The following is a 114263-nucleotide window of genomic DNA, read 5'->3' on the forward strand; positions in this document are numbered from 1 at the left end:
TTGCCTCAACTTCCACCAAGGAGTTGCTGGATTCGCCGATTCTGAAGTCGGCCATATCCAAGGCTTCTCGGCGGCTGATGCCGATGCTCGTCATCCTGTACGTGGTGGCGTTCCTTGACCGCACCAATGTGGGCTTCGCCGAAGCTGCCCTTGGGGTGGACAAAGGTATCACCGCGGGTGCTTACGCCCTGGGTGCCGGTATCTTCTTCATCGGCTATGCCCTGTTCGAGATCCCCAGCAACTTGCTGCTTACCAAGTTCGGCGCCAAAGTCTGGCTTGCCCGCATCGCCATCACCTGGGGCATAGTGTCCGCGTGCTTTGCCTTCGTGCAAGGCGAGACGTCTTTCATCATTCTCCGCTTCCTGCTGGGTGTCACCGAGGCAGGACTCTTCCCAGGCGTCATCATGTTCCTCGCCGCATGGTTCCCCAACAAAGTCCGCGTGAAGATGTTCGCCATCTTCTACCTGGCTCAGCCTCTCTCCCAGATGCTTGGGGCTCCGCTGTCCGGGTGGCTCATCAACATCGGCGACCAGGTTCCCGGGATCGCCGGATGGCAGGTCATGTTCTTCGTTGAAGGTTCGTTGGCCATCGTGGCCGGCATCGCGTCCTTCTTCTTCCTCATCAACAGCCCACAGGATGCCAAGTTCCTGAGCAAAGAAGAGAAGCTTGCCCTGACGGATGTCATGGCACTGGAAGACACCGTCAAGGAAGAATCAGGTCCGCGCGGCGTCCTGGCTGCCATGCGCAACGGTCGTGTCTGGTACTTCACCGTCATCTACTTCTGCCTGCAGATCGCGGTCTACGGCGTCACGTTCTACTTGCCGCAGCAGGTGTCCCAGCTCACCGGCCAAAAGGTGGGGCTCGCCGTCGGACTCCTGGCCGCTATCCCGTGGTTCTTCGGGATCTTTGCCTGCTACTTCGTTGGCAAGGCGGCAAACACGGTTGCACGTCGTCGCCGCTGGGGCACCGCATTGTTCATCTCCACGGGTCTTTGCATCTTCGGTTCAGCCTGGGCCGGCGCCAACCACCTTCCGGCGCTCGGCATTATCTTCATCAGCCTGGCGGTGTGCAGCTTCCTGTCGACCGGTCCCATCTGCTGGTCATATCCGACGGCGTTCCTCACCGGAACTGCTGCGGCTGCGGGTATCGGGCTGATCAACTCCCTGGGCAACCTCGGCGGCTTCGTCGCACCGATCCTTCGCACCACGGTCAACCAGGTCACAGCTTCGGACACGGGCACTATGGGTGTCTACGCTCTGGGTGTCCTGCCGTTCCTGGCCGCGGTGATGATGTTCGGCACCCGGGCCTTCACCAACAAGGCCGACGAGTTGCTGGACAAGTAACCGTGAGTAGTGCTGCCCTTACAGGCCCCTTGTTTATTGGGGTCAGTACCAAGATGTACATGGGTTATGCGCAGAGTCTGGCGTGGCTGGAGCAGTTGCTGGCAGAAGTGGACGCCCGTCCGGCCCTTGGGGCCGGGCGGGTGGTCCCGTTTGTGATCCCGTCATTCCCGGTGCTGCCCACAGCGTCCGCGATGATTCAGGGTTCGCCGTTGGTCCTTGGGGCCCAGAACTGTGGCTGGTCGGATGGGCCGTGGACTGGCGAAGTCTCACCGTCGATGCTGGTCGAACTTGGCGTCGGCCTGGTGGAGATCGGCCATGCCGAACGGCGCCGGTACTTTGCCGAAGACGATGCGATGGTAGCCCTGAAGGTTCGTGCCGCCGTCGACGCCGGCCTGACGCCATTGCTGTGCGTCGGGGAGGCCGTGCTTGCTGAACCTGAAGATGCCGCCGCTACCGTCTTTGGTCAGGTCAAGGCGGCCGTGTCCGGAGACTGGTCGGTCGCTTCACAACTGGTGATCGCCTACGAACCCGTGTGGGCGATCGGTGCTGCAGAGCCGGCGTCGGCTGCTTATGTTTCCCAGGTTGTAGCTGCACTGCGGGGATTGCTCGGTGCCCACGGATTGGCTGAGCTGCCCATCATCTATGGCGGCTCGGCAAAACCGGGTCTGCTGCCGCAGCTGAATGGTGTCTCCGGACTCTTCCTGGGCCGCTTCGCGCACGACGCCACAAACTTCGGCCGTGTGTTGGACGAAGCCCTCGCCCTCCCCAACTGACTGGCATTTGTGGTTGTTCCCAGAGCTGGGAACAACCACTATTGCCAGTTACTTGGGCCGGGTGTGCGCTTAGGTGACCCCATGCTGGCATAGGGCCACAAAGCCGCCAAGGTTTTCCAGGCCCTCCGGATGCGTCGGGAGGTAGTTGGTCAGTTCAGGCGAACGCACGACGACGGCGCGCCACTGCCCGCGCGACACCGCCACGTTGATTCGGTTGCGCAAGAGCAAGAACTCCATGCCGCGCGGTACTTCCCCCGCGGCTGAGGCGGCCATGGAGACGATGACCACCGGCGCTTCCTGGCCTTGGAACTTGTCTACCGTTCCTACCCGCACTTTTGCCAACCCCGCTGCGCGGAGCTCGTGCTTGATCAGCTGTACTTGGGCGTTGTAAGCCGCAACCACCAGGATGTCAGTCTCTTCAAGAGGCCGGCTCGCCGGGGCATCAGAGGGGTCAGTCCACGGCAGGCCCACGTGTGCCTGGACCTGCCGGACAACCTCGGCGGCTTCCTCCGGCGAGGACGTCGAGTTGTCCGTATGCGGGACATACACACAGGAAATGCCAGGGCTGGCACCTTCCAAGTGGCGAAGTGATGCGGCCGGCGCTGCTTCGAGTCGGTTGTCATAGGAGAGCTCGGAGACTGCGTCACATAGGGCGGGATGCATCCGCCAGGACAACGCGAGGAAATAACCGAGTTCGGGGGGCAACGTGTTGTAACCATCCGACAACCACCCCAGCGCAGATTCGTCCACGGGTTCAGGGTGTTTGCCCTGGGTGACTTGCGGTAGTTGCTGGGGATCACCCAACAGCAGGAGGCGTTTGGCTGCGCGGCTCACAGCCATGGTGTTAGCCAGGGAGAACTGGCCGGCCTCGTCAATGACCAGCAGGTCCAGCGAGCCAGCCGGAACTTCCTTGCCTACCATCGCCCATGCAGTACCGCCGATGAGAGCTCCGCCCGGTTTGGACAGGATGTCGCTGACGTCGGCCTTGGCGCACGCACTCCACGGCACCGGATCACCGTGCTTCACTTCCTTGGCCACCCGTTCTGGATCCACGCCTGCTTTCTCCACAGCAGCGCAGAGCATGTGCTCCACCACGGCGTGGGACTGGGCCACAACGCCGACTTTCCAGCCATCTGCTACGAGCCTGGCCAGAACGTGGGCCCCCACATGGGTCTTTCCGCTGCCGGGAGGGCCCTGGACGGCCAGGTAGGAATGGTCCAGGTCCTTTACTGCCGCAGTGATGGCGTCGATGTAGCCATCAGGACCGGATCCCACGGCGGGCAGGGATTCCAGGCTGCGCAGTTTTGGCGGCTTCCTTCGCACCAAATCCAACGCGGGATCCTGCGGCCATTCCGGCAACGAATCCCCGAGCCTGCCGGCCAACACGGCCAACGCCGCCCTCTGGCCGTTCGTTGGGATCGGATTGTCTGGCGTTAGCGCCATTGGTATCTGGCTAAACTCCGTGGAGTCCTTGCGAAGTCCTTCGCAGATGGTGACTGTCTCGGCGTCGTCCGTCTCCCCGACCTCAATGACGTCCGTGCCCCACCAGCCAGCACGGCCGAGCACGGAGGATTCATTTGCCACCAACGCATCGGGCAGGGGCGGACCGTACATGCGGAAATACGTCTTGCCGGGCTCCAATCCCGCGCCGTCCCCGGAACGGCCGAGCAGCTTCACGGTCCGGGCAGGGCGACTGCGAGGCGTTGGTTTGGCCCAGTCCTTCAGCACCACAGCCTGCTCCACCGTGAAAATATCGCGGCCGTCCTCCCACTGGGACACTGGCTTTTCCAAGCGGTCGAAGTGCCCCCACCAATATTGTTTGTCCTCACGCCGGTGATATCCAACGCCCGCTGCCACAATCGCTATGGCTCGGGCATCGGGGGACAGCCTTTCCTTATCCGGCAGCGCGGCAACGTAGTCCAGCAAGGCGGTTTCTTCCGGCGCAGCCTCATATTTTTTCGGTTCAGCGGTCTGCGAGGCATCGGACCCGTTCCCCAAATCTTCCGCATCCCCGGAGTCGTCGCCGGCCGAGCCCTGCGGCACAATGGAACGCTCTGCCGCGCGGGCAAGAAGCCAGTTGCGCAACTCCAACGTTGAGAGACAGTCGTACTCGTTGTAGTCCCTGATGCTTTCGAGGATGGCCGCAGCCTGCTCAGGGTTATCGGTGTCCCGCGCCGTGCAGTAGTCCGCGTAGGCAACCACGGATGCTCCGGCGTCGGTCACGTCACCGGAGCGCAAGTGCTGGCCCATGTACAGAGGCTCGAGCTTCTTGATGCTGTACGAATTCTCGGACACGCGGATGCTGTGCCGGACGGTATCGAAGAGGTCCACCAGGACGCCTTGGCGCAAAAGGTCATCGACGGCGGTTTCGCCCACCACGTGCGTCAAGGACAGGTTGCGCAGGGCCGTCTTCTCGTAAGCCGCGTAGTGGTAGATATGCATGCCGGGGTAGCTGGCACGGCGTTTGGCCACGTACTCCAGGAAGTCCACGAACGCCTGGCCTTCCTCAGCCCGCGAATGTGCCCAGAACGGGCGAAAAACCGGCTCGGCGCCAGGCTCCAAGGGATTTTCGATGACTCCGAAAAGGTACTCTAAACCCCATTTGCCCGTGGCTGGATCCTGCCAGAGGGGATCGCCCTCGAAGTCAAAGAAGATGTCCCCGGGGTCCGGCGCGGGTAGCCTGCCGAGGGTGTTGTCCGGCAGCACCTTGTAGCTCACGGCCTTGGCTTCGCCGGCTTTGTCCGTGTAGTTCACCGTGCCATCAGGCGTTCCTGTGCCCGTCTGGAGCTGGGCTTGCTCCCGAAGGCGCAGCAGCGTGGGGTCGCCGACTTCCGGAAGCGCGGCCAGTTGGTCGATGGTGGTGACCCCGGCTTCCATCAGCTTCTTGCGGCGGCTGATACGCATACCGGCAACCATAAGGAGGTCACGGTGCAGTTTGACTTGCTCGGCGCAGTAATCGCAGCGGCCGCACGCGGAGAAACGGGAGTCGCCCCATTCGACAGTCCCCGCCTCCGCAATATGGGCCGCGGCCATTCCAAGGAAGCGTTGCCGGCGTTCCTTGAAGACCGGCAGAATCTCCGCGAGACGGTGATCGCTGTGCACCCGGTTGCCCAGCACCAACGTGACCGTGGGATCCGGCGTAATACCGGCCCGAAGGAGTTGATCGCCATAGGCAGCCAGCTGCAATAGGGCAGTGACCTTGGCATGGCGGGCAAGCTTGGTATCGAAGACGGCGTACTGGCCGCCGGGACGCTTGACCAGGAAGTCCGAGCGCCCGTGGAAAAGGCCATCGAAGAATGCGGCCTGGAACACGATATCCGCTCCGGAGCGCAAGGCGTCGATGGATTCCGCATGCTTGGCCAAAAGGGTGGCGCGGTCCATGGCGGAGGCGGGAACGACGTCGTAAACGCCCTTTCCTGTAGCCGGGTCCCACGGCCCGAACTCAGCCACGAACTCATCCAGGACCCGATGCTCGTGGACATCGCCGAGCTTTGCAGTTCGCTCCAACATGGCATCTGAGGCGAAGTCAGGCTTGGGGGAGCGGCCCAGTTTTTCGTCGAGTTTCCGGAGCAGCTGGTACTCACAGGTGGCAGCGATGACAAGATCGCTGGCTGAGAACACCAAATCCTGCGGCGCGCCAGCTATCTCCGAATCGAGAAAGAACACCGTGACCTACTCCCTGTTGCCGGATGAACCACTGCAAAGTGGACCATAAAGCCAAGCTATCAGCGGCCCCCGACAATTTAGGACCCCACTGGCAGACCCAAGGAATGCGGCAGACTGTGCGGATCTCACGCGGTGAGGTCCCGGCGTCGGAGCAGGTAGGCCGCTAGTCCTGCTCCCGCCACGGCAATGCCGGTCATGGTGAGGGCAGCTGCGGGGTCGAACGCTTCGATTGGCATCGCCGCTGTGTGCCGGAACGGGCTGAGATCCTGGAGCCAAGCAGGCAGGCGCATCAGTTCGCCGAACTGTCCCAGAACCAGCCCTACAGCCAGGAACCCCCACCCGAAGGCAATACTCATCCGGGGGATCGTGGCGAACGCCACCGCTGTAACGGCGACGAACACGACGGCGGCCGGCACGTGAGCCAGGGCAGCACTAACCAGCAGGCCCGGCGGCCCGCTCGCCACCCCTGAGAGGGCAAGCCCCACGGTGGCTGCTGTTCCCGCGACCGCCGCGACGACCACTGCCGACACCGTGGCGAGGATCAGGTTCGCCGCCAGCCACCGTGCCGCGGAATGGGGTGTGGCAAGGAGAAGTTCGGCCCGGCCCTCAGCTTCTTCTGCCCGGAGCCGCAGGACCACCTGGATGCCGGCAGCCGCGGCCAGGACGCCCGCGATGCCCAGAAGCGCCGTGGTGAAGACGTCGATGAGTTCACCCCGGCCACCAGTGACGAGCCGGACGATCAGCTCCCGGAGCGACTGGTTGCCACCGATGGCGTTGGTGACTACGGGGCCCAGTCCACCGGCGATGCTGCCGAGTAGGGCCGCGAAGATGCACCAGCCCAGCAAGGTCAGCCGTTGCTGGCGCCACGCCAAGCCCAGAAAGGAGTTACCCCCGGGCGCTGCCCGGTCCCGTCCGGCATGTTCGGGCAGAAGGCTTTCGCCCAGGTCCCTTCGACTCCTGAGCGCCAGGACCGCCAGGGCCAGAACAAGGCTCACGGCGGCCAGGACCATCAGCGGTGTTGGGTCTGCGACCGTGAACGGCCGGGAACGTTGCCCCCAGCCGATGGGCGAGAGCCACGAAAACCATCCACTGGTCACATGGATCAGATCAGAGGATGGGGTACCGAAGGCGTCCCCGATGCCGCGCACGAAATAGGCTGCCCCGACCAGTCCGGCGGCTGCGCCGTTGGCTGCCCGGCCCGAGGGCATGATCTGCGCCACCACCGCACTGACGGCCACGAAGAATGCCCCGACGGCGCCCACGGCGGCTCCTGCCGTGAAGGCTCCTGGCCCCGGCAGTCCCGCGGCAAGGAAACCCGCCGCCACACAGAGCGTGAGGGCCACATTCGCCATGCCGCCCAGGATCAGGGTGGCCATCAGGGGCGCTGCTCTGCGGACCGGGACGGAGCCGATCAGCTCTGCCCGTCCGAGTTCCTCGTCCGTGCGGGTGTGCCGGATGACCAGGAACGTGCTCATCAGTCCTGCCAGGACAGCGGTGAAGGCGTAGCCCTGGAAGAACACCACAGCTCCGATGCCGGTGCCGTCGGGAAGTCCACGGACGAACAGGAACGCCGGGCTTGCACCAGCCACAGCGATGATCGCCGCACGGGATGCCTCATCAGCAAATTCAGTGGCGACGGCATTGGCGATAATGAAGCCCAGAAAAGCGATACCCAGGATCCAGACAGGCAGCAGCACCCGTTCCCTTCGCGCCTGGACCAGAAATAGTCCCATCACGCCGGACATCAGCGCACCTGGCTGTTCGCGTTGCTGTAGTGGCTGAGGAAAAGGGACTCCAACGACGGCGGAGACACCGTCAGCCCGCTGATCCCGGCAGTCGCGGCTGCTTCCAAAACAGTGGCAAGATCGGCCGGGTCCACATCGAACTCAACGATGTCACCGTCAGTTGTGACGTCCTGCACTCCTGGCATGGCCGACAGTAACGCCGAGTTGGTGGCCTCGACCCTGAAATGGGTGAGCTTCAGGTGCCGCAACTCCGTTAGCGTCCCCGATTCCACGGCCCGTCCTGCCCGGATGATCGTCACTCTTTCGCAGAGATGCTCCACTTCGCTAAGGATGTGGCTGGACAGCAGCACGGTTGCACCGTCTGCGTTGACGCGCTGAACCTGACGGCGGAACACCGACTCCATGACGGGATCCAAACCGGCACTGGGTTCATCGAGCAGATACAAGCGTGCCGGACGGGCGAACGCCGCAATCAACGCGACCTTCTGACGGTTTCCCTTCGAATACGTCCGTGCCTTACGCCGCGGATCCAACTCAAACTCCTCAACGAGGTCCCGGCGAAGCCGTTCATCGACGCCCCCACGCAGGCCGGTGAGCAGATCGATGACTTCCCCACCTGAAAGGTTCGGCCACAAGCTCACATCTCCAGGAACATACGCAACGGCGCGATGAGCGCGGACCGGATCCTGCCATGGATCCAGACCGAAAACCCGCGCAGTTCCTGAGCTGGGGCGCATAAGTCCCAGCAAGACACGCAAGGTTGTTGATTTCCCGGCACCGTTAGGGCCCAGAAAGCCGTGGACTTCGCCTTCATGGACCTGCAAATCCAGTCCATCCAGGGCACGGGTCCTGCCGAAAGTTTTGACTAGCCGTACGGCGTCGATGACTGGTTCTGATGCTGATGACATGGCGGATCCTGTCCCTCGGTCCAACGACCGAGGCGGATGCCAGAGCCGTTCCGCGGGCCCAACAGCCAGCGGGCCGACCAGGCTTCCCGGCTCTCCGAACCACAGCCTACGTCCGCCAGCCCGTGCGGGGAAGAGTGCGAGGGAGCAACCCTGCTGGATACGCTGGGACAACGGCCAAGAACATCCAAGGACGGAACACCATGACTGAAACAGCACGTACTGCCGCCGATCCCGCTTTCGAAGCCGCCTACGAGGCCGCACAAAAGAGTCTCAGCGAGGGCGGGATCCCTATTGGCGCCGCTTTGGCCCGCGGTGGGAAGGTCATCGCGAGTGGGCACAACGAACGTGTCCAGCATGGCGATCCGATCGCGCATGGCGAGATGTCCGCGCTGCGCGCGGCTGGCCGGCAAAAGAGCTACCGGGATACCACGCTTTACACCACGCTTGCGCCCTGTGCGATGTGTACGGGAACCATCATCCAGTTCAAGATTCCGCGCGTCGTGGTGGGCGAAGCGGAGACGTTCCCGGGCGAATTCGACCTCCTGCGTTCGCGTGGTGTGGAAGTCGTGGTCCTCGATGACCCGCGCTGCGTGGACATGATGCGTACGTTCCAGGAAGACCACCCTGAACTGTGGGCCGAGGACATCGCGGAATAACTGCAACAGAAGAGGGCGCGACGGCGGCACCAAGGGCGGGATGCCGCCGTCGCCGGCTGCTGGGGAGCCATTTACCGACTAGCCATCCGACGGCTTTTTGGCAGGCTTCCTCGGAGCCGACCGGCGGGAACGGGCCGCCGGAGTTGAGGGGATCAGTCCCTTGACCTGGGCCAGGACAGTCGGGTTCACGCCGCGGGAGCCCAAATCTTTGGCGAGGGTTTCCACCTCTGACTTTGCCGCTGCGGTGTTATCCGCCTTCACATGCAGCTCCGTTCGTAGTTCCACGAGCTTCCGGTACGCCAGGTTGTTCGCGGCACCGGTGCCCTTCTGGTAGCTCGCGAGCCCCACATCGGTCAGCGCAAGGGCCCGCTCAGGATCGGCGCTGTGGTGCTTCACCATCTTGTCTTCCTTGCGCCGATAGAAGTCATCTCCCACGGATTGCGCGACGGCGGTGGCCGCCTTGACGCCCAAAGGCTCGCCGCCGAACCGCTCGGCTGCCTCGGTAAGGGCGTCCAGCCCTTTGCTCAGGTGCGGCGACATGGATCCTTCGAAGGCGAGCGTGAGTCCTACTTCCCGCGTGAAGAACTCGGGTGCAAACCGGTCCTCCTCCCGTGTGACCGGGAAACCGACCCGCAACGGCAAGGTGTTGGACGCCTGAACGATGCCCTCGGTCGAATAGATGGCGCGGACGAGATACTGACCAGGCTCATCGAAAGCGAAGCCCTGCACTCCAAATGCCAGCTGGACCAGTTGGCTGTAGCGGTCGCTGCCATCGCTCGTGGCGCCGGCGGCGGGTTCCAAGGTCACCGGTTCAGGGAGGCCGTAAAAGCAGACCACGGATTCGTGCAGCACCACGGTTCCGTCCGGCTTCTGCACGTACACGGTGGTGTTCGCGAACCTGGGATCCATCCGGCCGTCCACCACCACGGGAACGTCGCTGGTGTTGCGCAAGCGGAATTCAATGGACACAGGCTCCATATAGTCGAAGTGGCTCTTGGCTGAGAGCGTCAGTTCAATATCGCTGCCCGGCCCGGAGACGGTCATGGCGCCGGCAGGGGATTCCAGATGCCCACCGGAAGCCCACGGATCTCCACCCATAATCACGGATGCACGGTCGCCATGGCGCATGTGGAGCAGTTCGTCGTCGTCGAACCTGAACCGGAAGTTGCCCCAGAAGGTGTCCGTGCCGTTGCGCTGATCGTATTTCCAGTCGTAGTTCATCCAGGACAAGGAATCCGGCCTCGCCTTGTCCCACGCATGCAGGAAGTTGAAAGCGTGCCCTGCCTCGTGGACCCACGTGTACAGGAAGTGGCGCATCGCCCAGGCCTGGTCCTGCGTGGTGGGATTGGAGACCAGGTTCGTGAACCAGGAGTGGTTGCGGAAGACCGCAAAACCCTGGCGATCCGGACCGCGACCCGCGCCGCCAAAGCCCGCAGCGGCGTCGAACATAATGCCACCAACTCCAGCGGTGTCGAAGAGACCTGCCTGCACGCCCCAAAGGTTCCAGGCAGGCCATCCGGAGTTGAACTTGCCGAAGGAGGTCTCCATGGCATCGTGAAGTTCGCCGACGTTCCACGAGGCGAAGCCGGCAGCACTGTCATCGATCACTGTATGGACCGGATCGATGGTGACGGCGACGCCCGCGTCGCGGTACGCGGACTCGATGGTGATGGTCCGGTTGACCAGGTCCGCAGGGCGGTTGTTGTGTAAGTGGCTGTTGTAGACGGGCGCTTTGGGTTCGATGTCCACGGACGTGCAGTAGTCGAGCTCAAGGTTCATATCGCGGAAACAGCCCGAACGGTAGGCACATGCGTAAGGCTGCCCGGCAACGCCGCCCGCCGTGAACGTGACCACTGCACCAGTGATTGCGCCGTGGGACCAGGACACGGTGATTTCCACCGTTGTGGCGGGATGCGTCCCTTTCCAGAAGCGGACGGTTCCCGTGATATGTGCCTCCGCGCGGGTCATGGTGACTACCGGGGTATCCACAATCCATGACTCCACATAGGTCTTCACGAGTTGGTTGACGCCACCTGTTTTGACCCAGCGGGTGCTGTATAGATCGCCACTGACTTTGTTCAGCACCGGAGATTCCACGCCCTGGCGGGGATCGACGTCCAAGCGGAGATCCAGCGCGCTGCCGACAGGGCCATTGCCTGCCTGATTGCCTTCATAGCGGCCGCTCACGGGAGCGGAGCGCCAGCACCTCCACCAGTCTTCGGAGGGCCATGTCAACGTGCTGGGCTGGGCCCCAAAAGCGTGGGGCCCAGAAGCGGACGGAAACGGGATGTCAGTGGGGTTGCTGGTGACAGGGTTGTAGTGGGTGCCGGGGACGTTGGGGGTGTCCATGTGAGGATCTTTCTCGCTCTGTAAGCAGTCAATATGCGTTCGTCCATCACAGGATGACCAGATGGACGGCATGACGGTTCAGGGCGGGGCGATGCATGTGAGGAGTCCCAAAGGGGGTGAAAGTGGCCATGCCCAGAAGCCGTGTGTAACCCAAAACGAGAATACTCCACCGAATGGATTATATCTAGGGAGGCATCCAAATTTTCTGCGCGGCAACCTGCCGGATCGCCTAGTCAGCCGCAGCAGCCAAGCGTAGGCTGGCAACATCGGCGTCGGAGCCGAAGGACCCCGCGTCGATGAACCCCATTCGATGAAGGAGGACCCATGAGTGTCGTACGTGAATTCATGACGACGGATGCCCAGTGCATTCCGGAGGACCAGACTCTTCAGGACGCCGCCCGCATGATGAGGGACTTGGACTGCGGTTCACTTCCCATCTGCGGCAATGACGGCAGGCTGACCGGCTTCATCACTGACCGCGACATCGTGGTCAAGTGTCTGGCCGAGGGAAGGGACGCCCGCGAAGTCCGGGCAAGCGAACTCGCCACCGGTAAGCCGTACTGGGTTGACGCTGATGCCAACGTTGACGAAGCCATCAACATGATGGAAGAGCATCAGGTTCGCCGTCTTCCCGTCATCAAGGATCACAAGCTGGTAGGCATCATCAGCCAGGGAGATATTGCCCGCAACCACTACGCAGAACAGCGCGTGGGCGAAATGGTGGAGCACATCTCCTCCAAGGAGCACATGTCCCACTAGAGGCCGACCAGCCCGCTGTAATCCAGGTAATCCAGCCGCCGCGAAGCGCTCCCCGTCAGAGGAACGCCTCGCGGCCCGTTCCTTCGCGCAGCACGAGTTCGTCATCCTCTATGGAGACAATCAGGCTCCTGGGTTTACCAGCGAGCTTTTTCGTTGCGCTGAGCTTTCTGCTGCGGATTTCGACTCCCACCGTGGCGCCTTTCGCCGGCAGCTCCACCGTGATTTCGTCGGCCATACCCAACAGCATCTTGGTAGACACATCCCGTTCGGACACAGCTTCCTTGCCGTTGACGGTCACGCTCACGTCATCGGAAACAAACCCGTCCTGAAGGATGATGAGCAGTTCCTGCATGCTCCAACTACAGCACTAACAGCGCTCCCGGCATAGGCTTTCCGGAACCCGGACCTGAAAACTGTCGGTCATGTGAGGCAAACTGTCAGGGTGACTCAATCTCTCCAGCACCAGTCAGCCGATTCTGCCATCCATCAACTCATCGCCAACGAACTCGGCGTGAAGGCCTGGCAGGTCAAGGCCGCGGTGGAACTGCTCGACGCCGGATCCACCGTTCCCTTCATCGCCCGCTACCGTAAGGAAGTCACAGGGACGCTCGATGACACCCAGCTTCGCGATCTTGAGGAACGCCTCCGGTACCTGCGTGAGCTGGAAGAGCGGCGCAGGACCGTTCTCGAGGCGATAGCAGCCCAAGGCAAGCTGACCCCGGAACTGGAAGCCGCCGTCGTCGGTGCTGACACCAAGGCGAGGCTGGAGGACATCTACCTCCCCTTCAAGTCCAAGCGCCGAACCAAGGCACAGATTGCCCGCGAAGCCGGGCTGGAGCCGCTGGCCGACGTCCTGCTCGCCAACCCACAGCTGGACCCCGAAACAGAAGCCGCCAAGTATCTCAACGCCGAGCACTCGATTGAGGATTCTGCCGCAGCGCTCGCGGGCGCCCGCGCGATCCTGGTGGAGCGCGTCGCCCAGGACCCTGACCTTGCCGAGGACCTGCGTGAGCGGCTCTGGAAGCAGGGGCGCATGGTCTCCCATGTCAAGAAGGGCATGGAGGCCGAAGGCCAGAAGTTCAAGGATTACTTCGAGTTCACGCAAGTCCCGTCCGGAATGCCGTCGCACCGGGTGCTCGCCCTGTTGCGGGGTGAAAAGGACGGCGTACTTGAGCTGGATCTCGCCGAAGCAGACCCCGCCGACGACGACGCCCTGGCCGCCGCCCGCGGCCGCTACGAGAACGCTGTGGCCAAGTGCCTTGGGGTCGCCAACCACGGCCGTCCCGCCGATCTCTGGCTTACCCAGACTGCCCAGCTCGCCTGGCGCGGTCGCATCCTGGACCGCCTCACCACGGATCTGCGCGGACGCATGTTTGCTGACGCCGAGGATGAAGCTGTGCGGGTTTTCGCCGCCAATCTACGTGATGTGTTGCTCGCTGCGCCAGCCGGCAACCGCTCCACCCTCGGCCTCGACCCGGGACTCCGCACAGGGGTGAAGGTGGCGGTGGTGGATGGCACCGGCAAGGTGGTTGCCACGGACACCATCTATCCTCACGCGCCGGCAAAGAAATGGGACGAGGCGTTGTCCACCCTCGGCCGCCTCGCCAAGCAGTACAACGTGGAACTCGTGGCGATCGGCAACGGCACGGCGTCGCGGGAAACGGACAAGCTGGCCACCGAGCTCATCAAGTCCCTTGAGGCCGCAGGCTCCAAGGGTGTCCAGAAACTGGTTGTTTCCGAGGCCGGTGCTTCCGTGTACTCCGCGTCGGCCCTGGCAGCTTCCGAGCTCCCCGGCATGGACGTCTCACTCCGCGGCGCTGTCTCCATTGCCCGCCGGCTTCAGGATCCGCTGGCCGAACTGGTGAAGATCGAACCCAAGTCCATCGGCGTGGGCCAGTACCAGCACGATGTCACCGCCGCCAAGCTGGACCGCTCACTGGACGCTGTGGTGGAAGACTGCGTGAATGCCGTGGGCGTGGACGTCAACACGGCGTCCCCCGCGCTGCTGAGCCGTGTGGCCGGCGTCGGACCGTTGCTGAGTGAAAACATTGTGGCGTACCGCAACGAGAATGGCCCGTTCGCCAAGCGGAGCGACCTCAAGAAGGTACCCCGTCTGGGAGCCAAGGCATTCGAGCAGTGCGCCGGCTTCCTCCGGATCACCGGGGGAGCGGAGCCGTTGGATGCTTCCAGCGTGCACCCCGAGGCCTACTCCGTTGCCCGCAAGATCCTCGTCGCGGCTGGCGGTGGACCCACCACTGCACTGGATCCGCAGACATTCGTTGACGGCACGTTCGGCCTGCCCACCGTCAAGGACATCATGTCCGAGCTCGAGAAGCCGGGCCGCGATCCCCGCCCCGCGTTCAAGGCGGCATCATTCTCCGAGGGCATTGAAAAGATCTCCGACCTCAAGCCCGGCATGATCCTGGAAGGCACAGTCACCAACGTTGCAGCGTTCGGTGCTTTCGTGGACGTCGGAGTGCACCAGGACGGGCTGGTCCACGTGTCCGCACTGTCCAACAAATTCGTCTCGGATCCCCGCGAGATCGTGAAATCCGGGCAGGTAGTGCGGGTCAAGGTGCTTGAGGCCGATCCCGAGCGCAAGCGCATCTCTCTGACCTTAAGGCTCGACGACGAACCCGGCACCGCGGGCGGCCGCGGTTCCGGTGGGCGTGCTCAGGGTGGAGGTAACCCTGGCGGAGGCGACCAGCGCGCACGGGATGCTGGAGGCCAGCGCTCAGGTGGCCAGCCGGGGCAGCGCTCAGGTGGCCAGCCGGGTCAGCGTGGCGGTGGCCAGCCGGGCCAGGGTGACCGTCGCCAGGGCAAGCCGCAGCAGTCTGAAGCTCCCGCCAACACAGCTATGGCCGAGGCACTTCGTCGGGCAGGGCTCGGGAAGTAGCCAGCCGCAGCCCACGAAACCCCACCTTGTTCGCCTGTCATGCCGTACAACGGTATGACGAGCGAACAAGGGCGGGTGTTGACAGCGGAGCAAGCTACGACGGAGTGACTACGACGGAACCGACGAGCCATCCGGAACTGAACTGCCGCCGTCGTGGTCCTTTTCCTTCTGCCACGGCCAGCGGCCAGTGATCTCCAACTCAAGCGAGAAGCTCAGGAACGTCCGGATCAGCACGATGATCGCCAGGACGCCCACGCTCTCAAAGGTGGGCGTCACAGCGACTGTCCGAATGATGTCGGCGGCCACCAGGAGCTCCAGGCCCAGGAGGATGGACCGTCCCAGCAATTGCCGGTAGGCGCGGTAGGGAGAAAACGGGGCGAGCCCGCTTGCCCGTTTGGGTTGGTACCCGCGCAAAGCGAGCGGGATGGAAACCAGCGCCCCAATCACCATGACTGCCACGCCTGCGAAGTCCATGTACCGGCCGACTTCTTCGATGATGTGCTGGAAATCCATGGCCCTCCCTAGCCATTACTGTGCGGGCGCGGGGATCGGGAAGAAGACCCGCGGATCCTGCAGCAGAGCCGGGTAGTCGAAATCGGAGCGCTTGACCACATCGGTGACTTCGAAGTTCCGGGCGAACTTACCATCAACCGTGATCGGCCGTCCCTGGACCAAGCCGACAGCGAAAATCTGGCCGCCATCGAAGGGGACGGCGATCTCGGTTTTGCCGGGAAGCGTGTTGAACGCAGCTTCCTGGGCTTGGCGTTTCCGCGTGGGCTTCTTCTCCAGTACCTTGGCAGGACGCTTTTTGGGGCCCTTGAGTTGGCGGCGGGACTTCTCTTCCGCGTACACAAATTGGTACTCGCCGGATTCTGAATCCGCGGCAGCCTTGGCCTTGCCGTGAGGAGGCATGCTCACAGTGGTGAGCTGTTCCGGGCGGATGTCTTCCACATTGGCCCGCAGGATCCAGAGACGGTCCTCTTCAGGGTCTTCAGGGTGGAATTCATGCTTGGGCTCGGGCCAGATGTACTCAAGCTTTTCTTCGACGCCCGGGAAGAGCGGTCCGTAGAACTTGGGGTCCTTGCCAATGAGCTTGGAGCGGTGGCTGAGGTGCAGGTCCTCGTAGCCCAGCCACGGCGGCATGATGATCCGGGAGGCGTAATCCGGGTGTGCGGCCTGGGGTGCGAACTCCGCGATGTTGTTGCGGGTGTTGTCCGGGTGGCCGCGCTGGATCCACTCGTCGGCCATTGCCAGGCCGTACATGGTGAGGGCGGGGACGTGGCCCATCCACATACGGACGGCCGGGTGCTGCTGCCAACCGTACTCCGGGATGACCAGTGCGCGGAGGACCTGGAGGGCTTCGACGCGCTGTTTGCCGAGCCTTGAGGTGTCGAGCGCCGCGGCGCTCTCACGGAAATCGGCGAAAGGGAGGAAAGTCTGCATCCTTTCAGTTTGGGGGTCCCGCGGCGAAGAACCAAGTTGAGTGCTCCGGGACACGTGCGGATATGGGGCCTAGAGTTGTCGAGTGGAAACTTTTGGCGAGAAAACGACGACGACGGCGCCCCCGGTTGCCGAACTGCACCTGCACATCGAAGGGACTCTCCAGCCGGAGCTGATCTTTGCCCTGGCCGAACGCAACGGCATCGAACTGCCGTATGAGGACATCGAAGAACTGCGGGAGAAGTACGAGTTTACGGATCTGCAGTCCTTCCTTGACCTGTACTACGCCAACATGGCCGTCCTGCAGACCGAGCAGGACTTTACCGACATGACTCGCGCTTATCTTCAGCGCGCCGCCGCCGGGGGAGTGCGCCATGCGGAGATCATGATGGATCCCCAGGCGCATGTGTCCAGGGGTGTCCCGCTTGAGGTGTGCGTCAACGGCGTCGCGAATGCGCTGGCAACGTCGGAGGAAGACTTCGGCGTTTCGACACTCCTCATAGCGGCCTTCCTCAGGGACATGTCCCAGGACTCCGCGATTGAAGTGCTGGACCAGCTCCTCGCGATGCACGCCCCCATCGTCGGCATTGGGCTGGACTCAGCAGAGGTGGGCAATCCGCCGTCGAAATTTGAGCGACTGTACCAGCGTGCTGGTGAGGCCGGGTTGCGAAGGATCGCCCACGCGGGCGAGGAAGGGCCAGCCGCCTACATCACCGAGGCCCTGGACGTGCTGCACGTGGAGCGGATCGACCACGGTATCCGCTGCATGGAAGACACGGAAGTGGTGCAGCGGCTCGTCGCCGAGCAGGTGCCCCTGACGGTTTGCCCGCTATCCAACGTTCGCTTGCGTGCGGTGGACAAGCTGGCCGATCACCCATTGCCGGAGATGCTTGCCATCGGTTTGAACGTTTGCGTGAACTCGGATGACCCCGCATACTTTGGCGGCTATGTAGATGACAACTTCGAGCAGCTGGCCAAGGTCCTTGAGTTCTCGGTTCCGGAGCAGGCCACTTTGGCGGCAAACTCGATCCGCTCCTCGTTCGCCAGTGACGCCCGGAAAGCCGTATTGCTGGACGAAGTGACTGAGTGGGTCAAGGCGTCGGCGCCGCCGCAATAGACCTGAATTGGCGCTCAAGGCGAGACCCGTCGATCACTTCCGGCCTCAGGAATGTCATACTCGGTCACGACACACGGTGTTTACCAATATCAGTCGCGCGAATTAACAATTCATTGGCAAACTGCAAGGGATTATTCACCGTAGAAGGAGAAGCATGGGCGCCAACACCGCCGAGAACACCAACCTTCGTCTGAAGGCCGTACTGGACATCCTCGCTGAGGGCGTATGGTCTGGAGCCACACTGAACGCAGGGGAAGTCCTGGCAGAGGCCATCGGACGCGTTCCTTTCAACGACCATGAGGCTGAACTTCTCAGTGGGGGCATTCCCCGCGGCCACAAAACCCTGACGTCGGCATCGGCAAAGCTGGTCAAGGCCGGCTGGCTGGTCAAGGGGCGTTCAGGATGGACCATCCCGGACGACGGACTGCGGGCGACGGTCGCCTTCCCTGACGTTTCGGCTTTCGCCGAGGCCCTCGACGCCGGAACACCGGTACCAGCCGATGTTCCCGTGCCTACGGCCCCTCCCGCCAAGGCCAAGACGAAGCGTGCGGCGACGTCAAAGAAGGCTGCAGCTCCGAAGGCTGCTGCAGAACCGAAGGTAGCCGCCGCGAAGGTGTCTGCGCCGAAGGCTGCTGCAACAACCAAGGCTGCCACCACCAAGGCTGCGAGCACTAAGGCTGCCCCGGCAGCGAAGAAGGCTTCCACGCGGAAGGCTCCTGCCAAGGCAGCGGCGGCTACCGCCGTCGAAACCCTGCCCCAGCCGGACGCCGTCGCGATTGCGGGTGACTTCAACAAGATCCTGGGCGCTCCGGAAGACTGGGCTCCCCAGTACGACGAAGTCCAGATGGAGTTCAACCCGCTGGTTCAGCTGTGGGCGCTGACGGCTGAACTGCCGGCCGGTTTCTATACGTACAAGATCGCGCTGAACCGTTCATGGGATGAGAACTATGGCGCGTTCGGAGTCCGGGATGGTGCCAACCATGAGTTGAACCACGACGGCGGCCCGGTCACCTTCACCTACGACCACGCTACGCACGACATCGTGGTGGGCTGATCTAGTCCCTGCCGCTCACCGGCCCGCCCTTGTTCGCTCCTCTCGCCCTTGTGCGGTGAGGAGAGCGGACAAGGGCGGCTTTCGTCGGCCTGATGGTCCCAACTCCAAATTTGCTCCAAGTTGGAGTTGGGACTTGGAGAAAAAGCTTCTCCCAAGCAAGGACGGGTTTCGTTGTGCCCCGCACTCGGCATCACGGGTGCGCGCGGCTAGATTTGGTCCATGACTGAGTCGCTGGAAAACCGCTATCGCGATGAGACGCTAAGAGTCACAGCCCGCATCACGGGCGTGGTCCAGGGCGTGGGATTCCGCTACTGGACTGCTCGCAAAGCGGATGAGCTCATGCTGAGGGGGACCGTCAGGAATAATCGCGACGGATCCGTGCAGGTGGTGGCCGAGGGATCCGTAGCCGACGCCGAGGCACTGGTGAGTTGGCTCCATTCCGCACGGGCACCTGGTCGCATTGAGAATGTTGAATTCGAGGTTTCCGACGCAACGGGGGAGTTCGACGAGTTCCGGATCGTGGGCTAAACCGCCTGATCAGGCCCCGGGAGACGACGTTGTGAGCCCAGATTCCACTGCTGCCAGAAGCAGTTCCACGTCGTACGCAACCAAGCTATCCACTTGGAGCCTTATGGCGGTAGCAAGGTGGATTGCATCAGCACTCCGAAGCCGTCTGGGCGAGGCCGCGGCATACATGAGATCGGACCGCGTCACATCGACCAGATTGATGCCGGCGAGGACGCTATTAACCACTTCGAAGGGCAAGTCTCGGCGACGGGCAGCGCAATGGAGTTCCGTGTATAAGAGCATGGAAGCAACAAGGTGCCCTCCCGCAGCAGTTATGTCCGAAAGGTGGGCGGCTGCTATTGCTGACTCCCGCTCTTCCACTACGAGTTTTAGTACGGCTGAAGTGTCGACATAAACAATCACCGGTCGCCGCGCAGATCCGCCAAAATGCCGGCGGTATCCATCTCGCTGGCGACGCGCGGAAGTATCTTGAAGTCGACGGGACTCGTGGTGGCTGCCCGCACGCTTCCAGCTTGCAACAAGCGTTCAAAGGGGGAAGCTGACGGCGGAATCAGTGTTGCGGCAACTTCACCATTATTGGTGACATCGATGATTTCGCCATTCTTGACCCGCTCCAGGATCTTGCTGCTCTGATTGCGGAGTTCACGGTGCGGAATTGTTGTCATGGTTGGCCTCCGTAGCAATCGTAGCACCTCCCTCATCGAAGGCCTCTGCAGGGCAATAGCTCAGGCGACGAAAGACGTGCGCGTCGCCTCAATGTAGTGCTCCAAGGGCTTGAGCGCAGGCTGTGACGAAGCATCCCTAACAGCGTCCGCACCCACGGCGTTGGCCACTGCCAGGGCATGGCTGTGCTCCAGTCCGGAGCGGAGGGCCAGGACAAGCGCGGCGCAGAAAGCATCGCCCGCTCCGATGGTGTTGGCGATGTCCGTGACCCGAACCGCAGGAGCTTCGGCCACTCGTTCGCCATGCTCAAAGATCGCCGAGCCCTCGCCGCCGTACGTCACGGCAACAAGGGGCGCCGTGCGAAGCGCGGGGATCAGTGCGTACTCGGTCTCATTGACGATCACCAGGTCGCAGCGTTCCAGGAGCTCCGGAATGATAGGCGCGGCCGGTGCTGCGTTGAGGGCAAAGTAGCCTTTGGTCCGGCGGGCGGCTTCCAGCACCACGTCCTGATCCACTTCGAGTTGGCAGAGGACTGCTTCTTCCTCCGCGAAGGAGACTCCTTCCACGGACACGTCGGCGTTCGCGCCCGGGCACACAACAATCTGGTTCTCGCCTTCGCCGTCCACCAGGACCAGTGCCGTCCCTGTCGCGGCATCCACTTGAGCGATGTCCTGGACGTCGACGCCGGCACTCGCCATGGCGTCCAGGAGGCTGCGGCCTGCTTCGTCCCGGCCTACTGCCCCCACCATGCGGGAGGCGCCGGCAAGCCTGGCTGCGGCCACGGCCTGGTTGGCGCCCTTGCCGCCCGGCTGCTGACGGAGGACGGCGCCGCCAACGGTTTCGCCCGGCGTCGGGAGGCGGCTGGCGGTAGCCGTGATGTCGAGGTTGATGCTGCCTACAACGGTGAGGGCGGTGCTCGCAAGAGGCAAAATGGGCGCGGAAGACTGAGGGGAGGAGCTCATGGAAGGACCTTTTCGGGAGGATTCAGGAGGACTGGATGACGGAGAGGTGACCGGCCTTGGCGGCCACGAGGCATTTGGCCAGGTAGAACGGGGAGCCCTTGCGGCGGACGTATTGAGTGAGGACCAGAACCGGCTCGGACGGGCGAAGATCCAGCAACTTGGCGCGGCTGGGACCGGCGGTACTCAGGCTGATTTCGCATTCGCCAGGTCCCAGTGACGCCCGCGGAATCCCGCTGAGGACCTCCAAAAGGGTCGACGCCGAAAGCGTGGGAGCTTCCGCCGCTTCTGACAGTGCCTCGGCCTCGGGGATTCCTTGAGCCACGTTTTCCTGCAGGTGGGCCACGGGCTCGCCATTGCGGATCAGCACGCTTTCCCAAAACCAGACGTCCTGGCCGGGCTCCACGCCGATTCCGGGGGCCACGAATTCCGAGGCAGGCTGTTTGACCGCCGCAACGCGTTTGACCTGGATGTCCTGGTCCGGGCCGCCAAGGAGTTGATCGAACGGGCGGATGTGTTCGATGCCAATCCGGGGCAACGAATCAGCCACGAATCGTCCGACTCCCCGCCGCGCCCTGGTGAGTCCGTCTTCCTCCAACAGCATCAGCGCTTCCCGGATCACGGTGCGGCTGACGTCCATCATGACGCCCAGCTCGGTCTCCGTGGGGAGTAACGAGCCAGGAGGGAGGAGCTTGGTCCTGATTGCCTCGGCTATGCGTGAGTATGCCGCAACGCGCAAAGGCTGGCCGGGTTGGGGCGCAATGGGTCGGGACAGGAACTGGACGGCATTGTCGGTCAAGGGTGCCTCGCTTGGGTTTGGTTATGGACACTGTACCGGAAAAATGTGATAGGTTGCACAAGCTCGTAATACATGCTTGTATAACAACTCACATCTCGTGGCGCCGCCTGCGCCCTCGGACAAAGGAGTTTGATGTGAATATCCCCAACACAGCGGTAGAGGCACAGCCTTCCGAAACTGTAGAAGCGACGTCGGACACCCGCCCGGGCGGTCGGGCGGCTGTCCTGCTGATCACCACGCTGGTTCTCGCCGTATTGTCGTTCCAGCTCAACGCCAGCATGATCACGCCGGCACTCCCGCACATCGGCTCCTTCTTTGGCGAAACGCCCGAAGCCGTGGCTCAGGTGCAGTCCATGTTCTTCCTTGCAGGAGCCATCTCCGGACCCGTGATTGGACGCTGGAGCGACTTCATCGGCCGCCGCACCGCACTGCTCTTGGTCCTGGCCATCATGGGCGTCGGAACAGTGCTGTGCATCTTCGCCCCGAACTTGCCGCTGCTGGTCACCGGCCGTTTCATGCAGGGTGTCTCGAGCGCCATCTTCGCGCTCTCCTACATAGTGCTCAACGAATACTTGCCCGCCCGACTCTTCGGCACGTCCATCGGCATCATCGCCGCCATTAATGGAGGTGTGGGCGGTGTTGATGGCTACTTTGGTGGGCTCATGGCTGAAACGCTCGGCTTCCAGTCGATTTTTGTTGCCGTCCTCGCCCTGGCCGCGATCGCCGTCGTCTGCGTCATCAAAGTTGTCCCGGGAGGGAAATCCGCTGTCGCCCCAGGCCGGATGGACTGGTGGGGCGCAGGTTCCCTTTCCCTGTTCCTGGTCTTCCTTACCTACTTCGTCTCTACTGGTTCTTCGGCCGGCTGGACCTCACCTGCCGCGCTTGGCCTGCTGGCTGGCAGCATCGCTTCCTTCACCGCGTTCTGGCTCATCGAGAAGAAACGCTCCACACCGCTGGTCGCCGTCCACCATCTCCGTTCGCGCCAGGTATGGCCGGTCATCGCCACCACTGTGCTGATGCTCGCGGGAATCTTCGCCATCATCAACTTCACCGTGGTGCTCCTGAGCCAGGACAAGGAAAACGGCTTCGGCTTGCCGGCGTCGGTCGCAGCACTGCTGTTCCTGACCCCGGCAGCACTGATCGGCGTCTTCGCGGCACCGCTCGCCGGCTGGATTGCCGACCGCCGTGGCTGGATCAAGACCGTCCGAGTCGGCACGGCCACGAGCCTGGTCTGCGCCATTGCTGCTGCACTGTTCGCCGACAACCAAGTGGCCGTCCTCATCGCGATCGCAGCCTTGGGCATCTTCTACAACGGCTTCTTCCTCACCGCCATCAACGGGCTGTCCGTCTTGCTCTCGCCCAAGGAAGCGCCGGCCGCGCTGCCCGGAATCAACGGTGCCTCCTTCGGCATCGGGGCGAGCCTCGGCGTCGTGGTTGTTGCCCCGTTCGCCGGTCAGGGCACCGCAGCCGGGTACTCTGCAGCGCTCTGGATTTCGGTGTCCATCACCGTCCTCGCCTTCCTTGTCAGCCTGTTCATCACAGCACCGAAGGGCGAAAAGATCTAACGCCCGACGGCGGCACGCGGCACCGCGCGTCCGCCCAGCACTGCTTCCCATCACCCCGCTACATCCTGAAACGAGAGACCATGCTTCAGCCGACCGCCGCCCCCTTCTACCTCGACTGCGATACGGGAATCGACGACGCCCTCGCCCTTGCCTACCTGCTCGCAACCCCGAGAGCGGAACTCGTGGGCATCGGCACCGTGAGTGGCAATATCAGCGCCGCCGGTGGAGCCCGAAACACGCTGGACCTGCTCAAACTGGCCGGGCACCCGGACATCCCCGTGGCGATCGGTGCACATGATCCGCAGGTCGGCACCTACCATGGTGGCGCCCCGCATGTCCATGGCGACAACGGGATCGGCGGGGTGGAGCTGGTTCCGTCGGATCGTAAGCCCGTTGAGGCAACGGCTGCTGAGCTCCTGGTGCAGCTGGCACACAAGCATGCCGGGGAACTTCGCGTTGTGGCGATCGGCCCGCTGACCAACATCGCCGAAGCCCTTCGGCTGGAGCCAAAGCTGCCGGAGCTCATCGCCGAAATCACTATCATGGGCGGCGCGGCGCTGGCCCCGGGAAACATCACGCCGGTGGCAGAAGCCAACATCGCCAACGACCCCGAGGCTGCCGCGGAAGTACTCGCTGCCGACTGGAATGTGACGTTGGTGCCGCTGGACGTCACCATGACCAACGTCCTGGAAGAATCCCACCGTCAAGAGCTGCTGGCATCCGAGCACCCCGTTTCGCAGGCCCTCGGCGACATGCTTGGCTACTACTTCGGCTTCTATGTGGACATCTTCGGGCGGGCGTGTTCAGCGATGCACGACCCCCTGGCTGCTGCCATTGCCGTCAGGGGAGTGGAGCTGACCGTGGCGCCGACGGTGCGCGTGGAGGTAGACACAACCAACGGTCCGAGCCGCGGGCAGACCGTGTGCGACCTTCGGGGACAGTACCTCGGGTTCCCCGACCAGCGCGGCGTGCGATGCCGCGTGGTGCTGGAAATCGGCGAAGACTTTGCCCCGCATCTGCTGGGCACCATGCAGGCAGCCTGGCTGTCTGAAGAGGAGCTGGCGGCTCCGGAACAGACAGCGGCTCCCGTCGCCTAACTGGCGGGAGGCGACAAGTAGCGACGACGACGGCGGGAAGGTTCCGCCGTCGTCGTGGTTACAGCGTGCCTAGGCGTACATGAGTGAGCCGGGCGTTGTCAGTGTTTCGCCTGTTTCGAGCCAGGTCTTGAGTCCGGAGAGGATCATGGGCCAGCCGCCGTAGAGCTGCTCGTTGGCGCCTTCGCGGAGCTGGTCGTGCGTGACGGTGAGGTGGCAGGAATCGCCCACGGGTTCGATTTCCCACGTGATCCGCGACGTTCCTTCAGCTTTGACGTCCTCGCCCCACAACGCTTGCATCGTCTGGACCAGCCGCCGCGGGGGATCGACCTCGATGTTCTCGCCCTCGCCCAAGGGCTCGTCCGCTTTGACGTTCCGCATTTCAAACCGGCCGCCAGGAGTCCAGTCCGCCGTGAACGTGTTCCCGAACTGGTACTTGCTCCGGATTTCGCTGTTGGTGATGGCTTCCCAGAGCCGTTCCGGGGTGGTCTTGATGTAAATCTCGAAGATCTTTTCCATGGGACTTTCCAATCTGGATTTGAGGTCGCTGAGTGCAGCGGCCCATGGTTCTGCGTATTTGCTCACCCAGCGATCATGGATGAGCCTGATGGGGACGGGGTTCAGGAAATGCAGCTTTTCGCGTCCTCGGCGGCGTGTGACCACCAGCCCGGCATCCTCCAACAACTTCAGGTGCTTTGCGATGCCGAAACGGGTCATCTCGAACCGGGCTCCGAGGGCGGTGAGGGTTTGCCCATCCTCGCGGAACAGCTCATCGAGCAGTTCCCGCCGGGTGGGGTCTGCCAGTGCTTTGAACACGGCGTCCATGGCTTCAGAATAGGTGACCATTTGGTCACGTGTCAACGGTTTTGAACTGGCCACTTTGTTTCCGGGAACGTGGTCCCGGACCGTGCTTGGATAGTGCCATGCCTGCTACTCCGACCGTTGCCGTCTGCGGCCCTGCCTCGTGGAACCAACTCATCCTGCTGGACCACCTCCCTGAGCCCGTCCCGCATATGCAGTTCGCACGTAGCGCCTGGGAGACAGTCGGCGGAACGTCGGCGGGGAAAGCGGTGCACCTTGCGGATCTGGGCATCGGCGTGCGGTTGTGCTCGCCCCTGGGGGCGGACGACGACGGCGCGAGGGTCCTCCGCGCACTCACCAACGCCGGCGTCACCGTGGAAAAGATCGCCTCCGACCGAACCGAGCGTCACGTCAACCTCATGACCGACGACGGCAGCCGGGTATCTCTCTACGTCTCGGTGCCTTCAGCCCCGTCGGACGAGGATCTTGCGACGACGGCTGCCGTGGTGGCTGCCGCTGATCTCGCCGTAATTGACCTCAGTGAATTTGGCGTGCTGCTGCTGGAGCGCGAAGAGGTTCACCAGACGCCTTTATGGGTGGACCTTCATGATTACGACGGATCCTCGGCCTTCCATGAACCGTTCCTGAGGGCTGCCGGTGTGGTGTTTATGAATGACGACAGGACAGATGATCCGTGGGCGTTGATGCATTCCTGCCTTGCGCGGGGACCTCGCTTGGCGGTCTGCACACTCGGTGCGGAAGGTGCCGTCGGCTTGGAAGCGGACGGCACCCAGCACGAGGTTCCCGCAGTTCGCGCCGATGTGGTGGATACGAACGGCGCCGGCGATGCGTTCATGGCTGGCTTCCTTGCAGCGACCCTGCGGGGCGCACCCGTTTTCGATGCCCTCGAGGCAGGGGCGGTTCAAGCCCGCGTCGCGATTGAGAGTGAACATCTGCATCCGGCATTGGGGCGTTGAGCACTGACTAGGGCTTGCTTCAACTCCGATAGTTTCTGAATTTCTTCGGAAACAAATCTAGGTATCAGTTGCTATTCGCGCGCCATCAGTGCTTTGTGGACGTTTGAAAGTCCGAGATTACTCAATTCTTGGCTGCAATAACAGCCGATAAGTTACTCTCCAGTTTCGGTAAGTGGACTGTTGTTATTGCGTAAAGTTTACGATAGTTTCTCTCTGTGATGTGTGTCGCACTGTAGTTCCCAGGGCGACCAAGGCCGAGCGAAGGACAAAGATGACCATCGACCCTGAGGACTTACGGACTGCTGAAAAGCGGCTGGAGCAGTTGCATCAAAAACTTGGCGGCATCGCCTACGGCGGTGATTACAACCCGGAGCAATGGCCGCGTGAGGTCTGGCTTGAGGATGCAAAGCTCATGCAGCAGGCCGGGGTAAACCTTGTGACCCTCGCTGTCTTCTCGTGGAGTCGGTTGGAAACCAGTGACGGCGTCTTCGACTTTGAATGGCTCGATGAGGTCATGGACCTGATGCATGCGCACGGGATTGGCGTGGATCTGGCAACGCCTGACGCCGTCCCCCCGGCCTGGCTCGTGGAGCAGCACCCGGACATCATGCCGGAACGAGCCGACGGAAGTATCTTCGGCTTCGGATCCCGCCAACACTTTGACGTCTCCCATCCTGTGTATCGAGCAAAGTCCCTGGCTCTGGCGGAAAAGATGGGGGAGCGCTACGCAAAACATCCCGCCCTGCGCATGTGGCATGTAGGAAACGAATACGGGCCCACGTCCTATGGGCCGTGGGCTGAGAAAGCGTTTCGTGAGTGGCTGCAGAGGAAGTACTCATCGCTCGATGAACTCAATGAAGCATGGAGCACCACCGTGTGGGGCCAGATCTACACGGACTGGAACCAGGTACGCGTTCCCGCGCAGCCCCGCACGTGGTCCAACCCTTCCCGGCGTCTGGACTTTCACCGCTTCACCTCGGACAGCATGCTGGAACACTTCAAGGCCGAACGGGACATCCTCAGGCGCCACACCCCTGACCTGCCGATTGTCACCAACTTCATGCGCTTCTACAAAACCAACGACTACTGGGCATGGGCCGCTCAGGAGGACGCCGCAGCGCTGGATATTTACCCGGATCCCCGTGAAGACGATGCACATATAGCCGCCGCATTGAACTTTGACCTCATGCGATCTCTGCGCCACGGACAACCGTGGATGGTCATGGAGCAAGCGACTGGCGCGGTCAGCCAATGGTCCGTCAACGTCTCCAAGCTTCCAGGCAAGATGCGGCTCGGCTCTTACCAAGCCATCGCGCAGGGCGCCGATTCGATCCTTTTCTTCCAGTGGCGCCAGGCTAAGGGTGGAACCGAGCGCTACCACTCAGCCATGGTGAACCACGCTGGCCCGAACACACGGATCTTCCGCGAGGTCTGCGAGCTCGGTCAAGAACTGAAATCGTTGGGCGGCCTGACGGGAACGCGGTCCACGGCCAAGGTCGCCATCGTGTTCGACTGGGACTGCTGGTGGGCCTTGGAATTGGGGAATTCGCCGCGCTCGGACCTGAACTACACCCAGGAAGTGCTCCGTTTCTACCGCCCGCTTTTCGACGCCAACGTCACAGTCGACTTCGTCAATGCCAACAGCGACCTGTCCACGTACAGCCTGGTGATCATGCCGGCGTCGTACTTGCTCACCGACGCCGCCGCCGCAAAGTTCGAAAACTACGTGTCCGACGGCGGCCGACTGGTGGTCTCTTACCTCTCCGGCATCGTGGACCAGGACAACACCATCCGCTTAGGGGGATACCCCGGCGCCCTACGCAACGTGCTGGGCGCGTGGAGCGAAGAAATGCATCCGCTCGCCGGGGATGGCGAACAGGTGAAGCTCTCCACGTTCGACGGCGGTACCTCCTCGGCGAGCTACTGGACAGAGCACTTGCACGCCGGGACGGCGGACGTCCTGGCCAGCTACTCTTCTGGGCGCCTCGCGGGAGCCCCCGCCATCACCCGCAACAGTTTCGGGCAAGGAACCGCGGTTTACCTTTCAGCACGGATCGAGGAAGGGCTGCTCAAGCAATTGCTCGACGACGAACTTCAGAGCGCAGGCGTGGAACCGGAACTGAAGGCGCCTACGGGAGTCCAGGTCCGCCGTCGTGCTGGCTTCCGTTCTGCTGGCCTGGGTCCCGACGCCGGCGGTTCTAACGACACCGCCAAAAGTTTCCTCCTGGTGCTCAACCACAACGACGCGCCTTCCAGGGTGAACGTCCTCGACGGGGGAACAGACCGCATCAGCGGACAGCCGATTCACGGGGAAGTGGAACTTCCAGCGAACGGCGTCCTGGTCATTGAAGAAGTCGTAGTCCTTGAAGAAGTCCTGGTCCGTGAAGAATCTGCAGCTAAGGCGGGAACCCCATGGCACTAAAGCTGGACGCTCCGCCAAAGGTGGTCCCGGGCAGTGAGCCGAGTAAACAGAAAAAGCGGCGCATCAAGCCTGGAAGCTGGAGGCTGGCGCTCAAACGGGACTGGCGCCTGTACACACTGTTAGCGCAGCCACTGGCATACCTCCTCATTTTCAGGTATCTGCCCATGGCCGGGAACGTCATTGCCTTCCGCCAATTTCAGCCTGGCGGCAGCATCTTCGGGGAGAAATGGGTGGGTTTCAAATACATCACCCTCTTCATCAACGACCCCAGCTTTTGGCAGGCCTTCCAGAACACCATCGTTCTGGGCATCCTCACCCTGGTGTTCTGCTTCCCGATGCCCATCATCTTCGCGCTGATGCTCAATGAACTCCGGTCGCAGAAGTTCAAGAAGTTTGTGCAGACCGTGGCCTACCTGCCGCACTTCATGTCGGTGGTGATCATCGCCGGCATGATCCTGCAGAACTTCTCCATGACCGGCACGGTGAACCAGACCGCTGAGTCGCTGTTCGGCCACACTGTGAACTTCACACAGGATCCGGGCTGGTTCCGGCCGATGTACATCAGCTCAGAGGTCTGGCAAACCATGGGATGGGGAGCGATCCTCTACCTGGCCGCGCTCACCCGGGTGGACGAGTCGCTGTACGAGGCGGCAAGGATCGACGGAGCCAACAGATGGCAACAGACCTGGCACGTGACGCTGCCCGCCATCCGGCCGACCATCATCACACTGCTGATCCTGAACATCGGCACGTTCATGGCAGTGGGCTTCGAGAAGATCCTGCTCATCTATAACCCGCTCAACTACGCAACGTCAGACGTTATCTCCACCTACCTCTACCGGGTGGGCCTTGAATCCAGCAACTTCAGCTATGCGGCGGCGATCGGAATGTTTGAATCCGTCATCGGCCTCACGCTGATCCTCTCAGCGAACGCGATATCCAAGCGCCTCGCAGGAACGAGCCTGTGGTGAACAAGACAGCAACCAAGTCCACTCCTTCTTTGCGTCCTCCCGCTGCGGGCGGTGTCCTCCTAAAGGACATGAGGGTTTCGACGGGAATGCGGATCTTCAGGGCCTTCAACCTGGTGTTCCTACTGTTCGTAGTGTTCCTGACGGTCTATCCGTTCCTGAACATCATCGCTCAGTCGTTCTCCAGCGAAGGGTTCATCAACGCAGGGCAGGTCAACCTGTTCCCGATGGGCTTCAACACCGAGACGTATAAGCTGATCCTGGCCGACTCCACGTTCTGGACCAACTACGGAAATACCCTGTTGTACACAGTGGTTGCTACCGCGATTTCAATGGTGCTGACCACTTCATTCGCCTACGCCATTGCCAAGAAAGACCTCAAGGGCCGCAGTGTTTTCATTGGACTCGCTGTCTTCACCATGTTCTTCAACGGCGGGTTGATTCCCAACTACGTACTCATCAGTTCGCTGGGGATGCGCGATTCAATCTGGGCCGTGGTCCTGCCGAATGCCATCAGCGTGTTCAACCTGCTCATCATGAAGTCCTTCTTCGAAAACATGCCGCGTGAGCTGGAAGAAGCCGCATCCATCGACGGTCTCACTCAGTACGGCATCCTCTTCCGGGTGGTGCTCCCGCTGAGCAAGGCGATCGTGGCCACCATGGTCCTGTTCTACGCGGTAGCCAACTGGAACTCGTGGTTCCAGGCCTTCCTGTACCTGGATAATCCCGACCTCTTTCCGGTCACCATCTACCTCCGCAACATGATCGCTGGAGTCACTACTGCAGGCTCGGCCGGGGGTACCGCGGAAAACGTGGGCCAAATCGCGGCCAACATCCAGTCGGTCACCATCGTGCTCACCGTCATTCCCATCCTTTGTGTCTACCCCTTCGTCCAGAAGTACTTCTTCTCGGGCGTGATGCTCGGTTCCGTCAAGGAATAACCGTTCCGTCAAGGAATAACCCTTATGAAAGGACACCCAATGATCGCCAAACGAGAGTTCCGCAGAAGAGATTTCCTGGGCCTCGCGTCCGTTGTCACCATCGGGTTGATGATGACCAGTTGTGACTCTGAAGCCACTGAGAAGGTGGATACGTCCAAGTCCCGCAATGGTGCGATGGACAGCTTCAAGGTAGGTGACACGTTCAAGGCGACGACGCCGTTGTCCTTCACCTTCCTTTTCTCGGATCAGCCGACCTATCCGTACAAGAAGGACTGGCTGCTCTTCACCAAGATGGCCAGCGACAACAACGTCACGCTGGAACCAACTATCGTCCCGAACAGCGATTATGAGCAGAAACGCAGCCTTCTCATCAGTTCCGGCAGCGCTCCGGAGATCATCGCCAAGACCTATCCCGGGCAGGAGGCCGCTTTTGTATCTGCCGGGGCGGTGCTGCCAGTCAGCGATTATGTGGAACTCATGCCGCACTTCCAGGAGAAGGTCAAGAAGTGGAAGCTTGAGCCGGAGATCGAAGGCCTTACCCAGGAAGACGGTAAGTACTATGTTCTTCCCGGCCTGCACGAGGAACTGTGGCCGGATTATTCTCTGTGCTTCCGCAAGGACGTACTGAAGAAGGAAGGCCTGGCCGAGCCCACCACATGGGACGAGTTCCGCGACGTGTTGCGGTCGCTCAAAAAGGCGTATCCCGACGTCGTGCCGTTCTCCGACAGGTTCAAAGGCGACAGTGTGCTGAACATCGCGGCACCAACCTTTGGCACGGTTGCAGGTTGGGGCCTGGTGGATGGGCTCCTGTTCGACCAGGACAAGAAGGAGTTCGGCTTTGCCGCAGGATCAGAGAAGTTCAAGGACCTGGTGACCTACTTCAACTCGCTGGTCTCTGAAGGCCTAATGGATCCTGAGAGCTTCACCCAAACCGACGACTCCGCCATCCAGAAGTTCGTTTCCGGCAAGTCGTTCGTGATCAGCGCCAATTCGCAGAACGTCATCACTTACCGCACCTCCATGGAACAGTCGTTGGGCAAGGGCAATTTCGAGATCGGCAAGATCACGGTTCCGGGCGGTCCTGCAGGCGACCTCATCGGTGGCACCCGTCTGGAAAACGGCATCATGCTGAACTCGTCCGTCAAAGACAAGGACAGCTTTGTGGCTCTCATCCAATACATCGACTGGTTGTTCTACAGCGACGCCGGCCAGGAATTCAGCAAGTGGGGCGTAGAAGGAACCACGTTCACAAAGTCCGGCGGCAAGCGTCAACTCGCGGCTGATATCAACTTCCAGGGTCTCAATCCCGCGGGCACCAAGGACCTGCGGGTGGACTACGGATTCTCTGGAGGAAACTTCGCTTACGGCGGCGCGACGGAACTCCTGCACTCCACGTTCAACGACGAGGAATTGGCGTTCCAAGAGGCCATGAAGTCCAAGAAGCCTCGCCCGGTTGCTCCGCCCGTGCCCTTCAACGACGTCGATCGTGAACAGGCCACGCTGTCGCTCACCCCGCTGAAGGACCACGTCAAGCAGAACACTCTCAAGTTCATTACCGGGCAACGTGCTGTCACCGAGTTTGGAGCGTACGTCAAAGAGCTCGATAGCAAGGGGCAGAGCAAGTACGTCGAACTCGCGAACAAGGCATACAAGGCCTACGCGGATAAGGAGTAGTTCTGATGGCAGCCACGAAAGCTGAATTTGGGTCGGGTACCTTGTTCAAGGCGGCTGGAACTGTGTACGGCATCATGGTGGGCAATGCTTTGCTGGTGCTCGCCAACGCGCTGCTGGTGCTCACTCCGGTGCTGGTTGGCGTCATTGGGCCGTTGGCTTTGATTTCCCTGGTCCTGGTAGGCCCTTCATTCGTGGCTGCCTGCTACGCCTTCAACCGGCTCCTGGCACACGAGGACACCGGAGTTTTTCGTGACTTCGTTAAGTCCTACCGCAGTAACTTTGGCCAGGCGTTGGTGGTTTGGCTTCCGTATCTCGCGCTCCTTGCCGTCATTGCTTTCAACTTGAGTGTCCTGCCGGGGTCTTTGGGAGCCGACCCAGGAACCAACCCAGCCCAGATCGCTGCCCGGATAGGGTTGTTGGGCGTCGGAGTCATGGTGGCTACCGCCGGAGTGAACGCCATGCTCCTGTTGTCCCGCTTCTCCTTCCGGAGCAGCGACATCTATCGACTCTCCGTCTACACCTTGGGTGCCCAGCGGCGAGTGTCGTTAGGCATCGCCGGCATCATTTTCGTTTCGGGATTCGTGCTGATGGCTACCACTGCCTGGCTGATCCTGTTCGTTGCGGGGATATTCGCGTACGTGGTCTGCATGAACTCCCGTCCGCTACTGAAGTTTGTTGAGGCAAAGTTCACGGCAGCCGAATAGGCGGCCTTCAGTCCCCAAGCACCACGTCTACTTCTTTGAAGGACTCTTATGTTCTGAGTGGTGTGTGGTGGTGGTTGCGTCGGGGTGTTTGGTTGGGGTCGATGTGTGGTGGTGGGGTGAACCAGGGCACGCCGGTGTTCATGTCGATCCGCCATTGTTCTTTGTGGATGACGTGGTGGTGGTGGCTGCAGAGCAGGGTGCCGTTCTCGGTTCCTGTGGTGCCGCCGTGTGACCAGTAGGTGATGTGGTGGGCTTCGCACCAGGGGGCGGGCATGGTGCAGTCGGGGAAGGCGCAGCCGCCGTCGCGGGCGGTGATGGCTTTGCGGATGTGGGGCGGGAAGATCCGGGTGGTGCGGCCGATGTCCAGGACGCGGGAGTCGGTTCCGAGCAGGACGGGGAGGATGTCCGCGTCGCAGGCGATTTTGCGGATGGTGTTGGGGTGCATCGGGCCCAGGAACGTTGCTGTGCCGGTGCTGAGTCGTTGGTGGTCGGTGCGTCGTTCGAAGAGGTCGCGTTCGTCGATGGTGAGGGTGAGTTGGGGTCGGAGTCCGCCGTTGGCTGGCAGTTTCCCGGTGGTCATCGCGACGGCGCAGGCTCCGACGAGTCCGTCGAGGAGTTTCATGGGGCGGGAACGCCGGTCCAGGTCCGGGCCCGCTGGTTTGTTCCGGGTGTCGTTATTCCCGCCGCCGCTCCCGTCACCGCTCTCGTCGCCTTCGCCGGTGGCATTGTTCGTCCCGCCGCCCTCGCCATTGATGTTGCTGTCTCCGGTGGTGAGTCGGGGGTTGGTGGCGACGTTCATGGCGGTGGTGAGGGTTTCGTATTGTTCGGTGGTGGCGAAGATTTCGATGTGGTGGAGTCCGTGGCGGGGTTTGCGGATGAAGGTGCCTTGGAGGTGGCGGAGGGTTTCTTCGCTGGGTTCGGGGCCGTCCTGGTCGATCCTGTCGGTCCAGCGTTTGGTCATTTTCAGGACGAAGTCGGGGTCGGTCTCGGTGGCGGTGCGAGTGAGGGCGTGTTCCATCCGGGTGAGGGTGTCGTCGTCGGTGAGGAGCCGTACTTTGTCCAGGGCGGCGCTGATGATGCTCGCAGACCGGGTGGGTATCTGTGTGGTTTCGAGGGCTTGGGCGAGGATTTCGCGGCGGGGCGGGATGTGTTGCCCGGCGATTCCGGTCCGGGGGAGGACCTGGGAGGCCAGGGCGAGGCGGCGGTTGGCTTCGCTTTTGCTGATCCGCAGGCTGGCGCGGAGGAATTCCGCGGCGTTTCGGTAGCCATCATCGGCTACGGCAGCGGCGTCCGCCGCAGTAACAACTACTGCCGAAGCCACAACACCTGGCCCCGCAGTAGTAGCGGATCCAGCAAAAACCCCGGCCGGGGCCGGGGCCGCAGAGTCCGTGGTTCCGGGGTCGGTCCAGCCTGTCTGCCAACCCGTCCCGGCGGCGGATGAGGGCCGTGCCTGCTGGGCCTGCGTGCGGGTCCGTTCCACGGCGTGCGCCGCAATGACCTGCAGGTACTCCACGGTGCGGGCAATCTCCTCCACCCGCCCGGCGAATCCCGCTGCCTCTGTAAAGCCGAATGCCAGGGCACCGGCCACAGTCGCGGAACGCAGAGATTCCAACGCCTCAGCACTTTCAGCCAGCGCATCCCCAACTCCCAGCGCATGCCCAAGTGCCGGTGCATCCTGAAATGCCGGCGCGTCCTCAAGACTCAGGGCATCCGCAGGTCCCGGCGCATCCTCAAGTCCTTGGGTAGCAGGCTCGACGTCAGGGCTAACTTCACGGTCCACTTCATCAAGGTCAGGAAAGGGCCGTGGTTCAATGCCGCGAAGCAGCGCCATGGCTCCGGCGTTCTCCGAACCGGTGACTGCCGCCGTCGGGCTTTCACGGGCCGCTTGGCCGTGGGCAGACATGGTGTGGCTGCCTTGGAGAACGCGTCGGGGGCGCAACGCGACGCCAGACATCGCTGCCCGACGCGCCAACATCTCCCCAATACTTCCCATGAATAAACCCTCTCACCAGGGTCTGACATTTTTAGCTCGACCTGGTTTGGAATCAGGAAACGCGGGAAATGGCGGCTATTTGCTAGTGACTTGCTCCCGGAGGATGTCCGCATGACCGCAGTGCTGTGCAAGCTCGCGCAGCATGTGCAGATACACCCAGCGGAGGGGGAGCGGGCCACGTCGATTTCCGAGCACGAGGTCGTCCAGCCCCAAATCCGAAGCAGCCAGCCGTGAGGCCTCGCACGCTTCGCGATGTGCCTGCTGAATGCTTGCGATGGTGTCCGCGTCGTCAAGGATGAACGATTCGTCAGGCGTAGCCGGGATGCCGATTTCGCTCCGGGACCGGCATGAGATGGCTTCATCGAACCACACCTTCTCCACGAAGGTTGCGTGTTTGACCAAGCCCAGAAGCGTCGTGCGGGAGGGGACCAGCCGCCGTCGTGCTTGTTCTTCCGTCAGACCGTCCAAAGACTCGTAGAGTGCGCGCCGATGCTCATCAAGGAAAGCATCGAATTGGGCCCGGGCGTCGTGGTTGATGACATCCTCAGCGAAGGTCGGCGGGAAGACGCTCATCCGAAAACCACCGTGCCGTCGTCGTCGATTCGCCAGCCCGGGTTGTGCGCGATCTCCCAGACGATGCCGTTCGGATCCTTGACGTGGCCGTGGAAAATGCCCCCGAAAGCGCTGGCCTGGGCCGGCTTCAGGACAGTTGCACCAGCCGCCACCAAGGCGTCGATCGTGTTGGACACCTCTGCTGCACTATCGACGTTATGCGAAAGCGTCACGCCGCTGACGCTGCCCGTCGGAACGGTGCTACTCGTCGGAACGTCGCTGCCAGTCGGAATATCCCTGTTGAGGTCTTGGTCGAACTTTTCAGCATCGAACAGGCCAAGCATCAAGCCCGGCCCGACCTGGAAGAAAATGATCTCCCCGGGCACGTCCATGATCGGATCCCAACCGAGCCCGTCCTTGTAGAACGAACGGGCTCGGTCGAGATCCGCGGTGGCAAACGTGATGAAATGCAGTCGCTGATCCATAGGGACATGCTAGCGACAGGGTACGACGGCGGGACCTAGCTCAGGTGCTGACGCGCGCCGTTGAGGTGGGAAGCCGGGGCCGCGAAGAGAGCAGAGACGTGGTCGCCAAGCTCGTTGACGTGGGTGTAGCCCGGGAACTTGCGGTGCGGAGCAGCTTTTTTCATGGCGTCGTCCAGCAGGGCCTTGACCACGAACACCACTGCGGCCGATGTCTGTTCCTTGGGCTCGGTCTTGTGGCCGGACTGGGCTGCCTCGAAGCCATCTGCAACACCGAGAACCCAGGCTTCGGACGCCGCCTTGATTGCCGAGTAGCTGGCGCCGGACGCTGTGGGCTTGGCAGCAGCGACAGCCGAAACAATGGCCAGGCGTCCACGCGGCGATGCTTCCAGATCCGAGTAGAACGCACGCGAGGTGTTCCGGAGCGTCGTCATGATGCTGGTGTGCAGGACGTCCCAGTCCTCGTCCTTCTGGCCGACAATTCCCTCGCCGCCGCGCCATCCGCCCACAAGATGGATAAGCCCATCCACCGATCCGAACTCGCTCCTGACTGAACCCGCCAGGGCCTTGACCGATTCCGGGTCTGAAAGGTTGCAAGTGTAGGGCACCACACCGTCATGGGAAGCGGAGAGTGCCTCGAGTCGCGCAGCGTCCAGATCCGCGGCGGCCACACGGGCTCCCAGGGCAACCAGTGAGCCGACCACAGCCTGACCCGCGGCACTGGTGGAACCCGCAACGACGACGTTGAGGGGCTGGATGGATGGGGCGACGGATGCCACGTCGTTGTGGTCATTCGTGATTGGCAATGTGTGTCCTTCCAAAGGGAAATCTGGTCAGAAGGAGCCTACCGAGTGATCCAGAGTGGCTTATCAATAAAAGGGCTGAGAGTAAGAATTTCTCATGCTCGCATAGGTTTGGCTCAGCCTAAGCCCACGGACGAGATGCGCTTGGAAGTGGGAGGATGAATCTGTGGAACACCTCTTCGACTTCCTTGGCAGCTACTGGTGGCTCATTTTCCCTATCGGCGGGATGGCCGGTGGGTGGGCACGGTCGTGGTCCAAAGCCAGTGAGGAGCGCCATCGCCGGAAGGTTGAGTTGTACAAGCTGAAGAACCAGCTCGCGGTTCACGAGCAAGCCAATCAGGCCGAGGTCGTCTCCTTGGTGGCAACGCATGATGCCGTGAACCATAAATGGCTGGACTACGAGCTGGATGTTGGGAAGCTCATCGACTACCCGCTGATGACTGACGTCCGCGAGCCGCTTACCGTCGCATTCCTGCGCGCCAAAAAGGAAGCGGATGGATTGCGGCCAGCCGCGCCGCAGGAGATAACGACGCCGGCCCGGCTGGCTGAGTACCGTGCTGCTGTCCACAGCTTCGAACTCGCTTTTGATGTGGCCGAACGCGAAGCCAGGCGCATCAAGGACAGCAACTTCACCGGCCCGGAACGTCAAAGACTGGCAACGGCGAGGAAGCTTCTGCGCATTGCAGAAGACTCGGCAGCTACCCCGGCAGAACGTCAAACGGCGTACAAGCGTGCCCGCAAGGAACTCGACGGCCTGATCGTCCTTCCGGAAGCGACGCTCGCAGCACTCGAAGCCAGAATCGCTGGAATGCTCGGCGTGCGACAAGACCCTGACACAGACGCTCGGATCCCGTGACGCTCAGCCGCTTGACGCTCAGCGCTGTGTCTTTCCCGACCTTCTTTGAATCCAAGGAAGCCGTTGTGCAACCCAAATAGGGTGCGGAAGGGCGGAACCGAGACGAAACAAGGTCAGGAAGCCACAGAGCCCAGCTCAATCCCCATGACTGTCCGAATGATGGAGCCACCCAGGTCATCTTCCAAATGGGTCATCCCGATGTGCTCGGCTACTCGGCGGGAGGCAATGTTGTCGGGATGGATGATGGCTACGAGCCGAGGGACAGAGAGCACGTCGCGCGCAAAATCAACGCAAGCTTGAGCAGCTTCCTTGGCATACCCTCGCCCCTGGAGGGCCGATCGCACGTGGTAGCCGACCTCCAGCTCCGAGCGACCGTTCACTGTTTGCCAGGTCAGCCCGCAGTCGCCCACAAAACCGCCGTCGTGCGTTTCCAGAATCCACAACCCGTACCCGTCACGGGCGTAATTGGCCTCGTTCCAAGCGATCCAAGCCGCAGCTTCTTCCCGTGACTTCGGAGCGGGGTAGTAGGCCATGACCCGAGGATCGCCGAGCATGCATGCCATATCCTCAAGGTCGGCCGGCGTCATCTCGCGGAAGCGTAGCCTGGCGGTGGGATGGGGGAGCATCACCACAGCCTACAGACCGCAATCAAGCCAAAACCCGAACCTCCACCGGCGTCAGCATCTCCCGCTCAAACCCCACAACCCGCCGCGGCCCGTCCAGGATCACCTCGTGTGTATGAACATCACAAGTACTAGATGTGGACACATGCAGTTTCAGCAAGCCGGGCGTCACCACGCGCTTTAGGTCGAGCCCGGTAAAGGATGTGCGGTCGGCATGGACAACAAAATCCACGACGGCGGACGCGCCGGCTTCCAGCTCTACGCGGGCATAGCCGATGAGCTCGCGCAAGGGACGAACAACCTCCCCCACAGGGTCCTCCAAGTACAGCTGCACTACTTCAGCGCCAGCGCGAGCACCCGAATTCGTCACCATACAACGGACCGTAACCGAGTCCGACGTCGTCATCACGGGGGCGCTGCACTGGTGATCTGAGAGCTCGAAGTTCGTATAGGACAAACCGTGTCCGAAGCCGAACAGCGGAGACGGGTCCAGTGCGCTGACTTCGGTAGGCCCGGACAACCGCGAGTGAAGGTACGTTCCAGGTTGTCCGCCGGGGGAGCGGGGCACAGAAACGGGAAGCTTTCCGGAGGGATTGACGACGCCGGTCAGCACGTCCCAGAGTGCCTCGCCGCCCTCTTCGCCGGGGAAGAAGCCTTGCACGATCGCATCAGCGCGTTCCAAGAAGTCGCCAAGAGCATAGGGTCGGCCGCTGAGTACCACCACGACGGAACGGGTTCCGGAATCGGCGCAAGCGGTGAGGACGCGGTCCAGCATGCTGTGTTGGTCTCCGGGAAGGCGGAGATCGGCGGCGTCGTTTCCTTCGCCTGATGTGCCCCGGCCGAACAGTCCGGCATTGTCGCCAACCACCACAACGCAGGTATCAACGGATGCGGCGACACCGCAGGCTGCGGAAATCTCGGCCTCGGTGGCTGACTCACAGTTCCCGGTCACGGAACTCACCACCGACTGCAGTCGGGAGGAAGCGACGCCCGCAACCGTCGGCACGGAAATGCCCATCGGGACGTCCGGATGGGATGCCCCCACGTGTGCATCAAAGGAATAGCAACCGAGCATCGCGAAGGGGTCCTCGGCCAACGGCCCAACAACGCCAATCGTCCCGGAACCAGAAAGGGGCAATGCAGGCGACCCGGCAAAGGCCCGGTTGCTCAGCAGCACCAACGACTGTGCAGCGAGCTCACGGGCCAGCGCCCGGTCCTCGGCAGGATCCAGTTCAATGGGGCCGGAAAGGGCAGCCGGCACCGCAGAGAAGTCCGGCGACAAAAGACCAAGCTCGGCCTTCTGGGAAAGAACTCGTCGAAGCGCCGAGTCAACCACGGATTCGTCCACGGCGCCCTCGCGAACGCGTGCGGCCAGCGGCTCACCAAAGCAATTGACGGTGGGAAGTTCAACGTCGACGCCGGCCCGCAGCGCGAGCACGGCGGCGTCACCGGAATCGGCCGCCACACCGTGCGTGACGTCAAGGAACGCGATCCCAAAGTAGTCGGCCACCACAGTGCCCGCGAAACCCCACTCCTCACGAAGCAGCCCAGTGAGTAGTTCGCGGTTCGCGGCGGCAGGTACGCCGTCGACGTCGGTATAAGCGTGCATCACGGAACGTGCCCCGCCGTGGCGGATCGCCATTTCAAACGGCGGCAGCATGACGTCCGCGAGTTCGCGAGGGCCCATGGAGACGGGTGCGTGGTTGCGGCCGGCCTGGGAAGCCGAGTAGCCGACGAAGTGCTTGAGGGTGGCGACGATGCCTGTGGATTCCAGCCCTTGAACGTAGGCGGTCGCGACCGTGCCCACCAGGTAGGGGTCCTCACCGATGGTTTCCTCCACGCGACCCCATCGGAAATCCCGGACGACGTCGAGCACGGGTGCCAGTCCCTGATGGACGCCCAAGCTTCGCATGGAAGCGCCAATCCTGACCGCCATTTCCCGGACCAAAGCGGGGTTGAACGCGGCACCCCAAGCCAGGGGGACCGGGAAAGCCGTTGCCTTCCATGCTGCCAAACCGGCCAGGCATTCCTCGTGCACCTGCGCGGGGATGCCGAATCGGGAGGCTGCCATGATTTGTTCCTGTGCAGCTGCAAGTCGCCGGGCGCCCTCGGACGGGTCCACCGGAACTGTGCCGTACATGCGCGTAATCTGGCCCAACCCATGGGAGATGACCTCGTCCCAGGAACGCGCGTCGCCCGCCATCTGGCTCTGCAGGGGTGCCACGGAATCGCCGTCGCTGGAAGCATTGACCCACACGCCAACCAGTTGGGCGAGCTTTTCCTCCAAGGTCATTTCGCGGATGAGGTATTCCACGACGTCCGAGGCGGGGACGCGGGCAAGTGCTTGCTGTTCAGCGGCGCTGCTGCTCACAGGCTTCTCCTTGGGTTGATTGGCGATTTTTAGAAACTATCAGAAACTTGCGATTAGTTTCTAGGGCGGAAATGTGTTGATTTACGAGCAGATTCTTCATAGCGTTGACGCAGCGCGGTGCAATAGCGAGCAGTTCCCAGCGCTAAGAATCAGAAACTTTCGGACATTATCAAAGCCAGAACCTGTTGGAGAGACCTCATATGCAGACGTACAGAGTGGCAATCGTGGGAACGGGCGGGATCGCGGCTGTGCACGCGTCCAACCTTGCCCGCACCGATAACAGGGCAGAGCTGGTGGCTGCATGCGACGTCGACGACGCGCGGCTGCAGGCCTTTGCCGATGAACACGGAATCGCCGGGAGATACCAAAGCCTCACCCAGTTGCTCGCCGAAGCCAGACCGGACATCGTGCACCTTTGCACTCCGCCGATGATGCACATCGATCAAGCCATCGAGTGCCTCGAAGCGGGTGTGCATGTCCTGTCCGAGAAGCCGCCAGCGCTCAGCCTCGCGGACTTCGACCGCCTCAACGACGCCGAAGCCCAAGGCGGCGCGCAGTTCTCCTGCGTCTTCCAGCACCGCTTTGGTGACGCCTCGGCCGCAGCGCGTGCCCTGATTGGTGGCAGCGACTTCGGGCGCCCGCTCGTTGCCCGCTGCGACACCCTTTGGTACCGGCCGGATGAGTATTTTGAGCTGCCATGGCGGGGTACCTGGAAGGCTGAAGGTGGCGGTCCAACCATGGGCCACGGCATCCACCAGTTCGACCTCCTCCTTCACCTGCTCGGCCCCTGGGAAGAAGTCACGGCTATCGCCTCCCGGCAGGCCAGGGCCACTTCCACCGAGGACCTCTCCGCTGCCTTGGTTCGCTTCGAAAATGGCGCCGCTGCCACGGTTATCAACTCGCTGCTCTCGCCCCGGGAAACCTCGGATATCCGCGTCGACTGCGAGTTCGCCACGATCGAGCTCAGCCACCTGTACGGCTATGGCACCAGGGATTGGACCATCACTGCGGCACCTGGTCATGAGGACCAGGTGACGAGTGCTTGGAATGCCGAACCCTTGGAGCGGGGCAGCGGCCACTCGGCACAATTCCTGGCGATGTATGACGCGCTCGACGCCGGACTCCCGCTCCCAGCGGGAGCGGACTCAGCGAGGCAAACACTTGAGTTAGCTGCCGCAATTTACGCCTCCGCGTTCACCGGAAAGCCGGTGCGGCGCGGGGAGATCGTTCCCGGCCACGCTTTCTACGCAGGCATGGATGGAGAGGGCCGCGGGACCCGCGTCCTGGCTTCCACCGCCCGCTCCTGAAACCCCCACCGACTCAACGGAGAGAACCCATGACCACCTCAGCCCAAACCGCCCAGACCGCCACCCTCAGCTATTCCGACGACGGCCGTTCCCTGACTTTCACAGTCCGCGGCCAGGACATCGCGAGCTACACGTACCGCCCCACTGATGATCAGTACGAAAGCCCCCGCCCCTTCTTCCACCCACTCACCACCTTGGAGGGCGACGAAGTCACTATCTCCCGTCCGTGGGACCACGTCTGGCACAAGGGACTCTCTTGGGCGCTGCCCAACGTGGGAGAGCACAACTTCTGGGGTGGTGCGACCTATACCCGCGAGACCGGCTACGCCAACCTGGAAAACAACGGGGCCATGAACCATGAAGCCTTCAGTTACATCGAGGAATCTGCGTCTGCCATTACCGCAGCTGAGGCCCTGCTCTGGACGTCACAGCCAACAGAGCCTGGTCAACAGGGGTTGCCCCTCATCCGGGAGCATCGCCGCTTCGCCATCAGCCTGCTGCCATCCGAAAATGCGTGGGCACTCCTTTTCGAAACGGAGATGAGCAATGTCTCCGGTGCCGAGATCGGTATCGGCAGCCCCACCACGGAAGGCCGGGACAATGCAGGGTATGGCGGCCTGTTCTGGCGCGGTCCGAGGTCCTTCACCGGTGGCGAGTTCCGCTCGGAAGCCGGCACTGGAGCCGACGAGTTCATGGGCACGCGATCACCATGGATAGCGTTCACCGGACAGCACGACGTCACGTGCCGGAAGTCGACCATCATGTTCGTGGAGGACCAGGCCAACGAGGGTGCGTCCAACCAATGGTTTGCCCGCTCGTCGATGTTCGCCTGCCTGGGTTCGGCGCCGTTCTTCAGCGAAGTAGTCCCGCTCAAGGTGGGCGAACCGCTCAAGTACAGGTACGCCGTCGTGATTTCCGATGGTGATATCGATGCAGATTCAGCCACTGCGCTCGCCGTGGCAGCCCGGGACGCCTTGGATGGTTGGGCCTAGTGTGCACGTCATTCCCGGGCGCGACTGCTGTGTCCGAAGTCAGCATCTACAACTGGCCGAGCCCTGACGGTGAGGCCGGCGGGTCCCCTCACGTGCACACGGCCTCGACTGAGGCTTACATAGTCCTGGAAGGAACCGGCCGGCTGGAGACGCTGGACTCGCGTGGCTTCACTAATACGGACCTGGTGCCTGGAGCCGTCGTTTGGTTCACACCAGGAACCGTCCACCGTGCGATCAACGATTCCGGGGATCTCAGGGTGATGATTGTCATGCAGAACGCTGGTCTTCCCGAGAATGGCGACGCCGTGATGACGTTCCCGCCAGAGCATTTAGTGGACGTCGAGGCGTACTCCCGCGCTACTTCACTTCCGTCCAGGGACGCCGACGGCGGTGACGCGGCTGCCGAGGCGGCCGCGCGGCGTCGTCGGGACCTGGCTTTGGAGGGATATCTGGAGCTGAAGAATGCTGTCATCAAATCCGGCGTGTCGGCGCTGGCCGAGTTTCATGGCGCAGCCGTTCGATTGGTGAGTGGCAGGGCAGGAACGTGGCGCGGCTATTTGGCCGAAGGAGCAGCGCGGCAGGCTGAGCTCACTCAGGGCAATTTGGACTCTCTCGAGTCGATGGAAAGTTTCTATCTGCAAGACTCGAGGACTACGATGGGCGAACGGAAAACCCGCAGGATTTACGGCATGTGTGGCCGAATCCAAGCGTGGGAACTTTCCGAAACTATTGCTGCTGGGAGGTGATCCCGGGCCGAAAGGGGTGCGTTCCATGGTGACCAAGCAGGACTCTGGGCGGGCGACGATCAGCGAGATCGCCCGGGAGGCCGGAGTCTCCGTGCCAACGGTGTCCAAGGTCCTGAACGGCCACGCCCATGTCGCAGCCGCTACGCGCGCCAGGGTGGAAGAAATCATCGCCAAGCGCGACTACGCTCGTCGCCCTGCCAAACGGAGCAAGAAAGCCGGGCTTGTTGACCTCGTGTTTCCGGGCTTGGCCTCGGAATGGGCCTGCGAGATCATTGAGGGCGTTGAGCGCGTTGCCCAGGAAGCCGGATATGGCACGGTGGTCAGCAGCCTGTCCCTGGACGGATCGCGGATTCGGCCGTGGCTGGCGAACCTCGCCGAGCGGAAGTCCGACGGTGTGCTGCTGGCGGTTTACGAACTGGACTCGAAGCAGATCCAACGGATCAAGGCGCTCGGAATCCCTGTGATCCTGATCGACCCCGTGGGCCAGCCGGGGCCGGACCTTATGACTGTCGGCGCTGCAAACTGGGACGGGGCCTTCTCGGCAACTGAGCACCTTTTGAAACTCGGTCATAAGCGTATTGGCATGATCGGCGGCCGCGAGGACCTTCAGTGCAGCGGCGCCCGTGAGGACGGTTATCTGGCTGCGCTGCGCCGGGCTGGTATTGACGCGGACTCTTCGTTGATGGTGCCGGGCGATTTCTCGACGGAATCCGGCGCCCGGGGGACTGAGGCTCTCCTTGCCCTGGATGACCGGCCGACGGCCATCTTCACGGGCAACGACGCGCAAGCCCTCGGTGCCTACCGTGCCGCTCGTTCTGCCGGACTTCGCATCCCGGAAGATCTCTCGATCATCGGCTTCGACGATATTCCAGCCGCTGAATGGATCGAACCCGGCCTCACCACGGTCCGCCAGCCCGTGGTGCAGATGGCTGAGACGGCCATGCGGGCGCTACTTCGTCATCTTGAAGGCGACGAAGAATTGCCGCAGCGCATCGAGCTCGGAACGGAGCTTGTGGTGCGGGCTTCGACGGCGGCGCCGCGCCCCTAACGGCTGATGTCGCAGAAGTTGAACTTTTGCTGTTTTTGTCAGAATGTTCATGTTCTTCAACAAAAGCTGCCTCGCGGCGGTTAAAGTCAATCCATGGAACAACCCTCTGAAACTGTCTGGTTTAGAGCCTTCGATGCCAAGTCCTTAGGCTCAGCGATCAGGGGCGCACGGAAAGAGCAGAACCTGACGCAAGGTGAGTTGGCCAAGATGATCAAGGCGAGTCGTCACACGATCATTCGCTTGGAACAAGGCGAGAGCGTGTCGATAGAAACAGCCACAGCTGCCATCCGAGCGCTGAATCGGGACGTCGCCCTGATTCCGCGTTTCTCCCGGCTGCAGGTAAAAACCTAGCGCTCTACCGACACGCTTACTGTTCGTAAATCAGCCCCGACCCATGCTCGTCGACGGGTCTTCGTCGCCTTCAGAGGGGTCTGCCCGGAGTTGGTCCGGCGTTCCATTCGGCAGACCTGCGGGGCCGGGGACGTCGCCCGATGCGGCGGGCACGTCGCGGTCCCCTTCCCGCTCCTGGTTCATGTCGCTGTCGGTTACTCCTGCACTGCGGGTTGTGGGCTCCTCATGGGCCTCGCCGTCGCCAGCCACGGCGAACGAACGGTCCGACGTTGTCTGAGCGGCCTTGTCGGGCGATTCGGAATCCATCGCGTTTGAACCTTCGCTGATGGAGGAGTGGACCTGGATGTCGTCGTCCTTCGCGCCGGGCTCGGGCACGTGCTGATCGTCCACGGGATCGGAGGTGCCAGCCAGGTCTTCCATCGCGTTTTCGGCGGCTTTACGGATGCTGTCTTCAACGCCCATGAGATGTCTCCTTTGCACGAATCGTCCGGTGGCCGGACTCGGATAATAAAGTAAGCCTACTTACTTTCGGTTCGAAGTGACACCCTGCCTGGATTGACAAAACCGGGCAGATTTGGTTCATGGATCCGCTGGTAAGTGCATGTCGTGCCGCACTTTGTACCGTTGATCGTTGGACGATATGGTGTCTTCAGACCGTTTTGCAGAGGGCGGCGATATTCGCTCCTTTGCTGTCTGCTGGGGACGCTTTTCAGTCAGTAGGAACGTGCCACATGGTAAACCCCCGCCCCGAGCAGGAAGCTCTCCAGAATGGATATTTTCTGGATCTTGTCCTGGGTAGCGAAGACGTCGAGGCTTTTCTCGGCGATCTCGCTTCTTTCTCGGCAGAGAGCCTCTCACACCGCAAGTCTCCTGTTTATTGCGGTATCACAGTCCTTCGGCGCAAGAAGTCCGCGACGGCCGCAAGCAGTGATGACCGTGCCCGCGTCATGGACGAACTCCAAAACACCTTCGAAGGCCCTTGTCTTACGGCCATGGACAAGCTGACCTCCGTGTTGGTCCCGGACCTTCTTCGCGAACACCGTTGGCCGGAATATGTCCAGGCCGCCTCCCATCAAGGGCTTCGGTCCATACTGAGCGTGCCGCTGTTGGTCGAGGGAGATACGCGCGCTGCCCTGAACCTTTACTCCGAGCAGACCCATGCATTCAGTGACGATGACGTGGAACGCGCCGAGGTGTTCGCATCGCACGCCTCCAAGTCGCTACGCCTCGCGCTGAAGATCGCCCAGCTAAGCGATGCGCGGAACGATCTTGCCGCTGCGATGCAATCGCGCACGGTGATCGACCTGGCCGTGGGTGCGATCATGGCGCAGAACCACTGCAGCCAGGAGGAAGCCTTCACTATCCTGCGAACGGCTTCGAGCAATCGGAACATCAAGCTGCGGCATTTGGCCCGGTCGATCATCGCCGCCGTGTCCTCGGGGAAGATCACGACTCACTTCGAGGAGTAAGGGCGAATGTCCGCCCCGCGACGAATGTCCGCCCCGCGAACGCGTTTCGTAACCCGAAGCAACTATGGAGCAGACTTGGGTGGGTGACGACGAATAGACCCCGGCCCGGCCTCGCAATTGCTGCGCTGAGCCTCGGGACGGCGCTGAACCCGCTGAACTCGTCCATGATCGCGGTCGCGTTGGTAGTGCTGCGGGAGGATTTCGCGCTCGACGTCGCCACCGTCACCTGGGTGATCACGTCGTTCTACCTCGCGTCCGCCGCCGGCCAGCCGCTCATGGGCAGGCTCGCCGACCGCTTCGGCCCCCGCCGCTTGTTCACTTTCGGCATGGCATTGGTAGCGGTCACCTGCGTCATCGCACCGTTCCTTCCCAGCTTCGCTTTGGTGTGTGTGGCTCGCGCTCTGATGGCTGTCGGGACTGCGACGGCGTACCCCTCCGCCGTCGTGATGGTCACCGAACTGAGCAAGCTCGCTAACTTGCCGTCCACCCGGCCGCTGGGCAGGATCCAGATGGCGAACACCTCGGCCGCTGCGGTGGGCCCGGTGGTGGGCGGATTGCTGGTGAGCTTGGTCGGCTGGCAGGCCCTGTTCGCGATCAACGTGCCAATCGCGCTGGTTGCACTCATTGTGGTGCACAAGGCTGCCCCAGCTGACTCCGGCCGCGAAACGGGCAAGCTATCGGCGCTGATCCGCGACTCCGACATCCCCGGCATCCTCGCATTCGTCACGTCGCTGATGCTGGCGATGATGGCGCTGCTTAACGTGATGCCGGCCTACCGCTGGTGGCTTCTGGGTGCTGCGACAGTGATCGGCGGGCTTTTCGCCTGGCGCGAGCTGCGCTTCCGGCCGCCGTTCCTGGACCTCCGCCTGCTGGGCAGGAACCGGCCGCTGCTGCTGGTGTATTTGCTGTTCATCGTTTTCAGCGGCGTCTACTACTTTGCCTTCTTCGGACTGCCGCAATTGCTGCAGGAGGCAGGTCATTACGACGCCGGTGTAGTAGGCCTGCTCATGCTGCCCCTTGCGGCGTTGTCGGTGGTGGTGACGCCACTGACCGTGCGGCTGATGGAGCGGTTCGGCGTGCGTTCCGTCCTGATCGCCGGTGTCCTTATTCTGACTGTTGCGGCAGCCGGTCTGGGCGCGCTCACCTTGTCTCTGTGGGCGCCTTTGGTGTTCGTGCTGACCGCAATGATGGGCATTCCCTATGGGTTGGTGAGCACGGCCTCGAACCAAGGCCTCTATGTTTCAGCACGACCGGAGGAACGCGGAGTAGCTGCCGGAATCTTCCAGACCTGCAGGTACCTTGGCGCGATCACGGCAACCGTGCTGATTGGCGTTCTGTATGGCTCGGGCGTGAACCAAGCCAACTGGGGACTCATGGTGCTGGTGATGCTGAGCCTGAACGTGCTGGTGTTGGTGCTGGCCGTGATGTGGCGGAAGCCCACTGCGGACACGCGATAGAACAACCGACGCAAAGAATCGCGCCTTCCGCGACATGTTCCGGCATTAATTCGTACTCACCACTGCAATAGTTACGCCCCGGATTGCAGGAGAAGTAGATGCTTGGACTCGAAAATACCCCGGAAATTCTTAGTGGCTCGCCCGCACCCGAATTGTGGCTGGTGCTGGTAACCATTGCCATTCTTGTGACTCTGGTGACGCTCGCCGCCGTGGTGGCTTCCCGCCTGGTGTTGCCACTCACGGCGTTGTTGCAACGACGACGGCGTGGGGCAGCCCCCGCGACATCGCAGCTCCCGCAAGGCGGAGTTGTCAAAAGGAAGGCACTAAAAGGAAGGCACCAGCCACACCTCTTGCTTAATGCGTTAGCCACCACTAACGTATTATTCGTGTTGGATGCCCTGGAGATAGCTGCTGAGCCCAATCGGCGTCGACTGCTTCATCTCCTGGCTGGCAGCGAACAGGCGGTCAGTGACTTGGCCGCTCACTTCGAGGTCAGCCGATCCGCTGTTTCACAGCACCTGTTGTTGTTGGAGAAAGCGGGCCTGGTGATGGCCCGCAAGGAAGGGAGAAACAGGTACTACAGGCTCGATCCCCAGGGGATGGGCCGACTCCGTGATCTTGTTTCCCAGTTCTGGACCAACGAACTGGACCTCCTTGCATCCGATGCTGCCGCTCTTGCCCAACGCCGGGGCGACCAGCAACAACGACACCCAGACCACTAATAACTTTCAAGGCGAGGACGCACATGAGTTTCGACAAAACCATCCACCTGCCGGTCACAGCCGACGAGGCCTTCGCCCTCATCACCCAGCCCGAGCGACTTCGGCGTTGGCAAACGGTCGCAGCCCGGGTGGACCTCCGGATCGGTGGGGATTTCCGCTGGACCGTTACCCCCGGCCACAATGCCGCGGGAACCTTCCAGGAAATCGAACCGGGCAAGCGCGTCGTCTTCACGTGGGGCTGGGAGGGCCAGGATGATCTTCCCCCTGGAGCCTCCACCATCAGCATCACATTGGAGCCGGACGCCGACGGAACGTCCCTCCGGCTGTTGCATGAAGGGCTCACCGAGGAGCAGGAAACATCGCACGCCATGGGCTGGAACCACTACCTGGATCGTCTGCTGGCTGCGGCTTCATCCAAGGACGGCGCCGGAAGCGACGACTGGGCATGGGCGCCCGATCCCATCAACCAACTGAGCTCGGCTGAAGCTTCTTTAGCGATCCTTCTTGGCGTGCTGCGCAACGTCGCTCCAGAGGACACTGCGAAGCCCACGCCGTGCGAGGAGTTCAACGTCAGCGAATTGCTGGACCACTTGGCCGGATCGTTGAAGGGCATCGGACACGCGCTCGGAGCAACACCTGTGGACCACAAGGACGCGTCGCCAGAGGTGCGGATCGCCGAGTTGGCCCAGCCCGCGCTGGAAGCCTTCAGCAACCGCGGCCTTGAAGGCACCGTTGACATGGGGTTCGCCGAACTGCCTGCAACCACGGTCGCCGGGATCCTGAACCTCGAACTGCTCGTCCATGCTTGGGACTTCGCGAAGGCGACGGGGCAGCAAGTGGCGGTGTCCGACGTCGTCAGCGATTACGTGACGGAACTTGCCCGGCAGACCATCTCCGAGCAGGTCCGATCCGGTGGCAGCTTTGCGCCCGAGCAGCCTACGGCGGAGACAGCCAGCAGCCTGGAACGGCTCGTGGCCTTCACCGGCCGCACTGTGACCCTCTAAAACCCCTCAAAAACAAACAAACAGCAGGAAAGAAGGACCATCATGTCCAAGTTCGTTTTCATCTATCACGCACCCATGACCCCCGCCGAGGCCGCCCCGCCGTCGCCGGATGACATGGCAGCCGTCATGGGGGAGTGGAACGCGTGGGGTGCCAAGGTGGGCGATCGCCTGGTGGACTTCGGCACGCCGCTGGCCAACGGAGTCCGAGTGGCCTCCGATGGCAGCACGGCGCCCAGCCAGCGTGAAGTGGCCGGCTACAGCATCCTCGAAGCCGACAACCTCGGCGCCGCCGTTGAGCTCGCCAAAGTCCACCCGCACCTGAACATGCCCGGTGGCTGCGAAATCGAGGTTCACGAGGCGCAGGAGATCCCGGGAATGTAGCATTCGAATGACCGGTCCCGGCATGTGCCCGCCGCTGATGGCAACGGGCACGTGCGGATTCTCAGAAAGCGGAATGCGATGACAACCAGTCCAGATGGAACCGCCACCACCGTCAGCAAGACGTTCAGCCGCACCACCAAGGTGGCTACGACAATCGACGCCGACGCCGCCACAGTCTGGCGCGTCTTGACCACCGCGGCCGATTACCCCCGATGGAACTCCACCATCGTGTCCTTGAAGGGTGAAATCAAACCAGGATCCACCCTCCAGCTGGTGTCCACGATGGATCCCAGCCGCACGTTCAAACTCAAGGTCAAAGAGTTCGAACCCACCAGCCGGCTCGTATGGGGCGACGCACTGGGCAGCCGCGTCTACACCCTCACGGAAACCAACGGCGGACAGACGCTCTTCGAGATGAATGAACGCATCGGCGGGCCGATCTTTCCCCTGTTTGCGAGCAAGATCCCATCCTTCGACGCGAGCTTCGAACAGTTCGCGGCCGACCTGAAAACGGCCGCCGAGGCAGCTCAATAAAACAGTCGACGACGGCGGCAGTCCCTGGGGCGGTTGGCAAGACGCCTGCGGAGGTGCTGAGGGTCTCAGCGGTTGCCGCGGGCCGGCTCTGCAGTGGACTTGGCGGTGGTCTCGGCAGTGGTGAGGATGACCAGCTGCTGGGTGGCCCTGGTCATCGCAACATAGCGGTCCACGGCTCCTTCGATGCCCGTCCCGAATTCCTCCGGATCAATCAAAACCACGAGGTCGAACTCGAGTCCCTTCGCTAGCTCCGGGGCCAGCCAACGGAGGCGCGCCGACGCTGGGAGCGAGCCGCGTCCGACGTCGTTCTTGCTGATGACGCAAGCGATTCCTTCGGCGTGCGCATCAAGCCACGTGGTGAGGATCGAGTCCAGGTCTGCGGCGGATCCGTGGATGACCGGGAGGCCGCCGCTTCGGATGGACGTGGGCACGTTGGCGTCCGGGAGGGCGGCCTTGATGACGGGTTCGGCCTCCGCCATGACTTCCTCGGGCGTGCGGTAGTTGATGCTGAGATGCGTCAGATTCACGTTGCTCAGCCCAATGCGCTCCAAGCGCTCCTGCCACGATTCGGTGAATCCGTGCCTGGCCTGCGCGCGGTCGCCCACGATGGTGAAGCTCCGGGACGGGCAACGCTGAAGGAGCATCTGCCACTGGGCGTCGGTCAGTTCCTGCGCCTCGTCCACCACCACATGGGCGAAGGGGCCGGCGAGCTGGTCCGGGTCCGCGATCAACACTGGCTCATCCATGAGCTTCTCCTGCATGTCCTCGCCGCGCAGCATGGACATGACCAGCATTTCGGAATCGTCCGCAGCCACGAGGTCTTCCACCACGCGGTCCATGAGCTCACGCTCGGCAGCGGCTTCGGCCTTCTGTCGACGCCTTCGCTTGGATGCCTCAGGATCGCCCAATCGTTGCCGCGCTGCGTCCAGGAGGGGCAAATCCGACACCGTCCAGGCGTTCGGAGTTGCCCGCTGAAGCTTTCCCACTTCATCAGGACTCAGCCAAGGCGCGCACAAACGCAGGTACGCTGGCACCCGCCAAAGGTCGGCCACGAGATCCGTGTAATGAAGCAGTGGCCACGCCCGGCTGAACGCTTCCACCAGATCCGGATTGTGGGCGAAGGACCGCCGAAGCAAGTCCTCCGGAACCTCGTCCGTATCGAACTTGTCCACCAGGATGGTGAGCAGTTCGTCCGAGACCTCCTCGCGCGCCTCATTGTGGGGAGTGCCCGGTGTTGGCACGTCGAAAGCCTCGGCCCAGTCGTCGGCGCTGAGCCAGACGTCGGCCCAGGGTGTCTCGACTTCCATGCCCTCCTTCGGTGGTGACTCGTAGAACCTGACCGCCGGCTCGATTGCTTTCACCAGGTCCGCCGAAGATTTAAGCCGGGCAACCGCGTCGGCCTCAATTGCAGCGTCGGCTCCCTCCGGCACTAGGTCCCGAAGGGTGCAGGTCTGTACACCTTCTTCGCCAAGACTGGGAAGGACATCCGCAACGTACGTCAGGAACGGGCGGTGCGGGCCGACAAACAGGACGCCGCCCCTGCGGTGACCGAGGCGAGGGTCCGAGTAGAGGAGATACGCTGCGCGGTGCAAGGCGACCACCGTCTTACCTGTACCCGGACCGCCGTCGACCACTAAACCACCCCGGGAAGACGCGCGAATGATGGCGTCCTGGTCCGCTTGGATGGTGCCCAGCACGTCCCGCATCCGAGCCGAACGGCTGCTCCCCAAGCTGGCAATGAAGGCTGAAAGGTCTTCAAGGGCAGCCGTGCCGCCGGGCGGATCTGCGGAGGCCTGGCCTGCGGAGGCCGGGTCCGCGGTGAAAGCTTCGTCCCAGTAGTCGGTGATCCGGCCGCGGGTCCAGCGATAACGACGGCGGCCTGCCAGGCCCATGGGATTGGCGTGGGTGGCTCCGAAGAGCGGCTCTGCGGCGGGGGAGCGCCAGTCGATCAGCAGCCGGCGGCCGTCACTGTCCGTGAGGCCGAGCCGCCCGATGTAGAGCGGTTCCGTGTCGCCGGAAGGGACTACGCGACCGAGGCAGAGGTCTAGTCCGAAGCGACGCAGCGCACGCAGTCGGCCGGTGAGCCGGCGGGTTTCAACGTCCTTCTCCACTGCCTCCTGGCCGAAGCGACTGGGGGCTTTCCGTATGGCATCGAGCTGGTCGGACAGCTCGGAGATGGTCTGCTCAAGGCTTTCAGCGATGGCTGCGAAGTGCTGCTCGTCGGCGGCGATCAGGGCTGGATCTGCTTTGGGCGCGAGGTGCTCGGGAAGGTTGAACGCGCTGGTTGTGAGAGGCACGCTGTCAGCTCCTTTCTGGGCTGATGGCGCCGGAACCGCGCATCTGAAACAGCGCGTACTTCCGGCGTCGGCTCTCAATTTTGCAGCAACCCCTGGGCCTTGCGGCAAGCCCCCCGGTGCCGTATAGATTGAAAGTGAGGAGACACAACGTGTCTCCTTTTTCGTGCCGTTTTCCCGAGGCGGCATGGCCTCCTCTTGACTTAAGAACTGAGTGGCCTCAGAATTGAGTTAACTCAGTTATTTAGTCAGGAGAACCCCAATGAAAGCCTTCGTCCTCAACAAATACAAAGAAGCCTTGCAAGAGGTTGACGTTCCCGAGCCGGTGGTCGGCGAGCATGACGTGCTGGTGCAGGTGAAAGCGGCCGGTCTGAACCAATTGGACGAGAAGATCCGGCAGGGGGAGTTCAAGCAGATTCTCCCGTACAGGCTGCCGCTGATCCTTGGCAACGATCTTGCCGGAGTAGTGGTCAGTGTCGGGGCGAAAGTACGGTCCTTCAAGCCGGGCGATGAGGTCTTCGCCCGCCCGAATCAGGACCGCATCGGAACGTTTGCCGAGCGCATCGCAGTGGCCGAGGCGGACCTGGCCATCAAGCCGGCGTCGATCAGCATGGACGAAGCTGGGTCCCTGCCCTTGGTGGCGTTGACCGCCTGGCAGGCACTCGTGGAACGCGGCAAGGTTGGCCCTGGCCAGAAGGTCCTGATTCACGCGGGAGCCGGGGGAGTGGGCTCCATCGCGATCCAGCTCGCCAAGTATCTTGGTGCCACCGTTGCGACGACGGTGAGCGCCAAGAACGCGGACTTTGTCCGCGAGCTCGGGGCAGACGTGGTCATTGATTACCGCACAGAGGACTTTGCGGAGATCCTCCATGGCTACGATCTGGTTCTGGACAGCCTTGGCGGCGAGAATCTGGAGCGCTCACTGAAGGTCCTCAAGCCCGGCGGTAAGGCCATCGGCATCTCGGGCCCGCCGGATCCCAGTTTCGCTCAACAGCTCGGCGCGAACGTCGTGATGAAGGGCGCTGTGGCCCTCATTAGTGCTGGCATCCGGCGTAAAGCCCGTCGTCTCGGCGTCACCTACGAATTCCTCTTCATGCGCGCCAACGGCAGCCAGCTCCGCGAGATTGCCGCACTCATCGACGCCGGGGAAATCCGCCCCGTCGTCGGCCGGGTAGTCCCGTTCAACCAGACGCCGGACGTCCTTGCTGAGCTGGACAAGGGCGGCGTCCGCGGCAAAACAGTCGTCAGCCACTGAATCAATCAAGTAGTGCCAATCAAAAGTCAGGAACAAACATCATGAGCAACGTCATCACCGCCTACAAGGATGCACCGGTCAGCACAGTTACCGCCGGCGGCGTCACCTACAGTTACCGTGAGCTGGGCCCGAAGGGTGGAATCCCCGTCGTCTTCCTGGTCCACCTCGCCGCGACAATGGACAACTGGGACCCGCGCGTCATCGACCCCATTGCCCAGAAGCACCACGTGATCACCTTCAGCAACCGTGGTGTCGGTGCCACTACCGGCGACGTTCCGGGCACGATCGAGGAGATGGCGGATGACGCCGCGACCTTCATCAAGGCGCTCGGGTACGCGAAAGTAGACCTCTTTGGATTCTCGCTCGGAGGCATGATTGCCCAGGCGTTGGTGGTCAAATACCCGGAACTGGTGCGGAAGCTCGTCCTTGCCGGCACTGGTCCTGCAGGTGGAAAGGACATCGACAAGGTTGCCCGCGTCACGTACTACGACGTCCTGCGAGCCACCCTGACCCGGCAGGACCCCAAGGAATTCCTGTTCTTCAACCGCAATGCCGCTGGCAAGCCCGCCGCGAGGGCATTTATCCAGCGGCTCAAAGAGCGCACCACCAACCTGGACGCACCGATCAAGACCAAGGCTTTCCAGACGCAGTTGAAGGCCATCAAGAAGTGGGGTCGCACTGAACCGGCCAACCTGGGCGCACTCACCCAGCCGACACTCATCGCCAACGGCGACAACGACCGTATGGTTCCATCCCGGCTCTCCGAGGATATGCACCGCCGGATTCCGGGCAGCGAACTGGTCATTTACCCCGATTCAGGGCACGGCGGAATCTTCCAGTACCACCAGGAGTTCGTCCCCGTCGCCCTGGAATTCCTGGGCCGCTGATACGGTATTTGAATGCAGGCTGTGCCCCAGACCCTTGGCCGACGTGAGCGGAATAAGCAGGAGAAGCTTGACCGCATCACCGCTGCGGCCCGTGAGCTCTTCACCCAGTACGGCGTAGACGAGGTCACCACTCAGCAAGTGGCTGACAAGGCCGACGTCGGATCGGGAACCTTGTTCTTGTACGCCAAGACAAAGGCGGAGCTGCTTCTCCTGGTCCACAACGTCAAATATGCCGACGCGCTCAACTCGGGCGTCGCCGCCGCGGAACAGGAAGAAGCCGTCCTTGACGGGATCATGGCGATCATCCGGCCCATCATCGAATGCAACCGGGTCCAGATCGAGAACGGCCGGACCTACTTGAAAGAGATCGTCTTCGGTGATCCCAGCGAACCCCACCACGCGGAGGCACTTGCGTTGACCATGCGCACGGAAGCCGCCATCGCAGAGGTGTTGGGCCGGGATGAGCACTTGACGGCCCGGGACCCAGCGAAAATTGCCCGCGTCATCTCGGCGATCATGTTCATCAGCATGAGCTCCTCCGCCAATGGCGGTCTTACCGACGAGCAAGTCCGAGACGAGATCCGCGATCAGATCAACGTGGTTTTGGCCACGGGGAGCTAGCTAGGTGACGCTAACCAGGACCTGGTCGATCCGAGCGAGAAGGCCCGGCCATCCGTTGCCCATCCCCTCGAGGGCTTGCTTTCCCATCGGGGTATCGAGGCGGAAACCTGCGTGCTCAAAGTGCAGGATGGTGCCGTCTTCTGTGGCTTCGAGCTGCCACGTGATGCTGGTGTCCAGAACACCTTCGGCGAACATGAACGTGATCGCTGAGCCGGGCTCCACCGTGAGGACTTCGCATTGCTGCTGGCCCCAGCCGCCCATGTCCATGGTGAAGCGGTGGCCCACCACGGGGGCGATGTCGCCGGCAGCCCACCAGCGGGCGAGCAGTTCCGGGGTGGTCAGGGCAGCCCACACTGCCTCTTTGGGGTGCGGGAAAGTGCGCTCGAGTTTGATGGCGTTTTCGGTCATGGTGTGTTTTCCTCATCCAACAGTTCGGCCAGGGCGTCGAGCCGCTGGTTCCAATATTGCTCGTAGTGCTTCAGCCAGTTGCTGGCATCCCGCAGGCCGTCGGCCTCAAGATGGTAGATCCTGTTCCGGCCTTGCCGTTCCTCCCGGATCAGCCCAGCTTCCCGCAGGACCGCCAAATGCTCGGACGCTGCAGAGCGGCTGAGGTCCAGACGGCCCGTGAGATCGCCCGCCGTCATTGGACCCTCACGGAGGCTATCGAGGATGGTACGCCGCGAAGGGTTCGCGAGGGCGCCGAAGACGTCGGGAAGCACCTGATGATGATATGTCGGAAATTTCCGAAATGACAACTTGGGCAGTCCCAAGCTTGCGCCATGCGCGCAGATTATCGCGAGGATTCCACAGGCGTCTGAACGGGTCGCCTCGCAGAATGGGATGCTGACACAGACTTCCTTGCCCGTCGGCGAATGATCAACTCGGCGACGGCGAGGTTGATGAACCAGGAGGCGCCCATGAGTACCGCCCGGGCCGCCTCGTCTGTAGGGCCGAAAACAAGCATCCACGGGAGGAATATGAGGGCCTGCGTCCCTGCGCCGAGACCGATTGCGTAAGCCCGGGTCATCCACTCACTGTGCACAACGAAGTCCCGGCGACGAACAGCTAAAAATCCAAGGACGATGCTGACCACCATGGCCGATCCGAAGATGAGCCGAAGTATCAGGAGCGCCTCGCCGTCGCCCTCCGGTAGCGCGTAGAACATGGACATCCACAGGCCGGAGAGTGCGGCAAGAAGGCCGGCGGGAACGAGAATGCGGCCCGTCATCCGGTGCCACTTGCGCCTGCCGCTACGAAGCGAGGGGACGAACTGGAAGGCTCCGAGCAGGCAGTAGACGGTGACGCAGACAATGTGGGTAACCACTGGTATGGGTGAGTCGAAGAACCGCTCGTTCTGTGGCGTCACGGCCCTGCCGCCCGTCAGTTCGGTAAGGCGGGCTGCCCCGGCGATAACCGGGATGAGGCTCAGGAAGATCAATCCAGTGGGGACTGGCCATTGCGCCCGCCCGAAACGGCTTCGGAACCCTGCGGTGGAGCTTTCTGATCTCATGATCTGGCCCTTTTGACTCGTAGGTGTACAGCGTACACCTTCATGAGGGAAAGCGTAGGTGTACGCTGTACACACTGTCAATGGTTGGCGTAACCGATCAGGCTGGAGGGCCCATGAGCCAACAAATGGAGACGCGCAGGATTCCCCTGAACCGGGAGCGTGTGCTTCGCGCCGCCGTCGAACTTGCAGACGAGGTTGGCATTGACGCGCTCAGCATGCGACGGCTGGCTCAGGACCTCGGCGTCGTACCCATGGCGCTTTACAAACACGTGGCCAACAAGGAGGAACTCCTCGACGGCATGGTGGACACCATTGTGGGCGAGATCAATCCTCCAACCCCCGATGCAGATTGGAAGAGTGCTGTCCGGCTGAGAGTGCTCTCGGCACGGCGCGCCCTCATGGTGCACCCGTGGGCTCGTTCCGTGATCGAGACCAGAACAAACACGACACCGGCTGTGCTGGAGTACATGGACACCCTCGCCGGGCTGTTTTTGGCTGGCGGGCTGACCCCCGACCTCACCCATCACGTCATGCACGCTTTGGGCAGCCGCATGTGGGGATTCACCCAGGAAGTGTTTGATGACTCAGAAGGGCGGGAGCCAACCGAAATCACGCCGGACGTGCAGACGGCGATGATTCAGCACATGGCCGAGAGCCATCCTCACCTCCTGAAGATCGCCCTGGCCGCCGCCCACGACGACGCGTCAGTTGTGGGCTACGGTTGTGATGACCAGTTTGAGTTTGAGTTCGCTCTCGATCTGCTGCTCGACGGCGTTGAGCGACTTCACGAGCGCGGCTGGACGTCCCGCGGATAAACAGTCGTCTCCATCAGATTCAGCAGACTGGAAAGATCAGACCAGCGCGGTCATGACGTTCCAGCCTTCTCCGATCTGTTTCCGCGGCTCCAGATGGCGGCTTCCAATCCCCGGATAGAGCCAAAGGATGCCATTGGTATCCCGCGCGATGATCTGCGAGTATCCCTGGGTATGGATGTCGAAGTTGCCGGTAGCAATGATTGCGGTCATCGTGTTCCAGCCTTCGCCGACTTGCATCCGCGGCAGCCATCCGCCGGTTCCGTTTCCGGGGTAGAGCCAAAGGCCGCCGCTGGTGTCGCGGGCAAGGAGGTCCATTTTCCCGTCCTCGTTGAAATCGCCGCGACCGATGAGGGCCGTCATGACGTTCCAGCCTTCGCCGATTTGGAACCGTGGGAGCCATCCGCCCTGGCCGTCACCGGGATACAACCAGAGGCGCCCCTCGGCGTCCCGGGCCATGAGGTCCACCCTGTGGTCACCGTTGAAGTCTCCTGGTCCCACCAAAGCAGTCATGACGTTCCAGCCCACGCCCACCTGCATCCGGGGCTGGAGAACCCCACGGCCCGTGCCGGGGTAGAGCCACAAGTCGCCGTTTGCATCCCTGGCGAGGAGGTCGTCCGTGTACTCGCTTTGGAATTCGCCCGGACCCACAATCGCCGTCATGGCATTCCACCCCTCGCCCATTTTGAAGCGGGGTTTTATCCAGCCACCATGGTCATCGCCGGCGTAGACCCAGAGATCGCCCGCTGTGTCACGGGCAAGAACGTCGTGAAAGTACTCGGTACCGATGTAGATGTAGTCCCAGTTGTTGCTGGGAACGCTCAAGGCGCGGTTTTGGTCTGCTTCGGCAGGAACCACTGCGAGGCCTACGAAAAAGACCGCAACCATGGCCAAAGCTGCACCAAGGAAAAGTGGGCGCCTGCGGCTTCGAACCCTTCGCAATGCATGAGCAGTGCGCCGTGCAGTAGTAGTCGACCCTGATCGGAACATCACTGTTACCCCCATTAGCAACATAGCCATCACGCGATGGACCGGAGCTTATCCGGATCGCCGAAGTTTTGTTAGGGGCTGGCGGAAAGCCCTGTCATCCTATAGACATTCAGGTTTCACCGAATCGGGACGGAATCGAGGAGCAATGAGGCGCGTTCGCTACTTCACAGCGACAGCAGCGGTTGCCGTCCTGTTACTCACCGGCTGCATCGGAACAGCGGACCCCAGCGCCCCGCCGTCGAGCTCGTCAGCAACCCCCACAGGCACGGCGTCCGCCTCATCCACAGGTTCGCCATCCGCAACGCCTCCGGCGGTTTTGGCCAAACTCCCCAGGATTCCCTGGGACGGAGGTCCCGATTTCTACAAGAAGTTCAGCAAAGCCGACGCCGCAGGGTGGGACGACCCGGGCTTCTTCCCCATCGGCGTCTGGTACGCATCGGGTAACGGCGAGCAGATGCAGTTCGACAAAGCACATGGCATCAACTTCTACGTCCAACTGAACCCGGACACTGACTATGCGCTCTTCGATCAGTACGGCATGTTCTCGCTGATGAAAGTGAAGAACGCACCGGATGACTGGGCTCAACTCCCGGGCAACTACGTCGACGACGAAGTAGATGGCCGATTCGGTTGGGACGAGGGCGTAGTCCACATGAACAAGACCATCGCAGAGATGAAGGCCAAAGAGGAGGGCCGGTTTACCTACGCCAACTGGACTCCGTCCCTCATCAGCTACGACGCGCCGATGGACATCACCAAGCGTTATTGGGAGACCGTGGACGTGTCCTCGACGTCCAACTACTACTACGCAGGTGCCTGCCGGGAATGGCGGCTGCGCACACCCCAGGGATACAACCCGACGACGACGGCCACCTGCCAGACGTCGTCGGCGTACGCGAAAGCCATGCAGGTGATGCAGGAGGTCAACGCCGCGAGGGGTGTCTACTCGCCCATCTGGATGGTCCCGACCGTCCTTAGTCCCGAAGGCGAGCATGACCTGTCCGACCAGATGACGCCGGACAGGGTGAAGGCCCAGGTGTGGGCGATGCTCATCCACGAGTCGCGCGGGATCGTGTGGTTCACGCAGTCACCTGGCGGCGGGGCCGATAACCCGTGCATGTCCGGAGATGCGCTCGCCGATGTCCGTATCCACAACACCGCCTGCTCCCGGGAGCAGGTGCAGGCCATGGGTGAGATCAACGCGGAAGTGAAGGCTCTCGCGGCGGTTCTGAACACGCAGAGCTACGTGTGGAAATTCGGTGATGGGCTGGACACCATGCTGAAAAGCTACAACGGGGACGCCTACATTTTCGCGATGACGCAGGACGCACAGACCGGGCAGCGGACCTTCACCCTGCCAACGGGTGTCACTCCCAAAACGGTTGAAGTGGTGAACGAGAACCGCACCATCGCCGTAAAGGACGGGAAGTTCACGGATGACTTCCCCGTTGAATCCACCCACCACGTTTACAAGGTGAGGCTGTAAGGACTGCGCCCCAAAAACGTTCTCCGCAATCGCAGGCCGCTGGTTGAGTTTCCTATCCGTGGCTTGGCGAAGAACCAGGCCGGTAGCCCAAATAGCGGCAACATCAACAGGAGAAGAACCCAGAGCGCTCTTGTCTGCTGGTTGAGGCGGCCATCCCCTAAGACGTCGAAGATGCCCCAAATGACGGACCCCACGACGAATCCTCCGCTACAACATCGCCCAGGACGATTGCCGGATGGGTGCCAGCATCAGCGGCACCGGCAAGCACTACATCTAGAACAACACCTTCTACTGCCCGTCGCGGGCCTTCCTGGACGGCATGACCGGCCCGAGCGAGGTCCGCCACAACCTCTTCGTCGCGCCGCCCGGCAGCCTCAAGACGGCCTCGGCTTCTTACGGGAACAACGCGTACTTGGCGGCATGTCGCCGCCCGCAGGCGGGACGAATTCGGTGCTCGGCGACCCTCGTTTGGTTGCGGGTGGCAGCGGGCAATCCTCGTTGGACGTGCCGGGGTGGGTACAACGGTGGGCCTTCGACGGTGGTGTGTGTGGATGAACCTGCCGGGGTCGTTGCGACGAAGATTGACATTCCTCCGGCTTTCGAGGTGTCGAGTGTGACGCTGCCGCAGGGGAGTGCGTTGGTGAAGGAAGGACTGAACATTATGGATATCGCCGTCCGGAATTTGCCGGTGGGGCTGGGGGTGATTTAGCTCGCCGTTGAATTGAGGCAGGAGTGGGACCCGCCAACGTGCTGGTCCCACTCTGCTCTGTTCTCGGGTCTGGAACTTAGTCCAGGGCACCCGGCAGCCATGAGTTGCTGGAGTAGGGCTACTACTTAGTCACGTGAACGACAACGGCTTTGTTGGTTGCCTGTTCCATGCCGGCGTTATCGATGCCGGTGACAGTCCAGTTGCTGAGCAAAATGACCGTCTTACCCGTGTCTGCGTTGTAGACGACCTTCTTAAAGCCGAGAGCCTGCAGTTCATCGTCCAGCGCCTCCGCGTTCATCCCAGCCACATTTGTTGGGATTACCGCAGTTGCTGCTGCGGGCGTTGGGATGGCCGCGGCAGGCGTTACGACCGGAGCGGGCGTTGACGTAGCGGTTACCGTGGCTGTTGCCGTTGCCGTTTCGGTTACGGTCTGTGTGACAGTCGGAGCAGCCGCAGGTGTTCCTGCACAGCCAGCGAGCGCAACGCACAACAAAGCCATGGCAAGTATGGATTTCTTCAAGATTCCCCATTTCAATTCCGACGAACTAATGTCGCCGCCCCCATTTCGCCCGCGGAGTGCGAGCACTAGTGAAAGTGTAAGGTTCAACAAACACGACACGCATTTGTTACGTTCTGTTGTACGACGCCTATTGCCACATTTTTCAATGCCGCTCCAATAAAAGAGATAGTAAGATCACTTAAGGCGACGTCCGGCACTGAGGCCATCACTGATTTTAGGAATCCCATGTGGTTAGTGTCAGTCGAGGGATTGCAATGGTGGATCGAATTTGCTTTCTTTCCGCTCGATGATGTCCGCGCTCGCCGTTCGACTTCATTTCGGTAGATCGAAATGTCGCAAAAGCCGAATGTCACGGGCTGTTGGTAGAGTCCGTCCATGACCCCTGAACTCCGCGAAGCAGCGGTGAAACTGACTGAAGTGTGCCGGACCATTTTCGAAGACGAATCCACGTGGATTGAAGCGGACGGGTATCCCGACAGTCTTGCTCTCTGCATCATCGACTCCATCTTCTCGACTGGGGCGCACTATTCAAGCGTCGTCAATGTCGTCACGGCCTATCGAGCGATGCGGCGGGCCCAAGGCGGCGACCCAAATACTGATGGAGTCCAGGAACTGTTGACTTCGTTTGAAGCTGTTGGTGGAAGCAGCGGATGGGCGGAAGCTGTCAACAATCGCAAGCCAGCGCACACGCGTGCCGGTGCGCCTCTCAAGGCCGAAGTTGTCTACCGCGCAGCTTTGGCGTTGGCTTCTCTCGAAGGCGGTGCTGTTGAAGCCGCTGCGAACGTACGGACCGAATTCCATGGAGATCCCGATCTGAAAAGGATCAAGAAGGCATGGTTGCGCCTTCCGAGTCAGTCCTCTGGAGTGACGTTCAACTACCTGCTTATCCTTGTGGGTCTGCAGTCCGTAAAGCCGGATCGAATGGTGATTCGCTTCATCGAGGAACACGCTGACCTTGACGGAAGGCAGATTACTCCGAAGGAGGCGGCCGGCTTGATCGCCCACGTCGCTGAACTGTATCCAACTCAAGCGCGAAAGCTTGACCACGTGATCTGGCGGCATGTTTCTGGCCGCGACGTGTTTAGCCCGGAAAAGCAGACACGAAAAGTTTGAAACTACTCCTTTGGAGATGTCACAACTTCATCCTCCGCTGCAACATCGCTCAGGACGACTGCCCGGTGGGTCGTCGTCCCGCTGGCGGTGGCCATGGCGAGTGTGACGCTGCCGCAGGAGACTGCGCTGGTCAGTGAAGGGCTGAACATCATGGAGATCGCTGTCGGGAATTTGCCGGTCGGGCTGGGGTGACTCTCTGGCGGGTTCAGTGAGGTAGGACTCGTGTGGGATCCGCTGGGGAGGCGGGTCCCACACTGTTTTGTGCTTAGCCTTGCTCGCCGTCGTTGTTCGTCAGCAAGAACTTCCGCAACAGGTTCGCCAGCTGCGTCCGTTCGGATTTGGTGAGGCCCTCGAGCATCTTCTGCTGGTTCTCCACGTGGTGCTCCACCACTTCATCTACCAAGGCGAGCCCCTCGGCCGTGAGGCTGATCAGCAGTTGCCTGCGGTTCTCAGGGTTGGTCTCCCGGTGAACCAACCCGCGGGACACAAGCCGATCCACGCGGTTTGTCATGGCCGCGGAGCCGATCATGGTCAGGCTGGCCAGTCGTCCAGGTGTTAGCGGAGCTTCGGCCGCTGAACGACGCAGCGTAGCCAGGACATCGAACTCCCACGGCTCGAGCCCGAACTGGTTCATGAACTTCTGAACGTCGAGAGCAGCCAAGCGACTGGCCCTGTTGAGCCGGCCCAGGACGCCCATGGAACCGACGTCTAGGTCGGGGCGCTCCTTGTTCCACTGCTCAAGAATCGTGTCTACTGCGTCTCGGTCCATCGTCCCTCCAGGCTTGACCTCAAACAGTACAACACCTACATTGTCTTGTATCAAATAGTTTGATATCGAAATGTATGGAAGTGAACAATGCCAGCGACTATAGAGACTGTCAGCAGCAAACCGGGAGGGTCCGCCCTGTCTAAGGCATCACCCCGCGACCTCTTCATCACAGCACTGGCGCCAATGGTCTGGGGCTCCACGTACCTGGTGACCACAGAGTTTCTTCCCGCTGACCGACCCCTTCTGGCAGCAACGGTCCGGGCTCTACCGGCGGGCATCGTTCTGATGCTCGTTACCCGAACCTGGCCGCGGGGGAGTTGGTGGTTCAAGGCCGCGGCATTGGGGGCACTCAACATTGGGCTGTTCTTCTTCCTCCTGTTCTTCACCGCGTACCAACTGCCCGGAGGCGTCGCAGCGCTGGTCGGGTCCGTCCAGCCACTGTTCGTGCTGTTCCTTGGCGTGCTGCTTCTCGGGGAGAAGATCCGCGCGGCGCACATGATCGCTTGCGCAGTGGGAGCGGCAGGTGTTGCCTTGCTCGTTCTGCGGTCCGACGCAACGTTGACGGTCATTGGCGTCATCGCGGGGATGGCGGCGGCGCTGAGCATGGCGGCCGGCATCGTCCTCACCAAGCGCTGGGAGAGGCCCGACGGTGTGGGCCTGCTCGGCTTCACGGGGATGCAGTTGGCTATGGGTGGCGTCATGCTCCTGCCCGTGACGTTGGTTGTCGAAGGACTGCCTGGGTCGGTTTCTGTGCCTAACTTGGCGGGCTTTGCTTACCTCAGCGTCATCGGTGCCCTGGCCGCCTACGCGGTGTGGTTCCGAGGCATCCAACGCTTGCCCACGATGGTGGTGTCGTTCCTGGGATTCCTGAGCCCGCTTGTGGCCACTGTGCTGGGCTTCGTGTTCCTGGGGGAGTCGTTGTCCGGATGGCAGCTGGTTGGGGCGGTGCTGGTGCTGGCGTCGGTTTTTTTGGTGCAGAGGCGGGTGGCCGGTGAGCATCTGGAACATCCGCGGAAGGCGACGGCGCTCAGGTGACAGATAAGCGAGATGTTCGTTGTCGGCACGCGGCTTGTGTCGGGGGCGCTAAACCGGGAACGTCGTCCGACACAACATCGCCTGGGACGACTGGCGGATGGGCGGCAGCAGCAGCGGCAAGCACTACATCTACAACAACACCTTCTACTGCCCGTCGCGCCCCTTCCTGGCCGACATGCTGGCCCGCGCGAGGTCCGCAACAACCTCTTCCTGGCACCGGACGGCAGGCTAACAACGGCCGGCTTTCGACGGTTGTTCGCGTGGACGAGCCGGCTCGCGTCTTTGAGACGAAGATCGACGTCCAACTGGCATTCGAAGTGGCGAGTGTGACGTTGCCCCAGGGGAGTGCGCTGGTGAATGAAGGGCTAAACATCATGGACATCGCTGTTTGGAATCTGCCGGTGGGGCTGGGGTGATTCCGTTCTGACGGTGAGGTAGGGCTCATGTGGGATCTGCTTGGGCAGCGGGTCCCACACCCGTGCCCAAGCGACGGCTGTCCGGTTTCCAATGGTCCTAGGTTTTCAGCTCCTGGGGCACTGCCGTGGGCAGCGGGCAGACGTTCGAGGCTTTCCAAATCTGCTCTCCGGTCGTTCAGTATTGCGCGTCAACCGTGGTTCCTTTAAGCACTGGCAGTCCACGGCTTGAGCGCTGTCGCCGCTGGATTGGGCACGACAAACGCTACCGAGTGCTTGGCGCGCGTAACTGCCACATACAGGCCGCACGCCGATTTTGGTTGGAGCTCCGTCCCGTCGGTCAAGTACTTGGTAATTGGTCCAGTTGGATAAATCAGGACTCGGTCGAAGGTGAGTCCTTTGACCTTGCCAAAATTCCGAAACGGTAGATCGGAGGTCGGAGCAGTAGTCTTACTTTCCCGTAGCGGCTGCGGGTTGAACGCGCTCATGTATGCGGGGACGTCAGTGCTCGTCACGGCGAACACGCCGTCGTGACCAGTGGTCAAATTCTGCCGCGAGACGGTCGACCCAAACGTGAACTCGGACGGAAACAGTTTGTCAGAGAAGTCAGCGATGACTTGGTTGGCGCGCCAAGTTTCAATCTTCTGCAATATTTCGAGTAGCCCCGATTTTTCGTGCAATGCGAACCACTTCAGCATTTCCACTCCTCGATACTTCCTGAGGTTCGGATCTTGCGGATTCGTGTCGAATACGGATTGGCGGACGTCGCCCACCATGTTTAGGTCGATGGATTCGGCCCGCATGAGCTGCTCGAGGATGTGAAGATCGCATCCGGTCAGATCCTGAACCTCGTCGACGTAGATCTCGTCGTAGATACGAGAGATCCGGTCCACGACTGCACCTGCGCTCTTCTTTAGGACCTCGAAGGCTAACTTCGACAAGTGAAGTCTGTATGCCCGCCCTCCTGAGTCGAAGTAGCGCGCGGTGCCCGTGGCGTATCGGCCACCATCAGGTTGCCCATCAAAGTTGAGACCACGCAGCTGCTGGTCCTTGAACAGCAAGGGCAGGTAGGGGCGGACACAATGACGCAGGAGAAACGCGAACCAACCCATTACGTCCGGGACAAATCCGGGAGCGCACTCGGCGTTAAGCCTACGTTCGAGTTCGGCCTGACCAGTCTGGGTGAAAGTCAGTACGAGACGACGTTTCCCAAGGGCACCCTGTGCACAGGCGTCAACAATCGATTGGGTCTTACGGGAACCAGCAACCGCGAGGGTAAGCCGGTTCATTCGACGAACTCGATTGCGTTCATCAAGTAGTCCGGGAATTTGATTGTGGACGAAGACTCCGCGAGAAATAGCGCGCTTTCCGTCTTATGTTCTGTCATCCACTCAAGAGTGGTCTTCGCTGAGTCTTTGATGTCAAACAGCGCACGCAGAGTAGCTTCATCATTGGCGTTAAGTAGCTGTGGCTCGAGGGTCCTTCCCAGAGTGGGGAGGCCAATAAAAAGCTGTCGTATCCCAGGCTTAAGGTACTGGGCGACTTTGCTCTCCCAGTGCTCGGGTGGCTTGCCATCATTGTCTCGGATCCCGGCGACCTGCCGTCCCAAGACCGCAGATAGCTCCAGCGCTCGGCCCAAGGCTACGCCAGACATTGACATCACATCTATACCTGCATCGCTCGGCGTCTTTCCATGCTTATCAATGAACGCTCGCTCGAAGAGCATCTCGTCCGATGGTCCTTCAGCGAGAACGAGTTTGGTAGCCAAGACGATCCGTAGCGTGTCAAATCCTGACAGGCGTTTAAAGTAGCGGACCGTTTCCGCGGAGACGGCAGAGAACGACGTCGGAGTGCCCGCGTGGAGGAGTCGGAGTTTGTCCAGTCCAAGACGGTTAAGGACATACGAGCTGTGTGTCGTGATGAACACTTGCCGCCCACCGGCGAGTGTCTCAATGCGAGCAATTAGGCGAGTGAGGCTTGTGTGAGAGAGGTGGTTTTCTGGTTCCTCTATCAACACGTAGGAGGTGTCGGCGGCCGAACGGTTCATGGCCAAAGCGACTTTGATGGAGGCCTGCTGCCCTTGACCCGATAGAGCGAACGGTACATTGCCAACATGAGGCACGACATTGGTTTCCCACGAAGCGCCGGCCGACTGGTCCATATGGAGACCGAGATCTTTGTCGTGCAACCGTGCTCCTTGCGCAGCGATGCGTCTGTTGACTTCGGCGAGTGCAGTCGCCGAAATCTCGTGACGTGCGTTCCGATGGGCAACAGAAATCGCGGCCCGCTCTTTTGCTTCAATGAAATCGCTCAGCATTTCGCGAGTGTGGAAGTCGAGACCCCAACTCGACCGGATGGTTCGCGCATCGATGAACGAGAGCCCTAATCCTTTAGGCCGTCGCTGGATCAAGGCGCCGGAAAAATCCTTCCAGACCACCTCGTAGTACTCCACGGGAATGATGTCAGGACTGGGGTCGGACTGAATGTAGGCTGCGAACTCTTGGGCGTACTCTGGCGATGGTACGATGCGCACGCTCACTCCCGGAGCGTCCTGGCCTCGAGAGTTGTACACGCCCCGAAGCATCTGAACGTCTGGAGTCGAGTCGTCTAGATACAACTCGATGAGAATCTCGGGTGGGGCCGGCGATTCGCCCGCGGCTACGGCCACAAAGTACTCAGCTAACAAGTCTTGGTTAAACCAGTAGGGGTTCACCTCTTCCTCAGCTCGTCGGCCGTTTACTCGCCCCGTCAGACCCAGTGAGATCGCCTCCAACAGCGTCGACTTTCCAGCTTCATTGCCACCAACGACGATGTTCAAGCCTGCGGACGGTTCCATCTCAAAATCTCGGAACAATCGGTAACCACGGACAATTATTAGCTGTATCAATTCTCGGTGACCCTACTACTATTCTTTTCGCGATGTGATTGCAACCTCACATTGATCTGTCCGCAAGGGGACCTAAATCATTCTATGGCAAAAGCCGCGCATCCGCCATTCCCAGGGGAAATGTCAAAACGGGCCTACCCGTAAGCTTTAGATCAGTTCCTCAAACGAGGCCCTTTCGTCTGAGTATGATCTATATCCTCAGGAGCTGTGCGCACAGGGATGCCGGACGGTGAGAGTTCAGAGCTAAAACGTAACAGCCCGCTATGGTGAACGAATGCGTTTAGCACGGTGACTGATTTAGACCGAGTGCCAGACGAAGCACTTCCTTATCCGTGAAAGCCGGCAATCCAAGACGAAAAAATAATGTGTCTATTGACAAAGACCTTGACCTGAGTCGCAATACTCCGTGAAGGAACATCGGCTTTGACGGATCAAGACGGTCAGTAAGGGCACTTTTGTGGTCAAGCAGGATCGTTCTCAAGAAAGGTGTCGTCGAGTAGTTCTCATAGAATGGAGTCGATTTAAGTCATGACACAGCGCGAGCAAAACATTATAGGAGAATCGCTTAACGTTCTCTTTTCAAAAGTTTCGGTTCTTGAAGATCGAACAACTGGAAAGTCCAAGAGAAAACCCTATTGTCGTCGCCGTGAAGTTTTTGAGATCGAAGCCGCCTGATTCGGATTTCGATCTTAAGGCGTTCCACTTGATGAGAGCACAGTACCAACTCCCCTCCGCTTCTATCTTTAGGCTTTTGTGGAAGCAAAGAGGTCCCATCGGAAGGCATGCTGCGGTCAGAATCTGCCACCGGGTCGTGGCGAGTTGTTGCGTCTGTGGGCAGAGGTGAGTGTGGGACACGGGTTCGGGTCCCACCCTTACATCTATTGCCTGGACGAGGATTTCCATTTGGGCATTCCGCGTGCGATGACTACCGGGGCCCTGGCCCGCCGAGAGCAATCACACCAAGAGCGAGGTTTAGGGCAGCATCAAACTGCTGGGGCTCCACGATCGCCCAAAAGGACACCTTGAACTGCTGTCTCTCGGCGTTGCCTGGAAGCGGTGGATGCTAGGCTTCCTCGTCTAGAAGAACCCGCGTCCCTCTTCACTTTTTGGGGTGCGACTAACTCTAACTACCCACACGAACTGGGGCTTCAGCTCCGTCGTACTTCGATTCCGCAGCCAACTCCTCTACTTCTGCGGAGAGTTCATCCTTTACAGACCGAATGTGCGGCTTCATGATGCGAGCGACTTCTCGGAACACCGGCATAACAACGGAATTTCCGAACTGCCGATATGCTTGAGTATCGGATACAGGAATGACGAAACTGTCATCAAATCCCATTAGTCGAGCGCACTCTCGCGGGGTTAGACGTCTTGGGCGGTTGTTCGGTTGTTCCACCAGAATTTCTGAACCATCTTTGTGGTATCTTGCGGAAAGCGTGCGGGTTCGGCTCTCGGAGTTTACCAGCCCAAAACCGAAGCCATTGCCGGCGGCCTTATGTTTCTTGGCATATTCTTGAAGGTATTTCCAAAGGCCCTCAGTAAGGGTATAGCGCTCATTTACGGTTCCCAAATTGTGATTGAAATAGCGATCGCCATCGTGGGACAGAAATGGTTCGGTACCATCGGTTCGGTGCAGGATGTCGCCAAGACGATGATCAGTTTTTGGAGGAAGAACTAGATCTTTCCACGTGAAGTTCGTCGGGCGAGCGAACCCAACTATGACAATGCGCTCCCTGTGTTGGGGCGTAAAGTGGCCTCCATCAATGATGCGTTCGTGAACTTCGTAGCCGAGTTCATCACGAAGAACCGAAATAATAACCTTAAAGGTATTGCCATTGTCATGAGACTTAAGGTTCTTGACATTCTCTAAGACAAAGGCGGCAGGGCGCTTTGCTTTAAGAATTTCCTTGATCTCGAAGAAGAGCGTTCCCTGGGTAGGGTCGTCGAAACCATGGGGTCGGCCCAAAGAGTTCTTTTTGCTGACTCCAGCTATGGAAAAAGGCTGGCAGGGAAACCCGCCTAGGAGGACGTCGTGAGCTGGAAAGAGATCCTTCTGACCAACGATATTACCAATGAAAGGATGGTCGTCCCCAAAGTTGACTGTATATGTCCTTTTGGAAAACTCATTCCACTCAGAGGTAAAAACACATTGTCCGCCGTTGAGTTCAAAACCCTTTCGGATCCCACCTATTCCGGCGAAGGTGTCGACAAATGTGAAGTCTGGTTGATCATGCTGAGTCGTGAATGCGGGGGTAAGCAGTGAATCTAGGGCAGCCGCAATGTAAGGCTTCGGTGCTGCATCTCTACTTACCCATCGACTAACAGTTCGCGTATCCACGCCCAGAGCTTTACCTAAGTCGGCTCTGGAAAATCTTTCGAGCGCCCGGTTGATCTTGGCTACAAGAGGCTCGTCTCCGTGTGTCATCATCACGACAGGATGTCATGCTTTTGACCCAGAACACGAAACCACGCCGAGTCGAACATATCTTCGAACTGGGTTCGTGGATGCGTGGACTCTCACGATAGCCGAGGTGCTTGCGGAAGGGGCGTTCAAGCGGTTCCATGCCGACCGCACCCCTGCTTAGACACGAAGCTTGACACCACCCTGAAGCCGGATGGAGTCTGCGATAAGGGATAGATGGAAGCTATCCAGATCATGGGAGCGGTTGCCGTCCTCTAGGTTGCCGAATCCATCATCGTGTTCCGGATGCAGTCAATATAACGAAGCCGGGAGTCGCTACCTCGTCCCATGTAATGGGGTCATAGGCTAGTCCGTTTCGTAATCCCGCCATGAACTAGCCTCGCCTATAATCGAGTCGTGATCCTTTGCGGCCGTCACTCTTCCCACATCTTTCCAAAACCGCGTAGACGCAACGTCTTCGAAAGGGGAAGTGTATGTGTCTTAGAGCGAGGCTTGGTATCCGTGTTCGAGGGCAGCGCAGACACTGCCGCTTCAACGCTCGTGGTCGGCGTGGCAGCCATTAATCTAGGCTCCCGAATGCCAAAATACGTAAAACAGGATTGATTGAGGGTGGGGGCTTGGGCACGTCTATGTATGGGTGGGCAATAGGCCAAGGGCGCGCTCATGCAGCCGTGTACGGCGAGATTCCAACGCTTAGCCGTTCCGGAACCGGGCTTCGGCTCCCCCTTGCTGGTCACTACCAGACAACTCACAAAATACTCGCTGCCTCGCGTCCCCGGATGGCACACCTCAAAGGAAGTGTTGCGTTCGTGCACTTGGTGAAAATTGGCTGCAGCCAAGGGGTGGTTGGGCTTTGAAGCAATGGCGATTCAATGGTGAACAAGTGATCGTTAAAGATGGCAACGGCTGGCACGAAGCAAAGGCGGAAGAAATCCTCAGCGCCGCTTTTGGCCCCGAGAGTGAAGCCATCCGCGAAGGCACGGGACTAAGGTTCGGGCGGATGGCGTTGACCGCCTCGCTCGTCATTCACGGTGCCCTTCCCGATGAGATCTGGCTGAACCTTGAAGCCGCTAGGGGTGTAAAGTCCTTGCCATTGCCTGCCACGAATGTGCAGGGTGTTGTTCAGGATGGACGATGGCATCCCTTAAACATGGACTCCGTTAATTCCTGCCGCAAGTTCTTAGCAGCTCATGATCTCAATGACGCCCGAAGTATTTCGCTGGGCCAGTATCTTGCCCTAATAGCAGATCCGAACGGACATGGACTCTTGTTCGATCAGACCGTGAAGGACGATGGAGCTGAACTACCGATAGCAGAAAGGGACTTCGCAAGTTTGGGCCTCGCCATCGGGCTCTTCCCGTATCAGCAGGTGGGCGCGGAGTACCTGGTGGCCATGGCTGACAGGGGTGTTGGCGTGCTTCTCGCAGACCAGATGGGGTTGGGGAAGACGGCCCAAGCCATAGCAGTTCTGCTAGATCAAGTTCACCTTGGTCTTTCTCTGGTTGTATGCCCTGCCTCACTGCTTAGGAATTGGGCTCGCGAGTTCGACCAGTTCGCACCGGGACTGAGAGCCTTAGTTCATTCTGGGCGTGAACGTACTGGGTTGGCGACAGGCTTTGCCGGATATGACGTGATTATTTCCTCCTACGAAACAGTGGCAGGTGACTTTAGCTTCTTTAGAGACATCCTTTGGAACATAGTTGTCTTGGATGAGGCTCAATATGTACGAAATCCTGATGCCACCCGGTCGCAGGCTGTTAAAGCTCTAAAGCGTCGTGTTTCAATCGCGCTCACTGGAACACCTGTTGAAAACAAGCTTCTGGATCTATGGTCGATAGCAGAATTTGTCGTTCCGGCGCTTTTAGGCCATCGTGACTCGTTTGAAGCGGCGTATCCGGATGAAATGGAGCGTGCCGAGTCTCTCGGACGGGTCATTGCTCCCGTTACTCTCCGGCGGCTAGTTGCTGAAGTTGCTCAAGATTTGCCAGACCTTATACAGATTGAGACAGCTTTTCAGCTATCAGACGAAGAATTGGATAGGTATACCGAGCTGGATTCGTCGAGTGCTACGCCTTTGGAGACGATCACTCGACGTCGTGTCCTCTGTGCGCACGCGGATGGATATGGGTGGGGCGCTGGAGGCCAGTATTCTCCGAAGGTCGAACACGCGATGAGAATCATGGCGGAAGCATTCGACGAGGGACAAAAAGTGCTGGTTTTCGCGTCCTTCCAGCAGTCGCTCGATAACCTTCTGAACTTGATTGGAAGAAAATTTCCTATGGCCTGCCGCGGCGAAATCGACGGCCGTGTTGAGGTATCAGACCGCCAAGTCATTATCGATTTGTTTACGGAATTCGATGGTCCGGGAGTGCTTCTAATGAATCCTCGTGCGGCCGGAGTGGGGCTCAATATCACCGCTGCAAACCACGTGATCCATTTCAATCCGGAATGGAATCCAGCGCTTACTAGTCAAGCTAGCGCCCGGGCGTATCGACGACGACAGACCCTGCCGGTAACTGTGCATCACCTGTTTTATGAGCAAACGGTTGAAGAAGACGCTCTTAGCCGATCTGACTGGAAGCGGGCTTTGGCAAGGCATGTAGACGTCGGAACCACGGGAGATAATGGAGGGGACTTTAGATGAGTGAAACGAGGCAGGTTGCCAAGACGCTGACAGCCAACGACTTGGGGCTGACGGGCAGCCATCAATCAGGCATTGCGATTCCCAAGGATCCTGCCATATTGGCATTCTTTCCTCCGCTGGATGCCGGACTGTATAACCCCGATTGCAGCCTAACTGTTTCAACACCGCAAACAGGTGAGTACTGGGAGCTTCGTTTCATCTACTACAACAACAAAACTCACGGACAAGGTACTCGGGATGAATATCGGCTTACCGGGACGACGAAGCTGCTACGGCAAATGTCAGCCTCCGTGGGAGACCAAGTGACCTTCCGCCGAAATAAACTCGGTGACATCGAGGCGGAGGTGCAAGCTGGTACCCCTCGATCTTCATCCCGAGCTGGCGAGAGAGTACTAGGAAATGGTTGGACGCTAACAATGACGGACGAAGAGGACTGAGGAATGCCAAAGACTACGAAAGTAGTGCTCCCTAACACCACACGAGTCATAGAGGGTTTTCGGGACACTGGGTATACTTTTGAAGCTTCCATTGCGGATATTGTAGATAACTCAATTGGGCCTGGGGCCGCCAACAACGTTCTTGTCAGGGTTGGCTTAGGGCCAAATGGGAGCCCGATTGTTGAGGTTATCGATGATGGTGTCGGAATGGATCTCGACGGTTTAGAAAATGCAATGCGGTACGGTGCAGAAAGACAGCAGAACGCCAATAGCTTAAGTAAGTTCGGGCTGGGAATGAAAACTGCTTCGACGCAGTTTTGCAAGCGTTTAGTCGTTGTGTCGATGCCTGCAGGGCATGATAAAAGCTATGCTGCAGCGTGGGACCTGGATACAGTGATCGATGCAGGCGAATGGGTTTTAGAGCATGGTGCTGCTGATGACGGAGAAGCGGAACTTCTGGACGACGGTCTCAGCGAGCTTGCAGGCTTTAACGGTCATTCGCCCACGTCTGGGACCTATGTCGGCTGGGAAAAAATTGACCGACTTTTGAAAACGCAAAGCGGTAAAGATGCCAAGAACCGTCACTTGGCAATGAAACGCACCCAAACTATCCTCAGGGACCATTTGCGAATGGTCTTTCAACGCTTTTTGGATCCCACTGATGGGCGTGCGCGTAATGTAAACATCTATCTCAACGCGGAAAAGCTGACTGCTTGGGATCCTTTTGCCGAGAGCCTAACTGGTGCCCCCGTCCGAGAACATACGTTCAAAATGACCGATCCTGAAGGAGGCCAACATGAGGCCGTCCTGCGCGCTTTCATCATCCCTCGGAAAGATGAAGTAGAAGATCTGCCTGCCTGGCAAGAAGCCCGCGTGTCACTTGAACGTCAGGGAATCTATCTTTATCGCGAAGGTCGCCTCATCGACGGTCCGAGCTGGCTTGGCACGGGAGCGTCAGAAACACACATAAACAACTTGAGAGTTGAACTTTCATTCGCAGCTCAGATGGATCCGGTTTTTGGGGTTGGAATCAAGAAGTCAGGCGTTCACATTGACGAGGCAATAGTCGAGCAGCTAACCGATATCCTGACACCGCTGCGACGCGAGGCAAATAAGCGGTCAAGAGCAGGGAACGCGAAATCAGCAGCAGGTGGTGTCGCAGCCGCTCGACCGACCGAAGTCACACTTGGCCGGTTGAAAGGGAAGCTAACGGTCCCAAGTGTTACGAAGAGCCCGGACGGCTCCATCGTCATGACGAACAAGTCAGGAGATGTACAAGTTATTGGCCCGGATGGACAGCCATCGGGCATTATCAATGTGACTGTCGAAGACGAGTTCTCTGCCATGAACGTCGTTCGGCGTGAATCGCTGAAGGACGGCGTGCTTTGGGACATGTCACTCTCCACGAACAACATTCTCCAAGTAGAGCTAAATGCCGGTCATGACTGGTATCAGAAGGCATACCTTCCTGTTGCTTCGAACAGCACGCTCGCCCAAGCAATGGAATTTCTTTTTTACGCGCTGGCTCAAGCCGAGCTTGATTCTACGACAGCCGAGAATCAAGAAATGTTCGACGAGCTGCGAGTTGACGTAAGTCGCAACCTCCGGAAGCTTGTGAAAGACCTGCCGTTCCCCGAAGAAACCGATGATGAATAGGTACGCCGAGCATGTCTGACTCGATTGATCACTCTTTGGTTCGTCTCAGTGCCTTGACTGGAATTCCTCTTGTACGTTGCACGGTGTCCAACGCGGGCATCCTGGCCGAAGGAGGACGCCTAGCAGGTGTTTCGGAAGGGAAAGGGCTGGTTGTGGCGCTGACTCGGACGATCACCAGCTCGGCAGCCATCGTCATGCCCGAAGATTCCGCCGGAGGCCTGGTTCGTCGCTTGGGACGCTGGGCGCAGGAAAATCCGGACGCTTGGGGTGCTGCATTGAATGAATTCGACGCGCTGAATCTCGCGCTAACATTCAGCGTAAACCACGAGATACTTGATGATCCAAGGGAGATACCGGACGGCCTATGGAGAGCGTTTGCTATCGAGTGCTTTAGGAGATCTCCAGCAAAAACCAAGGAGCAGATAACAGAAAGCCTCGTGCAAGTTGCCTGGCCGGCACTAGCTCTAGCATTGAACGGCATTTTAGAGCAAGACGAACAGGCTCCATTATCTGAGTTTGAGTCTTTGCCAGAGGGGGCGGTCATGTCTGTGAAGGTCAACCGCTATGAGCGTAATCCGCTGAACCGACTCAGGTGTATCAGCCACTACGGGTGTGAATGCTGGGCTTGCGATCTGGACTTTGAAAAGACATATGGTCCGCCGGCTGCAGGTTTCATTGAAGTTCATCATAGGATTCCGGTTTCTGCCATGGGGGAGGGTTACATGGCCGATCCCATTCGTGATCTTGTGCCATTGTGCAGCAACTGCCACTCGGTTGCTCACCGGCGTAATCCCCCTTATCAACCTTGGGAGTTGCGCGAACTGTTAGGACTAGCGCCGAAGAAACCAGAACTGCCAATTGTCGGGACTGAAACTTCCGACATTGATTATGTCTTGAGTGGCGTTTCCGTCACGTTCGACGGAGGGGCCACGGTGCCTTCGATGCCCTCTGCCCCATTGAAGCGATGAAGCCATTTCGGGGACCGTGCGGCATGGAAGCATCCGCAGCTAAGTAACCGAACCAGATTTTGCTGTATTCACCGCGCTATTCCAGCAAGCCAGTGATTCGTTTTTGCTGAATTCTTATGATGCGGGAAAACGTAGCCATCCAAATGCTGCATTGTATTTGGGTAGAGTGTTTGCCCCAGTGCTTTTAGTGGAAGTGTAAGGTTCCTCGAATAAGTTCGAAGGTTAAACGCTCATCGGCTTCTATCAGGCCTTCAAGTATTGGTCGACCCACATTGAGCACTCCAGAGCGACCTCGATCTGGGCCATTTCTCGGATTCCAACTGGCATGAACAGTTTGCCCTCTGATAATGATGGCCATGTGCGATGCAGCTTCGGGTGGTAAGAGCTTCTTGAGTTCGACGCCACAACGAATACGTCCGCGGGCTATGTCGGTTGCTGTCACCCTCTGCAGTGAACTATCCATTAGCTTACTCTATCCGGGGCTTGCCGTTTAGGACCGTATGACGTTTGCGTCGCCCCGAAATTCATTGTGGAACCGGCACTATGGGCTACTTATTCGACCTGCTCACCATTTCGTCACTGATCAGCTTTGGCGCCCTGGTCGCGTTCTCCGTGGTCAATCTGACTGGGATAGACCACTACTTCATTGACGAGAAGGCCCGTGGAGCTTGCGGGGTGATTCGCAACCTCGTGCTGCCAGGAATCGGCTTTGCCTTGACCGCCTGGCTTTGGACGAGCCTGAGTGGGTTGTCGTTCACGTTCGGGCTAGCTTGCGCGGTCGTTGGGTTGGTTTACCTGGCCTTCCTGACGCGCGGGTTCCGGGAACCGGCGCCGCAGTTGGAGCTCGAGGAAGTTTAGAGGCCCCTGCTATCGCCGGACGTTTGGTGACGTCACAGCGGCAGGTGGGGTTTGCCGTCGTCGATGTTCTCCATTGACCGTTGCTTCGCAAGGCATCCTGTGGAAGCCTCGGAGTGATCCCGTCGCCGGGGTGACGACGGGCAGACGAGAAGGAGCCAGGCATGGGACTCATCCACATCGACCTGTTCACCACGCTTGACGGTGTCGCGCAAGCGCCGGGTGGACCCGAAGAGGACCCGGCCGATGGTTTTGCGTTTGGGGGCTGGCAGGCGCCGCTGTTCGACGACGCGGTTGGCGAACAGGTCGAATCCGGGATGGTGGGGATGGACGCCCTGCTTCTTGGGCGGCGGACGTACGACATCTTTGCCGGGTACTGGCCGCACCAGGACGGAGGCATAGCGCAGCTGTTCAACCGCATCCCGAAATACGTGGCCTCGCGCCAGGCGTTGAACCTTGAGTGGGAAGGCACATCTCAGCTCGGTCCTGATGTGGTGGCTGCCTTGAACGAACTGCGCGACAAGCATGAGCAAATACACGTTATCGGCAGCCTCGACTTCGTGCAGACCTTGTTTGCCGAGCGGCTCTTCGATCGGCTCACGCTTTGGGTGTATCCGATCCTCCTCGGTGGCGGAAAGAAGGTCTTCGCCGATGGGGTGGTTCCGACGAACCTTGAACTCATCGAGCCGGTGGTCGCCTCGCCGAAGGGTGCTGTGATGCAGCGCTACGCTCTGGTTGAAGGGACGCCTGGGGTGGGGGATATGTCGGCGCAATAAGTTGTCTTCACTCGGTTCATCGGTGGGGGTGCTCTGCTCTGCCCGGTTCCAGTGTTCCCTTAGAACAGGAGCGAGCCGTTCGGGCTCGACCCGGTGCGGAGGATCGAAGTGGTGACGATCCTCAAACACCTCCACTCGGTAGTCCGGGAAACCTTGGACAGTCGATCTGCAATATCCCCGTACTGGTCCGGGTTGCTCAGTCCTCCGAGCACGTACAGGACTGGTTTTGCGAACGCGCTGAGTTGCTCACGGTCCAGGTTGTACTTCTCGAAATCACGCAGGAACGCTCGAATTCCTGCAGGTCGTTTGGCCATCCACGATGGCGGGTCGCCCGCCGGCGGAGGCGGAAGGACGACGTCGGGCCTTACCGACAGCCTCGTGAAGGCCTCCATGAACTGCTTTGGCGGCAGCGATTCGAGTTCTTCAAACCGCTTCCACAATCGGGAGTGTGCCTTGCTCCAATCCCAGTCTCCCGCCCAGGCAGGTTCCAAGAGGGTCAGGCTGAGCAGGCGCTCGGGGTGCTTGGCGGCAAAGGCGAGGGCTGCGGCTCCGCCACCGGAGTAGCCGACAAGGTGGAACGTGTCCCATTGTTTGGCGTCTGCTTCGCGTAGGACTCCATCGACCTCGGTATCAAGCGACCAATCGGGTGGCGGTTCGTCGGCGGCGTAGAGGTCCAGGTCCTTCGCAAACGCATCGATGTCAGGGCCCAGCGCTTTAATGAGGTCGGTGTAGGCAGGCGCAGCAGGAAGGACGCTGCCTGGAAGGAAGAACGCGCGGATTGCTCCCATGGGTGAACCATACGCTTGGGGAGGGGCGAGGGGGAGGGAGTTCGTCAGCTGCAGAACCGGATTGCGCCCACGCTAGTGAGTCGCGCCGTGCATTCTGAGTGTGTTGCAGCTGCCTTCATCGTCGAGCTTGCTGCTGCAGCCTGCGGTGGCGAAGCGCGTAGAACCTAGGCATTCGTCATAAATCTGCCATTACAGGCGCGCCACTTCCGTAAAACTAGCATTTCAGTTGCAGGGATATACACTCATTTCCATCGGTCCAGCAGAGTGGTCGTCCACTTCGCTCGCCCACGCGACCGGTATCGGTTTAGATCTGGGGGAAGATTCGCATGCCTAGTAATCGAAGGCCTCTTTGGTTTGGTATATCGCCGTTACAGTATCCCTTCGGGTGCCGGAACGGGCCCAACTTCCGAAAAGCCTGACCTTCCACTTACACGCGGGCTCAAAGGCTCATTCCCCGTCTTGCTGCACGCCTTATTTTCTTTGATTTCTCATCATCCTCGCTGCTTTGCCCTGCCCAAAATCCTCCACCTCGCATCCCTATGGAGAACAATGACCATCCCCGAAGTACCCCAACACCAGCCCGGAAGCGGCGTACCCCGCAATAGCGGGGGCGCCGATGACGCCACAATTCAGCACGAACAAAGCCGCATTGCAATTCCCGCGGTGGCAGATGCGGAGGCGCCGTCGCCACCAGCAAAACGCCGTGGCCAGCCATACATCTTTGGAGCCATTGGGTTAGTCCTTGGTGTCGTTTTGGGTGTCATCGGGACCATCACCATTGGTGGAATGGTGGAGGCAGGCAAGGCGGCAGCGGCAGCTGAAGCGGAAGCGAAGAAACCAAAGCCCCTGGCCGATGCCGTAAACAAGTGCCAGATGTCTGGCAAGGCGATTTCAGCAAGATTGGGCGATGACGGGCGTAGCCTCTCACTTGATGGACAAGGTGAAGAAGACCTAAACGGCCTTGCATGGAGTGACATCCAATGCGTCCTCAAAGCTGTCAACGTTCCCGACTACGTTCAAGAACAGATGAAATCGACTCGTGCTCTGGACGGAACGCAACGCGAATCTTGGGACAACTTCTCTGTGTCTTGGAGCTACCACCCAAATACGGGCATGAACGTCGTTTTGCGCTTCACAGACGTGTAGGCGCATGACCCGAAAACTTTCCGACGCTATGAGCGTCACTTCGCCTAGCCCGCTCATGCAGACGAGCATTCATTCATCCCACCACGACGGAGATTCATGGCCATCAACGAAACCGGACATAGCATTCCCGAAATGCCTGCCGAACCTCCAAAACACGAGGAAGGGAAACTCACCCCCAACCCTGAACCGAACGAGAGTGCTTCGGATGAATTGGACGCGGCCTCAGTGTCAGTCAAAAAGCTGGGCTGGCCCAGACGTCGGAATCGGACGACTGAGTCAACGCCCTCATTGGAACAATCAAGAAATGTGAGGGAGCCCGATGAAGTGACTCCGTCGACACCGCGCAGCAATCGGCGATGGATCTGGGTGGCCGCTTTGTCAGCCGTTCTTCTAGGCGCGGCAGTGTTCTTGGGGTCGATTCTGACGGACCCCAAAAGCAGTGGGGAATACAAGAGTTTGCAAGCCGACAATGTTCGCCTGACCACTGAGCTTAACAAATCCAAGACAGAGTACAAGACCCTTGAAGACGGCATGAAAGCACGCGAGGTCCGAGTGACAGCCGCCGGTCAGGAGCTCACAAAGCGTGAGGAGGCGGTCAAAGTCGCTGAGGCCGCAGTGAAAAAGCGGGAAGACGCGGTGACAGTGGCTGAGAAACAAAAAGCCGCGAACACTGTTCGGGAGGGGACTTGGACGGTGGGTGTGGATATTGAGCCCGGTACATACCGAACGGACACCGAGGTCTCGTCCAGCTGCTATTGGGGTATTTATCGCACGGGGTCGAACGGATCGGACATCATCGACAACGACATCGTGAGCGGTGGGCGCCCTACTGTTACGCTCGTCGCCGGGCAGGACTTCAAGACGACGCGATGCGGTGCATGGACGAAGCAATAGAAGCAGGGCTCATGCCTAGTATCTCCCGACCGAATTAGAGCCCAGCGTTTTAGCGATAGGAAGCAGCCATTTTTCTCACAATCCCTAGAACAATCGGACACCATTCTATATTCGACTATCGGTAATTCATTACTAGCCAGTCAGGTGCGATCTGCTCATTGCCGTTTTGACTGCTTTGGCTCTGGTTTCGTCGTTGACGCCAAGAAGGGTTAGCGGCATTCGCCCGACATAACAGCACTGTGTTTCTGAAATATCGCATGTCTTAGTCAACAAACATGGCAGTCTGTATATATGCTTCCCCTATTGGGGACTCTTTTGATGATCTCAATACCATTCGCATAGCTAAAGGAAGGTTTCAATGAAGAAATTATTCGCACTTATGGCGCTCATAGCTATCCCGGTGCTCGCAGGATGTGGTGCCAGCGGATCGACAACAGGAAACGCTGGAGGTGGTTCATCCGCTGCGTCACAGCCTGCGGAAAGCAAGGCCGCCGAGCCCAAGGTTGGTGAGCCTTTTACTGCTGACATGGGCGGCGGCAACGTCGCTAAGATCACCATTGTGACGGCTCAGTTTGTAGATTCGGTGAGCACTAATCAGTTTGCTCCGAAGCCGAAGGCCGGAAAGTTCCTCCAGATGGATGTTCTATGGGAGACCGAAAAGGGGACAACTAAGGCCAACTCCTTGTACTTCACCGTGAAGGATGCCGATGGGCGCAAGGGTGACATGGAGCTTTTTGGTGACGGAACCCTCGGGTCTGGTGACGTCCCTGCTGGCGACAAGATGCGGGGCTTTGTGAATTTCGATGTGGCGCCGGGGCCCGTGACGGTGACAATAACGAACCCGATACTCCAGCCAGCGGCAACAATCAAGATCGCACCCTAACTTGAATTGGTGGCCTCGGACGTTCGCCGTCCGAGGCCACCGAGCCACAGCACTACGCCTGCAACGAGGGGGAGAGGCCTGCTCAGGCCCCCGCGATCCGGCCCGCCACATACTCCGCATCCAGGCCCACTCCGGCGACTATCGATGAGTAGTGCCGCGTGAGCCAGGGCAGGCCGACCGTGTACAGGCCAGCTTGTTCCATGACGCCTCGCGAGTGTTTCGGGTACCCCCACTCATCCAGCACGGGCATGTCGATGAAGCTCAGGTCGAGCTTGTATCCGGTCGCCCACAGGATGGATGTGATGTTCGCTTCGGCAAGGTTCAGCTTGGCTGGTTCTGTTGGCAGCCAATCATCCTCGGGCTCCTGTGGTTGCTCGGGTGCGTCGATGCCTGCGGCGGCGATGTACGCCTCGATCGCGCGTCCCGAGCGCTGCGCGAAGGTTGACTCGACGGTTGCGAGGCGTTCGGGGAGGTCGTCGCTGAAGGTGATGACGCCGTCGTCGATGTTTTCCAGATGCCCGTGCAGGTGCATGCCGCGGCGGCCGAGCTCGCGGAGGTGGATGTTGTGACCGCCGTCCGTGCCGGAGAGCAGCGGGTTGCAGGCGAAACGGGCCGCGGGAGATGGGAGTCCCTCGCGGGTGAGGGCGTTGATGCCGTAGTCCGGCCCGTGTTTGCCGACTTCCAGCAGCCAGTAGATGAGGTCGTGGCCGCGGTAGCGGCGCGGCGCTTCAGGACACGTGGAGACGGCCAGGTGTACTTCGCGACCGGCCGCGTGCAGCTCCTCGGCGATCTGCCCACCCGACTGCCCGGTCCCGACAATCAGCACAGCGCCATCGGGCAGCTGCTGGGGGTTGCGGTACTCGTGCGTGTGGAGCTGGAAGACGTTCTGCGGGAGGTTGCCCGCAACGGCGGGAAGCTTGGGTACCTGATAGGCGCCCGTCGCCAGGACGACGTTACGTGCCTGCATGTGCCCGAGAGACGTCTCGATGGTGAACCCATCCGCCGCGCCTGCCAGCCGCGTCACCTCGACGCCGGTGCGAACCGGAGCATCAATCACTTCCGCGTACTTTCTGAAGAGATTCACAGCAGCGATCCGCGGTATGAACGCGTCCGGTTCTTCACCGGAATACGGCATCCCCGGCAGGCTCAGCGCGAGGTTCGGCGTGTTCATGTAGAACCCGTCCCACCGGTCCTGGAACGCACCTCCCAGAGAGTCTCGCCGTTCCAGGATTTGATGCTCGACGCCGGCCTGGGTCAACCAGTAGCTAGTCGCGAGTCCTGCTTGGCCTGCGCCGATGATGACCGTGTTTATCGGTTCAGTTCTCATCTCCAGCGCCCTCTGCTTTGACTCCAGTGATTGCGCACTGGGGCGGCTTGCTTGCGCAGGTTCAACCGTGTTCGGGATGGACGGATAGCTCCCATGGCTGAACTGTACGCCTCTGGGCTCTACCCAGGGAGACCCACCCTTGGCTACACCTGATTGAAGTCGGTGCTGGTTCTGGTATGGATTCTCATCGATTATGCGATGGCGTCACGGCCTGCAGGGCAAGCTCGACCAGGCGTGGCATCTTTGTTGCTCCATCCACAGTTCTCGGCTCGCGGAGATGCCCAGCAAGGGTCAGATCAACTAAGCCATGTACCGTCGCCCACACGAGGGCTGTGATCTCTCGGACATCGCCCGAAACTATATAACCGTCCAGCTGTCCCTTCGAGACCAGCGTGTACAAGTAGTCCGTACAGGCGGTCGCGGCGTTTTCAAGATCACGACTCGGATTACCGATTTGGAAGTCGCCGAACACTAGGCGGTAATGGGCAGGGCGCGCCATTGCGCCTTCTGTATAACCGAGCAGGGCGCCCCCAAGCGGGGTGCGATCGCCCACACCAGACGCAGCTCCTAAACGCATCTGCTCGCCCAGATAATCAAGATTCTCTGCTGCAACAGCGCTTAGGAGATCGTCTTTGTCTTTGAAATGTCGATATGCGGCCGTGCGGGACAAGCCCGCTTGGGAGCCGACGGCCCGCAAAGTCACTGCGTCGGGGCCACCCTTGGTCAGCAGATCGCTCGCGGCCGCCAATAGTTTCGATCGAGTCTCGCTGGGCAAAGAGTCCATGGTCAACCATCCTACCTACGGCAATGCGGCTTGATTGTTGACGAGTTGACACTGTCAACAGCAATTGTTACTCTGTTGACATTGTCAACAGATAGTTGGCTCTCGTGGCTGATTCGCACTCAAGGACACATGTCCGTCCGCAAACGAGCCCGGGGAAGAAAGAAGGAACAAACATGAAATCCGAAGATCTAGCCGCAGCGTACTTCGAAGTCTGGATGACGACCGATGATGATCGTCGCCACGAGTTGGCCAGCCAGGTCTTTACGGAGAGTGCCGTTCACTATGCGGTCCCCGCGAGCGTGGAATTCCGCGGAATCGAAGCGATCGAGAGCAACATCAAGCGAGTAAATACGGAGAACATCCAAGGGAACGGACTCTCTTTCACGTCCGGTGACGTGACCCCTAACCACAACACATTGCAACTCGAATGGTCAGTCGAGACCCCCTCGGGGCAGACGGTCGCCACTGGTCGTGACTTTCTTCTTATTAACGACGACGGGCGCGTGCAGGCTCTCTACATGTTCAACGGCGTCTGAGTCGGCCGGACCAAGGAGCGATCTAATCCAGGCCTCCCGAAGCGGGCCAGACCGTTTCGGGAGGTGTGGATCAGATGGGGGTGCGGGAGGTCAGTCGGCCTGGGTTTTGGCCGTCAGGTCAAAGTATTTTGGACAGTCGCTCGCACTCTTCCCACAGCCGCTTCCGGGCGTCGGGATCAGAGCCCATGCCCGGCGTCGGGAGTTCCTTGCGTTTGGCCCAGAGCTTGCCGGACACCGCCGCAGCCTCTGGCGAGGTGGCCAGCCAGACGGCCGTATCAGCTGCCTTCTCCGCGGGCTTGCCGAAGGTGTTTGTCATCCAGCGGAACGGTCCGCCAACATCCTGCAGAAGAGCGGTGTGCTTGACGAGGCCCGGGTGCACTGCGTTGACGACGATGTTGGATCCGCGAAGGCGCTCCGCGAACTCCTGCATCAACAGAACACGACCGAGCATTGTTGGTGGGGTAGAGCGGAGGTAGCTGTAGTTGCCTTTCTGAGTTTGAAGGTCGTCGAAATCGATCTTGGTCACCGAGGGGCCGCCCGAATACTTGGAAGCTATGTTGACGATCCGCGACGGCTGCCCCTCATCTCTGCTCGCGCCGCGCTTGAGCGCATCCAGGAGCAGATTCGTGAGAAGGAAGTAGCCCATCACGTTGGTGGCGAACGTGAGCTCGAGGCCATCCGCGGTCACGTGGCGTTCTTTGCGGAAAACGCCGGCCGCATTGACGAGCACGTGAAGCTCGTCGTGGCGGGAAAGGAATTCCTCAACGGCCGAGCGAATTGACTCTTGGTTTGAGAGATCGCAGGCAAGAGGCTCCAAGGTTGCGCCCGGGACCGCCGCCTGGATCTCGCGCAAAGCCTCTTCGGCCCGAGCTTCTGTCCGTCCAACCACGACGACGGTCGCACCTTCGCGTGCCAGTGCAGTGGCGATGGCCTTGGCAAGACCACCCGTAGCGCCGGTTACCAGCGCTGTTCGTCCATTCATCGAGGGCATGGCTTGATCTCAGCACGAAACGGCGTGTTTGGCGAGGGTATTTAGTTCTTGGAAGGCCGTGCTTTGGGTTTCTTAGCTGGGAGCCCGGCCACGTAGTCGAACGCTTTGGCCACCCATGGTTCGGCCTTCTCGGCGTCATCGTTCCAAGCTTCCGGAAGGCCGGTGTATGCGCCCATGGGACGTTCTTCAGGACCAAAGGGCTGAGTTTCATGATCAGCCTCGAGCTCGGCCTTATCAGTCTCAGAAAGGCGGATGCCGATGGTAGGGCCGAACAGTCCCGCAAACATGTTGCCGTTCACGAAAGCGCCAAGATTGCCGAACATTGGCTTGACGACGACATCGGGATGATCGGGCAGCACAGAACGAAAGCGTTCCTTATCGGCGTCCGAGGGCTTGGGCATCTGCATTTGCTTGTCCTCCTAGGTTGTACGTCCATGCCCAACTGTACGCAGAGCATGACGATCAGGCCGCAAGCCGCCGTAGTGCCCATTCCCAGCCAATCAGCTCCTGCTCCAGCCGAACTCTGTCCCCATAGCTGCCTGCCCGCAATCCCTCGTAGACGCGAGCTTCCTCAGGTGTCAGCCGACTCAACACAGCACGAGAAGGAGTTGCCTCCACGCTCCACGCATCCCGGTGTGCCAGGAGGGTTTCCTCGTCCATCAGCACGCTCGACACGTGCGGATGGACTGAACGCAACTGATCCAGAATGCGGAAGCCGTGGGTATCCAGATCCCCCCAGTACAGGACCTCACAGTCGTGCAACCATGCCGCATCCCGGACGGACGAGAAGCCGTAACCGGCGCCGAAGATTGCCAGAGTGTCCGGCCGTTCCGGGAGGGCTAGGAAGTTCACGAGGTTCTCGGTGATGATCACTCTGCTCACCGGAAGCCTGAAGGACTCAAACGCGGAAGCAGTCACCGTGATGTCCCGGGCATCACCCAGCAAGGGGATTGCCGAATCCAAGACACGGAAGCGGACCTGCTCCGGCTGGTGGAGGAAGCCGTGACGCTCCGCGAAGCGTGCAGCCGGGGTTCGGGCGGCCGATCGTCCCAGCAGGGAATCGTCGGCAGCCGAAGACTCAGCCACCTCAAGCAGTTCGTCGTCAAGCGCCTCGACGGTGGGTGTATCCCAAACCTCCGCATGCACCAGCGCCCCCACTATCTCGTCAATTGTTCGGCGGTGCGTCTCGATGAACTTCGTGTGAACCCCAGGCAGGCTCAACTGCCGCACATAAACACCAGGGGAGGGGTGGTCGCCGAGCCACAGCGCCACTCGGGCAGCAGTCAATGCCGCGTCGCCCAGCTCCAACAGAGCAAGTGGTCGCTTCAAAGCCCACGCCTTAAGAGCGGGATCAAGAGCTACAAGCGAAGAAGCAAGAGAACGGAAGCGCCCCAACTCCCGCGACTTACCTACAAAGGCAACCTCGTCCTCTACCGAATCAAACACGGCCACGGCGGGAAGTTGGTTTGACCCGATAGTGGTACGGCCGACGTCGACGGTTTCCAGACTGTACGGCCCTGCGGCGGCGAACAGCTCGGCAGCCCATTCGCGGGCGGCAGCGTAATCGTCCCGCAATTCCGTGGCGGATGGTCGCTTCAACGCGCGACGCCGTGGGTACAGGTCAGTCGGTTCAAGAGCCTCGCGCAGGAGCTGGCCGCGGTCCCATGCGGTTGCAGACAGCGATCGCAGCCCCGCCAGCGTCGTCCAACGACGAGCAAGAGCAGACTTAGCCGGCACGCTTCTCCCGTTCTTCGCGGTACTCGATGATGGTCATGTTGCGTAGCTGGGAGTCGTTGCCGTTGGTATTTGCGACGAAGCCCACGTGTGCCACAAACGGCTCGATAACGTTGATCTTCTGAAGTGGAGTGACGATCAGCAGCTGCAGTTTCATCCGCTGGAACAACTCCATCCCGTACCGTGCGGACTCGTCAGAGCCACGACCAAACGCCTCGTCGATCACCACAAACCGGAAGCTCCTCCCCTTGGCAGGGCCGCCTGCGCTGGAGCGTGAGGCGCCTTTGACAGAAGCCAAGCCGAATTGGAACGCCAGCGCCGCCGCAAGAATGGTGTACGCAAGCTTCTCTTTCTGTCCGCCGGACTTGCCGCCAGAATCCGTGAAGTGCTCAAACTCCTCGCCGGTCTCGGTCCACTTTTCCGATGCCGAGAACGTAAACCAGTTCCGCACGTCCGTCACCTTGGCCGTCCAGCGCTCGTCCAAGGTGGTGAACCCTTCACGGCCACGGAAACGCTCGATCAGCCGTTCCACCTGCAGATACTTCTGCTCAGAGTACTGATCATCATCACCAATCGTGCCCTCGGAGCAGGCCCTCAGGTCGATCCCGAACTGCCGCACATCCAGGTCCGTGGAGTTCTGATGCTCCAGTTGGATGTGCCTGCCCGGGTTGTACTCGATCTCCGCCAAGGACAGGTTGATCTCGCTGATCCGGTTCACGATGTCCTGCCGCCGGCTATCCAGGAACGCGTTGAACGCCACCACTTCGTGGATGGTGTTCTGCGTCAGGGAATCCTTGAAACGCGCCTCGAACCTGGGAAGGTCATCGCGCTCCAGCTGTTCGAGGAGCCGGTTGAACTCCTCCGCAGCCTCCAGCGTGGCGTCAATGTCCGTGGTCTCGTTCTTATACTTGTTGCGGAAGTCCGCCATGAGCCGCACTGTGGAAGCCGCAGCCGTCGCGATCTTTTTGGTCAACGCATCAATCGTTCCAGTCAGCCCGGACCGGACCGAACTTTCGGTAGAAACTGTATTCCGGTACGTGAGCGACTTTTCACCGAGTGTCTTGGCGGTGAGCCGCGCTACGGCAGCCAGTACGTCGCCGTCGTCCGTTAGCGGTTGTTCCTGCAAGGTCTGGCGACATTCCTCGATCACCGTTGCGATGTCCCTGGCATCCTTGTCGTTGGCCCCAATCCGCTCGCGAACCTTGTCGGAGCGCTCCTGAAGCTTCTCGATCCTCGCAGCGACCTCGGCCTCCTTGACCGTCAGCTGCTGCAGCACACTGCTCGCCTGCTGGAGTTGCAGCTTCTCATCCCTAAGCTCCTGGACCCGGCGAGCGGTCACCTGCCAGCTGATCTCCGAAAACTCGGTCACAGACCCAACATTGCCCAGCAAGCGGTTCAGCCGGGCGGCGTCACCCAGCGACGCGTCCACCTTCGCCAGCTGGGTCCCGACACTGCGGTGCTTGCCGTCAACGTCGTCCCGCTCAGCCCGAATCCGCACGATCTTCTCGTGGTTGTCCCAGCCAAGGACAAACGTCCGCCGGTCCGTCAGGCCCGTGCGGTCGTCCTTCTCATGCCTTCCCCGCGAGCCCTTCAACTGACCATTAACCGTCAGCGCCTTGGGATGCCTGCGGAAGTCCTCCACGCTGTCGCAGCAGACATAATCGAACCTGGTGCTGAGCTCATCCAGAAGGAAATCGCGGAACGGCGTGCCCTGTTTGATTGCAATCTTCGCGCCCAGCGTCCCGGGTGCGGGAGGCCGTTGCGGGTACGAGTCACCAATCCGCCGGTACACCAGCTTGCCCTTGAGATCATTCGCGTCCACCCATGAGCTCACCGCCGCATAGTGCTCAGCGGAAACCAGCAACTGGAGCGCAAAGCTCCTCAGTGTACGTTCAGCCGCGCCTTCCCACTCGGCCTCGCCGTCGCGGACGCGCAACAGTTCGGCAGCGTAGGGGAGCGCCGACTCGGCAATGCCGGTGCCCTCACAAATACGGCGCCGCAGTTCCAACTGCGGACGGGCCAGCAGGGTCTGCCGGGAGCCAAGGCTGGCCAGTTCGGCGTCGAGGTCCTCCCTGCGCGCGGCCAGCTCCCTGAGCTCCGAATGCAAAGCCGTTCGCCGGTCCTGCAACTCCGCTGCCTGGGCGGCAAGGTCCTGCTCAACCTGGCTCAAGCGTTGCCGGTTAGCATCGAACAGCACTCGGTCTTCGGGAGTGCTCAATCCAAGTTCGACGGCGGCACTGGTGTACTGCTCGAAGCGCTTGCGTTGCGATTGGAGCGCCTCTTCAAGCTGCGCCACTTCAGCGTCGATGGCAGCGAGCCGGCCACCACCACTGGTCCGAATGTCCTCTTGCACGATCGCGAGTTCGTGCCGCAGCCGGGCAATGTCCGAGGTCAGCTGGGTGCTGTCTTCGCGGAGCTTCTGTCCCGTCCGCTCCAGCTCGTCCTGATGTTCCAGACTCAGAGTCAACTGCTGATCCGTGAACCAAGGATGCAGCTGATCCCTTTGCTTGCGTGCCTGGCTTTCCTCCGCGCTGAGCTTCTGGTGGGTGGCGGCGCCTTCCCGGATCGGCTTCAGCAGCTCGATCTGGTCCTTGGCCCGGACTACGGCTTCGTGTGCTTTCTTGAGATCGTCGAAGTGCCCGATCAGCTTGCTGATCCTCGCATCGACGTCATCGTCTTCCAGCATGTTGGTCCGGACGAAGTGGGTGATGTTCTCCACTTGCTTCATGGAAACCGTGCGGTGGAACAGCTCCATGGCCTGATTGCCGCTGATGCCAAAGTGGCGCTTGAATGCGGCCGCATACGGATCGAAGGTGTCGTGAACGGTGACGCCTTCAGCGCGCAGCTTCTTCTTCAGCTTCGCCGGATCCTGGCCGAAGTTGGAGAAGTCCTCAGCGATGGACTGCTCCTTCTCAGCCAAGGAGTAGAACCGTGTGGGCTGCCCGGCTTCCTGCATAGTCCAGAGGGTGATGGCTAGCGTCACAGTCTTGTTGAGCACAGCGTTGTGGAAGACGCCGAGGACTACAGACAACGTGCCCGGCGCCCGGAGCGCCACGGGCTTGGAGTACTCGCCGCCAGTGCTCCGGGTGCTCTTGTGGAAGCCCCTCACATAGGACATCAGCGTGCGTTCCCGCTTCTGCGCGCCGGCGGCCTTGTTGTACTCGATGCGGTTGGCCGGCAGAAGGAGCGTGGTGATCGCGTCCACAACGGTCGACTTTCCCGAACCGATATCGCCGGTCAGCAAGCTGTTAGCGCCATCCAAACGGAACGTCCGCACACCGCCGTGGAACGTGCCCCAGTTCAACAGCTCCAAACGCTGAAGTCGGAACCCGGGCGGCAGGCCGCCGTCGTGCGCCGTTTCTGCTGTTTCATCGATGCTGAACAGCGTGTCCTGAACGTCAGTGGTCATGGTCACTTGCTTCCGGTGAGAGAGTCACGATAGTCAGCCAACCGCGCGTCGAACTCTTCCAGCCACTGCGCGTCAACGTAAGCCTTCAAAATGCGCATCACCTCGTACGCTTCCGTTTCGCCCTTCAATCTCCGGAGGAAACCGAGCTCCATAACCTTCTTGATGTTGGTCCCCAGCCGGTCCAGGATCCGGGCCTCATTGCTGGACTCGGGCAGGAAAACTGAGACCATGTCCTTGATTTCGGCCTCGGACATGATCAGCCGGAGCTCGCTGCTGTTGGTATCGAACTCCAGCATCCGCTTCCGGAGGAGGGCGAGCAGCAGGCTGACATCGAACGTGAGTTGCCTTCGGGGGATGAGCCGGGGGAGCGTGCCCTCAGGATCCTCGCGCGACTTCAGAAAGGCATAGCCCTCCGACTCGTCCAGGATCAGGTTGAGGCCCAGCACGGCAACGTAATCCCTCACCTGGGACGTGAGCGTGATCAACGACTGCCAGATCTTCTGATCGGCCTCCGCGTACACCACGCCCTTGAAGAGCCTGGTCACGACGGCGGGCAGTTCCTCGGGGGTGCTTGCTGTTTCGGTTGTCATGCCGGCCTCACGAAGATGATCTGGTCAATGGTTGCCTCTTTCAGCGTGCCATCCGGGAGCTGCCACTGGAGGTTCTGGGTTGTTTCCGCATCAATAGTGGCCCAGTCCGACTCGACCGCCAGCTGGTAATACTGCACCAGCTCTGCGAGCCCTTGGGTCAATGGATGTGCTGCAGTGATGTCCGCGAGCGTTGCCTGGTCCGCGTGTTCAAGGACGTCGTCGATGTTCGACTTCAGACGCTCCCTGTCTACGTGGAATTGGCTGAACAGGGCGCTCGCATCCAGGTCCTGATCGTCTGCGGTGACCACCTCGTCCATCACCATCACGCGGCTGCCAGGCTCGTAAAGCGGCCGTTCGAACGGCAACGCTACATCCACGGACGGTGCGTCGATCTCCATGAAAACGTTCGACGGCGGGTGGTCCCGTGTGTCCAATGCGCTCGCCTCAACGCTTCGGATCAGTTGCATAATGCGCTTGTTCTCGAGGAAGACTTTGTCGTCCAAGAGCCTGCGCATCTGCTGGGAGAGCTGCCTTACCGTGCTCTGTGTCTGTTCAACCGCCGGCAACCAGTCCTGGTGAAGGTTCGTGATGGTGTGGAGGTTATCCGCTTGCGCCAACGCCTCGATCTGAGTGGCACGCTGGAGGAGATCGTTCAGCTCGTTCCGCAATTGGGGTGACATGAGGTAGTCCCAGAAGCCCTGGAACGTGCGGCCTTGCAGGGAGCTGCCGATGTCCTGCTGGTTGGCGAAGATCGTGTCCAGAAGTTCGCCTTGGCTGCCGTCCCACGTGGCGATCTGCTCGCGGACTTGGCGGTCCAGTTTCCGGAAGTTCTGCTCGACCTCCCGGAAATCAGAGAGCAAGTCCTTCGCCAACGCCGTGAGTTGCTGGAAGTGGTCCAGAGCCTCGGGGCCGCTCATGACCTTGACGTCGCCCGCGCGGATCCGCTGCATCTCCTTGTCTATCTGATCCCTTTGCTGCTGCAGTTCGGCAAGCCGGACCTCTGGGTCGGTCTCCGATTGCTGAACCAGGGTTTTCAGGACAGCGAAGATGCTGGTCAGCCTGGATTGCGTGGCCACGAACTCACGGCCCCTCAGGCTCTCCACCCACCTGACGACGTCCTCGGCTGCGGGCGTGAGGTCGTAGTGAGGCTCGTCCTCCTGTTGAACGTAGTACTTGCGCAGCCAAGCCCGCTCCGGAGCTGCCCAGTCGTCAAGATACTCTGATGCGCTACGCGGGAATTTGTCCTCGCCGAAGGATTCCCTGACGCCGAACAAGACGTCGTCCAAAGTATCGATCAGTTGCTGGCGGCCAACGTTGCGCTGGTTAGGGCCTGTGAAAGCGGTCATGAAGAAGTGCAGCGCCAGCGGGGCGTTCTGGGCGCGTAGGAGGGCCCAGCCCGCGTGGTTCTCACGCAGGGAATTTATGGCGTAGAAGTCCACGTGCTCCCTTAAGTCTTCAGGTTTGTACTGGCTGCTGGCCCGGCTCTTGACTCACAGGCTAAGCCAACAGCACGACAATTTTCTTCGTCAGTCCGACCACCGGATTGATTAATCTGACGTCGCACTGGCTATCTGCTCAGATCTATGTAAACTTGACGGTGTTGTTGTGTTTGGCATTTGGTAGTTCAGGCAGTCCCCGTGATCCATCTGGATCGCGACCTTCTGAAGTAACGGTGGAGAACACCCCACACCGGAGACCCGAAAGTCGGGAGAATCTCCACCTTCAGTAAGGACTGAAAAAATGGCTACAGGTACCGTGAAATGGTTCAACTCCGAAAAGGGCTTCGGCTTCATCTCTCCTGAAGATGGCAGCCAGGACGTTTTCGCTCACTACTCTGCGATCAACTCCTCGGGCTACCGCTCCCTCGAAGAGAACCAGAAGGTTTCCTTCGACGTCGAGCAGGGCCCCAAGGGTCCCCAGGCAGTAAACATCCAGGCTATCTAGTCTTCGGATAAACAAAAAAGCAGGGCTGGTCACTGACCGGCCCTGTTTTTTTCTTGCCACGGTGATCGAACATATATACGAAGACTAGAAGTAAGAATAGAACACATATCCACATAGCGAATTACACCCCTGTAACTCGCCTTCGAACGTCCGTAGCGTGGTTGGTATCAACTACGAAACCGAGGGCCTCCCATGGACGAACAGACTGCAAACGACTCATTCCCGCCAGCTCATTCGAAGCAGCCTCACCACCTAGTCGAGTCGCGCGAGCACTCATTTTTGCCGGAATTGCCACCTAGACGGGCGTTAAGCGGCCTGTGCAAGGCTGTTTTGCCACCTAGTCCCGTTTCTGAAATCTAACCTGCGAAGTGAGCCGCATGTCGGTCATCCACAGAAACAGAAGGTTGGATCGAGTGTTCGATTCTGAGGTTCAGCGCATCCTCGATTTCGTCGGCCGCGGCATAAGCGTGCGGATTATTGGAGCCCCCGGAAGCGGCAGGACCACGGTGTTGCAAAACGTGGTGGCCAACCTGGAAAAAACCGGCATCGCTATCCACCTCATCAGCGGCCTCCGAACACATCGCTCAATCCCGTACTCAGCCATCAAGAGCCTGGGTTTGGAGCTGCGGCCCGGCCGCAGCGGAGTTATGGATATGGCAGACGCGCTCTCAAGCCAGTTATCCAAGCCTGGAAAGCACGTCCTGATAGTGGACGACATCCATCTGCTGGACAACGAATCGCTGGCGGTGCTGGAATCCGTTCGCCGCAGGTCCGACTGTCCGTTGGTCGTCACGGCTCCGGACAGCGGCTCGATCTCAAGAGGTCAACTGGCCGTCATGAACAGTGGCCGCGAAGCTTTGCTGCAACTGGACCCCCTCCACTTTGAGCAGGTACACACCTTGGTGACGCAGGTGCTGGGGGCTGCCGCTGATGCAGACACAACAGCAAGAATTCTGACAAAGTCCGGAGGAAACCCTCGGCTCATTGTCCGCATCACCGAGACTGCCGCCTTAAGCGATCTGCTTGTTATGCGCGGTCGTCAGTGGCAGATGACAGGTGACACCCTCTGGAACGACCATCTGAGAGGCACCCTCGAAGCGCTGCTGGCGGACCTTGCTCCGGAAGAAGTCACTGCCCTGCACACCATGGCAATCCTTGGCACCGCTCGTGTAGACGTTCTGCAAAAGGTGGTGCAGCCCGACGTGTTGGAAGGCCTTGAACGGCGGGGATTCCTGTCAGTCATGGACGATCACCACAATGGACCGATCGCGGCGATAACCCCGCCCGTCATCGCGGACTATTTCAGAGGCCAAAAGACGCTCAGGGACCGGCACCTCTTGCGGAACAAGATCGCTGGTGCCCTTGAAGGTGTGCCTCAAACTGCGCAGGGCAATTCAACGACTGCCGACTGCCTATCCCGGGTGCTGGGATCCTTGCGGCTCGAGAAGGGAAACGATGACGCCGTAACGGCCCGGCATTTTCACGATCACAGTGCCGCTCGCGAACGTACGCGCTATGAACGATGGCAAGCGAACAAGTCAGCGACCAATGCTGCAGCACTGCTCAGGGTTTACTGGGGAGCGCCGGTGAACGTTATGCGGGCAACCCGCGTCTGCCGGGAGACGTCCACACTCAACGGCGACCCCAATGACATTCTCTTTCTCACGATCACCAAGGCTTTCCTTGCAATCTACTCAGGGCAAGGCGTGGGTACGGCTGTTGGCATTCTGAAAGGATTCGCTGAGCAGAACCCCGATCAGGCGTCCAGCGCCGAGGCCACGATCCTCTTCATCAGCGCCTCCCATGGTCGGGTCGCACCAAGGACCGAGCCTTCTGCCGAAACCCCGCAGCCTACGTGGCTGGGGTTGGAAGGACTCGTCCAAAGCTTGCTCGAGCTGTTTCGCTTTCGGCCGGCTGCGGTCCTCAGTGTGACAGAGAAGGCTGAGGACGACGACGCCTTCCCGCACCTGCGTCCGTTCCTTCACGGCTTCGCGCTCTTTGCAGCAGGCAGGATCGAGGATTCCCTGGTCTTTGCGCTGGATTGGCGTGCCGAGGCCCGCCGGAATCTCGATCAATTCGGCGTCGTGGCCAGCAGCTATGTGGCAGCGCACGGTCTGTTGTACAGGGGCTACTTTGAAGAAGCCGAATACCTCATGAGCAGCGTCTTTGCCATGGGTCGTCCCGGCTTCGTGGTGGATGTCCTCTATGACGCCATGCTGCGGCTCGCCGGCCTACGGCATGCGACGACGGCCATCTCACCGGCGTTGTCCATCGCGTCGCAGGCAAGGACTGAAGTGCCCGATGTTGGCCCATTGCCCGGTATCGGCAAGGGAGTGCATGAGCTCATTGCCGCAGAGACTACTCAGCCGTCGGTTTTTGATCGGCGTGCCGTGAAGCTCATCAAACGTCAGATGAAGAGCGGCTACATTCTGGAAGCAGCAATGACGGCACTGCTCTGCACATGCCTCTCTCCAGGAGGGCCAGTCCTGGATCTCCTGCGCAGGATCCTCCGGGATAGCGGAGTGACGGCTCATGACCAGATGATGGCCGTTGCCACCGCCGTTGTGGAGGGCGATCACAAGTTGCTTGGTCTCCTCCTGAAGCACTACGAATTGGATGCCGACAACTATCAGATCGGCATGCTGCTCCGAGGCGCTCTCAAACGTCACGTTCTGGAGGGGAATACACCAGCGGCGGAGGCTATGGCCGAGGCTTCTTCTTTGTTCGCAGCAAGGTTTCCGTCGACCAACGAACAACTCTCCTTCAACACTTTCAGGACGACGCCCCTCACGGAACGCGAAATTGAGGTTGCCGCCTTGGCGGGACATCGCTCGAACGTTGAGATTGCTGAACATCTGGGAATCAGTGCGAGAACAGTGGAAAACCACATCTCCAACGCCCTCCGAAAAACGGGTGCAACCTCGCGTAATGGCCTCTTCATCCTCGTGGGGAATTCAATGGCAGCACGTTGACTCAAGTTAGGCTGAACGTATCTTCCAGTACGAGTCTCCGGTGACACCGGTAGAGCTCAGACCTTGATGCGTGAAGGGTTTTCGTGAGCAATTCCCCGGCCTTGGCCCGCCGCCTCGGCACCTTTGATGCTTCGGTCATAGGCTTAGGCTCCATGATCGGTGCCGGGGTCTTCGCGGCCTTCACACCAGCCGCAGCGGCAGCAGGATCCGGGCTCCTCATAGGCCTGGTTGTTGCGGCCTTCGTGGCCTTCTGCAATGCGACTTCCTCCGCGCAACTCGCTGCCAGATACCCCACCTCCGGCGGAACATACGTCTACGGACGTGAACGGCTTGGGCCGTGGCCCGGGTTCCTTGCCGGGTGGGGATTCGTGATCGGCAAGACGGCCAGCGCCGCAGCCATGGCTATGACCTTCGCAGCCTATGCAGCACCGGCAGGTTGGGAGCGTCCGGTGGCGATTGCCGCCGTCGTAATTTTGACGGCTGTGAACTATCACGGCGTGACTCGCACAGCGGGACTCACGCGAATTTTGGTGATCGCCGTCCTGACCGGTCTGGCGATAGCCGTGGCGGCCGTTTGGGGTGGTTCTGGACCTGACTTCAGCAACTTTGTTGGCGAGGGGCTGCTGGCGCACGGCTGGTACGGCATCTTACAGTCGGCCGGGCTGTTGTTCTTTGCCTTTGCCGGCTACGCGAGGATTGCCACCATGGGGGAGGAAGTTCGGGAGCCTCGTCGCACCATACCCCGGGCCATCAGCATCGCCCTGGGAATCACGATTGTCATCTACGCCATAATCGCAGTCACGCTCTTGGCGGCCCTGGGACCGGATGGTGTTTCGGGGACGCCAACACCACTCGCAGATGCCGTCACTTCTGGTGCGATGTCTTGGGCTGCTCCCATTGTTCGGATCGGAGCCGCAATTGCATCTTTGGGTGCTCTCCTGGCGCTGATCGCAGGACTCGGCCGGACGAGCCTGGCGATGGCCCGCGAGCACGACCTCCCGCACTGGCTCGCGGCAGTTCATCAGCGGTATAGGGTTCCCCACCGGGCGGAAACAACGCTAGCAGTGGTGATTTGCCTGATCATTTCCGTGGCTGACCTCAGGGGCGCCATCGGTTTCTCGTCGTTCGGTGTGCTGCTTTATTACCTGATTGCGAACATTGCGGCCTTAACCCAGCCCGTCGAGGACCGCCGCTATCCGAAAGCACTTCAAGTGGCTGGAGCTGCTGCCTGCGTGGCGTTGGTTGCTACGCTGCCGCCGCTCTCTGTCGGGCTCGGTGTGCTGATGTTCGTGGTGGGCATCGTGTTCCGGGTGATCCGTTTGCGCCGGGGTCACTCCCGCGTTCGATAAGCCATACTCCGGCAACCAGGCTGGGCACGACTCCACCTGGGGGTTAATAGGTGGAGCCGTGCCGTTGTGCCTTCTTCGCCTGGGACGAGTGGGGTACCCGCCGGACACCGGGTTTCCCGTCCCGAAGGCACAACAGGAGACTATGGCCGGGAATAGTGGTCTAGGTGCTTGTTCGTTCGCTCTAGGTACTGATAAACGAGCAAATTCGGGGTTTCCATGGTGCATCCATCCAAAAATGAGTGTTTGCCGGGACGGACTAGGTGGTGGGACGCGATTGCGCCCTGCCCGGAGAGCACTGACACAATTAGGCGCATGGAGTCACCCACCCAAGTCCCCGCCGTCGAGCTGCGCATTTCCATCAGTGGAACGGACCCGCTGATTTGGCGGCAGCTCGTTCTCCCGGAGAGCGCCACGGTTGCCGAGCTGCACAGTGCGATTCAATGCGCATTCGATTGGAAGAACGCACATCTTTATGCCTTGGCCGGCCATGACCGGTACGACAAGAAGCGGATCATCACCAGGGTCGCCGAAGATGACGATCCGCCTGAAAGCGCGGAGGAGGCCAGTGGTGTTGAACTGCGCGAGTTGTTCGATTCAACCCAGCCAGAAAAGTCGTCCCTTGAATACGACTACGACTTTGGTGACAACTGGACTCACGAAATCGAAGTCATGGGGCCCGCCCTAATTCAGGAATCGACTATTACGTGCACAGGCGGCGCAATGCGTGGTCCCCTCGAGGATTCGGGGGGAGTGTATGGATACGCCAATATTGTGCGGGCGGTCGGAGACCCAAGCCACCCAGAGCATGCAGACATGGTGGGATGGCTGGAGTGGGTGACCAGCGAGCGGGCTGATCGCTTCGATCCGACGGCCTTCGACATGGAGGCTGTCAATGCTGAGCTCCATCGGCTGGCTCAGAGGTTGTGGCCAGGTGAGGTAACCGCTGACGAGATGGAATTTGTTCTTGGGCCAGTTCTTTGGTTCTTGAAGGAGGCCCACCCCGATGGACTCCCTCTGACGTCGGCTGGCTACCTCAAGCCCATAGTTGTCAAGCAGGCGATGACTGAGTTGGGATGGCACGAGGCCTGGCACGGAGGTAGTTCCACGGAGAACCACGTTGCCCCAGTGCGAATCGTCCGCGAACACTTGCAGGAGTGGAAACTCCTGCGCAAGAACAAGGACAGGCTGGTCTTGACCCCAGCGGGCAGGAAACTCGTAAACAAGCCGGCAATGGTGTGGGATTACGTTGCTGACCGTCTGGCATCACCGGATCATGCAGGCCTGGATGTCGTTACCCAACTTAAACTGCACTGGGAACTCTCTAATAGTCGCCCACCATGGAACCTTCGTGGCCAAGTAGTCCAGTTGGCGCTCAACGAGCGCGGCCTCCAAATGATGAATGGCGCCGAGATACCCATCGAGGTGGCTCGCGAATTGGAGCGGGACGTTTACCGCGCATTCCTCTGCTTTAGGCTTTGGGGCTCAGAAAAATGGGGCATTGATGAGCGTGAATTGTCCGACCCCGGCACCAAGTTCCTCCTCGACGTCCAGCGCCGCCTGGGGGACGGATAGCCGGAGGCCATCAATCGCTCGGATGCGCCAACTTTCGCAGCAGCGGCACCAGCTCACCGGCGGGCGCGGGCTCGAAGAACTGGGCGTCCGCGAGCTCCACTGCCGCGATTGCGCGTGGAGCCAACTCAGAGCCTGCTTCAGTAACACGTAGCCGTTTGGCCCTCGTGTCCGAGGGGTCGACTTCGCGCTCTATCAGACCTTTCAGCTCCAGGGTTCGAAGGACCTGCGAGGCCATCTTCACGTCGGTACCGGCCTGACGGGCAACGGCGAGCTGATTGGGGTGCTCGCCCTCTTTGTTGAGCCACCAGGTGCAGGCAAGAAGCACGAACTGCACGTGGGTGAGGCCGATCGGAGTCAGGGCCGCAGCAATCTCGCGCTGCCAGCGAAGGGTGGTATGCCACAGCAGGAATCCGGGGCTCTCGCCCGGGCTGAGCGGCATCAGTGCTGCGCGAGTTCGACGAGCGAAGCCATGGTGTCCGGCCAATCGGCAGTAATGGCAGGCCCGATCTCGGGGCCAACTTGGTCTGCGCCAGCACCGGTGATCTCCATCCTGTAGAGCACCCGGACGCGACCGCCGTCGAGCCTGTCCAAGCGGTGGGCGGTTCGGATCAGCAGCTCATCGAAGCGTGCTTCGTCGACGAATAGCTCACCGTGCACCACGTCAGCGATGCGCAACTGGATGGGTTCATCCCCGGGCGGCGTCATGAGGATCTGCGAACCCTCTGCGAAGGGGCCATCGATCTCAACGCGTTCGATTTCGGCGTTCCAGGAACCCCAATTCTCGACGTCGGACCAGAGTCGCCAGAGCGCCTCGGGAGCCGCCGTGGTCTCAATGCTGTGCTCGTAGTCCCACATGATTGCCTCCTGAAGTAGATGGTCTACGCACAGACTATCTGTGCGTAGACCATCTTGTACAGTGGCAAAATCAGAGGCTACTACTCGCAGCCGATGCCGTCGTGGTCGTTGTCCAGGCCGTAAATGTCAGAACCAACCACGGTCACTGGGCCTCGGACGTAAGCAGGGCCGTTGCCTTTACCTCCAGCACAGTCGACGTCGGAGGCAATGGGTACGCAGGCACCGGCATAGTTCGGGTCGCACCCACTTTGAACGCGTGGAGCGGGCGCTGCCTTGGCAGCGGCGGCGGCAGCAGCCTGATCCGCCGCAGCTTGGTCTGCGGCTGCTTTGGCAGCGGCCGCTTGATTGGCAGCGAGTTTGTCCGCGGCAGCCTTGTCAGCCGCTGCCTTGTCCGCCGCAGCTTTCGCGGCTGCGTCCGCTGCCGCCTTGTCTGCCGCGGCCTTTGCCGCAGCGTCTGCAGCGCGTTGATCAGAAAGCTTTCCTGCTGTTGCTGAGTCCAGCCAGGCGAGTTTTCCCGATTGATCAATGGTGCAGGTGTACGTTTCGCCGCTCACTGATTGGGTGTTCTTCTCTGTGGTGCAGGCTTTCCCGGCTATATTGCTCGGCGTGGGTGTGGGCGTCGGCGACGGAGAGGCCGACGCTGATCCCGAGCTGCTGCTTACCGAACCAGCAGCTGACATGGACCCCGAACCGCAACCAGCCAGCAAAATCATCAGTGATCCGATGGCCGTGATTCCGAGTGCCCTGTCGCGAAAAGAACGTGAGCGTTTGCCGCCGAAAATTGAGTGTTTTCCGGCGCGCGAAAGTTGTGTGTCCAATGTGTTGCCCCCTTAGAGTGCGCCCATGCGAAAGGCGCGTGGAGCGACAGTAACACCGGTCACACTGGCCCCAACAGGAGAAGTCTTCTATGACTTATCGCACTTGCCGGTCAAGAAGCATGGCGGTTGCCGCGCGAGGCGTCATCGCTGAGCAGTTCGTCGGCTGCGGGGTCGCCAGTGATGTTCACAGGAGTCCATGGCTGCCCATCCGGGCGTCGCGTGCCTAGCATTGGTAAATGATGGCTAAATCGTCGGGCTCCGGCGCGTGGACCAAGGATGCAGCCCGCGATCCCCGCAGGGTGCACTGGATGGAACTGTTCTTCGACCTCGTCTTTGTCGCTTTCGTGGGGCAGCTTGCCCATGGAATACACGGTGACCCCGGTTGGGTCGAATTCGGAACTTTCGTCCTGCTCTTCTTCCCGGCATGGTGGGCTTGGGTGAACATGGTTTCGGTCGTCAACCTCTTGCCGGCCCTGTCCTCCCGGCGGCTGGGCATTGCGATGCTGGCGGCGATGGCAGCTGCGAGCGTGATGGCCGCCGCCGCGCCGGGCGCGTTTGGCGAACGGGCGTGGGCTTTCTCGCTTGCCAACGCTGCCATGCGGGTCGTCCTCCTGGTCTTGTGGCTGCATCTGCACCGCCAACGATCCGGCGGTACGCCGCGGCGCATCTGGACATATAACGGCGGGACGGCCCTTCTTTGGCTCGTCGCCGCATTCCTGCCGCTCTACGTCGCGTTGATCCTGTGGGCGGCATCGATCGCCATCGAGGTTGGCATGGTGGCGGTCAGTGGACGTCTCTGGCCTGAGCGCGGGGTTGGTGGCATCAACATCGAGCATGCTTCCGAACGGCTAGGTCTCTTTGTCATCATTGTCCTCGGCGAATCCGTTCTCACAATCGTCAGTGAAGTGTCGAATGATTGGAGTCCGGGCGCCGGCATCGCCGGTGCGCTGGGATTTCTCATCGTGGCACTCCTGGGCTGGGCGTTCTTCCAGTATGGAACCGGGGCCATCACTGCGGGGCTCGAACGTCTGCAATCGCAGTCCGACTTCTCCGGGATACTTCAGACCACGCTGTTTTTGCCGTTTCTCCTGGTTGTGGGCGTGACAGCGATCGCCGCTGCGATCGCAACTGCCATTCCAGCACCGTTCGAGCATCTGCCGCTCGGTTCCGGGGTTTCGCTTGGTGGCGGAATCGCCCTGTTCTATGCGTGCAACGCGGTGGTGGCGCTTCGCTACGGCCAACCGCTTCGAATGGTAGTGCCGTGGGCGGTGCCCGCAGTGGTGGTCGCGTCCTTGCTCATACCGATCAACGCTGTGGTTTCGGCGGCTGTCATCCTGGTAAGTGCCGTGGTCCTCCTGCTTCTGGTCACGGCTTATGTGGAGTTCCGCAGACGACGGCGGCTGGCTGATGGATCTTTACGGCTCCTAACTTGAGCCCAACAACCATGATTGGTCGGTTTGCGGTTCCTTCGGGTGCCGGCGCAGCTTCCGGATCAGCAGTTCCAGCGGCAACACCAACACCCGAAGTACCGCTGCCACCAGCAACAGAATGACAAATAGAACTATGGCTGGCAGGCAAAACACGAACACCGTGATTGCGGTAATGAGATAACCGACGATATAAGCCGTCATCACTCCGGTGTCCACCGTGAGCTCCCGAAGATTGAATTACCAATAGGGGGTCGTGCCCGATCTAGGCACCGGGCCAGGGTCTACCGGGTTTCGGTGGGACCCGAGCTGGTGCCAGTGCTGGTCGACGAAGATGCGCCACGGCTGACCGGTATCTTCCGCGACTGGTTCTCTGATTGTTCCGGCACCGGAATCCGCACCTCAAGAACGCCATCCGTATACGAGGCATTGATGTCTTGTTCGGAGACCGCCGTCGGAAGCTTTACTGTTCGGGAAAAGGTGCCGTACCGGAATTCTGAGCGGTACCCCCTCTTATCCTTGTGTTCGGACTTCTCTTCATGGCGCACAAGGATCTGCAGCTCGTCACCGGACAGGGTGATATCGACGTCCTTTTCAGGATTGATGCCTGGAACTTCGGCTTTGACCACCATTGATCCGCCGTCCCGATATTCCTCAACGCGGAGCCAGGAGCCGGTGTCTCCTTCAAGGAACCGACGGACAGGATCGGCGATGTCGCTGGCCGACCAACGAAGTAGATTGCTCATCGTGGTGCCTCCTGTTTGTTACCAGGCCCCGCGGACCGACCCCGGCGGGGCCTTAATCGGATCTACACCAATAAAATACGCCGAACGCGCATCGTTGTTAAGACGACTTTTGGCCTTCATGGAAAGCCCCGGCATTGCCCTGTGGAGGGCCGCGAAAGGCTATCCCTCAACCAATGCCGCCGACGCTCCCGAAGCATTCTCGGCTTCGAAGACGGGGCCTGCCGACGGCCGCTTCGCCCGGCGTTCCTCTCCGGGACCGTGGGGCCGAAGCTGCTTGAACACCCAAGGGAGAAAGTATGCCTTTGCCCATGCGAGGTCGCCGGCCCTGGCCTGACGCCAACTGCTTTCCGGCAGCTGTTTGGGTTCCAGCGGCCGGAGGGTGTGCGGGACATTGAGTGTGTCCAGCACGGAGATGGCAATCGTGTGATGACCCAGCGGGGAGAAATGCAGCCGGTCCGGGTCCCACATCCTCGGGTCCTTGAGCTGCCTCATAGCCCACAGATCCGTGATGAGTGTGCCGTGGCGGGCAGCAATAGCGCGAACGTTCTCGTTAAAGATCGCCACCTTGCCACGGTTACGTCCCAGCACAGGAGTGGATCCCCAGTCGGGTCCAGTAAACAAGACAATCGCCGCGCCCGTCTCAGCCAAGACGCTCACGCCAGTCTCAAGTTTGCTGGCAAGCTTGTCCGGATCGCTGCCATGGAACACCATGTCGTTCCCGCCTGCAGATAACGTGATCAGGTCTGGCTTCAGGGTCAGTGCCTGACCGACCTGCTGGTCGAGGATCTGCTGCATGAGCAACCCGCGCACGGCCAGGTTGGCATAGGCAAAATCCGGGTGATCGGCTGCGAGCTCTTCGGCAACACGGTCAGCCCAGCCGCGCAGCCCTCCGACGCTTCCTGGTTCGGGATCTCCGATTCCTTCGGTAAAGGAATCCCCAAGCGCCACATACCTGCTCCAAGGGTGCGAGCGGTTCTTGGTATCCTGCCCAGCACCCGCATTGAGATCAACAAGGCCATCGGGGGTAACCCGGCCACGCCACCTCATTGCCCTACCTCCTTGTAAGGAAAAAGGTTTCTTACAATGTGGATAACGGCAGTGCTGGTCGTGATGTTCCCGCGAACTCGAGTCGGCTATAGGAACATTTCCTCCGCCACCACCGACGCTCCCGTCCCTAACCCGCGGACGGTCCACCCCGCACTTCGCCAAGCCTCAGCGTCCAGTACGTTCCGAGCGTCCAGCACCATCCGACGTCGTACCAGTGACCCTGCAAACGACGGCGAGAGGGACACATATTCGTCCCATTCGGTCAGCAGCAGCACGAGTTCGGCTCCCTCAAGGGCGCGCTTGGTGGAGGCCTCGAAACGGATTTGCGGGTAGCGGATCCAGGCGTTGTTGATGGCTTTGGGATCGGTGACGGTTACGTGCGCGCCAGCGGAGGCGAGTTGCTGGGCGACGTCCAGAGCGGGGGAGTCGCGGATGTCGTCGGTGTCCGGTTTGAAGGCTGCCCCGAGGATGGTCACCGTTCTGCCGGACAGGAAGCCGCGGCACATTTCCCTTGCCACGTCCACGGCGCGGGTGCGCTGGTCCAGGTTGATGGTGTCCACCAACGCCATCCATCGGTCCACGGACGGGACGGAAAGCTCGCGCGATTGGGCGCGGAACGAGCGGATGTCCTTGGGCAGGCAACCCCCGCCGAATCCGAGCCCCGCATGCAGGTACCGGTTGCCGATTCGCGGGTCCAGGCCCATCGCCTCGCTGAGCTCGCTGACGTCAGCACCCGACGCGTCGCACAGCTCGGCCATCGCGTTGATGAAGCTGACCTTGGTGGCCAGGAACGCGTTCGACGCCGACTTGATCAGCTCCGCCGTCGCGAAGTTGCAGACCAAACGAGGGATCCCCGCGCTGATCAATGGCTCGTACACGGAGTCCAGAACGGCCGTCACCGGAGCTCCAGCGGCGGCACCCTTGCCGCCTGGGACGCCGTAAACCAGGCGATCGGGAACCAGCGAATCCTTCACGGCTGTGCCTTGGCGCAGGAACTCGGGGTTCCAACCGAGCAGGACGTCCGAGCGTCGGGCCAGGACCGCGCGCAGCGTCTCCACCGTGCCTACCGGCACCGTTGATTTACCCACGACGGCGGCGCCCTTGGCCAGGTGGGGGAGGAGGCTCTTCGTGGCGCTCATCAGGTAGGAGAGATCGGCCGTGTCAGAGGTCTTGGACTGCGGCGTGCCCACACAAAGGAAATGGACTTTGGCGTCGGCTGCCGCTGAGAAGTCAGTGGTGAACTTCAGGCGGCCTGTGGTGCGGCCGTCGCTGAGCAGTTCGTCCAGGCCGGGTTCGTGGAAGGGAGCCAGCCCTTTATTCAGCTGCTCAACCTTGTGGGAATCGACGTCGATGCCCACCACGGTGTGGCCCATGGACGCGAGTGTTGCAGCGTGGACTGCGCCGAGGTAGCCGCAGCCGATCACGGAGATCTTCATGAGGAGGGTCCTTTGCTTGAGGTCAGTTCAGTGGGGCCCGCTTCGCTGGGAATGCCGGCGATGACTTCGTTGTAATGCCGCACCAGGTCGGCGCTGAGCACGGGCCATGTCCGGCCCTGGACCGAAGCGGTTGCTGCCGCTGCGAAGGCGCGGCGCTTGGCGTCGTCGCCCATCAGGTCCTGAACGTAGCCGCGCAGTTGAGTGAGGTTCCCCGGCTCGTACAGCCAGCCGGTGCGGGAGTTTTCCACGAGGTCAAGGGGGCCGCCGCGGCCGGTCGCGACCACAGGAACGCCCGATGCCATGGCTTCCTGGATGGTCTGGCAGAAGGTCTCGAACTCGCCGGGATGGACGAAAAGATCGAAGCCAGCAACAGCTTGCGCCAGGGCGTCCCCGCCGAGGAAGCCTGTGAAGTGGGCGTTGGGCAGGGCAGTTTGGAGTGCTTCCCGTTGCGGACCATCACCAACAATCACGAGCTTCGTATCCGGCAGGTCCGCCAGTACGGCGAGGTCCTCCACCTGCTTCTCCACCGCGAGGCGGCCGACGTAGCCGATGATCCGTTGACCGTCCGGCGCTGCCGAGCTGCGCCACGCCGTCGAACGCTTTGCCGGGTTGAAGCGCGCGGTGTCCACGCCGCGGCGCCACATATCCACGCGCAGGATGCCGCGTCCGCGCAACTGGTTCAGCGCGAACGTGGACGGCACAAGGGTTCGGGTGGCCAGAAGATGGATGTTGTCCACGCGGTTCCACGCCCAGTTCTCCAAGAACGGCACGCCATAGCGGGCGGCGTAGCTGGGAACCTCGGTTTGGTAGATCGCGACCGTCGGGATGTCCAGTTGATCGGCGGCCTGCACTGCGCGCCAGCCAAGGACGAACGGCGAGGCGAGATGAACGACGTCGGGGGCGAAATCGGCAAGGATTCGCTTGACCCGATTCACACCACCCAACGCAACCCGCACATTCGTGTAACCGGCCAGCGGCACCGAGGGAAGCCTGTGCACATACGCACCCTTGACGACGCTCGAAACATCAGTGTCCGACGTCGACGGCGCGATCACCATCACCTCATCCCCGCGCTCCTGCAGATGCTCCAGCACCCGCAGTATCGAATGGGTTACCCCATTCATCAGTGGCAGGAATGATTCGGCGACGATTGCGATCCTCACGCCTTCAACGGTGGTCGGAGCGGTTTGCCTTGTGGGTTCGAACTGGTGGCCTGTGGAGGAAGAGTTGGTTAACAGGAGGGTGTCCTGTTTGTCGGAGCCGCCCGGTAGACTCCCGTTCTACGACGCGCTGCCGCGTCTCGACTTTTGGGGGGTCTTGCCATGTTTGTTGCTGGGGATGGTTCGCGCGTGCTTGGGGGAGTAAGCGTACGACGACGGCGCCGGGCAGCGGCGCGTTCAGTCGCCGTCGGCTTGGGCTTGGCGCTGCTGCTGGGAACCGTCGGTTCGCCGACGCCACCGGCTATGGCTGACGCTGTGACGGATATCTTCTCGACAGGTGAACAGCCGGCACGGATCGCTGTTAACCCGGTGACGAACACGGTGTTCGTGACGTCGATCGAAGGTGTGACCCGTATAGGGGGACCGGCCGGGTTGCCTGCCGTGGATGCAGGTGACAGGGCCTTCGATGTTGCCGTGAACACGGTGACCAACAAGATCTACATCAGCACAGCAGGCGGCTATGTTTCCGTGGTGGACGGGGCCACGTATGGTCCCGCCGTACGTGTGCCAATGACCGCTGAACCGTCCGTCCTGGCGCTGAATGAAATCAGCAACAAGATCTACGTCGGCATCAGCGGCGGCGTAACCATCATCGACGGCGCAACCAACGCCACCAGTACCGTTCCGCTAACGGGTGGCGCCCAGAACATTCAGGTGAACCCTTCTACAGGCAAGGCCTACGTCCTGTCCGGCGGGGCCATCAAGGTCCTTGATGCAAGCGCTCAGGTCACCGCCTCGATCAACATCGGTGCCGGCGGCATCCTGGACCTCGCGATCAACAAGGCAACCAACAAGATCTACTACACAACGCTCGGCCGATACGGGGCCGGCGTCAGTGTCATCGACGGAGCAACAGACACTGTCACAGGAAAGTTCAGCAGCACCAGCAAGCTGGGACAGTTGGCGGTGAACAAAGCCACCAACAGGATTTATGTCGCTGTTGACAGCTCTTCCCTTGATGGGGCGGTCAAAGTCCTCGACGCCGCCACCCTTTCTGAAATCGCCCAAGTACCCACCTCTTCGTACGTTAGGGACATTGCGGTCAACGAGACAAGCAACAAGATTTACGTTCCCACCTCCGGCCGAGGCACCACGATCATTGACGGACAGGACAACAGCAGTTCCGCTGTGTATACGGGGCAGGAGCCGTTTGCCGCTGCGGTGAACCCCTCCACAAACAAGGCTTACGTGGTCAACATCGAAAGCGACTCCGTAGCCGTGATTGATGGGTCCGTATCGGTACCCGCCAAGAACGACTTCAACGGTGACGGCAACGCCGATGTTCTGGCTCGGGACGGCTCAGGTGTTCTGTGGTTGTATCCGGGCAACGGCTCGGGTGGCTGGCTGCCTCGTGCGCAGGTGGGCCAAGGCTGGAACGTCATGAACGCTTTGGTTGCTCCCGGGGACTTCAATGGAGACGGCAAGGCTGATGTTATGGCCCGCGATGGCGGCGGCGTGCTGTGGCTCTACCCGGGCAACGGCTCAGGTGGATGGCAGCCGCGTGTTCAAATCGGCAGTGGCTGGGAAGGCATGAGCGCCATCGAGGGAATCGACTTCCGCGGCGATGGGTTCCCAGACGTGGTGGCCCGCGACCGTGGTGGCGCATTGTGGGTCTATCACGGCGATGGCAACGGAGGCTGGTTGCCCCGCACCTGGGTAGGCTCCGGCTGGTCCGACATGTCCGAGATCACGGGCGTAGGCGACTTCAACGGCGATGGCCTGTCCGACATTGCTGCCCGCGACGGCGCCGGCGCGCTATGGCTCTACCCGTCCAACGGATACGGCAGCTGGCTGCCGCGACAGACCATCGGGCAAGGCTGGAACGTCATGAACTCCCTGGTTGGACCCGGTGACTTCGACGGCGATGGGCGCGCGGATATCCTCGCCCGGAACGCGGCCGGCGAGCTGTGGCTTTACTCCGGTAATGGGGGAACGGCGTGGCCTTCGGCGTCCCGTGTTGGTACTGGGTGGAATGGGATGACGGCGATTCTCTGAGTTCCCTGAACAGGCTGTAGACTCCGCTCATCGACGCGGCAGTCGCGTCTCATTTCCTGGGGGTCCCATGAACTCTGTCGCGTCCGGTACTGCTGTGTCTGCAGTCGGAAAATCTCGTCTTAAGCGAACGACGGCGGCGCTCGCCGTCGTCGTTTCGCTTGCCGTTTCGTTGATGGCTGGGTCGCCCGCCGTTGCCGACTCGACGTCGTTCGATATTGCCGTTGGCACAGCCCCACATGACATTGCAGTCGCCGACACTGGGGATGTCTACGTTGCCACCGACAGTGGAGTGTCCGTCATCGATGCGGACACGAGAAAAGTGACCACAGTCGATGTAGGTGGCATTGCGCAAGGTGTTGCCACTCGCGGAAGCACTGCCTACGTCAGTGTTGCAGGTAAAGCGGGTGCTGACGGGTCTGTGGTCATCATGAATGACGGCGCAGTCGCGGGAAGGGTCAAAACCGGCCCCAATCCGCGCATAGTGGCCGTCAACCAGGTCACTTGGAAAGTGTATGTTGCCTACAGCAACGGGATCAGTGTCATTGACCCTTGGGCGGGCCATTCGGTAGTGGATATCCCCTATTACACTTCCACACCTCGGAGTGTGGTTGTCGATTCGTCAAGAAACAAGGTCTTTGTAACTACGGGCGGGGTATTGACGGTCATCGACGGACAAACCAACTCCAAGGACGTCTACGTCTTCGGCGCGGGGGATGCTGTCGGTCATGCTGTGAACACCCGGACCAACGAGGTCTATCGAACGGTAGCGGGAACCTACATTGACAGCCCGCAGAGCCAGCTAGGACTTGTGGATGACTCCAATCACGCAAGCAACCTGTATCAGGCCAATGAAACGTTTGGGAAGGTGGCCGTCGACTCTTGGACTGGCACCGTTTATGTTGAATCGTTGGGTGCTACGGGCAATTCGTCGATGGTGTTGGTCAACCCAGCAACGAGGAGCAAGATCGCCCAGATCAGCATTCCCAGCCAGCCGACTTCCTTGGCCGTGGACTCCACCCGCCACAGAACCTACGCAACGCTGAGTCGTGGTGGAGTTTCCGTCATTGACTCCTCAAACACTTCCTCAGTCGTCCGAACCGGAACTCAGCCGGTGGCCGTGGCGATTCACGAATATACAGGCACGGCGTACGTGGCCAATCAGGGCAGTGCTTCAGTGACCGTCCTTAGGCCTGCAGACCCGCAGCCAGTGAAGAATGACTTCAACGGTGACCGCAATGCCGACGTTCTTGCCCGCGACGGCGCGGGTGTGCTCTGGCTCTATCCCGGCGACGGCGCGGCCGGATGGCTCGAGCGGCGTCAAGTCGGTCAGGGTTGGAACATCATGACTGCACTTCTTGCTCCGGGTGATTTCAATGGTGATGGGAAGGCGGACATTCTTGCCCGCGATAACACCGGCGTGCTGTGGCTGTACGGGGGAAATGGCGCGGCCGGGTGGCTGCCGAGAGTTCAGGCCGGGCAGGGGTGGAACGGCATGACTGCAATCACCGGCGTGGGCGATTTCAACGGGGACGGAAACGCTGACGTTGCCGCTAGGGACGGCAGCGGCGTCCTTTGGCTCTATCCCGGAAATGGCAAGGGCGGCTGGCTCGCGCGCGTGCAGATTGGGTCAGGATGGTCCGGGATGACGGACGTCATAGGCGTTGGGGACTTCAACACTGACGGCGCTTCTGATGTTGCCGCACGCGATTCCAGTGGTCGGCTGTGGCTGTATCCGGGCAACGGTGCTGGCGGCTGGTTGCCTCAGACCCAGATTGGCCAGGGATGGAATGTCATGAGCGCCGTCTTCGGACCAGGGGATTTCAGTGGAGACCGTAAAGCCGACATCATGGCACGCGACGCGAATGGCGCTATGTGGCTCTTCTCAGGAAGCGGCGGGGCGAAGTGGCCCATCGGGAGCGTCATTGGTCAGGGGTGGAACGGAATGACGGCTATCCTCTGACGATGGCTCTGGAAATAGAGACCACCGCTACGACTAAATGCTCATTTGTCTGTAGATCGTGTTAAGTTTGACTCATCAGACATCGCCCCCCTCTGAGCTTCGGCTCAAGGGGGCGATTTTCATTTCCCTGCCAAATTCTTCGATCCTTTAGGCGTCACCCCGCGCCCGCTTCAGATCCTTCCGCAACCCGCGGTTGTCTTCCTTGAGCCCACGGTTGTCTTCCTTCAGCCCGCGATTGTCCTCAGTTAGCTCCCGGTTGTCTTCCGTGAGCCCCCGGTTCTCAGCCTCCAACTCGAGCACCAGTTTCACGCCGGCCAAGTTGAGCCCCTCGTCCAGGAGCGCACCAATCCTGCGCAGCGTCGCAAGGTCCGTTTCGCTGTAGCGTCGCGTGCCGCCGTCGGTCCTTTTCGGGGTGAGCAGCCCTTTGCGCTCGTACAGTCGCAGGTTTTGCTGGCCAGTACCCACCAGTTCGGCCGCAACGGAGATGGCGTAGACGCCCAGACCGTCCCGGTCGGCAGCGTCACGCGTGCCAGCGCCGTCCGACTCTGCGGGCGTACCGCCGTCGTGCTCCGGCCGCTCGGTGTCGCGATCGCCAGCCATGCAAACCTCTCAAAAAATCTTTGAAAAAACCCCTTGCACCACTCTCTCACCGGTGCTATAAAAAATCTATACCAGCCAACACAGATCTGGAAGGCTGGAACAACAACAAAACCGCATCAAGATCTGAAGGAGTGAGAACCAAATGCTGATGCGCACAGACCCGTTCCGCGAATTCGACAGGCTCGCCCAACAGGTTTTTGGCACAACAGCACGCCCTGCCGGCATGCCGATGGATGCTTGGCAGGAGGACGGGCAATTCATTGTTGCCTTGGATCTGCCGGGCGTCACGCCTGATTCGGTGGAACTGGACGTCGAAAGCAACGTCCTGACGGTCAAGGCAGAACGTAAGTCGCCTGCGGGCGAGAACACCGAGATGCTTGCCGCCGAGCGCCCGCAAGGCGTCTTCAGCCGGCAGCTCATTCTTGGTGACACCCTGGATACCGATGGCATCCAGGCCAGCTACGACGCAGGCGTGCTGACACTCCGCATCCCCGTCGCCGAGAAGGCCAAGCCGCGGCGCATCGAGATTTCTTCCAACGGCCAGCGGCAGGAGATCAACGCCTAATAACAGCTGCCCCGCTGGAGCTCCACCCGGGGGTGGCTAACCAGCGGGGCGTCAGGCCGGGAGCTTCAGACCGACCGCATCGGAATAGTTGGGCGCAGGCTTCGCGCCACGCCACAGCACTTGTTGTGCAGAAGAAACGCGGTCCCCGACGTTGTCTCCCGATTGATGGCCCCCGGCCCGTGCCGGGGGCCATCGCCAAAATCCGCATCACCCATCCGGAACCAGCAGTGAGTACCAACCAACCCGACTACTACGCCATCTTGAACGTGGCTCCCAGCGCGACAGCCCGTGAAATCACCCACGCCTACCGCTCGCTGCTCCGCACCCACCACCCGGATACCCGCAAAAACCCCGACGACGGCGACACCACCAAAGCGGCCGACCTCCAAAAACTGCACGCCATCATGCAGGCGTATGTGGTGCTCTCGGATCCGGCGAAGCGCAGTGCGTACGACCGAAGCCGGCGTACGGGTACGTCGTCTCGTAGTTCATCGGGCTCGAGTGGTTCCTCAGGGTCGAGCGGCTCCTCTGGGAAGCCGGTAAAGGTCCGTATCCACAAGGCGCCCGCCCCTCCCGCTGACAGTCACACGGATCAAGAGCCTCTCGTCTTCGGCCCGGTCCACTGGGAACCGCTGCCCAGGACAACCCCCGGATACCCCTCGCCCAAAGTCCGAAGGAGATACTTATGAGTGCCTGGCGCTCGTACGACAGCCACCTGATGCCCGCGTTCTACGAGCGATTCGAGAAACGCTGGGGAAAGGGAACCGCCCCGTTCCTGGACCCGGAAGTTCACGAGCAGCCCATGCCGCGCGCTCAATGGATCAATGTGGATACCGGTGCGGCTGTGGCCGTAGTTCCAATTTGGACGGACGATCCCGAACATCGCTCCTTTGGCGTTTTCTATCTCCCGCCGGCCGGCGACATTTGGATCCTCCGTCCAGGGCCTACGACCTTCATCGAACCCGGCAGGGGCGGGAGCAAAGAGCAGGTCTCCCTGCGTAACGACGCCTTCAAAAAGGCGGTCCATCACGCGAAGGAATTCATCTACGGGCCGCAGCCTTAGGGTGTCTCCTAAAGCTGCCAACCAGATGCTGACTGCTCTAAGAACAGCCCCGCCGCGGTAGGTGAGTGCGAGTTTGTCGTAGCGTGGTGCCAACGCGCGCCACTGCTTGAAGACGCTGAAGTTCCGTTCGACGACGTTCCGAGCTTTGTAGTCCTCTTTGTCGAAGGCTGGCGGCCTGCCCCCGATGGAACCGCGTCGCTTTCGATGGCCGATCTGATCGGATGGTTGTGGGATAACAACCACAATGCCGCGGTCACGGAGGTGGGTCCGAATCGCCCTCGAGGAGTATGCCTTGTCCCCGCGGACACGGTCCGGACGGGTGCATGGCCTGCCCGGGCCGCCTGTAGCCCTCGGCTTCGTAGAAGCCGGCAGAATCGGCCGAACAGACGCCGTAGATGACCTTAATCTCATCTGTCAGAGCCAGTTCCCGAAGTTGGGACAGCAGCGCCGCCCCGAGTCCTTCACCGCGGCGTGCGGCCACAACAGCGATGCTGTAAAGCATGACGAATTCCTGGAGTATGACTGCCCGTGATTTGGGCGTGAAGCTCCGAGCCATCGCCTGAACCTCTTTTACTGGGGGCCCTGCGTGGAGTGCGGCAACAATGTCGCCGTCATCTTGGTGGGCATTCCCGCCGCAACGAGTGGGGCCGAAAAGTCTCAGACTCCTCGGCCCCACTGTTAGCAGTCGTCCTGTGGCATCATTCTCTCCCCAGGGCGTGCACGATCATTGCAAGTCGTTCTCGGTGAAAGAGTCTGACCAACTTGTCTGGCGCTCGAGGCTGAGCCCTTCATGACCTGTTGCGCCGTTCCAGGTTCCGGGAACAGAGCTGATAGCCTCACCGTGTGGGGACGCTGGATGGGCTGCCAAGGCGGCAGAACCGGCTGCGGCGGCAGCCACCACAGCGTAGTCCCGAGCAGCGGCTCCGGCCTGGCGGGCTTTAGTGGCGGCAACGCCCCGTCGCTCCCAAAGCCGTGACGAGACAGCCTTTACCTTTTTTCGGAATATGAGGCCAAGAGCGGCGGCCACCAAAATCAAAAATGCCAGAATTCCAAGAAGAATCAAGCCCCCCAGAGTAGGTCCTTTGGCAGCGACATCCACATACTCCCCGGATTTCGCATCGCTTGAGGCAACGGTCAATCTTCCACCGTCAATGCTCGCGGTTTCCAGATTCCGGCCCTCAACGAACCCGTGGAGAACAGGAAGATTGACCACGTTGGAATAGCTGCCCCTCACCCCACCGTCCAGTTGTTTGCCGCTCAACGGCAAACTCATCGTCACTCGATACTCCGGCCAAATATTGAGGCCTTCCGGACGCTCGACGGTAAAGGTTGCCCCGGGGACGTATCCGGCGAGTTTACGCTGGAAGTCTTCGGGATCGGAGCCTTCCAGGACTACCGTGTAGCTTGTCGTGTCTCCCTGCTCGTTGGTTGCGAAGGAGCCGACGTCTTTTGCGGGCGCCAACCGCTTTTCGAAGGCATCGCCTACGCGCTTAACATCGCCTGATTTCGCCGTGTAAGTGATGGTCTGTTGGACGCCCCCGTCAAGCCGCAGATCGGTGACAATTTGTGCGCTCTCCAGCGGAATGGGCCGTTCGAAGACCATATTGAATGTATTTCCTGTGGACCCTGTCTGCCCGGTTCCGGCCTGTGACACGTTGGTGGAGCCCTTTGTGAAGCGCCACCCATCCGGTGCCTGAAATTGTTGGGAGATCGGGTGGGAGTTCGGTGAGCATACGGCCGAGCAATCCAAGGTTCCGGACATTGTGGTCCGCAGCGTCAAAGGGTCGTCCGGCGAGATGACCTCGTCGATCTTTATATTGTTGGCCTTGGCTCCAAGTGTCTGCTGCAGTTTGGCGTTCAGCGCTTCCAAGCCGTCAGCCGCGAAGCTGATCGTGGCCCCGTTGGAACGATCCTTACCCATGACGCCAGCTGTCAGAGTTGCACCTTCAGGTTTGGCCTTGGCGAAGAACTCATCCAGTTTTGCTTGTTGCACCGAGCCGATGGGGTCATCTGATGCGTAGGACACAGAGGCTTGGAATCCACCGCTGGGTGTCATTGAGG

General features: G+C 60.5%; 109 protein-coding genes and 1 pseudogene (2 of these 110 running past the window's edge). 59 read left to right on the top strand and 51 right to left on the bottom strand.

All coding sequences use genetic code 11. From position 1 onward, the window contains the following. Positions 1-1343, top strand: the 3' portion of a protein-coding gene (locus VUN82_05675; protein ID XAS73332.1) for an MFS transporter. The gene continues 7 nt to the left of window position 1, outside the view; only the last 1343 of its 1350 coding nucleotides appear in the window; its start codon lies off the left edge, out of view; its stop codon occupies positions 1341-1343. 53 nt (positions 1344-1396) lie between these two features. Then, positions 1397-2116, top strand: a complete 720-nt coding sequence (locus tag VUN82_05680) for a triose-phosphate isomerase family protein (protein XAS74621.1) — start codon at positions 1397-1399, stop codon at positions 2114-2116. Between the two features lie 69 nt (positions 2117-2185). Here the strand turns inward: VUN82_05680 and VUN82_05685 are convergent, their stop codons facing one another. From VUN82_05685 to VUN82_05695, 3 genes are all read right to left on the bottom strand, one after another. Next, a complete protein-coding gene (locus tag VUN82_05685; protein XAS73333.1) occupies positions 2186-5782 on the bottom strand; it encodes a TM0106 family RecB-like putative nuclease in 3597 nt (1198 codons plus the stop codon). 125 nt (positions 5783-5907) lie between these two features. Beyond that, positions 5908-7527, bottom strand: coding sequence for a polyketide antibiotic transporter (locus VUN82_05690; GenBank protein XAS73334.1), 1620 nt, complete (start codon positions 7525-7527; stop codon positions 5908-5910). Next, positions 7527-8435 (bottom strand): ABC transporter ATP-binding protein, encoded by a 909-nt coding sequence (locus VUN82_05695; GenBank protein ID XAS73335.1) that lies wholly within the window; start codon positions 8433-8435, stop codon positions 7527-7529. Before VUN82_05695 ends, VUN82_05690 begins: the two co-directional genes overlap by 1 nt. Positions 8436-8635: 200 nt before the next feature. On the opposite strand from VUN82_05695, the gene VUN82_05700 reads away from it, so the two are divergent. Next, positions 8636-9091 carry a nucleoside deaminase gene (locus VUN82_05700; GenBank protein ID XAS73336.1) on the top strand — a complete coding sequence of 152 codons (456 nt, stop codon included), beginning with the start codon at positions 8636-8638 and terminating at the stop codon, positions 9089-9091. Between the two features lie 78 nt (positions 9092-9169). Here the strand turns inward: VUN82_05700 and VUN82_05705 are convergent, their stop codons facing one another. Continuing rightward, positions 9170-11440 carry a hypothetical protein gene (locus VUN82_05705; protein XAS73337.1) on the bottom strand — a complete coding sequence of 757 codons (2271 nt, stop codon included), beginning with the start codon at positions 11438-11440 and terminating at the stop codon, positions 9170-9172. Between the two features lie 324 nt (positions 11441-11764). Between VUN82_05705 and VUN82_05710 the strand changes: the two genes are divergently transcribed. Further along, entirely contained in the window at positions 11765-12199 is a 435-nt protein-coding gene (locus VUN82_05710; protein ID XAS73338.1) for a CBS domain-containing protein, read from the top strand. Between the two features lie 55 nt (positions 12200-12254). On the opposite strand, the gene VUN82_05715 is transcribed toward VUN82_05710, so the two are convergent. After that, complete coding sequence (locus VUN82_05715; GenBank protein ID XAS73339.1) at positions 12255-12551, bottom strand: hypothetical protein; 297 nt, start codon at positions 12549-12551, stop codon at positions 12255-12257. A 90-nt stretch (positions 12552-12641) separates the two neighbouring features. Here VUN82_05715 and VUN82_05720 point away from each other — a divergent pair, with 90 nt between their 5' ends. Continuing rightward, the gene (locus tag VUN82_05720; GenBank protein XAS73340.1) at positions 12642-15095 is read left to right on the top strand and encodes a Tex family protein; all 2454 of its coding nucleotides are present in this window, start codon (positions 12642-12644) and stop codon (positions 15093-15095) included. Positions 15096-15203: 108 nt separating this feature from the next. On the opposite strand, the gene VUN82_05725 is transcribed toward VUN82_05720, so the two are convergent. After that, positions 15204-15608 carry a DUF1622 domain-containing protein gene (locus VUN82_05725; protein ID XAS73341.1) on the bottom strand — a complete coding sequence of 135 codons (405 nt, stop codon included), beginning with the start codon at positions 15606-15608 and terminating at the stop codon, positions 15204-15206. Positions 15609-15623: 15 nt separating this feature from the next. Further along, entirely contained in the window at positions 15624-16538 is a 915-nt protein-coding gene (locus VUN82_05730) for an MSMEG_6728 family protein (GenBank protein XAS73342.1), read from the bottom strand. Between the two features lie 82 nt (positions 16539-16620). On the opposite strand from VUN82_05730, the gene VUN82_05735 reads away from it, so the two are divergent. The 3 genes from VUN82_05735 (at position 16621) to VUN82_05745 (ending at position 19234) form a co-directional block, all read left to right on the top strand. Beyond that, a complete protein-coding gene (locus tag VUN82_05735; GenBank protein ID XAS73343.1) occupies positions 16621-17652 on the top strand; it encodes an adenosine deaminase in 1032 nt (343 codons plus the stop codon). A 154-nt stretch (positions 17653-17806) separates the two neighbouring features. After that, positions 17807-18706, top strand: coding sequence for a glycosidase (locus tag VUN82_05740; protein XAS73344.1), 900 nt, complete (start codon positions 17807-17809; stop codon positions 18704-18706). A gap of 219 nt (positions 18707-18925) precedes the next feature. Then, positions 18926-19234 (top strand): acylphosphatase, encoded by a 309-nt coding sequence (locus tag VUN82_05745; GenBank protein ID XAS73345.1) that lies wholly within the window; start codon positions 18926-18928, stop codon positions 19232-19234. 9 nt (positions 19235-19243) lie between these two features. Here the strand turns inward: VUN82_05745 and VUN82_05750 are convergent, their stop codons facing one another. From VUN82_05750 to VUN82_05765, 4 genes are read right to left on the bottom strand one after another with little or no spacing between them, the layout of a single operon-like run. Further along, complete coding sequence (locus VUN82_05750) at positions 19244-19636, bottom strand: type II toxin-antitoxin system VapC family toxin (GenBank protein XAS73346.1); 393 nt, start codon at positions 19634-19636, stop codon at positions 19244-19246. After that, positions 19633-19899, bottom strand: a complete 267-nt coding sequence (locus VUN82_05755) for a type II toxin-antitoxin system prevent-host-death family antitoxin (GenBank protein ID XAS73347.1) — start codon at positions 19897-19899, stop codon at positions 19633-19635. The genes VUN82_05750 and VUN82_05755 overlap by 4 nt, the downstream gene beginning before the upstream one ends. A 60-nt stretch (positions 19900-19959) precedes the next feature. Beyond that, on the bottom strand, positions 19960-20859 hold the full coding sequence (locus VUN82_05760; GenBank protein XAS73348.1) for a ribokinase: 900 nt from the start codon (positions 20857-20859) through the stop codon (positions 19960-19962). Between the two features lie 22 nt (positions 20860-20881). Next, on the bottom strand, positions 20882-21655 hold the full coding sequence (locus VUN82_05765; protein XAS73349.1) for a GntR family transcriptional regulator: 774 nt from the start codon (positions 21653-21655) through the stop codon (positions 20882-20884). A gap of 134 nt (positions 21656-21789) precedes the next feature. Between VUN82_05765 and VUN82_05770 the strand changes: the two genes are divergently transcribed. Continuing rightward, positions 21790-23220 (top strand): MFS transporter, encoded by a 1431-nt coding sequence (locus VUN82_05770; protein XAS73350.1) that lies wholly within the window; start codon positions 21790-21792, stop codon positions 23218-23220. Between the two features lie 80 nt (positions 23221-23300). Beyond that, on the top strand, positions 23301-24317 hold the full coding sequence (locus tag VUN82_05775; protein XAS73351.1) for a nucleoside hydrolase: 1017 nt from the start codon (positions 23301-23303) through the stop codon (positions 24315-24317). Between the two features lie 69 nt (positions 24318-24386). On the opposite strand, the gene VUN82_05780 is transcribed toward VUN82_05775, so the two are convergent. Continuing rightward, the gene (locus VUN82_05780) at positions 24387-25139 is read right to left on the bottom strand and encodes a metalloregulator ArsR/SmtB family transcription factor (protein ID XAS74622.1); all 753 of its coding nucleotides are present in this window, start codon (positions 25137-25139) and stop codon (positions 24387-24389) included. Between the two features lie 98 nt (positions 25140-25237). Between VUN82_05780 and VUN82_05785 the strand changes: the two genes are divergently transcribed. The 6 genes from VUN82_05785 (at position 25238) to VUN82_05810 (ending at position 32801) form a co-directional block, all read left to right on the top strand. Beyond that, positions 25238-26092, top strand: a complete 855-nt coding sequence (locus VUN82_05785; GenBank protein ID XAS73352.1) for a carbohydrate kinase family protein — start codon at positions 25238-25240, stop codon at positions 26090-26092. 271 nt (positions 26093-26363) lie between these two features. Further along, positions 26364-28514, top strand: coding sequence for a beta-galactosidase (locus tag VUN82_05790; GenBank protein ID XAS73353.1), 2151 nt, complete (start codon positions 26364-26366; stop codon positions 28512-28514). Next, positions 28505-29485, top strand: coding sequence for an ABC transporter permease subunit (locus VUN82_05795; GenBank protein ID XAS73354.1), 981 nt, complete (start codon positions 28505-28507; stop codon positions 29483-29485). The genes VUN82_05790 and VUN82_05795 overlap by 10 nt, the downstream gene beginning before the upstream one ends. Before the next feature lie 68 nt (positions 29486-29553). After that, entirely contained in the window at positions 29554-30423 is an 870-nt protein-coding gene (locus tag VUN82_05800; protein ID XAS74623.1) for a carbohydrate ABC transporter permease, read from the top strand. 24 nt (positions 30424-30447) lie between these two features. Next, entirely contained in the window at positions 30448-32097 is a 1650-nt protein-coding gene (locus tag VUN82_05805) for an extracellular solute-binding protein (GenBank protein ID XAS73355.1), read from the top strand. Positions 32098-32102: 5 nt separating this feature from the next. Further along, positions 32103-32801 carry a YesL family protein gene (locus VUN82_05810; protein ID XAS73356.1) on the top strand — a complete coding sequence of 233 codons (699 nt, stop codon included), beginning with the start codon at positions 32103-32105 and terminating at the stop codon, positions 32799-32801. A gap of 46 nt (positions 32802-32847) precedes the next feature. Here VUN82_05810 and VUN82_05815 read toward each other — a convergent pair whose 3' ends face one another. From VUN82_05815 to VUN82_05830, 4 genes are all read right to left on the bottom strand, one after another. After that, on the bottom strand, positions 32848-34794 hold the full coding sequence (locus VUN82_05815; GenBank protein XAS73357.1) for a DUF222 domain-containing protein: 1947 nt from the start codon (positions 34792-34794) through the stop codon (positions 32848-32850). Positions 34795-34869: 75 nt separating this feature from the next. Next, positions 34870-35367 carry a DinB family protein gene (locus VUN82_05820; protein XAS73358.1) on the bottom strand — a complete coding sequence of 166 codons (498 nt, stop codon included), beginning with the start codon at positions 35365-35367 and terminating at the stop codon, positions 34870-34872. Further along, positions 35364-35831: a VOC family protein gene (locus tag VUN82_05825; GenBank protein XAS73359.1), complete on the bottom strand. Its 468-nt coding sequence runs from the start codon at positions 35829-35831 to the stop codon at positions 35364-35366. The genes VUN82_05820 and VUN82_05825 overlap by 4 nt, the downstream gene beginning before the upstream one ends. Before the next feature lie 35 nt (positions 35832-35866). Then, positions 35867-36628, bottom strand: coding sequence for an SDR family oxidoreductase (locus VUN82_05830; GenBank protein XAS74624.1), 762 nt, complete (start codon positions 36626-36628; stop codon positions 35867-35869). Between the two features lie 169 nt (positions 36629-36797). On the opposite strand from VUN82_05830, the gene VUN82_05835 reads away from it, so the two are divergent. Next, positions 36798-37487 (top strand): hypothetical protein, encoded by a 690-nt coding sequence (locus tag VUN82_05835; GenBank protein XAS73360.1) that lies wholly within the window; start codon positions 36798-36800, stop codon positions 37485-37487. 113 nt (positions 37488-37600) lie between these two features. Here VUN82_05835 and VUN82_05840 read toward each other — a convergent pair whose 3' ends face one another. Next, positions 37601-38113 (bottom strand): GNAT family N-acetyltransferase, encoded by a 513-nt coding sequence (locus tag VUN82_05840; GenBank protein XAS73361.1) that lies wholly within the window; start codon positions 38111-38113, stop codon positions 37601-37603. Between the two features lie 22 nt (positions 38114-38135). Further along, complete coding sequence (locus VUN82_05845; protein ID XAS73362.1) at positions 38136-40481, bottom strand: glycoside hydrolase family 3 N-terminal domain-containing protein; 2346 nt, start codon at positions 40479-40481, stop codon at positions 38136-38138. A 200-nt stretch (positions 40482-40681) separates the two neighbouring features. On the opposite strand from VUN82_05845, the gene VUN82_05850 reads away from it, so the two are divergent. From VUN82_05850 to VUN82_05870, 5 genes are all read left to right on the top strand, one after another. After that, positions 40682-41788, top strand: a complete 1107-nt coding sequence (locus VUN82_05850) for a Gfo/Idh/MocA family oxidoreductase (GenBank protein XAS73363.1) — start codon at positions 40682-40684, stop codon at positions 41786-41788. 29 nt (positions 41789-41817) lie between these two features. Continuing rightward, a complete protein-coding gene (locus VUN82_05855; protein ID XAS73364.1) occupies positions 41818-42780 on the top strand; it encodes a PmoA family protein in 963 nt (320 codons plus the stop codon). Continuing rightward, positions 42780-43526 (top strand): cupin domain-containing protein, encoded by a 747-nt coding sequence (locus VUN82_05860; protein XAS73365.1) that lies wholly within the window; start codon positions 42780-42782, stop codon positions 43524-43526. The genes VUN82_05855 and VUN82_05860 overlap by 1 nt, the downstream gene beginning before the upstream one ends. A 25-nt stretch (positions 43527-43551) precedes the next feature. Then, complete coding sequence (locus VUN82_05865) at positions 43552-44574, top strand: LacI family DNA-binding transcriptional regulator (protein ID XAS73366.1); 1023 nt, start codon at positions 43552-43554, stop codon at positions 44572-44574. 93 nt (positions 44575-44667) lie between these two features. Then, on the top strand, positions 44668-44925 hold the full coding sequence (locus tag VUN82_05870; protein ID XAS73367.1) for a helix-turn-helix transcriptional regulator: 258 nt from the start codon (positions 44668-44670) through the stop codon (positions 44923-44925). Between the two features lie 30 nt (positions 44926-44955). Here the strand turns inward: VUN82_05870 and VUN82_05875 are convergent, their stop codons facing one another. Continuing rightward, positions 44956-45387 (bottom strand): hypothetical protein, encoded by a 432-nt coding sequence (locus VUN82_05875; protein ID XAS73368.1) that lies wholly within the window; start codon positions 45385-45387, stop codon positions 44956-44958. Between the two features lie 269 nt (positions 45388-45656). On the opposite strand from VUN82_05875, the gene VUN82_05880 reads away from it, so the two are divergent. The 6 genes from VUN82_05880 (at position 45657) to VUN82_05905 (ending at position 50492) form a co-directional block, all read left to right on the top strand. Then, a complete protein-coding gene (locus VUN82_05880; protein XAS73369.1) occupies positions 45657-46394 on the top strand; it encodes a GAF and ANTAR domain-containing protein in 738 nt (245 codons plus the stop codon). Positions 46395-46477: 83 nt separating this feature from the next. Beyond that, positions 46478-47851 (top strand): MFS transporter, encoded by a 1374-nt coding sequence (locus tag VUN82_05885; protein XAS73370.1) that lies wholly within the window; start codon positions 46478-46480, stop codon positions 47849-47851. Positions 47852-47949: 98 nt separating this feature from the next. Beyond that, positions 47950-48573: a metalloregulator ArsR/SmtB family transcription factor gene (locus VUN82_05890; protein ID XAS73371.1), complete on the top strand. Its 624-nt coding sequence runs from the start codon at positions 47950-47952 to the stop codon at positions 48571-48573. 23 nt (positions 48574-48596) lie between these two features. Continuing rightward, positions 48597-49577: a TIGR03086 family metal-binding protein gene (locus VUN82_05895; GenBank protein XAS73372.1), complete on the top strand. Its 981-nt coding sequence runs from the start codon at positions 48597-48599 to the stop codon at positions 49575-49577. A gap of 42 nt (positions 49578-49619) precedes the next feature. Further along, positions 49620-49958: a hypothetical protein gene (locus VUN82_05900; GenBank protein XAS73373.1), complete on the top strand. Its 339-nt coding sequence runs from the start codon at positions 49620-49622 to the stop codon at positions 49956-49958. Between the two features lie 78 nt (positions 49959-50036). Next, positions 50037-50492, top strand: a complete 456-nt coding sequence (locus VUN82_05905) for an SRPBCC domain-containing protein (GenBank protein ID XAS73374.1) — start codon at positions 50037-50039, stop codon at positions 50490-50492. Positions 50493-50557: 65 nt separating this feature from the next. On the opposite strand, the gene helR is transcribed toward VUN82_05905, so the two are convergent. After that, positions 50558-52789, bottom strand: coding sequence for an RNA polymerase recycling motor ATPase HelR (gene helR / locus VUN82_05910; protein ID XAS73375.1), 2232 nt, complete (start codon positions 52787-52789; stop codon positions 50558-50560). 259 nt (positions 52790-53048) lie between these two features. On the opposite strand from helR, the gene VUN82_05915 reads away from it, so the two are divergent. Genes VUN82_05915 through VUN82_05925 form a run of 3 tightly spaced genes read left to right on the top strand, consistent with a single transcriptional unit; the run spans position 53049 to position 55549 of the window. Beyond that, positions 53049-54041 (top strand): NADP-dependent oxidoreductase, encoded by a 993-nt coding sequence (locus tag VUN82_05915; protein XAS73376.1) that lies wholly within the window; start codon positions 53049-53051, stop codon positions 54039-54041. A 41-nt stretch (positions 54042-54082) separates the two neighbouring features. Further along, positions 54083-54928, top strand: coding sequence for an alpha/beta hydrolase (locus tag VUN82_05920; protein ID XAS73377.1), 846 nt, complete (start codon positions 54083-54085; stop codon positions 54926-54928). A gap of 12 nt (positions 54929-54940) precedes the next feature. Next, complete coding sequence (locus VUN82_05925) at positions 54941-55549, top strand: helix-turn-helix domain-containing protein (GenBank protein XAS73378.1); 609 nt, start codon at positions 54941-54943, stop codon at positions 55547-55549. On the opposite strand, the gene VUN82_05930 is transcribed toward VUN82_05925, so the two are convergent. The 3 genes from VUN82_05930 to VUN82_05940 all read right to left on the bottom strand — a co-directional run bounded on the left by VUN82_05930 (position 55550) and on the right by VUN82_05940 (position 57059). Further along, a complete protein-coding gene (locus tag VUN82_05930; protein ID XAS73379.1) occupies positions 55550-55957 on the bottom strand; it encodes an SRPBCC domain-containing protein in 408 nt (135 codons plus the stop codon). Continuing rightward, complete coding sequence (locus VUN82_05935) at positions 55954-56268, bottom strand: metalloregulator ArsR/SmtB family transcription factor (protein XAS73380.1); 315 nt, start codon at positions 56266-56268, stop codon at positions 55954-55956. Before VUN82_05935 ends, VUN82_05930 begins: the two co-directional genes overlap by 4 nt. 71 nt (positions 56269-56339) lie before the next feature. Continuing rightward, positions 56340-57059 carry a DUF2306 domain-containing protein gene (locus tag VUN82_05940; protein ID XAS73381.1) on the bottom strand — a complete coding sequence of 240 codons (720 nt, stop codon included), beginning with the start codon at positions 57057-57059 and terminating at the stop codon, positions 56340-56342. A 113-nt stretch (positions 57060-57172) separates the two neighbouring features. Between VUN82_05940 and VUN82_05945 the strand changes: the two genes are divergently transcribed. Further along, complete coding sequence (locus VUN82_05945) at positions 57173-57874, top strand: TetR/AcrR family transcriptional regulator C-terminal domain-containing protein (GenBank protein XAS73382.1); 702 nt, start codon at positions 57173-57175, stop codon at positions 57872-57874. Between the two features lie 36 nt (positions 57875-57910). Here VUN82_05945 and VUN82_05950 read toward each other — a convergent pair whose 3' ends face one another. Further along, positions 57911-58759, bottom strand: a complete 849-nt coding sequence (locus VUN82_05950; GenBank protein XAS73383.1) for a VCBS repeat-containing protein — start codon at positions 58757-58759, stop codon at positions 57911-57913. A 247-nt stretch (positions 58760-59006) separates the two neighbouring features. On the opposite strand from VUN82_05950, the gene VUN82_05955 reads away from it, so the two are divergent. Then, positions 59007-60347, top strand: coding sequence for a hypothetical protein (locus VUN82_05955; protein XAS73384.1), 1341 nt, complete (start codon positions 59007-59009; stop codon positions 60345-60347). Positions 60348-60894: 547 nt separating this feature from the next. After that, a complete protein-coding gene (locus VUN82_05960; GenBank protein ID XAS73385.1) occupies positions 60895-61056 on the top strand; it encodes a hypothetical protein in 162 nt (53 codons plus the stop codon). 121 nt (positions 61057-61177) lie between these two features. On the opposite strand, the gene VUN82_05965 is transcribed toward VUN82_05960, so the two are convergent. Further along, positions 61178-61576 (bottom strand): hypothetical protein, encoded by a 399-nt coding sequence (locus tag VUN82_05965; GenBank protein ID XAS73386.1) that lies wholly within the window; start codon positions 61574-61576, stop codon positions 61178-61180. Between the two features lie 375 nt (positions 61577-61951). Between VUN82_05965 and VUN82_05970 the strand changes: the two genes are divergently transcribed. Next, positions 61952-62689, top strand: a complete 738-nt coding sequence (locus VUN82_05970) for a hypothetical protein (protein ID XAS73387.1) — start codon at positions 61952-61954, stop codon at positions 62687-62689. Positions 62690-62691: 2 nt separating this feature from the next. On the opposite strand, the gene VUN82_05975 is transcribed toward VUN82_05970, so the two are convergent. Continuing rightward, positions 62692-62841, bottom strand: a complete 150-nt coding sequence (locus tag VUN82_05975) for a hypothetical protein (GenBank protein XAS73388.1) — start codon at positions 62839-62841, stop codon at positions 62692-62694. A 113-nt stretch (positions 62842-62954) separates the two neighbouring features. Beyond that, positions 62955-63458 carry a MarR family transcriptional regulator gene (locus VUN82_05980; protein ID XAS73389.1) on the bottom strand — a complete coding sequence of 168 codons (504 nt, stop codon included), beginning with the start codon at positions 63456-63458 and terminating at the stop codon, positions 62955-62957. Positions 63459-63545: 87 nt separating this feature from the next. Here VUN82_05980 and VUN82_05985 point away from each other — a divergent pair, with 87 nt between their 5' ends. The 3 genes from VUN82_05985 to VUN82_05995 all read left to right on the top strand — a co-directional run bounded on the left by VUN82_05985 (position 63546) and on the right by VUN82_05995 (position 64909). Beyond that, positions 63546-64493: an EamA family transporter gene (locus VUN82_05985; GenBank protein XAS73390.1), complete on the top strand. Its 948-nt coding sequence runs from the start codon at positions 63546-63548 to the stop codon at positions 64491-64493. Between the two features lie 97 nt (positions 64494-64590). Further along, positions 64591-64725 carry a hypothetical protein gene (locus tag VUN82_05990; GenBank protein XAS73391.1) on the top strand — a complete coding sequence of 45 codons (135 nt, stop codon included), beginning with the start codon at positions 64591-64593 and terminating at the stop codon, positions 64723-64725. 28 nt (positions 64726-64753) lie between these two features. Next, complete coding sequence (locus VUN82_05995; protein ID XAS73392.1) at positions 64754-64909, top strand: hypothetical protein; 156 nt, start codon at positions 64754-64756, stop codon at positions 64907-64909. 203 nt (positions 64910-65112) lie between these two features. On the opposite strand, the gene VUN82_06000 is transcribed toward VUN82_05995, so the two are convergent. From VUN82_06000 to dcm, 3 genes are all read right to left on the bottom strand, one after another. Continuing rightward, positions 65113-66195 (bottom strand): UvrD-helicase domain-containing protein, encoded by a 1083-nt coding sequence (locus VUN82_06000; GenBank protein ID XAS73393.1) that lies wholly within the window; start codon positions 66193-66195, stop codon positions 65113-65115. Beyond that, positions 66192-67724: an AAA family ATPase gene (locus VUN82_06005; GenBank protein XAS73394.1), complete on the bottom strand. Its 1533-nt coding sequence runs from the start codon at positions 67722-67724 to the stop codon at positions 66192-66194. Before VUN82_06005 ends, VUN82_06000 begins: the two co-directional genes overlap by 4 nt. 1192 nt (positions 67725-68916) lie before the next feature. Continuing rightward, complete coding sequence (dcm, locus tag VUN82_06010; protein ID XAS73395.1) at positions 68917-70221, bottom strand: DNA (cytosine-5-)-methyltransferase; 1305 nt, start codon at positions 70219-70221, stop codon at positions 68917-68919. An 847-nt stretch (positions 70222-71068) separates the two neighbouring features. Between dcm and VUN82_06015 the strand changes: the two genes are divergently transcribed. The 6 genes from VUN82_06015 to VUN82_06040 all read left to right on the top strand — a co-directional run bounded on the left by VUN82_06015 (position 71069) and on the right by VUN82_06040 (position 77551). Further along, a complete protein-coding gene (locus VUN82_06015; protein XAS73396.1) occupies positions 71069-72859 on the top strand; it encodes a DEAD/DEAH box helicase in 1791 nt (596 codons plus the stop codon). Continuing rightward, entirely contained in the window at positions 72856-73296 is a 441-nt protein-coding gene (locus VUN82_06020; protein ID XAS73397.1) for an EcoRII N-terminal effector-binding domain-containing protein, read from the top strand. The genes VUN82_06015 and VUN82_06020 overlap by 4 nt, the downstream gene beginning before the upstream one ends. 3 nt (positions 73297-73299) lie before the next feature. Next, positions 73300-74952 (top strand): ATP-binding protein, encoded by a 1653-nt coding sequence (locus VUN82_06025; protein ID XAS73398.1) that lies wholly within the window; start codon positions 73300-73302, stop codon positions 74950-74952. An 11-nt stretch (positions 74953-74963) separates the two neighbouring features. Further along, complete coding sequence (locus VUN82_06030) at positions 74964-75920, top strand: HNH endonuclease (protein ID XAS73399.1); 957 nt, start codon at positions 74964-74966, stop codon at positions 75918-75920. 543 nt (positions 75921-76463) lie between these two features. After that, entirely contained in the window at positions 76464-76778 is a 315-nt protein-coding gene (locus VUN82_06035) for a hypothetical protein (protein ID XAS73400.1), read from the top strand. Between the two features lie 161 nt (positions 76779-76939). Continuing rightward, complete coding sequence (locus tag VUN82_06040) at positions 76940-77551, top strand: dihydrofolate reductase family protein (GenBank protein ID XAS73401.1); 612 nt, start codon at positions 76940-76942, stop codon at positions 77549-77551. Positions 77552-77610: 59 nt separating this feature from the next. Here the strand turns inward: VUN82_06040 and VUN82_06045 are convergent, their stop codons facing one another. Next, positions 77611-78339, bottom strand: a complete 729-nt coding sequence (locus tag VUN82_06045; GenBank protein ID XAS73402.1) for an alpha/beta hydrolase — start codon at positions 78337-78339, stop codon at positions 77611-77613. Positions 78340-78888: 549 nt separating this feature from the next. On the opposite strand from VUN82_06045, the gene VUN82_06050 reads away from it, so the two are divergent. The 3 genes from VUN82_06050 to VUN82_06060 all read left to right on the top strand — a co-directional run bounded on the left by VUN82_06050 (position 78889) and on the right by VUN82_06060 (position 81262). Beyond that, on the top strand, positions 78889-79485 hold the full coding sequence (locus VUN82_06050; GenBank protein ID XAS73403.1) for a hypothetical protein: 597 nt from the start codon (positions 78889-78891) through the stop codon (positions 79483-79485). A gap of 324 nt (positions 79486-79809) precedes the next feature. Next, positions 79810-80379, top strand: a complete 570-nt coding sequence (locus tag VUN82_06055; GenBank protein ID XAS73404.1) for a hypothetical protein — start codon at positions 79810-79812, stop codon at positions 80377-80379. Between the two features lie 358 nt (positions 80380-80737). Further along, positions 80738-81262: a hypothetical protein gene (locus tag VUN82_06060; GenBank protein XAS73405.1), complete on the top strand. Its 525-nt coding sequence runs from the start codon at positions 80738-80740 to the stop codon at positions 81260-81262. A gap of 82 nt (positions 81263-81344) precedes the next feature. Here the strand turns inward: VUN82_06060 and VUN82_06065 are convergent, their stop codons facing one another. Together VUN82_06065 and VUN82_06070 are read right to left on the bottom strand one after the other, a co-directional pair. Further along, entirely contained in the window at positions 81345-82589 is a 1245-nt protein-coding gene (locus VUN82_06065) for an NAD(P)/FAD-dependent oxidoreductase (GenBank protein ID XAS73406.1), read from the bottom strand. A 184-nt stretch (positions 82590-82773) separates the two neighbouring features. Beyond that, complete coding sequence (locus VUN82_06070; GenBank protein ID XAS73407.1) at positions 82774-83373, bottom strand: TetR/AcrR family transcriptional regulator; 600 nt, start codon at positions 83371-83373, stop codon at positions 82774-82776. A gap of 173 nt (positions 83374-83546) precedes the next feature. Here VUN82_06070 and VUN82_06075 point away from each other — a divergent pair, with 173 nt between their 5' ends. Continuing rightward, the gene (locus tag VUN82_06075; protein XAS73408.1) at positions 83547-83909 is read left to right on the top strand and encodes a hypothetical protein; all 363 of its coding nucleotides are present in this window, start codon (positions 83547-83549) and stop codon (positions 83907-83909) included. A gap of 118 nt (positions 83910-84027) precedes the next feature. On the opposite strand, the gene VUN82_06080 is transcribed toward VUN82_06075, so the two are convergent. From VUN82_06080 to VUN82_06105, 6 genes are read right to left on the bottom strand one after another with little or no spacing between them, the layout of a single operon-like run. Next, entirely contained in the window at positions 84028-84900 is an 873-nt protein-coding gene (locus VUN82_06080; GenBank protein ID XAS73409.1) for an SDR family NAD(P)-dependent oxidoreductase, read from the bottom strand. Between the two features lie 41 nt (positions 84901-84941). Continuing rightward, positions 84942-85307, bottom strand: coding sequence for a TfoX/Sxy family protein (locus tag VUN82_06085; GenBank protein XAS73410.1), 366 nt, complete (start codon positions 85305-85307; stop codon positions 84942-84944). A 55-nt stretch (positions 85308-85362) separates the two neighbouring features. Next, a complete protein-coding gene (locus VUN82_06090) occupies positions 85363-86637 on the bottom strand; it encodes a Wadjet anti-phage system protein JetD domain-containing protein (protein XAS73411.1) in 1275 nt (424 codons plus the stop codon). Further along, on the bottom strand, positions 86627-90043 hold the full coding sequence (locus tag VUN82_06095; GenBank protein XAS73412.1) for an ATP-binding protein: 3417 nt from the start codon (positions 90041-90043) through the stop codon (positions 86627-86629). The genes VUN82_06090 and VUN82_06095 overlap by 11 nt, the downstream gene beginning before the upstream one ends. Before the next feature lie 2 nt (positions 90044-90045). After that, positions 90046-90633 (bottom strand): DUF4194 domain-containing protein, encoded by a 588-nt coding sequence (locus VUN82_06100; protein ID XAS73413.1) that lies wholly within the window; start codon positions 90631-90633, stop codon positions 90046-90048. Further along, entirely contained in the window at positions 90630-92072 is a 1443-nt protein-coding gene (locus VUN82_06105) for a DUF3375 domain-containing protein (protein ID XAS73414.1), read from the bottom strand. The genes VUN82_06100 and VUN82_06105 overlap by 4 nt, the downstream gene beginning before the upstream one ends. Positions 92073-92373: 301 nt before the next feature. Between VUN82_06105 and VUN82_06110 the strand changes: the two genes are divergently transcribed. From VUN82_06110 to VUN82_06125, 4 genes are all read left to right on the top strand, one after another. Next, positions 92374-92577, top strand: coding sequence for a cold-shock protein (locus VUN82_06110; GenBank protein ID XAS73415.1), 204 nt, complete (start codon positions 92374-92376; stop codon positions 92575-92577). Between the two features lie 413 nt (positions 92578-92990). Next, positions 92991-95549, top strand: coding sequence for a LuxR C-terminal-related transcriptional regulator (locus VUN82_06115; GenBank protein ID XAS73416.1), 2559 nt, complete (start codon positions 92991-92993; stop codon positions 95547-95549). An 83-nt stretch (positions 95550-95632) separates the two neighbouring features. Next, entirely contained in the window at positions 95633-96898 is a 1266-nt protein-coding gene (locus VUN82_06120) for an APC family permease (GenBank protein XAS73417.1), read from the top strand. 312 nt (positions 96899-97210) lie between these two features. Next, a complete protein-coding gene (locus VUN82_06125; protein XAS73418.1) occupies positions 97211-98470 on the top strand; it encodes a plasmid pRiA4b ORF-3 family protein in 1260 nt (419 codons plus the stop codon). 10 nt (positions 98471-98480) lie between these two features. Here the strand turns inward: VUN82_06125 and VUN82_06130 are convergent, their stop codons facing one another. The 3 genes from VUN82_06130 to VUN82_06140 all read right to left on the bottom strand — a co-directional run bounded on the left by VUN82_06130 (position 98481) and on the right by VUN82_06140 (position 99879). After that, entirely contained in the window at positions 98481-98909 is a 429-nt protein-coding gene (locus VUN82_06130) for a MarR family winged helix-turn-helix transcriptional regulator (protein ID XAS73419.1), read from the bottom strand. Beyond that, the gene (locus VUN82_06135) at positions 98909-99325 is read right to left on the bottom strand and encodes a polyketide cyclase (GenBank protein ID XAS73420.1); all 417 of its coding nucleotides are present in this window, start codon (positions 99323-99325) and stop codon (positions 98909-98911) included. The genes VUN82_06130 and VUN82_06135 overlap by 1 nt, the downstream gene beginning before the upstream one ends. Before the next feature lie 80 nt (positions 99326-99405). Continuing rightward, positions 99406-99879, bottom strand: a complete 474-nt coding sequence (locus VUN82_06140; protein ID XAS73421.1) for a hypothetical protein — start codon at positions 99877-99879, stop codon at positions 99406-99408. Between VUN82_06140 and VUN82_06145 the strand changes: the two genes are divergently transcribed. Together VUN82_06145 and VUN82_06150 are read left to right on the top strand one after the other, a co-directional pair. After that, entirely contained in the window at positions 99851-100159 is a 309-nt protein-coding gene (locus VUN82_06145; protein XAS73422.1) for a hypothetical protein, read from the top strand. The two genes, VUN82_06140 and VUN82_06145, sit on opposite strands and share 29 nt — an antisense overlap. 220 nt (positions 100160-100379) lie before the next feature. Further along, a complete protein-coding gene (locus VUN82_06150) occupies positions 100380-101576 on the top strand; it encodes a low temperature requirement protein A (GenBank protein XAS73423.1) in 1197 nt (398 codons plus the stop codon). Here the strand turns inward: VUN82_06150 and VUN82_06155 are convergent. The 5 genes from VUN82_06155 to VUN82_06175 all read right to left on the bottom strand — a co-directional run bounded on the left by VUN82_06155 (position 101568) and on the right by VUN82_06175 (position 105962). Next, the gene (locus tag VUN82_06155; GenBank protein XAS73424.1) at positions 101568-101789 is read right to left on the bottom strand and encodes a hypothetical protein; all 222 of its coding nucleotides are present in this window, start codon (positions 101787-101789) and stop codon (positions 101568-101570) included. The two genes, VUN82_06150 and VUN82_06155, sit on opposite strands and share 9 nt — an antisense overlap. Before the next feature lie 65 nt (positions 101790-101854). After that, on the bottom strand, positions 101855-102316 hold the full coding sequence (locus VUN82_06160) for an Hsp20/alpha crystallin family protein (protein ID XAS73425.1): 462 nt from the start codon (positions 102314-102316) through the stop codon (positions 101855-101857). 159 nt (positions 102317-102475) lie between these two features. Beyond that, positions 102476-103363, bottom strand: a complete 888-nt coding sequence (locus VUN82_06165) for an SGNH/GDSL hydrolase family protein (GenBank protein ID XAS73426.1) — start codon at positions 103361-103363, stop codon at positions 102476-102478. Between the two features lie 86 nt (positions 103364-103449). Next, entirely contained in the window at positions 103450-104799 is a 1350-nt protein-coding gene (locus VUN82_06170) for a UDP-glucose/GDP-mannose dehydrogenase family protein (protein XAS73427.1), read from the bottom strand. After that, complete coding sequence (locus VUN82_06175; protein ID XAS73428.1) at positions 104796-105962, bottom strand: glycosyltransferase family 1 protein; 1167 nt, start codon at positions 105960-105962, stop codon at positions 104796-104798. The genes VUN82_06170 and VUN82_06175 overlap by 4 nt, the downstream gene beginning before the upstream one ends. A gap of 159 nt (positions 105963-106121) precedes the next feature. Between VUN82_06175 and VUN82_06180 the strand changes: the two genes are divergently transcribed. Beyond that, a complete protein-coding gene (locus VUN82_06180; GenBank protein XAS73429.1) occupies positions 106122-108014 on the top strand; it encodes an FG-GAP-like repeat-containing protein in 1893 nt (630 codons plus the stop codon). 67 nt (positions 108015-108081) lie between these two features. Continuing rightward, a complete protein-coding gene (locus VUN82_06185; GenBank protein ID XAS73430.1) occupies positions 108082-109974 on the top strand; it encodes an FG-GAP-like repeat-containing protein in 1893 nt (630 codons plus the stop codon). 147 nt (positions 109975-110121) lie between these two features. On the opposite strand, the gene VUN82_06190 is transcribed toward VUN82_06185, so the two are convergent. Beyond that, a complete protein-coding gene (locus VUN82_06190) occupies positions 110122-110574 on the bottom strand; it encodes a MerR family transcriptional regulator (GenBank protein XAS73431.1) in 453 nt (150 codons plus the stop codon). 142 nt (positions 110575-110716) lie between these two features. On the opposite strand from VUN82_06190, the gene VUN82_06195 reads away from it, so the two are divergent. The 3 genes from VUN82_06195 to VUN82_06205 all read left to right on the top strand — a co-directional run bounded on the left by VUN82_06195 (position 110717) and on the right by VUN82_06205 (position 112202). After that, positions 110717-111139 (top strand): Hsp20/alpha crystallin family protein, encoded by a 423-nt coding sequence (locus tag VUN82_06195; GenBank protein ID XAS73432.1) that lies wholly within the window; start codon positions 110717-110719, stop codon positions 111137-111139. Positions 111140-111366: 227 nt separating this feature from the next. Continuing rightward, positions 111367-111828, top strand: a complete 462-nt coding sequence (locus VUN82_06200; GenBank protein XAS73433.1) for a DnaJ domain-containing protein — start codon at positions 111367-111369, stop codon at positions 111826-111828. Continuing rightward, positions 111825-112202 carry a hypothetical protein gene (locus VUN82_06205; protein ID XAS73434.1) on the top strand — a complete coding sequence of 126 codons (378 nt, stop codon included), beginning with the start codon at positions 111825-111827 and terminating at the stop codon, positions 112200-112202. Before VUN82_06200 ends, VUN82_06205 begins: the two co-directional genes overlap by 4 nt. 30 nt (positions 112203-112232) lie before the next feature. On the opposite strand, the pseudogene VUN82_06210 reads toward VUN82_06205, so the two are convergent. From VUN82_06210 to VUN82_06220, 3 genes and pseudogenes are all read right to left on the bottom strand, one after another. Continuing rightward, a pseudogene (locus VUN82_06210) lies at positions 112233-112535 on the bottom strand (transposase). Continuing rightward, positions 112456-112758 (bottom strand): GNAT family N-acetyltransferase, encoded by a 303-nt coding sequence (locus tag VUN82_06215; protein XAS73435.1) that lies wholly within the window; start codon positions 112756-112758, stop codon positions 112456-112458. Before VUN82_06215 ends, VUN82_06210 begins: the two are co-directional and overlap by 80 nt. A gap of 168 nt (positions 112759-112926) precedes the next feature. Next, positions 112927-114263, bottom strand: partial view of a hypothetical protein gene (locus VUN82_06220; protein ID XAS73436.1) — the 3' portion only. The gene runs 583 nt beyond the window's last position; 1337 of the gene's 1920 nt are visible here — the last part of the coding sequence; its start codon lies beyond the right edge, outside the window; it ends in the stop codon at positions 112927-112929.

The sequence above is a fragment of the Micrococcaceae bacterium Sec5.1 genome (genome assembly GCA_039636795.1).
Lineage (GTDB): Bacteria > Actinomycetota > Actinomycetes > Actinomycetales > Micrococcaceae > Arthrobacter.

Bases quoted from the DNA above. Each gene is read 5' to 3' on its own strand.
- VUN82_05815 (XAS73357.1), bottom strand. From the start codon at position 34,794: ATGGGAAGTATTGGGGAGATGTTGGCGCGTCGGGCAGCGATGTCTGGC.
- VUN82_05755 (XAS73347.1), bottom strand. From the start codon at position 19,899: ATGACAACAATTCCGCACCGTGAACTCCGCAATCAGAGCAGCAAGATC.
- VUN82_06100 (XAS73413.1), bottom strand. From the start codon at position 90,633: ATGACAACCGAAACAGCAAGCACCCCCGAGGAACTGCCCGCCGTCGTG.
- VUN82_06095 (XAS73412.1), bottom strand. From the start codon at position 90,043: ATGACCACTGACGTTCAGGACACGCTGTTCAGCATCGATGAAACAGCA.
- dcm (XAS73395.1), bottom strand. From the start codon at position 70,221: ATGATGACACACGGAGACGAGCCTCTTGTAGCCAAGATCAACCGGGCG.
- VUN82_05790 (XAS73353.1), top strand. From the start codon at position 26,364: ATGACCATCGACCCTGAGGACTTACGGACTGCTGAAAAGCGGCTGGAG.
- VUN82_05785 (XAS73352.1), top strand. From the start codon at position 25,238: ATGCCTGCTACTCCGACCGTTGCCGTCTGCGGCCCTGCCTCGTGGAAC.
- VUN82_05705 (XAS73337.1), bottom strand. From the start codon at position 11,440: ATGGACACCCCCAACGTCCCCGGCACCCACTACAACCCTGTCACCAGC.
- VUN82_06145 (XAS73422.1), top strand. From the start codon at position 99,851: ATGGTGCAGGTGTACGTTTCGCCGCTCACTGATTGGGTGTTCTTCTCT.
- VUN82_06195 (XAS73432.1), top strand. From the start codon at position 110,717: ATGCTGATGCGCACAGACCCGTTCCGCGAATTCGACAGGCTCGCCCAA.
- VUN82_06075 (XAS73408.1), top strand. From the start codon at position 83,547: ATGAAATCCGAAGATCTAGCCGCAGCGTACTTCGAAGTCTGGATGACG.
- VUN82_05745 (XAS73345.1), top strand. From the start codon at position 18,926: ATGACTGAGTCGCTGGAAAACCGCTATCGCGATGAGACGCTAAGAGTC.
- VUN82_06185 (XAS73430.1), top strand. From the start codon at position 108,082: ATGAACTCTGTCGCGTCCGGTACTGCTGTGTCTGCAGTCGGAAAATCT.
- VUN82_05980 (XAS73389.1), bottom strand. From the start codon at position 63,458: ATGGACCGAGACGCAGTAGACACGATTCTTGAGCAGTGGAACAAGGAG.
- VUN82_05825 (XAS73359.1), bottom strand. From the start codon at position 35,831: ATGGATCAGCGACTGCATTTCATCACGTTTGCCACCGCGGATCTCGAC.
- VUN82_05850 (XAS73363.1), top strand. From the start codon at position 40,682: ATGCAGACGTACAGAGTGGCAATCGTGGGAACGGGCGGGATCGCGGCT.
- VUN82_06060 (XAS73405.1), top strand. From the start codon at position 80,738: ATGAAGAAATTATTCGCACTTATGGCGCTCATAGCTATCCCGGTGCTC.
- VUN82_06020 (XAS73397.1), top strand. From the start codon at position 72,856: ATGAGTGAAACGAGGCAGGTTGCCAAGACGCTGACAGCCAACGACTTG.
- VUN82_05915 (XAS73376.1), top strand. From the start codon at position 53,049: ATGAAAGCCTTCGTCCTCAACAAATACAAAGAAGCCTTGCAAGAGGTT.
- VUN82_05715 (XAS73339.1), bottom strand. From the start codon at position 12,551: ATGCAGGAACTGCTCATCATCCTTCAGGACGGGTTTGTTTCCGATGAC.
- VUN82_05690 (XAS73334.1), bottom strand. From the start codon at position 7,527: ATGTCCGGCGTGATGGGACTATTTCTGGTCCAGGCGCGAAGGGAACGG.
- VUN82_06110 (XAS73415.1), top strand. From the start codon at position 92,374: ATGGCTACAGGTACCGTGAAATGGTTCAACTCCGAAAAGGGCTTCGGC.
- VUN82_05870 (XAS73367.1), top strand. From the start codon at position 44,668: ATGGAACAACCCTCTGAAACTGTCTGGTTTAGAGCCTTCGATGCCAAG.
- VUN82_05700 (XAS73336.1), top strand. From the start codon at position 8,636: ATGACTGAAACAGCACGTACTGCCGCCGATCCCGCTTTCGAAGCCGCC.
- VUN82_05895 (XAS73372.1), top strand. From the start codon at position 48,597: ATGAGTTTCGACAAAACCATCCACCTGCCGGTCACAGCCGACGAGGCC.
- VUN82_06035 (XAS73400.1), top strand. From the start codon at position 76,464: ATGGGCTACTTATTCGACCTGCTCACCATTTCGTCACTGATCAGCTTT.
- VUN82_06030 (XAS73399.1), top strand. From the start codon at position 74,964: ATGTCTGACTCGATTGATCACTCTTTGGTTCGTCTCAGTGCCTTGACT.
- VUN82_05695 (XAS73335.1), bottom strand. From the start codon at position 8,435: ATGTCATCAGCATCAGAACCAGTCATCGACGCCGTACGGCTAGTCAAA.
- VUN82_06130 (XAS73419.1), bottom strand. From the start codon at position 98,909: ATGCCGCTCAGCCCGGGCGAGAGCCCCGGATTCCTGCTGTGGCATACC.
- VUN82_06170 (XAS73427.1), bottom strand. From the start codon at position 104,799: ATGAAGATCTCCGTGATCGGCTGCGGCTACCTCGGCGCAGTCCACGCT.
- VUN82_06085 (XAS73410.1), bottom strand. From the start codon at position 85,307: ATGCAGATGCCCAAGCCCTCGGACGCCGATAAGGAACGCTTTCGTTCT.
- VUN82_06160 (XAS73425.1), bottom strand. From the start codon at position 102,316: ATGAGCAATCTACTTCGTTGGTCGGCCAGCGACATCGCCGATCCTGTC.
- VUN82_05970 (XAS73387.1), top strand. From the start codon at position 61,952: ATGACCCCTGAACTCCGCGAAGCAGCGGTGAAACTGACTGAAGTGTGC.
- VUN82_05730 (XAS73342.1), bottom strand. From the start codon at position 16,538: ATGCAGACTTTCCTCCCTTTCGCCGATTTCCGTGAGAGCGCCGCGGCG.
- VUN82_06165 (XAS73426.1), bottom strand. From the start codon at position 103,363: ATGAGGTGGCGTGGCCGGGTTACCCCCGATGGCCTTGTTGATCTCAAT.
- VUN82_06180 (XAS73429.1), top strand. From the start codon at position 106,122: ATGTTTGTTGCTGGGGATGGTTCGCGCGTGCTTGGGGGAGTAAGCGTA.
- VUN82_05990 (XAS73391.1), top strand. From the start codon at position 64,591: ATGGGCGGCAGCAGCAGCGGCAAGCACTACATCTACAACAACACCTTC.
- VUN82_05940 (XAS73381.1), bottom strand. From the start codon at position 57,059: ATGAGATCAGAAAGCTCCACCGCAGGGTTCCGAAGCCGTTTCGGGCGG.
- VUN82_05775 (XAS73351.1), top strand. From the start codon at position 23,301: ATGCTTCAGCCGACCGCCGCCCCCTTCTACCTCGACTGCGATACGGGA.
- VUN82_06045 (XAS73402.1), bottom strand. From the start codon at position 78,339: ATGGGAGCAATCCGCGCGTTCTTCCTTCCAGGCAGCGTCCTTCCTGCT.
- VUN82_05955 (XAS73384.1), top strand. From the start codon at position 59,007: ATGAGGCGCGTTCGCTACTTCACAGCGACAGCAGCGGTTGCCGTCCTG.
- VUN82_06080 (XAS73409.1), bottom strand. From the start codon at position 84,900: ATGCCCTCGATGAATGGACGAACAGCGCTGGTAACCGGCGCTACGGGT.
- VUN82_05710 (XAS73338.1), top strand. From the start codon at position 11,765: ATGAGTGTCGTACGTGAATTCATGACGACGGATGCCCAGTGCATTCCG.
- VUN82_05855 (XAS73364.1), top strand. From the start codon at position 41,818: ATGACCACCTCAGCCCAAACCGCCCAGACCGCCACCCTCAGCTATTCC.
- VUN82_06135 (XAS73420.1), bottom strand. From the start codon at position 99,325: ATGTGGGACTACGAGCACAGCATTGAGACCACGGCGGCTCCCGAGGCG.
- VUN82_05840 (XAS73361.1), bottom strand. From the start codon at position 38,113: ATGCTCCCCCATCCCACCGCCAGGCTACGCTTCCGCGAGATGACGCCG.
- VUN82_05875 (XAS73368.1), bottom strand. From the start codon at position 45,387: ATGGGCGTTGAAGACAGCATCCGTAAAGCCGCCGAAAACGCGATGGAA.
- VUN82_05810 (XAS73356.1), top strand. From the start codon at position 32,103: ATGGCAGCCACGAAAGCTGAATTTGGGTCGGGTACCTTGTTCAAGGCG.
- VUN82_05985 (XAS73390.1), top strand. From the start codon at position 63,546: ATGCCAGCGACTATAGAGACTGTCAGCAGCAAACCGGGAGGGTCCGCC.
- VUN82_05890 (XAS73371.1), top strand. From the start codon at position 47,950: ATGCTTGGACTCGAAAATACCCCGGAAATTCTTAGTGGCTCGCCCGCA.
- VUN82_05880 (XAS73369.1), top strand. From the start codon at position 45,657: ATGGTAAACCCCCGCCCCGAGCAGGAAGCTCTCCAGAATGGATATTTT.
- VUN82_05905 (XAS73374.1), top strand. From the start codon at position 50,037: ATGACAACCAGTCCAGATGGAACCGCCACCACCGTCAGCAAGACGTTC.
- VUN82_05680 (XAS74621.1), top strand. From the start codon at position 1,397: ATGTACATGGGTTATGCGCAGAGTCTGGCGTGGCTGGAGCAGTTGCTG.
- VUN82_05795 (XAS73354.1), top strand. From the start codon at position 28,505: ATGGCACTAAAGCTGGACGCTCCGCCAAAGGTGGTCCCGGGCAGTGAG.
- VUN82_06215 (XAS73435.1), bottom strand. From the start codon at position 112,758: ATGGCTCGGAGCTTCACGCCCAAATCACGGGCAGTCATACTCCAGGAA.
- VUN82_06205 (XAS73434.1), top strand. From the start codon at position 111,825: ATGAGTGCCTGGCGCTCGTACGACAGCCACCTGATGCCCGCGTTCTAC.
- VUN82_05725 (XAS73341.1), bottom strand. From the start codon at position 15,608: ATGGATTTCCAGCACATCATCGAAGAAGTCGGCCGGTACATGGACTTC.
- VUN82_05780 (XAS74622.1), bottom strand. From the start codon at position 25,139: ATGGACGCCGTGTTCAAAGCACTGGCAGACCCCACCCGGCGGGAACTG.
- VUN82_06150 (XAS73423.1), top strand. From the start codon at position 100,380: ATGATGGCTAAATCGTCGGGCTCCGGCGCGTGGACCAAGGATGCAGCC.
- VUN82_05820 (XAS73358.1), bottom strand. From the start codon at position 35,367: ATGAGCGTCTTCCCGCCGACCTTCGCTGAGGATGTCATCAACCACGAC.
- VUN82_05925 (XAS73378.1), top strand. From the start codon at position 54,941: ATGCAGGCTGTGCCCCAGACCCTTGGCCGACGTGAGCGGAATAAGCAG.
- VUN82_05900 (XAS73373.1), top strand. From the start codon at position 49,620: ATGTCCAAGTTCGTTTTCATCTATCACGCACCCATGACCCCCGCCGAG.
- VUN82_06065 (XAS73406.1), bottom strand. From the start codon at position 82,589: ATGAGAACTGAACCGATAAACACGGTCATCATCGGCGCAGGCCAAGCA.
- VUN82_05920 (XAS73377.1), top strand. From the start codon at position 54,083: ATGAGCAACGTCATCACCGCCTACAAGGATGCACCGGTCAGCACAGTT.
- VUN82_05805 (XAS73355.1), top strand. From the start codon at position 30,448: ATGAAAGGACACCCAATGATCGCCAAACGAGAGTTCCGCAGAAGAGAT.
- VUN82_05740 (XAS73344.1), top strand. From the start codon at position 17,807: ATGGGCGCCAACACCGCCGAGAACACCAACCTTCGTCTGAAGGCCGTA.
- VUN82_05865 (XAS73366.1), top strand. From the start codon at position 43,552: ATGGTGACCAAGCAGGACTCTGGGCGGGCGACGATCAGCGAGATCGCC.
- VUN82_06070 (XAS73407.1), bottom strand. From the start codon at position 83,373: ATGGACTCTTTGCCCAGCGAGACTCGATCGAAACTATTGGCGGCCGCG.
- VUN82_05800 (XAS74623.1), top strand. From the start codon at position 29,554: ATGAGGGTTTCGACGGGAATGCGGATCTTCAGGGCCTTCAACCTGGTG.
- VUN82_05760 (XAS73348.1), bottom strand. From the start codon at position 20,859: ATGAGCTCCTCCCCTCAGTCTTCCGCGCCCATTTTGCCTCTTGCGAGC.
- VUN82_05950 (XAS73383.1), bottom strand. From the start codon at position 58,759: ATGGTTGCGGTCTTTTTCGTAGGCCTCGCAGTGGTTCCTGCCGAAGCA.
- VUN82_06050 (XAS73403.1), top strand. From the start codon at position 78,889: ATGACCATCCCCGAAGTACCCCAACACCAGCCCGGAAGCGGCGTACCC.
- VUN82_06190 (XAS73431.1), bottom strand. From the start codon at position 110,574: ATGGCTGGCGATCGCGACACCGAGCGGCCGGAGCACGACGGCGGTACG.
- VUN82_05975 (XAS73388.1), bottom strand. From the start codon at position 62,841: ATGATGTTCAGCCCTTCACTGACCAGCGCAGTCTCCTGCGGCAGCGTC.
- VUN82_05930 (XAS73379.1), bottom strand. From the start codon at position 55,957: ATGACCGAAAACGCCATCAAACTCGAGCGCACTTTCCCGCACCCCAAA.
- VUN82_06040 (XAS73401.1), top strand. From the start codon at position 76,940: ATGGGACTCATCCACATCGACCTGTTCACCACGCTTGACGGTGTCGCG.
- VUN82_06000 (XAS73393.1), bottom strand. From the start codon at position 66,195: ATGAACCGGCTTACCCTCGCGGTTGCTGGTTCCCGTAAGACCCAATCG.
- VUN82_06125 (XAS73418.1), top strand. From the start codon at position 97,211: ATGGAGTCACCCACCCAAGTCCCCGCCGTCGAGCTGCGCATTTCCATC.
- VUN82_06025 (XAS73398.1), top strand. From the start codon at position 73,300: ATGCCAAAGACTACGAAAGTAGTGCTCCCTAACACCACACGAGTCATA.
- VUN82_05945 (XAS73382.1), top strand. From the start codon at position 57,173: ATGAGCCAACAAATGGAGACGCGCAGGATTCCCCTGAACCGGGAGCGT.